The following is a 112920-nucleotide window of genomic DNA, read 5'->3' as shown; positions in this document are numbered from 1 at the left end:
CGAAGGCGGCGGGGAACCCGGCCCCGGCACCCTGACCGGTGCGATCACGATGCGCCGCAGGGCGCATGGCTCCATCGTCCAAGACGAGCCCATGGTCCCCATCGGGACCATGGCCACCTACCCGGAGTTCACCCCGGCCGCCGAGAGCCTGGCCGCGGGCCGGGGGAAGATCTATACGGTGACGGAGGCGGCCTTCGAGCGATGGGCGACCTACGACCCGGTCCGGGCGGCGCGGTCGCGCTCCTTCGGGACGCACTCGTTGATGGCGGTGCCGATGCGCGCCCGCGGTATCACCCTCGGTGTCGTGGTCGTCACCCGCCATCAGCGGCCGGAGCCCTTCGGGCCGGACGATCTGCTGCTCGCCGAGGAGATCATCGCCCGTGCGGCCGTCTGCGTGGACAACGCGCGCCGCTACACGCGCGAGCGCGGCACCGCCATCGCCCTCCAGCGCAGCCTGCTGCCTCAGCGGCTGCCGTGCCAGTCGGCGCTCGAGGTGGCCTCCCGCTATCTGCCGGCCGGGGAGCTGACCGGTGTGGGCGGCGACTGGTTCGATGTCATTCCGCTCTCGGGCGCCCGCGTGGCGCTGGTCGTCGGCGATGTGGTGGGCCACGGCATCCACGCTTCGGCCAGCATGGGCCGGCTGCGGACGGCGGTGCGGACGCTGGCCGACATCGACCTGCCGCCCGATGAGCTGCTCACCCATCTCGACGACCTGGTCACCCGGGTCTCCGACGAATCGGAGGCCGCCGAGGCGGCGGATGACGACGGAGGTATGGGCGCCACCTGTCTCTACGCGGTCTACGACCCGACCTCGCGCCGGTGCTGCCTCGCTCGCGCCGGCCATCCGCCACCGGCCGTGGTGGCCCCGGACGGGACCGTCGACTTCATCGACCTTCCCGTGGCCCCGCCGCTCGGCCTGGGCGAGCTGCCGTACGAGTCCGCCGAGGTCGAACTGGCCGAGGGCAGCCTCCTGGCCCTCTACACCAACGGCCTGATCGGAGCCCGCAGCCGTGACCTCGACAAGGGCTTCGAAGCCCTGCGAGACACGCTCACCCGGCCCGCCGAATCACTGGACGACCTCTGCGACACCGTGCTGGATGACCTGGTACGCGGCCGTCCCGCCGATGACATCGCCCTGCTCATCGCCCGCCCCCGGGCCCTGGAGGCCGACCAGATCGCGACCTGGGACCTGCTCGCGGACCCCTCGGCCGTCGCCACGGTGCGCAGAAAGGTCTCGGCGCAGCTGGCCGACTGGGGGCTGGACGAGGCCGTCTTCACCACCGAGCTGGTGGTCAGCGAGCTGGTCACCAATGCCATCCGGCACGCCGGCACGCCCCTCCGGCTGAGGATGATCCACGACCGCAGCCTGATCTGCGAGGTGTCCGATGGCAGCATCACCGCACCACATCTGCGCCGTGCCCGCACCTTCGACGAGGGAGGACGCGGGCTGCTTCTGGTCGCCCAGCTCACCCAGCGCTGGGGAACCCGCTACACCCGCGACGGCAAGACCATCTGGGCGGAGCAGCTCCTTCCCACCGGCTGAGCGCCGACCCCCTCGCGCCTCCGCTTCTTCTCGAAAGTCTTGCGTTCGGGGTTGACGCGGTTTTCCCTATCGGGCTAGAAAACGGTTACAGCCAAATGAACCACCGCTTGGCCGACGTCGCAGAGCGGCGTCGCGCGGGAGCATGAGGGGCTTCATTGGATAAGCCCAGGTGGAGCGATGCAATCGGTCACCTCGGATGGTTTCGTCCGGATGGTTGGCCAGCTAAGGGAAGCGCAGCGAGAAAGCGTTTCCTAGGAGGCGGAATGAGTCTGGAAGACAAGGTGTGCGTGGTCACCGGCGGTACCTCGGGGATCGGCCTGGCCACGGTGCGCCTGTTCGCCGGTGCGGGCGCCCGGCAGATCGTGCTCGCCAACGACGAGCGGGAATGCGACGCCCTCGCCCAGGAGGCCGACGGCCACGGCTGGCCCGTGACCGTCGTGGCCGGCGACGTGGCCAGTCCCGCCGCATGGGATGAGGTGCTCGCCCAGGTGGATCGCCTCGGCGGGGTGGACGTCCTGGTCAACAACGCGGGCTACGGCATCCGGGGAACGGTCCTCGACACCGATCCGTCCGCCTGGGAGGCCCTGTTCGCCACCAACGTGACCGGTGTCTTCCTCGGCTGCCGGGCGCTCCTGCCGCGGATGGTCGCCCAGCGCTCCGGCGCGGTGGTCAACGTCGCCTCGGTGGCCGGGCAGATCGGCATGGCGCGGCGGGCGGCGTACTGCGCCTCCAAATCCGCCGTCCTCGGCCTCACCCGGGCCATGGCGGTGGATCACGCGGCCGCGGGCGTGCGCGTCAACGCGGTGGCGCCCGGCACCACCGACTCCCCGTACTTCGCGAAGATCGAGGCCGATGTGGCGGACCCCGCGGCCTACCGGGCCTATCTGGAAGGGCGTCAGCTGCTCAACCGGCTCGCCGAGCCGAGCGAGATCGCCACGGCCATCGCCTTCCTGGCCGGCGACGCCTCCTCCTTCGCCACCGGATCGGTCGTCACCGTCGACGGAGGGATGAGCGTCGCATGACCGGCACACACGCGGGCCCCGCCATGATGAGCGCCGCCGAGGCCGCGGCCACCGTCCCCGATGGCGCCACGCTCGCCATGACCGGCTCGGGCGGGGGCATCCTGGAGGCCGACGATGTGCTCGCCGCCATCGAGCAGCGGTTCCTCGACACCGGCCACCCCCGGAACCTGACCGTCGTCCACGGCCTCGGCATCGGGGACGGGCAGAAGACCGGCCTGAACCGGCTGGCCCACGAGGGCCTGGTCCGCCGGGTCGTCGGCGGCCACTGGTCCTGGTCCCCGGCCATGCAGGCCCTCGCGGCCTCGGGCGCCATCGAGGCGTACTCGCTGCCCGCCGGGATCATCGCGGCCCTGCTGCGCGAGAGCGGGGCCCGTCGGCCGGGGGTGTTCTCACAGGTGGGCCTCGGCACCTTCGTCGACCCACGGCGCCAGGGCGGACGTCTCAACGATGTCTCGCCCGACGATCTGGTCACCCTTGCCGAGATCGACGGAGTGGAGTACCTGCACTACCGCCCCGTACACGTCGACATCGGTCTGGTGCGCGGCAGTTCCATGGACGAGCTCGGCAACGTCAGCTGCGCCGAGGAGGCCGCCTCCCTGGACAGCCAGGCGGTGGCCGCGGCCGCCCGTGGCTGCGGGGGCCGGATCATCGCGCAGGTCAAGCGCCGGGTCGCGGTCGGTGCCCAGGATCCTCGTACGGTGAGCGTCCCCGGGCCGCTGGTCGACATCGGTGTCCTCAGCCCCGGCCAGTGGCAGACCTACGCGGGGGAGTTCGACGCGGCCTTCAGCCAGGCCGCCCCCGCCGGCCTGGCCCGGCCCGCGCCCCGGACCGCCGTCCCGGGGCCGCGGGACGTCGTCGCCCGCCGGGCCGCGCTGGAGGTGCCGTCCGGGTGCGTGCTCAATGTGGGCTTCGGCATGAGCGCCGGTGTCGTGGACGTCCTCGCCGAACAGCACCGGCTGGACGATGTCCACCTGGTCATCGAACAGGGCGCGGTCGGCGGGGTGCCGGAGACCGGCGAGCTGTTCGGCCTCAGCCGGCATCCGGCCGCGCTGGTCTCCTCGCTCTCGCAGTTCGACTTCTTCGCCACCGGGATGCTCGATGTCGCGGTCCTGGGCATGGCCGAGGCCGACCGGTACGGAAACGTCAATGTCAGCAAGGTGGGCCCATCGGTCGTCGGACCGGGCGGCTTCATCGACATCGCCCACGCCGCGAGCACCGTGGTGTTCTGCGGCACCTTCACCGCACGGGGGCTGCGCGCGGAGGTGACCCCGGGCGCGCTGCGCATCGCCGCCGAGGGGCAGGTGCGCAAGTTCGTCCACGAGGTCTCGCACGTCACCTTCGACGCCGCCGCCGCGCGGAGCCGGGGACAGCGCGCCCTCTACGTCACCGAACGAGCCGTCTTCGAGCTGCGCGACGAAGGCCCCGTGCTGATCGAGATCGCACCGGGCATCGACCTGAACCGCGATGTCCTCAACCATATGGACTTCGAGCCCGTACTCGACCCGTCGCCGCGCCGGATGCCGGCCGGCGTCTTCACCGCCTGAGCCCTTGAGCGGCACCGGCCACCCCCACTCCCTGGAGGACCCCCTCATGTCACCGCGTCAGACCGCCGACACCGCCCCGGAGCGCGACGCTCTCATCACCATGGTGCGGGACTTCGCGGCGAAGGAGATCACCCCCGTCGTAGAGGAACTCGACAGCACCGAGCGTTTCCCCGAGGAGATCTACGCCCGGATGGGCGAACTGGGTCTGATGGGCATCACCGTCCCCGAGCGCGACGGCGGGGCCGGTGGCCTGGTGGCCGACTACATCGCGGTGATGGAGGAGCTGTCCTACGGCTACGCCAGCGTCGCCGACCAGTGCGGTCTGGTGGAACTGGTCGGCTCACTGCTGACCGGCTACGGCACCCAGGAGCAGAAGGACCGGTATCTCCCCGGCATCATCAGCGGCCGGACGCGCTGCGCCTACGCGCTGACCGAGCCCGGCGCCGGATCCGACCTCGGAAGCCTGGCCACCCGCGCCCGCCGTGACGGCGCGGACTGGGTGCTGAACGGCGAGAAGATCTACATCCACAACGCACCGGTGGCCGACGTGGCGCTGGTCCTGGCGGTCACCGACCCCGGCAAGCGCAAGCGCGGCGGCATGTCGATGTTCCTGGTCGACGTGGACACCCCCGGTGTCGAACGCGGCTACCGCGAGAAGAAGATGGGCCAGAAGGCGTCCCCGGTCGGCGGCTTCGTCTTCACCGACGTCCGGCTTCCCCCGACCGCGCTGCTCGGGGAGGAGGGCAGCGGCTTCGGCGCGGTGCTCTCGGTACTGGAGAAGGGCCGGCTGGGGATCGGCGCGCTGGCCAACGGCATCTCGCGGGCGGCGCTGGACACCGCGAACGAGCACGCCGTCAGCCGCCACCAGTTCGGCCGGCCGCTGTCCGAATTCCAGTCCGTGGCGTTCCAGCTCGCCGACATGGCGGTGGACCACCAGGCGGCGAAGCTGCTCCTGGAACACGCGGCCGGACTGCTGGACACCGGCCGCCCGGCGGGCCCCGCCTGCTCGATGGCCAAGCTGTTCGCCTCCGAGGCGAGCGTCCGCACCACCTCCGGGGCCGTTCAGATCCTCGGCGGCGGCGGATACATCCGCGGTGTGCCCGCCGAGCGCCTCTACCGGGACGCCCGCATCACCACGATCTACGAAGGCACCAGCGAGGTGCAACGCCTCATCATCAGCCGCGATCTCGTGCGCCGCCGCGGGTAGCGGGACGCCGCCATCGCCCCTGACGCGCCCGGCGGCTCGTACCAACAGGAGGACGTACCATGCACCATCCCCGATCCGCCGTGATCAGCGGATCCCTGACCGCTCTGCTCGCCACGTCCCTCAGCGCCTGCGGCGCGGTGGACAGCGGATCGGCCGCGGGCGACTCCGGCCGGTGCAAACCGTCGGACGTCACCCTCGTCCAGTCCGGCCGGGGACTGGAGAACGAGTACTACGTGGCCGTCAACGCCGGGGCCCGTGCCTTCGCGAAATCGCGCCATGCGCACCGCTACCAGTGGATCGCCAGCAACGGCGACTCCTCGAAGCAGCTCAGCCAGATCCAGTCGATCCTGGCCAAGGGCGGCAAGTGCGTCGTGCTGAACGTCGACCCCAACGAGTCCTCGGTGCTGCCCGCGATCGTCAAGGCGGTCGACAAGTCCGGGGCGTGGCTGGTCACACAGTGGAACCGGCCCGACGGCCTGGCCCCGGAGAGCGAGTCCCCGCACTGGGTCGCGCATATGTCGGTCGACGGCGTTCCCCAGGGCTACGAGACGGCGAAGGCCCTGTTCAGGTCGATGGGAGGAAAGGGCTCGATCGTGGCCCTCCAGGGAATCCTCGACAACGCGCCCGCCCAGGAGCGCTTCCGGGGGCTGAAGAAGGCGCTGAAGGAGTACCCCGGCATCAAGCTGCTCGGCGACCAGACCGCCGGATGGGACCGCACCAAGGCCCAGAACGTCACCCAGACCTATCTGACGAAGTACGGCCACCGGATAGGCGGCATCTGGGCCGCCAGCGACTCCATGGGCCTGGGCGCGCTGGGGGCGGTCAAGAACGCGGGCCGGAAGGGGAAGGTCAAGATCGCCTCGATCGACGGTCTGGCCGAAACGGTGCACGACGTACGGGACCCGTCCACCGGCTACGTCGCCACGACCCCCTCCACCGGAGCGGCCCAGGGCGGCCTCGGGATGTCGATCGGGTACGCGGCCGCCACCGGCAGGATCAACCCCGCCAAGGAACCCCAGGGCCACCGGTCGTTCTATCTCAAGCCGCTGCCCATCATCACCCGGGCCAACGCGTCCTCGGTTCCGTCCCCCACGGACACCACGAAGCTCGACTTCACGCATCTGTGGTCACAGAACGGCAGGCCGATCAAGTGAAGCTGACACTCGCACCCGCCGACCGCCACGACCCCCGCGCCACCGGCCGCGGCGCGGACAAGCCGCCGCGGCCGGGGCGGGCCGCGCTCGGCTCGCACACCATCCCCACACCGGCCCTGGCCGTGCTCGCGCTCATCGCCGCCGTCATGAGCTTCGTCAACCCCTCGTTCCTCTCCCCGGGAAACCTGGGCGCGGTGGCCGAGCAGAGCGCCGTCCCCGCGGTGCTGGCGGTCGGCCTGACCTTCGTCATCCTCATGGGAGGCATCGACCTCTCGCTCGAGGGCACGATGGCGGCGGCATCCCTGACCACCGCCCTGCTGGTCGCCAACGACCGCAACACGATGGACCTCGGCCTCTGGGCCATCGCCGCCGGATGCGCGGTCGGAGCGGCGATCGGACTGGTCGCCGGCGCCACCGTGGGACTGCTGCGCGTCCCGTCCTTCATCGTCACCATCGGCACCTGGCAGATCGGCCTGGGCGTGGCCCAACTGCTGTTCGGAGACACTCCGCCCCGGGTGACCGACGAGTCCTTCCGCGCCCTCGCGGAGCACAGGACGGCCGGTCTCCCCGGCATCGTGTGGATCGCCCTGCTGGTCGTGGCCTTCGGGTGGACGCTGCAGCGCTATACGCGCTTCGGCCGCTACGCCTACGTCATCGGCGGCAGCGAGGAGACCGCGCTGCTCTCCGGGGTCCCGGTACGCGCCTACCGGGCGGCCGCCTTCGTCCTCGCGGGTGCCACCGCGGGACTGGCCTCGGCGATGGCCACCGCCCGGTCCGGCGTCGGTGACGTCGGCATCGGGACCGGTCTGCTGTTCACCACCATCGCCGGCGTGGTCATCGGCGGGACCCTGCTGACCGGTGGCCGCGGCGGAGTGCTGCACTCACTGGTCGGGGTGGTCGTGATGGTGGCCATCGCCAACGCCATGGTCCTGGCCGGTGTCAGCTCCTACATCCAGCAAACCGTCCAGGGGGCCGTCGTGGTGACCGCCGCGAGCCTCACCCTGTGGCGCGCCCGGCAACGTCTGAGGGTGATCAAGTGAATGACACACCGGTCATGGAACTGCGCGGGGCGACGAAGTCGTTCCCCGGTGTCCGTGCCCTGAGCGACGTCCACATGGAGGTCCGGCAGCACGAGGTGCTGGGCCTGATCGGGGAGAACGGCGCGGGCAAGTCGACGCTGCTGAAGGTCCTGTGCGGTCTGCAGCGACTCGACTCGGGCTCCCTGCTGCTGCGCGGCTCGGAGGCCGCCTTCCAGGGAGTGGCCGACGCGAACCGTAAAGGTGTCGCGATGGTGTTCCAGGAGCAGTCCCTGCTGGAGAACATCACGGTCGCCGAGAACGTCCTGCTCGGCAACGAGGGGCCGTCGGTGCGGTTCGGGCTCTACCGGTGGTCGGATCTGAACCGGCGGGCCCAGCGCTATCTGGACCTGGTGGGCGGCTCGCTGCGCGCGGCCACACCGACCGGCCGCCTGTCCTTCGCCAAGCGCCAGATGGTCGAGGTGGCCAAGGCCCTCGCCTCGGGCGAGCGCGGCCACCACGAACCGGTCATCCTCCTCGACGAGCCGACCTCGGTCCTGGAGCACTCCGAGATAGAGACGCTCTTCTCCATCGTCCGTGAGCTGCGCGAGCGCGCCAGCGTCGTCTTCGTGTCCCACCGCATGGAGGAGGTGCTGGAGATCTGCGACCGGGTCTACGTCATGCGGGACGGCGGTGTGGTCGGCGAGTGCCGCCCGGCCGATGTCACCACCGACCAGCTCTTCTCGATGATGGTCGGGCAGGATCTCAGCGCCGGCTACTACCACGAGTCGGACCAGCGGCCCGCCCGGACCAGGCCGCGGCTCGAGCTGACCAACCTCACCGGCACGACCTTCCACGACGTCTCCCTCACCATCGCGCACGGCGAGGTGGTGAGCCTGATGGGTGTCCAGGAGAGTGGCCGGGAGGACGTGGCCCGCGCCATCTTCGGGGCCGTACCGGTGAAGTCGGGCACCATCACGCTCGACGGACGGCGCATCAGGCCCAGGTCTCCGGCGCACGCGGTGCGGGCGGGCATCGGCTATGTGCCCTCCGAACGCAAGGTGGACGGAGCGGTGCTCGGCATGGACGTCCGGGAGAACCTCACGCTCGCCCATCCCGGGCAGGTGAGCCGGGGCCCGCTCCTGGACCCGGCCCGCGAGCGGCGCACGGTCCAGGAGTGGATCGGGGACCTGCGGGTGCGCACCCCCTCCCAGCACACCCCGCTGCGCGACCTGTCGGGTGGCAACCAGCAGAAGGTCGTGCTCGCCAAGTGGCTCCTCGACCCCGAGCTGCGGGTGCTGGTCCTCGACACCCCCACCCGGGGGCTCGACGTCGGCGCCAAGGCGGATGTGTACGCGCTGATCCGGCGGCTCGCCGCGCGCGGCCTGGCCGTCCTGCTGCTCGCGGACACCCTCGACGAGGGGATAGCGATGAGCCACCGGGTCCTGACCATGAAGGACGGCCGCATCACGGACGAGTTCACCTCCGGTGTGGGCTCCCGGCCGCAGCGTACCGATGTCCTCGAAAGGATGGTCTGAGATGGCCACCACCTCACAGGCGCCGCCGGAGGCGCGGACCGACACGGCGGGGACCTCTCGGCTCAGGCGGCTCCACGAAGCCGGCGCCGCCCCCTTCTTCGTCCTCGCGGCGCTGGTCATCGCCGTCGGCGCGTACGACTCCTCGTTCTTCCAGGCCCCGAGCCTGATCTCGCTGCTGGAACAGGCCGCACCCCTGACCCTGCTCGCGATCGGCGAGGCCCTGGTCGTGCTCACCGGACGTATCGACCTGTCGAACGCCGGACTCGCGAGCCTCGCCGGTGTCGCACTCGCCCACGGACTGGGGAACTGGGGCCCAGCCGCGGTGCCCCTCGTCGTGGTCGGCGCCGCGCTGTGCGGGACGCTCATCGGCGTCATCCACATCACCACCCAGGTGCCCTCCTTCATCATCACCCTCGGCTTCCTGGGGATCTTCGCCGGTCTTTCGCTGACCACCTCACGGGCCGACTCGATCCTCGTCACGGACGGCTACGGCTCCATCGAGTGGATCTTCTACCGGATCTTCGGCCTGCCCATCTCCTACCTCCTGGTGCTGCTGGTCGCCCTCGCGCTGATGGCCTGGATGAAGGCGCTGCCGATCGGCCGCCGTATCCGCGCCATCGGGCTCAACGAGCGGGCCGCGGCCCACAGCGGCATCCGTACCCGCGGGATCGTCATCGCGGTCTTCACCGCCTCCGCGGCCCTGGCCGGGCTGGCCGCGGTCTTCCAGGTGGCCCGGCTGCAATCCGCCGGTGCCACCACCTCCGACACGCTGCTGCTCCCCGCCATCGCGGCGGTCATCGTGGGTGGCACGGCCATCTCCGGGGGGATCGGCGGGGTGGGGCGCACCCTGTGCGGCGCGCTGGTCATCGCGCTGCTCCGGGTCGGCCTGGACCTCGTCGGCATCAACGCGGCGTTCCAGCCCATCCTCTACGGCGGGATCGTGATCATGGCGATCGCGGCGACCGCGAACCGACGGCGGGGAGCGGCGGTCGCATGACCGCTCATCGACGCGTGACCGGATCCCCGGGAGAGACAAGGAGTCATCGACAGTGAACATCGTCGTCTGTGTGAAGTACGTGCCCGCCGCCGCCGACCGGACGTTCAGCGCGGTCGACAACACCGTGGACCGGGCCGACGTGGACGGAATGCTCTGCGAACTCGACGAGCACGCCGTCGAGGAGGCGCTGAGGATCACGGAGGCCGACGGGGGCGAGGTGACGGTGGTGACCGTCGGCCCCGAGGAGGCGGCCGATGCCATCGCCCGCGGCCTGCGGATGGGGGCGCACCGTGGTGTGCACATCGTCGACGACGCCCTGCACGGCTCCGACGCGGCGGCCACCTCACTGGTGCTGGCAGCGGCGGTCAGGAAGACGGGCTACGACATCGTGCTGTGCGGGATGGCATCCACCGACGGTGGCATGGGCGTGGTGCCCGCGATGCTGGCCGAGCGTCTTGGCGTGCCGCAGCTGACCCTGGCGTCGCAGGTCACCGTCGAGGGCGGCACCGTCACCATCCGCCGGGAATCCAGCACCGCCACCGAACACATCGAGGCGTCCGGTCCGCTGGTGCTGAGCGTGACCGACCGGAGCAACGAACCGCGCTACCCCTCGTTCAAGGGGATCATGGCGGCGAAGAAGAAGCCGGTGGAAACTTGGTCACTGGCGGACCTCGGCATCGCGTCGGAGGTCGGCCTGGAGGCCGCCGGGACGACGGTCTCGGCGTTCGCCGCCCGCCCGGCGCGCACCGGGGGACAGATCGTGTCCGACGAGGGCGAGGGCGGAGCGCGGCTCGCCGAATACCTCGTCGCGCAGAAGCTCGTCTGAGCTGTCCGCGGACCCAACCGGAAGGCCCACAAGCGCTATGAGCGAGATTCTCGTCGTCGTCGACCACACCGACGGCGCCATCCGCACGACCACGGCCGAGCTGCTGACCTGCGCGCGCCGCCTCGGCGAGCCGTCCGCGGTGTTCTTCGGAGCCGAGGCGGACGTCACCCCCGGGCAACTGGCCGAGTACGGGGCCACTAAGGTCTACGTCCTCGACGACGACGCCTACCGTGACTGTCTGGTGGCGCCCAAGGCCGAGGCGCTCGCCCACCTGGTCGCGGGCAGACGGCCGGCCGCGGTGCTGATCCCCTCGACCTCGGAGGGCAAGGAGGTCGCCGCCCGCCTGGCGATCAAGACGGATTCGGGTCTGGTGACCGACGCCAGTGACGTCGTACGGGGCGACGACGGGGCTGTTCACACGACCCAGTCAGTGTTCGGGGGCGCCTTCACCACGACGGCGAGCATCACCAAGGGCACACCGATCGTGACGCTGAAGCCGAACTCCCTCACCCCGGAGAACGCCGACGCCGCCGCCCCGATCGAGGTCGAGACCGTGGACGTGGCGGTGTCCGACGCCGCGAGAGCGGCACGGATCATCAGCCGTGAGCCCCGCGAGGACATCGGCCGCCCCGATCTCGCCGACGCCTCGATCGTGGTCTCGGGAGGCCGTGGCACGGGTGGTGACTTCGACGCCGTCGAGGCGTTCGCCGACTGCCTCGGAGCCGCCGTGGGCGCCTCACGCGCCGCGGTGGACGCGGGCTGGTATCCGCACGCGTTCCAGGTCGGACAGACCGGTGTGACGGTCTCCCCGCAGCTCTACGTGGCATCGGGCATCTCCGGGGCCATCCAGCACATCGCCGGGATGCGCTCGTCCAAGACCGTCGTCGCGGTCAACAAGGACGCCGAGGCGCCGATCTTCGGCCTCGCCGACTTCGGTGTCGTCGGCGATCTGAGAGCGGTCCTCGTCCAGGCCACCACCGAGATCGACAACCGCCGGGCAGCCGGCGCCTGACCACCCCCTCAGGAGGTCCTCATGCGGGTCAACGAACCCCGTCCGCTGGGGCGGACATCCGTCCGCACCACCGCCATGTCCTTCGGCGCGGCCCCCATCGGCAATTTCCTGCACCCCTTCAGCGAGCCCATGGCCATGGAGATGGTGTCCCAGGCGTGGGATCTGGGGATACGCCACTTCGACACCGCTCCGCTGTACGGCCACGGGCTGAGCGAGCACCGGCTCGGTCACGCGCTGCGCGGCTATCCGCGTGACCAGTACGTCATCTCCACCAAGGTCGGCCGGCGGCTCGAGCCCGCCGCGCCCGGCACCTTCGACTCCGGCCTGTGGGTGGAGCCGGCGCCCTTCGCCGCCCACTACGACTATTCCTACGACGGGATCATGCGTTCGGTGGAGGAGAGCCTCCAGCGCATGCTCACCGATCACGTCGACATTCTGCTGATGCACGACGTGGATCACTACACCCATGGCGACGCCCAGCCGGAGATGTTCCGCCAGGCGGTCGAGGAGGGATTTCCCGCCCTGGTCCGGCTGCGGGAGGAAGGGGTGGTGTCGGCCATCGGATTCGGCGTCAACGAGACGGACGTGTGTCTGGAAGCCGTCCGGCGGACCGATGCCGACTGCGTGCTGCTGGCCGGCCGGTACACCCTGCTGGAGCAGGATCCGCTGGACGAACTGCTGCCCCTGTGCGAGAAGCGGGGCGTCAGCGTGATCCTGGGCGGGGTCTACAACAGCGGTGTGCTCGCCACCGGCGCCATCGAAGGGGCGAAGTTCAACTACGCCCCCGCGCCCCCGGAGATCCTCCAGCGGACGGCGCGGATCCACGCCATCTGCCGCGCACACGACGTGGCTCTGCCCGCCGCCGCACTGGGGTTCGCCGCGGCCCACCCGTCCGTGGCGAGCGTATGCGTCGGCTCCCGCACCCCCGAGCAGCAGAGCGGAAGCGCCGCGCTGTTCGGGGCCCGGATCCCCGGGCAACTGTGGGACGACCTGCGGGACGCGGGTCTGCTGCGTCCCGACGCCCCGACGCCGTAGGACGGCGTCCACCCCCCAGCCGGAATGGAACCCGGACAGGCACCGAACGAACAGGCAGGAAACGCATGAGGGCCGCTCGATTCCATGGACGAGGCGACATACGCATCGAGGAGATCCCGGAACCGGCCGTACGGCCGGGGACAGTGAAGATCAAGGTCGACTGGTGCGGCATCTGCGGCACCGATCTGCACGAGTACGTGGACGGACCCATCTTCTGCCCGACCCCCGGGGAGCCCCATCCGATGACCGGGGAGACCTCACCGGTCGTCCTGGGCCATGAGTTCGCGGGCACCGTCGCCGAACTGGCCGCGGATGTCGACGACTTGAGCGTGGGCGAGCGCGTGACCGCCGAGCCAAGGCTGGTGTGCCGGTCCTGCCCTCCGTGTCTGGCCGGTCACCACAACAGCTGCGACCGGGCGGCCACCATCGGACTGGCGGGCGGCGGCGGGGGCCTGGCCGAGTACATCGTCGTCGACCGCGAGCTGGTGTTCTCCCTCGGCGAGGTGACGACCGAGGCCGGTGCGCTGATCGAGCCGCTGGCGGTCGCCCACCACGCCGTCGGCAGGGCGGAGATCGCACCGGGAGCCAGCGCCGCCGTGTTCGGCGCCGGGCCGATCGGGCTGCTGATCGTGACGGTGCTGAAGGCGACCGGAGCCGGGCACGTCAGCGTGGTGGAACCGTCCGCCGGGCGTCGGCGCCGAGCGCTCGACGCGGGAGCCGACGCGGTCATCGACCCGCTCGCGGAGAAGGCGGACGAGCGCATCAGGGAGCTCACCGGCGGCGCCGGGGCCGACGTGGCCTTCGAGTGCGCGGGAGTCGACTCCGTACTGGCCGCCTGCGTCGCGGCGGTCAAGGCCCGCGGGACCGTCGTCAACGTCGCGATATGGAGCCATCCGGCGACGCTGGACATGATTCCGCTCGTACTCAAGGAGGTGCGGCTGGTGGGCACCATCTGCTACGCGGGCGACCACCAGCCCGTCATCGACCTTCTCAACGCGGGCAAGCTCTCGGTGGACCGGTTCATCACCGGGCGCATCGACCTGGATGACCTGGTCGAGGGCGGTTTGCAGGTGCTCCTGGACGGCACCGGAGACCACATCAAGATCCTGGTGCGGCCCTAGGGACGCGTCCGCGGGGCTGACCGTTCCGGGCGGGTGAGTATCGCGGCACCGCCAAGTCGCGCACTATCGCATTCGATCGAGAACGCGTACTATCGCGTTTCGGCCGGTCGTGTCGTGTCCGTCCAACTCCCCGCGCACGCCCCCGATTTCCCCGAGGAGCACCCCCATGCCCACGCTGCTGGACCCGGTCCTGGATCTGCTGATGCTCCGCGGCACCGTCACCGAGGCCGAACCGATCGCCGCCCGCATGCGCCGGCTGCGCATCGAGGGCGACGCCCTCGCCGGGCTCGAGGTCCGCCCCGGACAGCAGGTGCGTGTTCTGGTGGGCTCCGGGCTGACCCGTCGTACGTACTCCGTGTGGGCCTATGACCCCTCCGGCGCCGTCGAGTTGTGTGTGCTGGACCACGCCGGAGCGGGGCCGGGGGCGCGCTGGGGCGGGAGCGCCGAGGTCGGCGCGCGGGTGCGGCTGGGCAAACCCGAGGGGTCGTTCACGCTCCGGTCCGAGGCCGCCCATCACGTCTTCGTCGGGGAGGAGACGGCGTCCGTCGCCTTCGGCGCGATGCTGGCCGCACTGCCGCCCGGGGCGCGCGTCTCCGGCTGCGTGGAGACGGAGACGGCCGCGGACCGGCTGCCGCTGACCCACTCGGACCGCCTCGACTGGCTGACCAGGGGCGGCACTTCACTCGCGGACGCGGTGCGGCGCCTCGCCCCCGAGCCGGGCGGGATCGCCTACGTCGCCGGGGAGGCCCGGACCGTGCAGCAAGTGCGGCAGGTGCTCGTCCGGGAGGCGGGCTGGGACCGGCGCGCGGTGCTCACCAAGCCGTTCTGGGCGCCGGGGAAGCGGGGGCTGGAGTAGGGCGGACAGGTCCGCAGTCGACCCGCGACGTTCCGCGTCGGTCGGGCGGTTCGCCATGGCCGCGCCCATCGTCTCCTAGCTTGCTAGGATGCTAGCATCGCACTCGTGGGTGACAGGGAAGTCAAGCAGTTCAACGTGTACCTGCCGATCGAGCTGATCAAGCAGGTCAAGTACCACGCCATCGAGTCGGGCACGTCGTTGTCGGCGCTGGTCGCCGACGCGCTGCGCGCCTACCTCGACGACGCCCATGGGTACGAACGGCAACCGACCGAGAAGGAGAGCTGACATGGCGACCGAAGGAATCGAGGCCGTGTTCCTGACGACCCACAACTGGGGTAAGTCGGCAGGGTTCTTCCAGGCGCTGGGGTACGAGCTGGAGTTCGCCACCGACCACAACTCCGGCCGGCTCCGCAACGGCGACGGGCCGTACGTCTTCATCTCCGAGGTCCCCGAGGACCGGGAGCCCCAGACGCGGATCGTGCTGAAGGTGGCGGACGCGGACGCGTTCCGTCCCGGCCCCGCCGTCGAGGTGGTCACGCCGTTCGAGGACACCCATTACGGGACCAGGGAGATGACCGTCCGCGACCCCGACGGACGCCTGTGGAACCTCCAGGCCCCCGGCGAGAACTGACCGCGACGAAAGGGGAACACCGTGGTGGACGAGGAGACCGGGGCGCCGGACAGTACCGCGGTACGGACCGCCCTCTGGCGGGCGATGCATGTCCAGGTCGACCCACCGCCGTATGTGCTCGAGGACGAGATCGGCCTGCGGCTGGCGGCCCCCGACGCCGACTGGCGCCGCCGCCCCGACATGGACCCGGACGCCACCAGGGGGTTCCGGGCGGCCATGGTGGCCCGCGCCCGTTTCATCGAGGACCTGATCGCCGAGCGGGCCGGCCACGGCGTCACCCAGTACGTCATCCTGGGAGCCGGTCTGGACACCTTCGCCCAGCGCAGGCCGGAGACCGCCTCCCGGGTACGGGTCTTCGAGGTCGACCAGCCCGGCCCGCAGGCATGGAAACGCCATCGCCTGGACGAACTCGGCTACGGCGTCCCCGACTGGCTGCGCCTGGTGCCGGTCGACTTCGAGGCGAGCGAGGACTGGCTGAAGCAGCTGGCCGCGGCCGGATTCGACGCCGGAAGACCCGCGGTCATCGTCTCCACCGGCGTCACCATGTACCTCACCGAAGAGGCCACCGCGGCCACCCTGCGCCAGATCGCCGGGCTCGCGCCCGGCTCGACGCTCGCCATGACCTTCCTGCTGCCGGCCGAACTCCTCGACGCCGCCGACCGCCCCGGCCTCCGGGCGAGCAAGGAAGGCGCGCAAGCGGCCGGAACGCCGTTCATCAGCTTCTACAAACCGCCCGAGATGCTGGAACTGGCCCGCGAAGCCGGTTTCAAGGACGTCCGACATGTGTCGGGAGCCTCGTTCGCCGAGCGCTACTTCGCTGATCGCGCCGACGGCCTCCGCCCATCGAGCGGAGAAGATCTGCTGCTGGCCACCACCTGACTCGCACGACCGGATGGCGTCCCCATGGCGATGTCCGTCCGAGGGCCTGACCGTGTGGTGCCGCGATCGGTTTCGGAGTGACCCGGGCCCTATGGGACGCGCAATGCCTGGCGCCAGTAGTCGGTGACGGTGTGGCGCAGCCGTGCGGTGTCGACGGTGTGGGGGTCGAGGAGGTGCTGCAGTCCGATCCCGCGCAGCTGTCCGAGGACCGCGATGGCGACGTCGTCGGGGACGACGTCCGGGCGCACGTCGCCGTCGGCGATGCCGGCGGCGACGTCGGTGCGCAGATCGGAGCGGAATGCCTCGTCGCGCTCGCGGAAGATCGGGGCCAGTTCGGACGCGGTGGCCGCCTCGGCCCACAGCAGCAGGAAGGCCCGGTTCATCGTTCCGGCGCCCCCGGAGGCGCCGACGTAGCCGTCGATGAGGCGCAGGAGCCGGTCGAGCCCGGGTGGGAGGTCCGCGAGCCCGGGGACGAAGCCGGTCTGCGTCGCGCGGGCCAGTCGCTCGACCAGGGTCTGCTTGGATCCGAAGTGGTGGGTGACGATCCCGCGGCTGTACCCCGCCTGTTCGCCGACCCGTGCCAGCGTCAGCGACCGCACACCGTGCTCGACGACCAGTTCGGCGGCGGCGTTGAGCAGCGCCGCTTCGGCCTGGGCGCGGCGCTCCTGCTGGGTACGGCGAGTGGTGACCATGCGGATATCTTAACAAGTAACTTGCGTGTTGACCGGCAAGTATATTTCGATGTCGAGCCAGGGCCGACCGGCCATCGCCGCCCAGGCATTGACATGTTCACGAGCTGTCCTTATGGTCCAGGCCATCCTGTCCGTATGTGGGAACTGTGTTCTCATCCATGAACAAAGAGGTCATGGGATGGCACGAACCAGAACCGCGTTACTCAGTGTTCTCGCCCTGCTGGCCGGTCTGCTGAGCCTTCAGCTCGGCGGACCGGCCCCACGGGCCACGGCCGCGCCGGCCGCCTTCACCCACCCCGGGGTGCTGGTGAGCCGGGCCCAACTCGACTACGCCCGCTCGAAGGTGCAGGCGGGCCAGCAGCCCTGGAAGGCCGCCTACGACGACATGCTGGGCAGCTCCTACGCCTCGCTGTCGCGCACCCCCGGGCCGCGGGCCGTCGTGGAGTGCGGCTCGTCGTCCAACCCCAACCACGGGTGCACCGAGGAGCGCCAGGACGCCATCGCGGCGTACACCGACGCGCTCGCCTGGTACTTCACCCGGGACAGCAGATACGCCAAGAAGTCGATCGAGATCATGGACGCCTGGTCCTCCACGATCACCGATCACACCAACAGCAACGCCCCGCTGCAGTCCGGCTGGTCCGGCGCCACCTGGCCGCGCGCCGCCGAGATCATCAAGTACACCTACGACGGCGGCTGGCCGGGCGCCGGACGGTTCGCCACCATGCTGCGGGACGTCTACCTCCCCGAGGTGATCAACGGCGCCGCCACCAAGAACGGCAACTGGGAACTGGTGATGACCGAGGCGGCCATCGGCATCGCGGTCTTCCTCGATGACCGCTCCGCCTACGACAAGGCGGTCAGCACCTACCTCGACCGCGTCCCGGCGTACGTATACCTGACCAGCGACGGCGACCTGCCCAAGCCGCCCGCGGACAGCAGCATCGACACCGAGGCCGAGATCATCAAGTACTGGCAGGGCCAGAGCACCTTCGCCGACGGCCTCGCCCAGGAGACCTGCCGCGACTTCGGGCACACCGGCTGGGGCATCGCCTCCATCGCGGACATCGCGGAGACCAGCCGCATCCAGGGCCAGGACCTCTACCCGAAGATCCAGGACCGGCTGCGCTACGCACTGGGCTTCCACACCGCCTACGAGAACGGCACCGCCGTGCCGTCCTGGCTGTGCGGCGGCTCCGTCAAGAAGGGCCTGGACCAGGTCACCGAGGTCGGTTTCAACGCCCTCCACAACCGCCTCGGCATCAGCATGTCCAACACCCAGAAGTACACCGAGGCCCACCGCCCGTCCGGCACGGACAACTACTTCAACGCCTGGACGACCCTCACCCACGCGGACAACCCGTCCTGACCGGGTGCTGCCCCGGCCCCCCGCCGTCACCGGGGGGCCGGGGCGCGGCAGGTCACGCGTTCTCGGCCCCGATCAGTGAACGGGCCACCGCGAGCGCCGCCTTGTGGCGTTCTGCCTGCCGGCCGCCCAGTTCGCGTCCGCGTGCCGCGGCCATGATCACAGCGGACAGGGCCAGCCGTCCGCGCATCGTGCCCTCGGGCCCTTCGCCGGTGCCCAGTGCGCGGATCAGGTCGTCGAGCCGCTGCTGGAGTGTGCGCGCGGCCGCCAGTCCCCGCAGCGCGTGCTCGTTGAGCTGGGCGCACACCAGTGAGGCGCCGTTTTCGCCGCGGACCAGGGCGTCGAACCGCTCGATGGCTCGCATGCGGGTCGCGGCGGAAGGCGGGTGGGCGCGTGCGGACTCGATGATGACGTCGAGCGCCGGGAGCAGTTCTTCGTAGGAGCTGGTGAGCAGTTCCTCCTTGTTCGCGAAGTGGTGCAGGACGGCCTGCCTGGTGACGCCCGCCTGCCTGGCGACCTGAGTCAACGAGGTCAGCTCATAGCCCTGTTCGGTGAACAGTTCCAGCGCGATGGCCCGTACGCGACGACGCGTGTCGGTGCGCCTTCGATCGGCTTGCTCTCCCATGGAAACTGCCTTACTGGTAAGTCAGGTATTCTGGCCGCATGAACGACATACAGAGCAACGTACCCGCTGGTGGGAACGGTGTGCCCGGGGCGATTCCCGACGAAGGGCTTGCGGGGCGGCGCGCGCTGGTCACCGGCGGCAGCCGCGGGCTCGGCGCGGCGATCGTGCGGCGACTCGCCGCGGCGGGCGCGACCGTCTTCGCGACAGCCAGAACGGCGCCGCCCGAGGGAGCACTGCCGGCGCGGTTCTTCACCGCGGACCTCGCGGACCCCGACGGAGCACGACAGCTGGCGGAGCGGGTGCGCGACGCCGCCGGCGGAGTGGACATCCTGATCGACAACGCGGGCGCCGGCAGCGCCCCGGAGCACACGCTGACCCGGCCGCAGGAAACCTGGCGGTCGGACCTCGAGGTCAATTTGCTGTCCGCGGTCCGGCTGGACCAGGAACTGGTCCCGGGCATGGTGGAGCGCGGCTCGGGGGTCGTGGTGCATGTCTCGTCCATCGCAAGCCATCTGCCACAGCCGGGTCAGGCCGCCTACGCCGCGGCCAAGGCCGCCATGAACAGCTACAGCCGCTCGCTGGCGGCCGAGGTCGGCCCGGCCGGGGTGCGGGTGGTGTGCGTCCTGCCGGGCTTCATCGCCACCCCGGGGGCGATCGCACACCATCAGAAGATCGCCGACAGGCAAGGGGTTTCGCTGGAGGAGGCGCAGCGCGATCTCGCGACGCGGCTGAACGTGCCGATGAACCGCCCCGGAACCCCCGAGGACGCCGCCGAGTTGGTCGCGTTCCTGGTGTCGGAGCGGGCGCGCTGGCTCACCGGATCCCAGTTCCGCGTCGACGGAGGCATCCTCGCTCAGGTGTGACGCCGCCACCCTGGCCGCGTTCCAGCCGTCGGCAGCCGGCGGGCATCAACGCTGCGGAGAGAACTCCGGAAGCACGCCCTTGGTGAGCAGGAAGCATCCGTACGGCCTGTCCTCGCCCGTGATGACCACCGCGAACGCGGAGCGGGCGCGCGCATAGAACGCGTGGCGCTCGACCGTCTCCACCGCGACGGGGCGGCCCGCTGCCTCCTCCGCGGCGGCGATGAAGTCCGTCTGCACCGGCGGCTCGGCGGTGGCGTCGCCGACGACCTCCATCCTCGCGAGGGGCTCGGGGATGAACGTGTCGAGCGGCAGTAGTCCGAGCACCGCCCGGCCCGCCGAGACGACGTCGGTGCCGTCCAGCCGGATCACCTGGTCGTTCACGGAGTGCGCGGGGAAGTTCCTGTCCACGATGGCGATAGTGTCCCCGTGCCCCATCCGCGCGAGCGTGTACAGCAGGTCCGGAGTCAGGAGCGGGTCGAGTCCTTTGAGCACGATGGGTCAGCTTTCTGTGATGGGGGATGTGCGGGGGCCGGAGCCGAAACCGTCCGGGGACGCACCGGAGTTGGGAGTCCGGAGCGCGTGGCGCAGCAGTGGCGGCGCGAGCAGCCCGCACGGCTCGGGCCCGGCGCGGAGCCCGGTCCCGGCGTAGTAGCGGTTGGCCGCCGACGGCGCGACCCGGATGCGGAGCTCGTTACCCCCGGGCCGCAGGGCGTCGGCGGGGACCGTGACGCGGTACGGCGCCCAGGCGCGCTGCCCCACCCGCACGCCGTTCACGGACACGGCCACCGCTCCGGCGACGGCCGGGAGCGTCAGCTCCAGCGGGACCGGCGTGTCGAGCCCGATCCGCCGCACATAGTCGGCGGTGCCCGCGAACGCCGGAAGGCCCTGGCGCTCCCAGCCGCATGTCACCGCGATGTCGCGGCGGGTGCCCGCCTCCTGGTACGCGTCCTCGGCGACCTCGAGCAGCCAGCCGGATTCGAGTGCCTCCGGCGCCGACCATTCCGGTGTGCCGTGCCCGGCCGCGGCCTCGGAATCCTCCGTGGCGTCCGCCCGACCGGAAGCGGGTTCCGCGTCCCTGCACACACGCAACAGGCGCAGCGCGTTCTGCTCCAGCCGCAGCGCGACCGGGTTCCCGGCCGCTTCGAGGGTGCGGACCGTGCCGTCGGCGGCCTCCCACTCCTCGATGTGCCAGGGCCCGTCGGGCAGCAGGAGTTCCACCGTCCCTTCGGTCTCGGTGAAGCACGCGAAGCGGAAGCCGTCGGCCGTGTCCGGGCCGCCGCGCCAGCGCACCGGCGAGCCCGCGGGCACACGCAGTGTCGGCTCAGTCTGTCCGCGCGGTGCGGCGAGCCCGCGCAGGACCGCTTCCTCGGGGACCGCATGGAACATCTCCACTGCGGGGGCGAGGTCCGCCCAGTCCTCGGCGGCGGTCTGCGGGCCCTCCTGGTAGACGGTGGGCGTCGCGCCACCGGCGAGCACCCGTACGCCCGATTCGGCAAGGCGGCGAAGTCGGCGCAGCGATGCGGCCGAGCGCAGCGTCGTCACGGCGGGGAGCACGAGCGCCCGGTACCGGCGGTCCCCGAAGCACACCGCGCCTTCCTCCACAGTGGCGGCGTCGAGATCGCGTTCGTCCACGAGGTGGAAGCCCACCCGGGATTCGCTGAGCGCGCGGGCCCACTCGCCCATCGCCGACGCCTGCTCGCCGAGCTGGCCCGCGGTCCACACCGTACGCAACGGGTACAGGACCGCCACGTCGCTCTGTGGTGAGACCGGTTCGAGGAATTCGCTCAGCCGCGCGCTCTCGAGCGCGAACCGCAGGTGATGTTCGGCGAACCACGGCTCGAAGTTGATGCCCGGGGGGAAGTCGAAGCGCGCATTCCGCAGCGACTCGTGATCGTCTCCATGGCCGTGGGTCTGGTAGAAGCCGTGGAAGATCATCTGTCGCATGCCCTGCAGATGGTGGTTGATCGCCGTTGTGCGCAACTCCTGCAAGGTGAGCCCCCAGTGACCGGACCACGGGGTCCCGCCTTCGGGCGGGGTGACGAAGTACTGCTCGACCATCGTCCCGCCGCGGCCGTGGTGGCGGGCGACCGAGTCGCCGAACACGGGGCTGAGCTGCACCAGGGCGTCCTGCGCGTCCACCGCGGTGAGGTCGCGGTAGCCGTCCACGCCGAAGTGGTCGAGCCCGAAGTTCACCCGCAGGTCCCAGTTCGCGAACGCGGTGTCGAGCGCCCAGCCGCCGACGTGCCCGAGGACTTCATGGCCGGACTGACGCAGACCGTGGGCGTGGCTCCAGGTGCGCAACTTGCCGAGGAACGTCTCCATCGCGTAGCCGCTGAAGTGCTCGTAGAACTGGGCGCGGAGGCTCAGCCGCTCCGGGTCGTCCCCGTCGAGCACGGCGGCGAGCACCTGGGGGGTCCGCCCGCCCCAGCGCTCCCGGATCGAGATGGCCAGGCTCTCGTGGAACGGCATCGCCGAACGCAGGTCTCCGGTGCGCTCCGCCCAGTCGTAGTACACGGCGTGCGGCTGGTCGAAGAACATATAGGCGACGGTGGAGCCGAAGAAGTCGCCCAGGGCGTCGGCGAAGGGCTGGTAGCCGGCCTCGATGAAGCGATCGACCGCGACCGGGTCGACGGGGTTCACGAGCCGGGAGGTCGCGCAGCGGGCGGAGACGAACACGATCGCCTCCGCATCGCCGGGCACGGGCTCGACGAGGCGGACACGGCACCCGTCGGCGGCGCCGTCCACGCGGCCGACGAGCTCGGGCCGCTCGGCGGCCGTGCCCTGCTCCCTGTCCACGGCTTCCGCAGCTTCTGTGGCTTCCACGGCTTCTGTGGCTGCTACGGCGTCCACGACGAGCGCGTACTCGACCCGCCAGTCGGCCCAGGCGACGACGCCGCCCTCGTAGTGCCAGTCCATCGCGGCCGGGCCGAGGTTCTCCGTCGCCGAGCGGATCCCGCTGAGCGAGCCCTCGCTCGCGCCCGCGGGGATCCGCACCCAGAACAGGTGCCGTTCGCGCAGCTCGTCGTGTCCGGTCACGGCCCGGCCCGCCGCATGACCGGTCTGCCAGTTGTAGTCGTCATAGATGCCGACGACCATGCCGAGCCCGGCGGCCGTTTCGACGGCCGTACGGCAGGCGGCGAGGTAGTCGTCGTCCAGGTAGCCCTCGATCGGGTACGACAACCGCGCCTGCACCTGGAAGCTCCGGATCCCGGCGTCGTGCATCTGCCGCACCTGGGCCCGGATCGTGTCCCCGTCGGGCAGCCGGTGCCAGAACCAGTAGGCGGCGGGCGCATGCCAGGGGTCCGGGTTCCGGAATCGGTGCAGCGCGGTCTCATGTGCGGACACGGGTGTCAGCTCCTCGGGCGGCGGCGCGGTCCGCAGGGGCCGCGCCGCCACCAGGTCGGTCAGCGTTCGGTGCGGTCGGCCACGTGGCTGACGGCCGGATCGGGACTCGGGAGCCCGGAGGTCTTCCCCCCGGGCGGGGTGTCTCCCGCGGTCACGAGCGAGTAGTCGGGCTTCGGGTCCAGCCGGAACCCGAACGTGAGGATCGCGTAGAGCGCGGCGCCGAGTGCCAGGGCGATGACGATGCCGAGCCCGCTCGACCCGAACACACCGGTACGGCCCTTCTCGGTGAGGAGGAACCCCGTGATCTTCGCGAAGTTCGGGTCGGAGCTGGTCACGAGGCCGAGACCGACGACGGTTCCGGTGATCAGGCTCAGAACCGCCGTCCAGCGCCCGTCGCGGCCGCCGTAGCCGCGCGGGTTCGCCATGTCGGTGTTCCAGCCCATGCGGCGCTGCCGGATGAAGTCGATGAGCTGGATGCCGCCCATGGTGCCCATCATCACGGCGATGAGCGACAGGAACGACTGGAACGTCGCGAGGAACGAGGTGGAGATGAACAGCAGGTAGAAGGCGCCCGCCGCGATGATGATCGCGTTGATCGCGGTCGTCACGGAGCGGCGCAGCGGTACGCCGACGGCCATGAGCGCGAGGCCGGAGCTGTACATGCCGGTGATGGCGGCCGAAACGAGCGAGATGACGATCACGACGGAGAAGGGAATGAAGAACCACATCGGCAGGAGCGCGGTGAGCGCCCCGATCGGGTCGGACGCCGTGGCCGCACCGAGCTTGGAATCCCCGCCGACGAGCAGCGCGCCGACGGCGAGGAGGATGACGACCGGCAGGCTGAGCCCGGTGACCGTCCAGCTGATCACGCCGCGCGCCGGGGTGTCGCGCGGGAGGTAACGGGCGAAGTCGCCGCCGTAGTTGAGGAAGCCGAGGCCGACGAGGGTCATCGCCATGATGATGCCGCCGATGAACACCAGCGGTCCGCCCGCAGGGGTGTCACCGAGATGCGCCCACGCGATCTCGGGCACCATGAATCCGAGGAACGCGACCGTCATGATGCCGGTCACCCACGAGATCCAGACCTCGACCTTCATGATGAGCTCGTGGCCGAGGACGGAGACCGTCATCGTCAGGGCGAGTACGAGCACGAACCACAGCACGATCGTGGACGTGGCGCTCGACCCGTCGGTGTCGGCGAACACCGACGGCCACAGCTTCGAGAACAGGTTCGCACCGGTGGTCGAGGCAAGGGTGATGATCGTCACCTTCCAGCCCATATTGGACAGGTAGGCGAAGAACGCGGGGATCCTGTTGCCCTTCATGCCGAACGCGAAACGCGTCTGGGCGAGGGTCGGCAGTCCCGTGCGGGGCCCGCCCACCGCGAGGATGCCGACGAGGGTGGCCGAGATGAGATAGCCGACGGTCCCGGCGACGATCGTCTGCCAGACGTTCAGACCGAGGCCGAAGACGAAGATGCCGTAGCTGACGCCGAGGATCGAGATGTTCCAGGCGAACCACACGGCGAACAGGCCCCGCGGCTTTCCGCGCCGTTCGGCATCGGGAACGGGATTGACGCCGTTCGATTCGATGGTCGTGCCTCTACGACCTTGCTGAGCCTCACTGCTCATGGAAGGGCGCCTTTCGACGTATGGCGATGTGGGGAGGGGCGGAGGGTTGGGCTCGGGGAAATCGTGGGTTCCGGTTCGAGGGGTGCGTCGACCGCGTCCGGGGACGACGCGGCTCCGCGTGAGACATGTGGCACGCGCCGTGCGCGGTGACCGCCATCGTGCCCGCGGTGGGAGGCGCGTACGGCGGTGAGGCGGAGCGCTAAGCGGTGGGGTGGACCGCTAAGCCGCCGGTGAGCGGGGTGGCGAGCGTGCCGGGGCCGAGGCCGGGGTTCACCGATCCGACGACAGGCCGCCGCCCGCCGGCCGCCGGGGCCCGCGGGCGGTCGTAGGGTACTCTCATCGCCGGGAAAACCATTTCCGAACCCAAGCACGCCGGCCCCCGCCGCGTCAATGGGTCGCCGCGACCGTCCTGATAGCATCGGCGGGCGGAAATCAGGGGAGATCAGGATGGGCGCGCGCATAGGCTTGAAGGACGTGGCATTGCGCGCGGGGGTGTCAGTGCCGACGGCGAGCCGGGTGCTGTCCGGCGTTCAGCGCAATGTCGATCCGGAGCTGGCGCTGCGGGTGCGGAACGCATGTGAGGAACTGGGCTACCGGGTGAACGCGGCGGCGCGGGCGCTGCGGATTCAGTCGACGGATTCGTTGGCGCTTGTCGTTCCGGCGATCGCGAACGCGTACTTCGCGGAGTTGGTGTCGGCGTATTCGCGCCGCCTGGATCTTCAGGGCAAGCGGCTGGTGACGATCGACACGGGCGAGAGCCCGGAGACCGAGCAGCGCCAGCTCGGCGCCATGGACCGGGTGCTGGTGGACGCGGTGCTCGTGGTGCCCGCGGCGTTCGAGCGGAGCGGCGCGGCGATCACGGAGCTCGCGCGGTCCAACCGCGTCGTGCAGGTCGACCGCCGCGCACGAGGCGTCGAAGCCCCGTCGGTACGGCTCGACAACGCGGCGGGGGTCCGCCTGCTCGTGGAACACCTGCGGGCGCGGGGCCGCCGCAGCATCCTGATGGTCGACGCCCAGGAAGACTCCTCGTCGAGCATCGAGCGCACCGCCGCGTTCCGCGCGCTCGCCGGACCGGACGACCGGGTTCTGGAAATGCCGAACTTCACGGTGGCGAGCGGCACCGACGCGGCGAAGCTCCTGCTCGCGGACCCCGGCGGCACAGACGCGATCATCTGCACCGCCGACACTGTCGCGCTCGGCCTGCTGACGGCGCTTCAGCACGCCGGTAAACGCGTGCCCGCCGAGTACGCGATCACGAGCTTCGACGGTACGTACATCTCCGACACCGCCGCACCGGGGCTCACCACCCTGGGCTCGACCGCCGAGCACATGGTCGAGGCCTCCCTCGCCCTCCTCGACGGCGGCAGCGATGACGTCGTCCTGAAACCCGAGCTCGTGGTCCGCGGTTCCAGCGGCTGACCGCGCCCCGGGCGGGAGCACGGGCGCCCTCTGGACCCATGCTCCCGCCCGCGGAGTGGAGGCCGACGATCAGACGCGGTCGGCGGCGATGAGCAGGTACTGGAAGGAACCGTCCTCGTAGGAGTTGATGAACGCCTTTTCAATGCCGGTGACCAGTGAGGACGTGGCCCGCAACTCCCAGTACGGCAGGGTCGCGGGAGTGAGGTCGATGACGGCCTGCGGTACGAGGCGGTTGTCGGCCATGGCGCGCAGGTACTCCCGGCGGGAGTGGATATTGCACTCGAAGTGCGCGTTGATCTGGGAGACATACTTCGAGGGCTGGCCGTAACGCGGGTTCCAGCAGCCGGTGATGGTCACATAGCGGCCGCCGATCGCGAGGATGCGGGAGTGCTCGGCGAAGAGGTCTTCCAGATCGACGTACATACTTGACTCGTTGTTCCACGAGGCCGCGGCCCGCCCGGTCTCGAAGGGCGTACCGAGCATGTCGCAGACGCGGGCGCGGACGTGGTCCTCGATGCCGAGTTCACGGGCACGCTGGTTGGCGAAGTCGGCCTGCTTGGCCGACAGCGTGACGCCCTCGACCCGGCACCCGAAGCGCTGGTGGGCCATGACCATCGAGCCGCCGCGGCCGCAGCCGGCGTCCACGAGTGTGTCGTCACGCTCGATCATGCCGAGGTGGTCCAGGAGGAGTTCGGCCTGTGCCGACTCCAGGCGGTGGAGCTCGGCGATCAACTTCTTCTCGTATGTGCTGTCGTCGGCGTCGCCGAGGGCGGTGCGGTCGACGTCTCCGATGCCGTAGTGGTGGTGGTAAAGGCCGTCGACATCGCCGAGACGCAGGTTCACCGGCCTGGCCTCGCGGTCCCAGTAGCGGGCGATGTCCCCCTGGTAGGGGGTCGCCGGGGCGGGGATGAACATGGCGGCGCTGGAGGAGTTGGCGACGTCGGCGCTGAGGTCGGTGCTGGTCACAGATGGTTCCATTCTTCTTACCAGAAATCGGGCAGGCTGTAGCGGAAGGTGTTGGTCTGGTGCCAGTAGTGGTTGCCGTCGACCCACGCGGCCACGCCCCGGAGGAAGCGCTGCACGGTCGGGACGGGGAGGGCGACGGCCACGGCCGCGGCTTCGGCCTCGAAGTCGTGCATCAGGTCGTTGTGGACCCCGACCGCCTTCAGATAGGCGTCGCGGTCGGAGAGGCCCTCGCGTTCGGCGATCACCACCGGCAGGTTCAGGTGTCGGCCCGGGGCGGCGAGTTCCTTGGTGTACGAGTACAGGTCGTTCACGATGGTGGTCGCGTTTCCGGCGAGCGCGATGACCCGCTGCATGGCGGGCTGGGCGTGCAGGTCGGCCGGTAGTTCGTAGCCGCCGACGGTGTCGGTGATGGTGGGGCAGGGGCGGAAGTTGTTGAACTGGCGCATCGCCAGGTACTCCCACACCTCGGGGACGTGGTCCGTCTGCGCCCAGGCGGCCTCGGCGAGGTACCCCATGTGCAGACGGGCCATGTCGTGCCGGAGCCGGTCGGCCTGGGAGGGTCCGGCCGCCTGGACGAAGTACTCCATGGCGGACCGGTAGGCGCGCCGGGGCGCGTCCGAGTGGAGCGACTCCGCCCACCGCGGCTGGTACTCCCGCGTCGTGTGCAGGGCGTCAAGGGCGGTGTGCGCCAGCAGAAGGCGTCCACCGAGGCCGATGGGCGAGCCTCCGTGGTCCTCGCAGTAGCAGTCGTCCACCGCGTTCTCCGCCACCATCAGGCGCGTGGCGAGCATCAGGTGGTCGACGGTGGGAGCGTCCGGATGGCAGGCGACCATGTAACGCCCCACGGAGAAGCCGTCGAACTGCTCCTCCCACTCCTCGGGATACAGGTCGACCTCGTCCAATGCCCAGGCCTTGATCCTGCGGCCGACCTCCTCCACCCGCACGGCGTCGGGTTCCGGCACCGGGTGGTGGTAGAGGCCCGGGATCGGGTTGCCTTCCGCCGGAACCGCCGACGGCGTCGGTGGTGTCGGCGGCGTCGGCGGCTCCTCGCGCCGGGCCAGGTGCAGGCCTGCCGTGCCGAGGCCGCTCGGACCACGCAGGATCCGTTCAACGTCGGCCCCGGGCGTTCGCACCTCGGCGGCAGGGATGTCGTCGACGGGAGGCGGGGCGGGCGAGGAAGGCACAGGAGGGCGGACAGCGGTGGCGGCCTTGATGTCATGGGCGCGGGCGGCGGCCTCGGAGAGGACGTTCGCCCCGGAGCGGGAAGCGGCCGCAGGCAGGCTCGATTGCGGAGGGGAAGGCTCAGGGGCGGGCATGCATGACTCCTCGAAAGGGAGGGGCAAATGTTCAGGAATCCATCCAGATCCGCAGGAACACTAGTGGCTGGTATGCCCAGTTGGCCCTGAGAAGCCATTGACGTTAACTCGATAAGATGATCTAGTCCGGCGCGATGTTTGCCCGGGTGGCCGACGATCTGAGGAGCGTCGGCCGGTCAACTCGCCTTCGCGCGATACGGAGTTGCCTGACCCGGAACCATCGCCGATGCCGATGCCGATGCCGATGCCGATGCCGGTGCGGCGGGCGCGGGCAGCGGTGTCGGCGATCCTCTTCGCCCATGGTGTGAATCTGTAAATCAGATCGCCTTCCACGGAAACATCTGTTGGACAGAACTATGGCCATGTCCAAGGATCCCTCGTGCGGTGGCCCGGTCAACGCGACACCGGGATGGACCACCGCCTGAGCGGAGGCTGAACGTTGAGTGAAGAGACCGAAGTAGTCGTCGTCGGGGCGGGCCAGGCGGGCGTGGCGATGAGCGAGCACCTGGGGGCCCACGGTGTGCCGCACATCGTCCTGGAGCGGCACCGTATCGCCGAGCGGTGGCGGTCGGAGCGGTGGGACTCCCTGGTGGCGAACGGGCCCGCCTGGCACGACCGGTTCCCGGGGCTGGAGTTCTCCGGCGTCGACCCCGGCGTCCACTCCGACGCCTTCGCCTCGAAGGACCAGATCGCGGACTACTTCGTCATGTACGCCGAGAAGATCGGTGCCCCGATCCGGTGCGGTGTCGAGGTGACCTCGGTACGGAAACACACCGGTCGGCCCGGCTTCCGGGTCGAGACGTCGGAAGGCTCCGTCGACGCGCGCTTCGTCGTGGCCGCGACCGGGCCGTTCCAGCGGCCCGTGATCCCGCCCATGGTCCCGGACGGTGCCGTCCCCGTGCAGATCCACTCCAGCGCGTACCGCAATCCGGAGCAGCTCCCCGAGGGCGCGGTCCTCGTGGTCGGGGCCGGGTCCTCGGGGGTGCAGATCGCCGACGAGCTGCGCCGGTCCGGTCGCCGGGTCCTCCTCTCCGTCGGTCCGCACGACCGTCCCGCCCGCGAGTACCGCGGACGTGACTTCTGCTGGTGGCTCGGTGTGCTCGGGCGCTGGGACGCGGAGACGCCTCCGCAGGGGGCCGAACACGTCACGATCGCGGTCAGCGGCGCGCGCGGCGGCCATACGGTGGACTTCCGCGCCCTGGCCGCCGACGGCATCGAGCTCGTCGGCCTGACCGCGTCCTACGACGACGGCGTGCTGCGCTTCGCACCGGATCTCGCCACGAACATCGCGCTCGGCGACGCCAAGTACCTCGAGCTCCTCCGGGCGGCCGACGAGTACGTCGAGCGCAACGGGCTCGGCCTCCCCGAGGAGCCGGCGGCCCACGTCCTCGGGCCGGACCCGGCAGGCGTGGCCGACCCCCGGCTGGAGCTCGACCTGGCCGGGGCCGGGGTCACCTCGATCGTCTGGGCGACGGGCTTCGCCACCGACTACAGCTGGCTCGAGGTCGACGCGTTCGACGAGCACGGGCGGCCGGACCAGCGGCGCGGTGTGTCGTCCGAGCCCGGTGTCTACTTCCTGGGCCTGCCCTGGCTGTCCCGCCGCGGATCGAGCTTCATCTGGGGCGTCTGGCACGACGCCCGATACGTCGCCGACCACATCACGACCCAGCGGGGCTACCTCGCGTACGGCGCCGGGGACCGGCCCGGCGCCACGCCGACCGCCTGGAAGAACTGAGCAGCAACGAGGAGCAGATGATGACCTCCACGAGCGAGGGCCGCCGGGCGAAGGCCGTCAAGGCCCCGATCGTCGCCGGCGGGCACACCCGGATCCGTCCGTTCAACACCCGCGACACCTATCCCGAGCAGAACCTCGACAACGACCTCTGTCAGGCCGTCGTCGCCGGTAACACCGTGTACGTCCGGGGCCAGATCGGCCAGCACCTCGACACCAGCGAGTCCGTGGGCATCGGCGACGCCGAGGCGCAGGCCGAACAGGCCATGGCGAACATCGAGACGCTGCTCGAAGAGGCGGGCAGCCGGATGGAGCACCTGGTCAAGCTGACCATCTATCTGATCGACCCGCGCTACCGCGAGGCGGTGTACCGCACCGTGGGCCGCTGGACCAAGGGCGTCCACCCGATCTCCACCGGCCTGGTGGTGTCCGCCCTGGCCCGCCCGGAGTGGCTGTGCGAGATCGACGCCGTAGCCGTGATCCCCGAGGAGCAGCAGTCATGACGTTCTCCCTGGTGGTCCGCGACGGCGAGCGGTTCGGCATCGTGGCCGGCTCGTCCAGTCCGGCGGTCGCCGCCCGGGTCGCCCATCTGCGGCCCGGGATCGGCGCGGCGGCTTCGCAGAACGTCACCGACCCCACGCTCGGCACGAGCCTGCTGGAGGGGCTGGCGGACCACGGTGACGCGGCACGCGCCCTGGCCGGTGTCACCGGCGCGGCGCGCAACGCGAAGTCCATCGCCTACCGTCAGCTGACCGTGGTGGGCCGCTCCGGGCCCGGGTTCGCCTACAGCGGTTCGCACACCCTGGGCACATACGCCTCGGCCACCGCCGAGGGCGCGGTGGCGGCCGGCAACATGCTGTGCGGCGAGCACATCCCCGGCGTGCTCCTCGACGCGTACTCCGCGGCCCCGGGGGAGCTGGAGGAGCGGCTGGTCACCGCCCTGCAGGCGGCCGTCGCGGCCGGTGGCGAGGAGGGGCCGGTGCACTCCGCGGGCCTCGCGGTCGTCGCGGACGTGGACTGGCGGGTGACCGATCTGCGCGTGGACTGGGCCGATGACCCCGTCGACCGGCTCGCCGGACTCCTCGCCGTCTGGCTGCCGCAGCGGGACGACTACGTACGCCGTGGACTCGATCCCGCCTCCGCCCCCTCGTACGGCGTGCCGGGCGATCGGTGATGGGGGTGATGGGGACATCGGGGACATCGGGGCCGCTGAAAGAGGCCGCCCGGCACGAGGTCGAGCGGCACGCCGAGGAGCTGATCCGGCTGTCCGAGCGGCTGCACGCCGACCCGGAGACCGCCTGGGAGGAGCACCGGGCGGCGGCCGCCGTGCCCGAGCCGCTGGACCGCGCCGGATTCGACGTCACCTCCTCCTACCTGGGCCTGGACACCGCCTTCCACGCCCGGTTCGGCAGCGGGCCGGTCCGGATCGCGCTGTGTGCCGAGTACGACGCGCTGCCCGGCCTCGGCCACGCGTGCGGGCACAATCTCATCGCGGCGAGCTCGGTCGGCGCCGCGCTGGGCCTGGCCGCCGTCGCCGACGACGCGGGCCTCACCGTCGAGGTCTACGGCACCCCGGCGGAGGAGGGCGGTGGCGGCAAGGTCGAGATGCTCGACCGGGGCGCCTTCGCGGGGGTGGACCTGGCGATGATGGCGCACCCGGCGCCGGTGGACGTCGCCGAGGCCCGTCCGTTCGCGGTCAGCCACTCCAAGATCTCCTACACCGGCAGCTCCGCGCACGCCGCGGCCTACCCCGAGGCCGGGGTCAACGCGGCCGACGCCTTCACCGTGGCCCAGGTCGCGATCGGGCTGCTCCGCCAGCAACTGCCGTCCTCCACCCGGGTGCACGGTGTGGTGACCCACGCCGGGGACGCCCCGAACGCCATCCCGGAGCGGGCCACCGGCCGCTGGTACGTCAGGGCGGAAACCCTCGCCGAACTGGCCCGGCTCGAACCACGGGTCATGCGGGCCTTCGAGGCGGGCGCCCTCGCCACCGGGTGCGAGCTGGAGATCGAGCCGGAGAGCAAGCCGTACGCGGAGTTCCGTAACGACGAGACCGCCCTCGGCCACTACCGCGCGAACGCCCTCGCCCTGGGGCGGGAGTTCGCGCCCCCCGGGCAGGCCGCCCGGATGAACCGCGCCTCCACCGACATGGGCAACGTCTCGCAGGTGGTGCCCGCCATCCACCCCTACATCGGCATCGGCTCGCTGCCCGCCACCAACCACCAGCACGAGTTCGCCGCGTTCTGCGTGGGCGGGACGGCCCAGCGGGCCCTGCTGGACGGCGCGACGGCGCTGGCCTGGACCGGTGTGGACCGCGGCCCGGCCCGATCCGCGAGCCACTGACCGAGGCGGGACCCGCACAGCTCCGGCTTCTTCCACCCCATCCCCAAGGAGGCGCGCAATGCCCACCACTCACACCGACGTCACCACGACCGAGGTCGAGGTGGCCACCGACGCCGTCGCGCTGCGCAGAAGCGTTGCCGCGGGAGCCGTCGGCGTGTTCGTGCACTGGTTCGACTGGGCCGCCTACGCGTATCTCGCCGGTACGGTCGCGACCGTGTTCTTCCCGGACGAGAACAGCACCACCGGACTGCTCGCCGTGTTCGGCGTGTTCGCCGTGTCCTTCGGCATCCGGCCCATCGGTGCCATGGTGTTCGGGCCGCTCGGCGACCGGATCGGCCGCAAGCGCACGCTGTCGCTGGTCATCTTCATGATGTCCGGCGCGACCCTGACCATAGGTCTGCTCCCCGGCTACGCCGCGATCGGGGTCGGCGCCCCGGTGCTCCTGGTGATCCTGCGTCTGATCCAGGGATTCGCGGCGGGCGGCGAGTTCGGCAGCGCGGCGAGCTTCCTCGCCGAGAGCGCCCCCCGGCGCCGCCGCGGATTCGGGGTGAGCTGGCTGGAGGTCGGCTCCCTGCTGGGCTTCCTCGCCGGATCGTTCGTCTACCTGCTGCTGTCGACCGGGCTCGACGAGGCCCAGCTGACCTCCTGGGGCTGGCGCGTCCCCTTCCTCATCTCCGCGCCGCTCGGCGTCATCGGCTTCATCATCCGCAACAAGATCGAGGACACCCCCGAGTACCGGACACTCGAGGCCAACGACGCCGTGCCGCGCACCCCCGTACGGGAGCTGCTCCGCCACCACAAGCGGCAGCTGCTCCAGGCGGCGGGTCTGATGGCGGCCATGCATGTGCCCTTCTACGCGGTGCTGACGTATCTGGTCACCTACGAGACCGACCACCTGGGGCACTCGGCAGGCAACGCGGCCCTGCTGTCCACGGTGATCTCGCTGCTGGGGCTGGTGCTGGTCCCGGTGTTCGGGCTGCTGTCCGACCGCGTGGGACGCAAACCGGTCTTCGTCGGCGCCACCGCGGCCCTCCTGGTCGCCGCCACCCCCGCGTTCCTCCTCATGCGGACCGGACTCGCCGGAACCTGGATCGCCGGTCTGCTGCTCGGCGCGATCCTCGCCGCGATCCTCGGCACCTACGCGGTGTGGTCGGCGGAGATCTTCCCCACCCGCACCCGCCAGAGCGGCCTGTCCATCGCCTACAACCTCACCGCCGCCCTGTTCGCCGGCACGGTGCCGTACCTGATGACCGTGCTCATCTCGGCGACCGGCTCCACTCTGCTGCCCGGCCCCTACCTGATGGTGTTCGCCGCCGGCGGTCTCATCGCCGCCATGTCCCTGAAGGAGACCGCCGGGTCCGCCCTGCTGCGCCCCGAGGACGTCGCCGACGCGCCCCCTGAGCGCCCATAGGCGCCGCCGCACAGGGTCGGCACCCGCCGCCGCATAGGGTCGGCACCGGCACGGACACCGATCACCAGGCGCGAGGGTCACGCATGACGTCACCGGTGGGTTTCACCCTCCTGCAACTCCGCTACTTCCTCGAGGCCGCCGAGCGCGGTTCGATGACGGAGGCGTCGGGGGCGCTCCACATCGCGCAGTCCGCCGTGTCCGCGGCCATTCACAACCTGGAGCGCGATCTGCGGGTGCAGCTGTTCATCCGCCGCAGGGGCCGGGGACTGACCCTGACGCCCGCGGGGGAGCGGCTTCGGAGCCATGCGCGGGAGCTGCTGGCCCGTGCGCGTGAGGTCGAGCGGGAGGCCAGGGGAGACGGCGAGACGATCTCCGGGCCGGTGGCCGTCGGCTGCTTCGTGACGCTGGCCCCGTACTATCTGCCGCCCCTGTTCAGCGAGTGCACCCGCCGCTACCCGGGCATCGAGATCGACGTGGTGGAGGCGGAGACGGATCAGCTCGTCCAGGCCCTGGGCGCGGGGCGCATCGACTTCGCCCTCACCTACGGCCTGGGGCTGTCGGCAGAGCCGGACCTGCGCAGCGAGACCATCGCGCGGGCCCCGGCCTACGTCATCGTCCCGGCCGATCATCCGCTGGCCCGGCAGGGCACCGTGGAGCTGGCCGAACTGTCCGCGGAACCCCTGGTCCTGCTCGACCTGCCGCACAGCCGCGACTACTTCCGCTCGCTGGTGGCCGCCACCGGCACCGCGCCCGATGTCCGCTACCGCACCCGGAGCTATGAAACGGTGCGTTCCCTGGTGGCCCGGGGGCTCGGATACTCCGTGCTGAACCAGCGGCCGGCGACCAGCCAGACCTACGGCGGCGGCGAGATCGCGGAACTGGAGCTGCGGGACGGAAGCCCGCCGCTCGAAGTCAAGATCGCCTCGGTGAAGGGCATGACCCAGACCGCGCGCGCCCAGGCCGTGATGGGGCTGCTGCGGGAGGTCGCCGCCCCCACGGTCCCGTGATGGACGGTGGGCGTCAGGCCGACGGCCCGCGGTGCTCCCCGTGGGCGGTCGCCCGGCCGTCGTCGGCGCGTGTCCGTGCCATGAGGAGAGCGATGTCGTCCTCCGGGGGAGCGTCCGTGGTCATCCTCGTGATGACGCGGGCGCACAGGTCCTCGAGGCTCGCCGAGGGGCGTTGCAGTGCGGCGAGCAGCCGGTCGAGACCCGTGTCGATGTCGCCGTGCCGGGTCTCCACCAGTCCGTCGGTGAAGAAGGCGAGCAGGCTCCCCTCGGAGAGCTCCAGATCGACGGATTCATAACGTCCGGTGCCGATTCCGAGCGGCGGGCCCACCGGTGTGTCGGCGATCCTGGCGTGGCCGTCGGGGGCCACCAGCATCGGCGGCGGATGTCCGGCGCGGGCCAGGGTGCAGAGGCGGGTGGCCGGGTCGTAGACGGCGTAGAGGCAGGTTCCGCCGGTGACCGACGAGTACCCCGGGGACCAGGTGCCGGTCTCGGCGAGCCGGGCGGTGACCTTGTCCAGGTGGTCGAGCAGTTCCTCGGGGTGCTGGTCGAGGGCGGCGAGGGTGTGGACCGCGGTGCGCATCCTGCCCATGGCGGCGGCTGCGTTGATGCCATGGCCGATGACGTCGCCGATGACCAGGGCGATCCGGTCGCCCGGCAGCTCGATGGCGTCCATCCAGTCCCCGCCCACCCCTTCGTGCCGGTCCGACGGCAGATAGCGGCCGGCCAGGTCCACCGCGGCGCCGCCCGACAGCTCCTGCGGCAGGAGACTGCGCTGCAGGGCGAGGGCGGCGCACCGCTCCCGTGTGTAGCGGCGGGCGTTGTCCAGGCTCAGCGCCGCTTGGACGCAGAGTTCCTCGGCCAGCAGCAGATCGTCCTGGGAGAAGGGCACGGCGTTGTCGGTCCGCGTGAACACGGCGATGCCGAGGATGGTGCCGCGGGCCCTGAGCGGGATCATCATCACCGAGTGCATACCGGTGTCGTGGATGAGCTGTCGGCGCCGGGGGTCACGGTCGAGCCAGGTCCCCGGGCCGGTCCTCATGGCCGGCTCGAAGTAGGACTCGTCCCTGTACAGCGCGGTGAGGAACGGCGATCCGGGCGGTACGTACACCACATCCCCCACCAGGAAGGCGGCCTCGGGCATACCGCCGTGAATGGAGGACTGACCCGCGCGGCGGAAGACGGGGAGGCCGGAGGCGGCCTCGGACATCCGCTTCAGTGGCTCCCCGCCCAGCGGGACGGCATCGGCCAGATCCACCGTGACGTAGTCGGCGAGGGCGGGGACGGCCGTGTCCGCGAGTTCCTGCGCGGTCGTCATCACATCGAGCGTGGTGCCGATCTGATTGGCCGCCCTGCCGAGCAGCGCGAGCCGCTCGCGCTCCCCGCTCTTGGTGATCAACGAGACGGTGCACACGCCCAGTGGGTCACCGCCCTCGGGGGCGAGGGGAAAGACGGAGGAGGAGAAGACGACCTCCCGGCCGTGCTCCGGCGACACCCATCGCAGCACATGGTCGCCGACCGGCTCCCGCGAGGTCAGCACCCGCCGTATCACCGGCTCGATGGTGGTCCGGTCGAAACCGCGCACGGCGCGCCGCGTGGACCGGGTGGGCGGGTCCACCTCGGAGCGGCCCACGATCTCGCGGCAGGCCCGGTTCGACCACAGCAGCCGTGTGCGCGTGTCCCACACCGCCACGGCCAGCGGTGACCGGTCCAGAAGCGCCGCTTCGGCGTCGGCGGTCCGCACTCCGTCCGGCGCCCCGGTGACGGCCACGAACCAGCAGCTCGCACCGTCTCCGCCGGTCAGCGCGATGGTCTCCACCGTCAGACGGAACCGCTCGCCGTCCCGGTGCCGGACCCTCACGACGGCGTTGGCGGCCCGTCGGCGGCCATGCTTCCCCATGTCTCCCGGGGCCGAGGACCACCGCACCGCTTCGGCCGGGGTCTCCAGCAGCTCCCGCACCGGCAGCCCCACGACGTCCTCCGCGCGGTGCCCGAGCAGCCGCCGACAGCCCTCTCCCCACGCCAGGATGGTGCCGTCGGAGCCCAGGAGAGCGAGGGCCGGAGCGGGTGCCTCGGGCACGTCCGCGAAGCCGGCCGGCATCCGCTTCGCCTCGGAATCGGCCCCGGCTCTACCCGCCATCCCGATACCCTCCGTAGCCACCGATATCGGTCGATGTCCTGCAAAAAGGGTAACGCGCCCGGACGGCGGTCGGGGCTTTGCCGATCGGAGTGGCCGGCCACCGATGAGTTCGACGACCGAGCGCGGTCCACACCTATGGAATGCACGCCACACACATGATCAGGAAGGGACCATGGCATGACCACCAACGCACTGCCGTCCGTCGTGGACGCCGACACCTGGCGGCGTGAGCTCGAAGCGCTGCGTGTCCGGGAGAAGGCCGCGACCAGGGAACTCGACGCGATCGCCGCCCAGCGCCGCCGCCTGCCGATGGTCGAGATGCCCGACTACACCCTCGAGGGCGAGGACGGACCGGTTCGGCTGGTGGACCTCTTCGACGGCAGGAAGCAGCTGATCGTCTACAACCACATGTGGTTTCCCGGCGAGCAGTGGCAGTGTCCGGGCTGTACGGGGTTCACCTCGCAGTTCACCAGGCTGGAGTTCCTGGGCGACTACGACGCCCGGTTCGTCATCGTCACCCAGGGCCCGATCGACGAGGCACTCGCCTACAAGCGGCGGGTGGGGAACACGATGGCCTGGTACTCCACGGCGAACAGCCCGTTCGGTACCGACGTCGGCGCCCCGCCCGGCGGCGGATTCGCCGTCAATGTGTTCCTGCGCGACGGCGACACCGTCTACCGCACCTGGCACACCAACGGCCGTGGCACCGAACAGCTCAGCCACTCCTTCGCGCTGATCGACCTGTTGCCGTACGGGCGGCAGGAGGAATGGCAGGACTCGCCCGACGGGTGGCCACAGCAGCCCACTTACAGCCGGTGGGCCGGCGCCGAGGACATCGCCGCGCTCTACGGCCGGGACACCTGAGGGTGGCTGACGTCAGGTCGTCAGGTCGATGAGGGCGGGGCCTCCTCGTTGAGCTGTCGCAGCAGGCCGAGCAGGGCTGCCCGGTCCGCGGCCGGGAGGGGTGAGAAACACTCCTCCAGGACCTTCTCGCTGACCTGGTGGCCGGCGGCCAGGGTCTGTTCGCCGGTGGGTGTGAGGCGATGTTCGATGCGGCGTCCGTGGCCCGGCCTGCGCTCCACCAGTCCCTGGGCGGCCAGGCGGGGTGGGCGAGTGCTAGTCGAGCGCGGCCAGCGCCGTGCGGAGTTCGTCGAGGGTGCGGCGGGTGAGTTCGGTGAGAGTGCGCTTGCTCGCCGGATCGGCCCACTGGTCGAAGGCGTCGTAGAAGGCGCGGATGCCGAGTTCGGCGGCGAGGCTCGCGGTCGGTTCGGATACGCCGCGCTTGTGGAGCGCGTCCGTCATGGCCTCGGCGAGTTTGGCGCGCTTCAGCGCGGAGCGCTCCTGCAGTTCGGTGTGACCGGCGATGACCGGGCGGAGCCTGGCGCCGACGTCGCGGCGGTCGTCCGTGAAGGCGGCCGTGAGGGCGTCGAGGGCCGCGCTGACCGCTTCGAGCGGTGTGGCCGGGCCGGGCGCCGCGTCGATCGCGTCGGTGAGGAGCCGGATGAGCGTGTCCTGACCGGCGAAGAGCACTTCCCGCTTGTCGCGGAAGTGCCGGAAGAAGGTGGTCTTGGTCAGACCGGCGCGATCGGCGATCTCGTTGACGGTGGTGGCGTCGTAGCCCTGCTCGGTGAACAGCTCCAGTGCGGCGCGCACCAGCCGTTCCTGCGCGTTCGGTTCCCATCGGGCCATGCGCACAGCATAAGTGATGTGACTTGGTACCGTCACTTCGGCTATGGTGATGTTACCAAGTCACATCACTTCGCTCCGCCCCGGGCGGAGCATTCCTCCAGGAGAGCTACGCATGCGTGTTTTCGTCACCGGTGCCAGTGGCCACATCGCATCGGCCGTGGTGCCCGAACTGATCGAGGCCGGACACGAGGTCGTCGGTCTGGCGCGGTCCGACGCCTCGGCCGCCGCCGTCGAAGCCCTGGGCGCCGAGGTGCGCCGCGGCGACCTCGACGACCTGGACGGTCTGCGCGAGGCCGCGGCCGACGCGGACGCGGTCGTCCACCTCGCGTTCAATCACGACGCCATCCCCGCCGGGAGGTTCGCCGACGCGGTGGCGGTCGACCTGGCCGTGGTGCGGGCATTCGGCGACGCGCTGGCCGGCACGGACAAGACCCTCATCGGCGTCGGCTTCACACACACCGGCGACGCGCGGCGCGACGCGGCGATAGACGCCAACCCCCGCTCCGCCGTCGGGCGCGCGATCAAGGACTTCACCGAACGCGGTGTGCGGACCGTGCTCGTCGCGATCCCGCCGGTGACCCACAGCACGCGGGACCGGGCCGGTTTCATCCCGATGCTGATCAAGATCGCCCGCGACACGGGCGTGTCCGGCTACGTCGGCGACGGCACCAACCGCTGGCCCGCCGGTCACACCCTGGACGTCGGCCGCCTCTACCGGCTGGCGCTGGAGAAGGCCCCGGCCGGCTCGCAGCTGTACGCCGCGGCCGAGGAAGGCATCACGGTGCGCGAGATCGCCGAGACCATCGGCCGCCACCTGGACGTCCCGGCCGTGAGCATCCCGGCTGAACAGGCCGCGGACCACTTCACGGGCTTCCCGTTCATCACGATGGACATCACCATGCCCAACGCGGACACCAGGCGGTTGCTGGGCTGGGAGCCGGTCCACCCCGGCCTGATCGCCGACCTCGACGACGGCCATTACTTCACCAACGACTGACGCCGAGGGGCGTGACCGGGGGCGGGGGCAGGGGCGGGGCCGGGGCGGCCGGGCGCGGCGCTGTGTTCCGGCCGCCTGCTCAGCGCCGGTCCGGGGCCACTCCCGCCCGGTAGGCGAGGACGACGACCTGGACGCGGTCGCGCAGGTCCAGCTTGGTCAGGATGCGGGACACATACGTCTTGACGGTCTCTCCGCTGAGCACCAGCTCCGCCGCGATCTCCGCGTTCGACAGGCCCGCGCTGATCAGCCTCAGCACCTCGTACTCGCGCGGGGCGAGGACCTTCAGACGTTCGCGCTCACGCGCCGCGTCCGGGCCGGGGCCCGGGGCGGGGGCCGGAGCCGGGTCGTCCGCCGAGCGCACCCGGCCCGCGAACTCGCCGATGAGCGTGCGTGTCACGGCGGGCGAGAGCAGTGAGTCGCCGCGTGCGACGGTCCGTACGCCGTTGACCAGTTCCACCGGCGGTGCGTCCTTCAGCAGGAAGCCGCTGGCACCGGCGCGCAGCGCCTCGTACACCAGCGCGTCCACGTTGAACGTGGTGACCACGAGGATCCGTGTGCTGGGCGTCGTGCCGGGGCCGGCCAGCTGCCGGGTGGCCTCGATGCCGTCGAGCAGCGGCATCCGGATGTCCATCACGGCGACATCGGGCCGCAGCGCCTTCGCCGCTTCGACCGCGGCCTGCCCGTTGTCCGCCTCTCCCACCACCTCGATGTCCGGCTGGGCCGAGAAGATCGTGACGTAACCGGCCCGCACGAGGGCCTGGTCCTCGCAGATCAGCACACGGATCGGTGCGCTGGAGTCCGCCGGAGGGAACGGCGGGAGGGGGAGTGGCGGAGGGGACCCCGCGGTCATGTGTCGCCTCCGGTGGGTATACGGGCGCGGACCGAGAAGCCTCCGTCGGCGCGCGGGCCCGCGGTGAAGTCGCCGCCGAGTATTCTGACACGCTCGCGGAGCCCGCCCAGACCCCGGCCGCCGGATACATGGTGCGGCCTGGGCGCCGCGTGTCGGCCGTCGCCGTGAGCGTCGCCGTTGCCCTGGCGGGCGTGGTCGTCGGGACCCTCGTTGGCCACTTCGATGTCGACGTGTTCGTGGCCGTAGCCGACCGTGACGCGGGTGGGCCGCCCGGACGCGTACTTCACGGCGTTGGTGAGGGATTCCTGGACGAGCCGGTACACGGTCAGATCCGCGCCGATGGGCAGCGGCAGCCGCTTGCCCTCCTCGATCAGGTCGACGGGCTGGCCGCTCCTGCGGGTCTGCTCGACCAGGTCGCGCAGATCGCCGCGGGCAGGCGCGCGACTGTCGGGTGCCGACCCGCCCGGCACCGACCCGCCCGGCGCCGCGACCGGCATCGGCGCAGACCCGTCCGCCGCCGACTCGCCCGTGGCCTCCAGTACGCCCAGCAGGTACCGCAGTTCGGCCAGCGCGCGCCGCCCGGTGCCGCTGATCGCGGTCAGGGCGTCGGTCACCCGCTCCGGAGAGGCCATGAGGAACGGCGCGGCGTCGGACTGCACCACCATCGCCGTCACATGGTGAGTCACCACATCGTGCAACTCCCGTGCCAGACGGCTTCGTTCGGCCGCCGTGGCGGCCGCCGCCACGAGCCGTCGCCGCTCGGCCTCGGCCGCCCGGCGGCCCCGTATGACCGCACCGCCACCCCAGACGGCGGCCAGTACGAGCCCGATGACGACATAGTCCTGCGGCGGCTGCGGCGCTCCGCGCGCGTGCAGGACGACGGACAGGGCCGCGAACGCCGCCACGGCGGGCACGACCAGCAGCCGCCGCCCGCGCTCCGCATGCGCGCCCACCGAGTACAGCGCGAGGTAGAGCCCCATGCTGGCGAACGTCTGCGGCAGCCCCAGCGATTGGTGCACCCCGAAGGACAGGCCCACCAGCGTGAGACAGAGCGCGGGGCGGCCGGCGCGCACGGCCAGCGGCAGCGTCTGCCCCAGCGCCAGCAGCACCGCGAGCACGGGCGCGTGCCGGGTCGGCAGGTCACTGAACCGGGCACCGACACCGGCCAGCGGCTCGGCGAAGGACAGCACGGTGAGCACGAACGCCAACTCCCGGTCCCGCGCGGCGCGCGGACGCCCCTGCCACCATGCGGTCCAGGTTCGCCACCACCCGGCGCACACCGCAGCCATGCGCGCGGCGCGGCGAGCTCCGGGCGTTTCGTCCGGTCCGGGCGACAGCGTGCTGTCGGTGCTCTCACTTCTCACGGAATTCACTGTGGTCCCAGGGATACGGCCGTGGCCCGGTACGGGCGGCACGGGAGGGTTGGGCAGACCTGCGCCCGCCGAACGTATCCGCGAACGCCGCCGCGGGCATCCCCCGCGAGTGGACTCCTGGATGCCCCGCGCGGGGGACCCCGCCTCGGGAACTGTCCACGTGGCGGTGACGATCCGTGCCGGTCCCCGCTCGTAGCTTCCTCGCTGTGCCGAGCCGGAGCACATCCGCACCGGTCCATGAGGAGCCGGTCTACGAGGAGGACGCCATGTCGCAGTCGATCGAGCGGCCGGAGCCGACGCCGCTACCGGAGCCGACGCCGCTACCGCACATCACGGCGCCGTCGGGGCGTGCGCCCGGACCGCGCACCCTCCGCAAGCCGCGTTCGGTGCGCTGGGAGTCCGCGTGGGTGCGGCTGCCGGTGCTGTTCGTACTGCTCCTGGCAGTGAACGGACTGACCACGCTGATCAACGGCGTGGCCGACGCGACCCCGGTGACCGGCCTGCTGTCGGGGGTGGCGACAGCGGGCCTCGCGCTCGGCGCGTACGTATGGCTGGTGCGGCGCCTGGAGAGCCGCCGGAGCCCGGCCGAACTGCGGCCCGCGAACGCCCGGTCGGAACTGCGCACCGGCGCGCTGCTCGGACTCGGGATGTTCTCGCTGGTGATCGCGGTGATCGCGATGGGCGGTGGCTACCACCTGGAGGGCTGGGGCACGTTCGGCGGGGCGCTCACGACGCTGGGCGTGATGACCTGCGTGGCGGTGACGGAGGAACTGGCCTTCCGCGGCGCGCTGTTCCGCGTCCTGGAGGAGAAGACCGGCACATGGGGAGCGCTGGCGGCGTCGGGCCTGCTGTTCGGGGCGCTGCACATGGTGAACCCGGACGCCACGGTGTGGGGCGGGCTGGCCATCGCGGTCGAGGCGGGCCTGCTGTTCGGCTCGGTCTACGCGGCGACCCGCTCCCTGTGGCTGCCGATCGGGCTGCACCTGGGGTGGAACATGGCAGAGGGCGGCATTTTCGGCACCACCGTCTCCGGCTCCGACGCGGGCCAGGGCAGCCTGTTCACCGCCTCGGTGAGCGGTCCCGAGGCGCTGACCGGCGGCGCGTTCGGGCCGGAGGCGAGCCCGGTGGCCATCGTGATCTGCCTGATCCCCACGGTCCTGTTCCTCCGCGAAGCCAAGCGCCGGGACCGCTTCCACGCCCGCGCTCGGGCCGACCGGTAGCCGGCCCGCGCGCGGGCGGGTCAGTTGAAGAGCACCATGTAGGACGAGGTGAGGCCCGAGGCCAGCCAGAACGATCCGCCGGCGATACCGACGATGATCAGTACTGCCAGCGCGCTGTCTATCTTTTCCACCAGCGGGGACGGAGGCCGGGGCTCCAGGTCATGTGAACTCATCGGTCCAACATATGCCAAGAAGTAGGTGTGTGCGGCGGGCTGTTGAGGTTTCCGTCACCACAGGTCGTCCCGAGAGCCGCCCGCGCGGCTGTCGAACGGGTCATTGCGCCGGAAGCTCGCCGAAGACCATACGGTGCCCGCGCGCGGTGTCCATGTACTCACGGACCCGGTGGATCAGCCCGTCCCGGAGCTCGAAGACGAAGCAGTAGTCATTGGCGTAGTGGTTGCCGTTCGCGAGCGTCGCCGTCATGGTCTCCTCCACGATGACCCGGTCACCATCGGCGTAGAAGCCGTGGAAGGTGACGGCGACGTCGCGTACGAAGAAGCGGGTGAAGTCCTCGGCGAGGAAGCGCACGATGGCCTTCTTGCCGACCATGTGACTGGGGCCGTCCAGCGCAACGGCGGTCGCGTTCCCCGGGGGCGCCAGCCACTCGGCGTCCTCGGTGAGGACCGCGGAGATCTGGTCGGCGTCGTGGCCGGCGAACGCCTTCCAGGCGTCCTGAACGATCCGCTGGTTCCGTTGCGACTGCGACATGTGCGACTGCGGCATGTTCGCGAAGGTAGAAGGGCGCGAGCGAAGAGGCTGGCGGATTTCCGACGTCACCGCCTCGGGCCGCGGCGGCCGGTCATACGTCGGCAGAGTGTTCACAAACGTGAAAGGAGGAACGGCCCGCTTCGTTCTCGCGGGCCGGTCGGAGGAACTCCATGGTCGGCCACGCCACCCTGTTCCAGGCGGGATCTCACAGACGGACGACGATCAGGGCGATGTCGTCGCGTCCGCCGTCGGCCACGCCGAGGCGGGCGAGCAGGGTGTCGGCCAGATGGTCGGGGCCGAGCGAGGTGTGGCGGGCGAGGGTGTCGGTGAGGCGGCGCAGCCCGACGTCGATGTCCTCGTCACGGCGTTCGATGAGTCCGTCGGTGTAGAGCACGAGGGTGTCGCCCGGGGTGTAGGACACCGTGGCCTGCGGGCGGGGGAGGTGGTCGGTGACCAGGCCCAGTGGAGGGTTGGTGGCCTGGTCGAGCAGGTCGACGGTGCCGTCCGGCCGGGCCAGGACGGGCGGCGGGTGGCCGGCGCTGGTGTAGGTGATGCGCTGGTGGCGGGTGTCGACGACGGCCTTGGCCGCGGTCGTGGCCTGTGCGCCCTCGAAGGTGCGGGCGTAGAGGCTCAGGACGTCCATCGCTCTGCCGGGCTCGCTGATGGCGCGAACGGCGGCGGACAGGGCGCTGCGGAGCATGCCCATGACAGCGGCGGCTTCCAGGCCGTGGCCGACCACATCGCCGACCGCGACGGTGAAGGTGTCCGCGGACAGGTCCACCACGTCGTACCAGTCGCCGCACACATTGAGCGAGCGGGCGGCGGGCATGTAGCGCACGGCGATTTCGCGGTGCCCGGCCAGGTCCGGGGAGTGCAGCATGGCCTCCTGGAGGGCGAGGGCGGTGCGGCGCTCCCGGTCGTGGGCCTCGCGGAGTTCCTCGTTGAGGTGCTGGAGCTCCCGCGCCCGGGTGTACAGCTCGGCCTCCATCGCCTCGCGCTCCCCGCCCGTGTCCTCCGGCTTCGGGCGCAGCGGGCGGGTCAGCACGAATTCGGTCATGTCCTCCACCCGGTGGATGATCCACCGCACCTCTCCGTCGGGCCCGATGACGGGTGTGTTGATGGGCGACCACCACTTCGCCCGGAACACTCCCGGATGCCCGGAGACGGGGATGTCGTACTTCTGCACCGCCATCGTGTCCGTTCGCTTCAAACGCAGGACCCGCTGGAGCGAGGCGTCCAGATTGCGCACCCCGTCGGCGTCCGGGTCCGCCGGATTGTCGGGGTGGACCTCGAAGAGGTAGTGGCCGATCAGCTCCTCCCTGGTCCGGCCGGTGGCCCGCAGATAGGCCTCGTTGACCTCGACGATCACCAGGTCGGGGGCCAGCACCAGGTAAGGGCTGGGCGTGACGGCGAACACCGCCTGGTAGTCGATCTGCCGTGCACTCACAACCTTCTCCTGTTCGGCCCGGCCCTTGTCTCATACCCGATTCTCGCCCATGCGTCCGGCCGTGAGCGACGGCTTGTCGGCTCGCCGACGTCGAACGCGGGCGGCGGCGGTTCCGCCGTGCGCGCCGGTCCGAACCCGGAAGCACGGCCGGTGCCGCCGTTCGGGCGGAGCGCGCCGCCCCCTCGGGCGCCAACCGGGCGGCTCCGGGGCCGGTCCGGCATGGCGTCACGCACAAGGGTGCGATCTGCGCGAACACTGGTGGCCTCGGACGAGGAGGAGAGGCCGTGGACGACCTCCACGCTCAAGGGGCCCGGAAGACCACATCGGCCGGCGGAGGGGTCCCCGATGCCTCCGGCCAGGCGGGGATCATCGGCATCGGGCTCGCGGCCGTGCTGACGTTCGCCCTCGCGCAGGGAGCCTGGGAGTGGTTCGCGTCCTACATCGGAGTGACGCTTCTCGCGGTGATCCTCTCCTTCTATCGCCTGCCACCGCGGCGGCCCGGCCTTCGCTCCGCGTACGTACCGAACCTGATCGCGTACTCCCTGGTGGTGGGCCTGTGCGCCGCGATCGCGCTGGCCCCGGTGCTACAGCGGTCAGCGTGGCTCTTCCCGATGCCGGGCACCCGCACCCACTGCCGGGCGCTGGGCACGTACGAGAGCCTTCGCACGGAGGCGTCGCTGGCGAACCTCGCCGGTCGGGACGGTGCCGCCCTGGCGTACGCGCGGGCCAGCCACCGCCATGAGGCCGTCGCCGACTGCCTGGCATCCACCACGACCCGGTGGCTGCCGTTGTACGGACTCGGGGCGGCCGTGCTGGCGGGCCTGGGCGCGTGGTCCTTCGGCCGGATCCGGGCGCGGAGGCAGGACCGTGCCCGGACGCGGAGGCGGGCGGATCTGGCCACCTAGCGCCGGGGGGATGGATCGCGTAGTGCGCCGACGGCCCCCGCAGGGCTGCCCGGGTGCTGTGCCGATTGTGGAGTGATCTTGTGAGATTCGGACACGTTTTTGAACCTCACCTGCCGCTGACTCGTCATCCAGTGCCGGAGCACCGGGATGTCCGCGCGACGGAGCGATGGCCCCGGGTGATGAACCGCAACCGGTACCACGAGCGAATGGACAGGCACACACCATGGGGCGACACCGCCGAATATCCCGGCTTCCCCGGACCACGCTGGCGTCACGAGCGGCGCTGGCGGCCGGGGCACTCGTCCCGGCGATCGCCTCGGTGGGGTCAGCTCACGCGGCCACCCCGCAGGCGGCGATCTGCACCTCGGACCAGCCGGGGCTCGCCGACAAGCTCTCCGAAGACATCAACTCGGCACTGGACGGCTCCACCGCCACGACCGCGATCAGCCTCCACGACCGCACCACGAACACCACCTGCACTCTCGACGCGGACCGGACATTCGACTCCGCGAGCACGGTCAAGGTGACCGTGCTCGCCACGCTGCTGTGGGACGCGCAGAAGGACGACCGCGCCCTGACGCAGGAGGAGAAGGACCGTGCCACCGCCATGATCACGAAGTCCGACAACGATGCCACCACCGCGCTGTGGAAGCAGCTCGGGACGGACAAGATCAACGGATTCCTGCGGGCCGCGGGGATGACCAACACCGTCCTCGACAGCGAGGGGCACTGGGGGCTCACCCAGATCACCGCGAACGACGAGGAGAAGCTCCTCGACCTGGTGACCCACGCGAACCCGGTGCTCGGCGAGGACTCCCGCGGCTACATCCTGAAGCTGACGAGCGAGGTCATCCCCTCGCAGCGCTGGGGGACCCCGGCGGGCGCGCCGGACGACGCACAGGTGCATGTGAAGAACGGCTGGCTGGAGCGGGCCACGAACGGCTGGCGGGTGCACAGCCTCGGCGCCTTCACCGGCGGCGACCACGACTACACGATCACGGTGCTCTCGCAGGACAACGCCACGATGGACGACGGCATCGCCAACATCGAGGGCATCGCCCGCGCGGTCCACCGAGACCTCAACGCGCCCGCGCCCAGCGCTCAGCCCTAGGGGGCGTCCGCCGGATCTTCGCGCCTGCGGCGGGCCGCTCCCCTCGCCGGACACCCCGTAGCCCGGTCGGGCGGAGCGAAGGCCGCGCCGGGACGGTCCGTCGGGGTCAGGAGGTCCGGGTGTGGTGGTCCAGCAGGCGGGTGAGCAGCCGCGCGAACTGGTCGCGCTCGACAGGGCTCAGCGGCGCGAGCAGTTCGTCGTGGAGTTCGTCCAGGACCTTGTCGAGGCGGCGTAGTCGGCGGCGGCCCCGGGGGGAGATGGTGATGGTGTTGCGGCGCCGGTCGTCGGGGTCAGGCGCCCGCTCGACGAGGCCACGCTCGGTCAGTTCGTTGAGCACGCCGACCATGTCGCTGCGGTAGATGCCGGTGCGCCTGCTCAGTGTCGCCTGGCTGCCCGGTCCGTACTCCTGCAGCGAGGCGAGCACGGCGTAGTGCCACTTGCGGGCGTCGGCTCGGGCCAGGCCCTCGTTGATCAGCCGGTCCGACCGCGTGGTCAGCTGCGACAGCAGCCGGCTCGCCAGTCGACGCAGCCGTTCGGGCGTCTGGGGCGCGCCGTCGTCGGGGACGTCCGCGGCTTCGGCTCTGGTCATGGCGCTCATCTTACCGATTGCGTTAGTCCGACTAACGATGTACGTTCGCTCGCGCCGACAACGTTAGTGCGACAAACGTTTGTGGAGCGAACTCCACGGAAGGAACACCTTGCCCACCACAACACTGCGGATCCCCACCCCGGACGGTCAGGCCGACGCCTTCGCCGCCTTCCCCGACGGGGGCGAGCGGCACCCGGGGGTGCTGCTGTACCCGGACGCCTTCGGCATCCGGCCCGAGCTGGAGGAGCGGGCCCGCGAACTGGCCGGGCACGGGTACTACGTGCTCGTCCCCAACTTCCTCTACCGGCACGGCCCGGCACCGGTGATCGAACTTCCCGGGCACATCGGAGAGGAGATCCGGCCCGAGATCATCGGACGGCTGATGCCCCTGATCCAGGAGCACACCACCGAACGGATCCTGCGCGACGCCGATGCCTACCTCAGGTTCCTCACCACCCGGCCCGAGGCCGGCACCGGACCGGTCGGCGTGATCGGCTACTGCATAGGCGCCGCCCTCGCGATGCGCACCGCGACGGCCCACCCCGGCCAGGTGGCCGCCGTCGCCGGATTCCACCCCGGCTTCCTGGTGACCGACGCGCCCGACAGCCCGCACCGCCTCGTCCCCAGCCTCACCGCGCACGTCCACATCGGCCTCGCCGAAGGGGACATGTCGCCCGAGGCCATCGGCGAACTCAACCAGGCGCTGGACGCCGCGGGTGTCGCCTACACCACCGAGATCTACCCCGGCACCGTCCACGGCTTCACCATGTCCGACACCGACGCCTTCAGCCCCTCGGCACTGCGACACCACTGGGACCGGCTGCTCCCGCTCCTGGAGCGCACCCTGGCCGACGGCTGAGGGACCTCCGGCCCGGAGAGCGAACCCGGCGGACGGATTTCCTGCGGCCCGACCCCTTCACGCATCCGGTGCATGCACTGTATACACAGTATATGAGCCGAGAAGACAGAGGCCGCCGCGGTGATGCCCAAGGCGCCGACGCCCTCACCGACGAACTGCGCCGGCTGATCGTCGAGGGCGTCTACCCGCCGGGCCACCGACTGGTCCAGGACGAACTGGCCGACCGTTTCGGGGTGAGCCGCATCCCGCTGCGGGAGGCCATGCGCACCCTCGCGAGCGAGGGCCTGCTGCGCTCGACGCCGGGTCGCGGCACGTTCGTCACGGTGCTGGACCTCGAGGAGATCGACGAGATCTACAACCTGCGGCGGCTCATCGAGCCGAGTTTCGCCGAGCATGTCACCGAGCGGGTCTCCCGGCGCGACATCAGCCGGTTCGAGGAGATGGCGACCGCGATGGAGCGGGCCGCGGGATCCGGTGCCGATATCTGGTCGCGGACGAACCTCGCCTTCCACCTGGACATGTACCGGCTGTCCCGGCTGCCCATGCGCTACGAGATCATCTCGCAGATGTACCACCGGCTGGAGCCGTACTCCCGGTTCTACGTCCATGGCACCTCCGCGTACGGCCGGGTCCACCATGAGCATGCCGCTATGGTCCAGGCGCTGGCCGACGGGGACGCGGAGGAGCTGGCCCGGCAGATCACCGCGCATATCGACGGCGGCCAGAATGGGCTGCACACGGCCTGGGAGAACAGCAGCGGCGCCCTCCAGGCGTACTGGGCGGAGTCGGCCCGGTGACCGCGCTCGCGCTCAACACCGATGTGGGCGAGGGGTTCGGGGTCTGGGGGCCGGCCGACGAGGGCGAGCTGCTCGACCAGGTCACCGCGGCCAACGTGGCCTGCGGTTTCCACGCCGGTGACCCCGACATCCTGCGCCGCACCTGTGAGGCGAGCACCGCCCGGGGCGTGGCGATCGGGGCCCAGGTCTCCTACCGCGACCTGGCCGGTTTCGGCCGCCGCTTCATCGATGTGCCACCGGCCACGCTGGTCAACGAACTCCTGTACCAGATGGGCGCGTTGGAGGTGTTCGCCCGGCTCGCGGGCGGTCGCGTCGGCTATGTGAAGGCCCATGGCGCGCTCTACAACGCGGCGGCCCGGCACACCGGGCACGCGGCCGCGATCGTCGAGGCCGTGGCCCTGTACGACGGCGCGCTGCCGCTGCTGTGCCAGCCGCGCACCGCGGTCTGGGAGCGGGCGGTGGCGGCCGGGGTGCGCCCGCTGGCCGAGGGGTTCATCGACCGCGGCTACACCGACGAGGGGCTGCTGGTGCCCCGCTCCGCGCCCGGCGCCCTGATCACCGACCCGGCCGAGGCGGCCGAACGCGCCCTGCGGATGGCGGAGTCGGGGACGGTGGTCTCGGTGAGCGGAAGCGTCGTACGGATCGCCCCGGACGGCGGGGAGCTGGCCGCGTTGTGCGTGCACAGCGACACCCCGGGCGCGGCCGGGCTGGCCGCCGCCGTACGGGAGGCGCTGGCGTCGGGGGGTGTCGCGGTGGGGCCGCCCGGTGCCGCCGCGGACCGGGTCGGGGTGCGGTCGTGACCGCGGCCGACGTGACGTCTGTGAACGTCGCGTCTGCGAACGTCACGGCTGCGAACGTCACCTCAGGAAAAACGATTCTGCGGAGAGCCGGTGACCGGGGCTGGCTGATCGAGTGCGCGGACCGGCACCCCGCCGAGGTCGCCACCTCGATCCGCGCCCAGCCCTGGGCGTCGGGGCTGCGGGAGGTCGTGCCCGCCACCACGACCGTACTGGTGGTGGCGGAGACCGCCGCCGGGATGGGCAAGCTCGCCGCCGGGCTGCGCACCGTACTCGACGGGCCCGGAGTCCACCGCACCGGACCGCCGCCCGGCAGGCGGATCGTGATCCCGGTCCGCTACGACGGCCCGGACCTGCCCGAGGTAGCCGAACGCCTCGGCCTGGCCCCGGAGGAGGTCGCGCGGCGGCACGGCGCGGGGGAGTACCGAGTCGGCTTCTTCGGCTTCGCGCCCGGCTTCGCGTATCTGGACGGCGTACCGGAGAGCCTGCGGCTGCCCCGGCTGTCCAGCCCGCGGCCGAGAGTGGCCGCCGGGGTGGTGGCCATCGCCGGGAACCAGACGGTGGTCTACCCCGGCGGAACTCCCGGCGGCTGGCACCAGATCGGCGTCACCACCACCCAGCTGTGGGACGTGACGGCCGAACCGCCGAACCGGCTCGCGGTCGGCGACCGGGTCGTCTTCGAGGCGGTGACGCCATGACGGTCACCTCCGCCGCCCCGGGCCGCCGGGTACGCACCCGGCACCGGCCACCGGACCCCGGCACCGGCCCGGAGCCCGCCGTACTGACGGTCGTCCAGGCGGCACCGGCGGCCAGCGTGCAGGACCTGGGCCGTCCGGGGATGGCCCACCTGGGCGTGCCCGCCTCCGGTCCGGCCGACCGGCGCAGCTTCCGGCTCGCCAACAGGCTGGCCGGGAACCCGGAGGACACCCCGGCCCTGGAGGTCACCCTCGGCGGCCTCGCGATCACCCTCTCCACCACCCGCCATGTGGCGGTCACCGGGGCCCCGGCGCCGCTGACGGTCGACGGGGTGCCGGTCGACGGCGCGCCGCGGCTGTGGCTCCGTGCCGGATCGGTGCTCGCCATCGGCCGCCCCTGGGCGGGCTGCCGCACCTACCTCGCCGTCTCCGGCGGGATCGAGGCGGAGCGGGTGCTGGGGTCGGCCGCACGCGACTCCCTCACCGGGCTCGGCCCCGACCCGGTGCGCGCCGGGGCGGAGTACGGACTGGGCCCGGTGCGCCCGGTCCCGGCGATCCCGCTGGAGCTGGCGTTCAGCATCGTCCCGCACGGCGGCCCGGCCACCGTCCGGTTCCGCTGGGGCCCGCGGCACGAGCTGTTCGACGCCGCGGACCGGCACCGGCTCACCACCACGCCCTGGCGGGTCTCCGCCCAGTGCGACCGGGTGGGCGCGCGGCTGACCGGACCGCCGCTGGCCATCGGCTCGGTCGACCTGCCCAGCGAGGGAACGGTGCGCGGCGCCATCCAGGTGCCGCCGTCGGGCGAGCCCATCGTGTTCCTCGCCGACCATCCGGTCACCGGCGGCTACCCCGTCATCGGGGTGGTCACCGACGCCGACATCGATCTCGTCGGCCAGACCCTCCCCGGTGACGAGCTCCGGCTCGCCCCCGTCCACTGAAACACCGCTCACCACCTGACACACCACAAGGAGATACCGCATATGACCGCTCAGCCCGACTCCCTCGTCCCCTTCCACCTGGCCATCCCGGTGGACGACATCGGGGCCGCCCGGGAGTTCTACGGCAAGGTGCTCGGCTTCGCCGAGGGCCGCTCGGACACCAAGTGGATCGACTGGAACTTCGGTGGCCACCAGGTCGTGACCCACCAGGTCGGCGACGGCCCGTCCGGGACGCCGCGCGACGGCGTCGCAGGGACCAACCCGGTCGACGGCCACCAGGTGCCGGTGCCGCACTTCGGCCTGGTGCTGCCGGTACCCGAGTTCCAGAAGCTGGCCGAGCGGCTCACCGTGGCCGGCACCGAGTTCGTGATCGAGCCGTACGTCCGCTTCCAGGGCGAGCCCGGTGAGCAGTGGACGATGTTCTTCCTCGACCCGGCGGGCAACGCACTGGAATTCAAGGCGTTCGCCGACCTCGAGCAGCTCTTCGCCGTCTGACCGGCGAACGGCACCGGGCCCGGCGGAACGACGGTCATCAGCAGGAGGACTGGTCCCGCGGATGACCGTCGTACGGGCCCCCGGCGCCGTACCGGCGGCACTGACAGCACATCCCGGCCAAAGGACATGTCAGACCCGGAGGAACCCATGACGAGCGTATCAACGGCCGCAACGGCACCCGGAGACACCGGGGACCCGGCCGCCGTGGCCACCACGGCGCGCGGCGGTCCGCGCCGGGCGGCGCTGGCGGCGGCCGCCGGCACCGCCATCGAGTACTACGAGTTCGGCGTCTACAGCTATCTGGCCGTGGTCATCGGCCCGCACTTCTTTCCCGGGGACGACCCCACCGCCGCCCTGCTGGCCACGCTCGCGGTGTTCGGCAGCGCGTTCCTGATGCGGCCACTGGGCGGCATCGTGCTCGGGCGGCTCGGGGACCGCGTGGGCCGCAAGCCCGTACTGATCCTCACCGTGACCGGGATGGGCGGCGCCACCGCGGCCGTCGGGCTGCTGCCCACGGCCGACGCCGTCGGCGTCGCCGCGCCCGTCGCCCTGCTGGCGGTGCGGCTCGCGCAGGGGTTCTTCGCGGGCGGTGAGGTGACCGGTTCGGCCACGTATCTCGCCGAGTCGGCCCCGGCCGGGCGGCGTGGCTTCTTCGGGGCCTTCACCCCGGTCGGGGTGGCCCTCGGCGGCGGGGCCGCGGCGCTGGTCGCGGGCGTCACCACGACCACGCTGAGCGAGCGCCAGCTCGACGCCTGGGGGTGGCGCATACCGTTCCTGCTCTCGCTGCCCCTGGTCGCCGTCGCCCTGATCGCCCGCAACCGGCTCGCGGACTCCGAGAGCTTCCTCGCCGCGAAGTCGGAGCGGGCCACCGCCAAGGCGCCGCTGACGGAGGTGTTCACCCGCCACCGCGGCCCGGTACTGAAGGTGACCCTGCTGGCCATCGGCTCCAACTGCGGCTACTGGGTCGGCCTGATCTTCATGAACATCTACCTGACCACCGACCTCGGCTACCCCAAGGACTCCACCTTCTGGATCATGGGCGGGATCAGCCTGTTCGTGGCCGTCCTGATGCCGGTGTGCGGGGCGCTGTCGGACCGGTGGGGCCGCAAGCGGCTCATCACCATCGGCTTCGCCGGGTACGCGGTCCTGGTCGTCCCCGCGATGCTGGTCATGGGTCTTGGCAGCTTCCCGCTCGCCGTCGCGGCCATGGTGGTGCTGGCCCTGCCGATGCCGGTCGTCCAGTCCGTCACGTACCCGACGTACGCCGAGCTGTTCCCGACCCGGGTGCGGTACACCGGGCTCTCGTTCAGCTTCAACATCGGCACCATCGTCGGCGGCGGGCTCAGCCCCTATCTGTCCACCTGGCTGATCTCGGCCACCGGCAGTCTGCTCGCCCCGGGCTTCCTGCTGATGGCGACCGTGGTGGTCGCCCTGCTGACGCTGCGCACCGTCACCGAGTCCAGCCACCGGGAACTGGCGTGACGGCCGCCGCGCGGCCCGGTCCCGCCGCCTCCGTGGATGGCCTTCCCGAGGACGTCCCCGCCACCCCGGCGGCGCTGCGGCGCCTGGTGGCGGACGGCCGGTGGACCGGGCCCACGGCCGGTCTGCTGGACGGGTACCAGCAGGCCAACCTGGTGATCGTCCCGCGCGACCTGGCCTTCGACTTCCTGCTGTACTGCACCCGCAACCCCGCGCCCTGTCCCGTCCTCGCCGTCACCGAGCCGGGCGACCCGGTGGTGCGGCTCGGCACGACCGTCGCCGACCTGCGGACGGACCTGCCGCGCTACCGGGTCTGGCACGACGGCGAACTCGCCGCCGAACCACACGACATCACCGCCCACTGGCGCCCGGACGCGGTCGGCTTCCTCCTCGGCTGCAGCCACACCTTCGAGGGCCCGCTGCGCGCCGCGGGCGTCCCGGTCCGGTACGCGCCGGAGTCCGCGGCGCCGCCCGTCTACGTCACCGACGTGGCCACCCGCCCCGCCGGGCGGCTGTCCGGACCGCTGGTGGTCAGCATGCGCGCGATACCGGCTCGCCTCGTGGCGCGCGCCGTCGAGATCACCGCCCGCTATCCGGCCGGGCACGGGGCGCCGGTCCACATCGGCGACCCGGCGGCGCTCGGCATCGCCGACCTGGCCCGGCCGGACTTCGGCCCCTCCCCGGTCGTCGAGGACGGTGACGTCCCGGTGTTCTGGGCCTGCGGGGTGACACCCCAACTGGCGCTCCCCGCCACCCGGGCCCCGTACGCCATCACCCACTACCCGGGCCATATGTTCGTGTTCGACCACACCGTCGACGCGGGCCCGGCACCGGGGTGAACGGCACTCCGCGGTCCGGTGGCGGCCGCTTCAGGGAGCGATGCCCACGCCGTCGATCCGGCTCCAGGCCCGCTCCTGGGCGGACGTCATGGCCGGCCAGGTCAGCCCGCCCGGCCGGGGCCGGACATGGGAGGCGTAGGGCTTGGGGCGGAAGCCGGGGTCGTAGAAGCACCCGGTGCCGTAGACGCGGTCGAAGGTGGCGCACGCGGATGCGATGGACCGCGGTGTCGGCTTGTTTCCCGTGCGCACCCAGGAGTCCAGCGCGGCGATGGAGTCGGCGTACTCCGCGTTGCTCAGCTCGCTGTGTTCGCTCTCCTCGGTGAAGGTCTGCACGAGGTTCTTCCCGCGGTGCGCGCCGTCGACCGTCGCCCGGTACGCCGACTCGTGCTCGACGAATGCCGTGGGGTCGTCGATGGCGTGCATCGTCAGCACCGGGATGGAAACGCGGCCGGTGAGGTCGCTGTCCCAGGAGAGGTCACGCCGGGCGTCGGGGGTGGCGGAGAAGCGCTCGACGCCCGCGTTCAGCGCGGTGTCGTCGTGTGAACCGGAGTACCACACGCCCTGGTTGCTGAACGGATTGCGGTCGCCGAGACGGCTGTGCACGATGTCGCGGAAGGTGAACACCGAGAACCGCAGATGGGACTCCAGGGTCCGCTCCGGAAGGCGGGTGACGGCGAGGATGTCGTCGAGGTTGCGCTGCTGCTGCGCGGTGCGCTCCTCGGGGGCGGAGGCGTAGCCGGTGCACTCCTGCAGGCGGGCGCGGAGCCCGGCCGATGTCAGGGTCGACCCGGGGCGCAGCCCCTGCCACAGCGGGTACTGGGGCTCGCCGGGGCGGGGCAGATTGCGGCAGTAGTACTGGTAGACCACCCGCAGATCGACGCGATAGTCGTAGCCCCGGGAGCCGCCGCCCAGGACACCGCTGGTGAGGAGGGCGCCGTCGTACGGGCCGTTCTTCCCTCCGTACGTCTCCACGACCTTCGCGGCGACGTCTCCGCCCCAGGACTGGCCGTGTACGTACGTCCGCTCGGGCTTGCCGAAGTCCGCCACGAACAGGCGGCGCAGATTCTCGGTGTCGGCGGCCGCCATGCGCGTTCCATAGCCGCCTCGCCGGTAGGAGGAGCCCGCCCAGGCATAGCCCTCGGACACCATCACCGACCATCGGTCCAGGTCGCCGACGCTCCGCTCGGGATCGGACCCGTCGCCGAGGTCGGGACCGCCGTGGGAGTGGACGATCAGCGACCCGTTCCACTTCTTCGGAACGGCGATCGCGTAGTACGCCCCGTTGCCGTCCTTGCCGGTGTAACACGTGGCCTTGTCGCCCACGCTCGCCGGGCACGCGACCGGTGCGGGGCGCGGCTGGGCCGCCCGCACCGGACCGGCATTGCCCAGCGTCCCCGCGACGATGCCCGCGATGCCGACGGTCGACGCCACGGTACGCCGCATACGCGTCAGGCTTCGCAGAAGGGAGGAAGGTACGTTCCGACTCGAGCTGTGCACAGCAACGCTCCTGACCTCAGTGGCGCTCCCTCGCGCCAGGCGTTGCGATGTTAAGGACACCTGTTCTGCCGACACCATCGAGCAGGGAGTTCTGTTCTTAACGTGCACGGCCGGAGCAGGCCGTGGTGCTGCAATGGACCCATGTCCCTCGACGAGCTCCGCACCCTGCTGGCCCGGCATGCCCGGCCCGACTGGACCACCGCCATCGACGGCGTCCTCGTCTCGAAGGTCGACCGGCCGGATCCGCCGGTGCCCTCCATGTCCGGCATGGTGCTCGCGGTCATCGCCCAGGGCAGCAAACGCCTCGCGCTGGGCGACCGGGTCTACGCGTACGGACCCGGGCAGTACCTGGTGGCATCCGTCGACCTGCCCGTCACGGGGCAGTTCACCCAGGCCGACCCCGAGCGGCCGGCGCTCGGCTTCGGTCTCACGCTTGAGCCGTCCGCCGTCGCCGAACTGCTGTTGCGAGCCGGTCCCGGAGACACGCCCCACGCGGGCGGAGGCGTTCCGTCGGGGATCGCGGTCAGCGAGGCCCCGGGCGCGCTGCTCGACGCGGTGGTCCGGCTGCTGCGCCTGCTCGATGAACCCCGCGACCGGGCCGTACTGGCGCCGCTGGTCAAACGCGAGATTCTGTGGCGCGTGATCACCGGCGAGCAGGGGGCGACGGTTCGGCAGCTCGGTCTGGCCGACAGCGGGCTCAGCCATATTTCCCGGGCCGTGCGCTGGATCCGCGAGCACTACGCGGAGCCATTCCGGGTCGAGGACGTGGCGCGCAGGTCCGGCATGAGTGTCTCCGCCTTCTACCGCAACTTCCAGGCGGTGACCGCGATGAGCCCCATCCAGTTCCAGAAGCAGATCCGGCTCCAGGAGGCCCGGCTGCTGCTCGCCACCCATCCGAACGACGTCACCGGCGTCGGTCAGCGGGTCGGCTACGACAACCCGTCGCAGTTCAGCCGGGAGTACCGCCGCCAGTTCGGCGTGCCCCCGAGCCGGGACGCGGTCCGTCTGCGGAACACCGTACGCACCCCGGCGGGCGTCCTGCCCTGAGCGGGGCTGGGCCACCGGGAGGATCGTGCATGGGGGAGCGAGGATAGTTCTATCGTTTCCGCAGGTCGGAGCGGTGCAATGGGAGTGCAAGTCCTCCCGCGGAGCAGGAGACGCCTGGTCCTCCGCGGATCCCACCACATCGCAGGGGCCACACCATGAACACCGTTCTGATCACTGGTACGTCGTCCGGGTACGGGCGGGAGACCGCCCTCCACTTCCATCAGCGGGGGTGGAACGTCATCGCCACCATGCGGACGCCACGGCCGGGCGTCTTCCCCGAGTCGGACCGGTTCCGCGTCGTCGAGCTCGACGTGACCAGGCCCGAGAGCATCACCGCCGCGCTCGAGGCGGCTGGGCCCATCGACGCCCTGGTCAACAACGCGGGCATCCCGTCGATGGGCGTGTTCGAAGGCATCTCCATGGCCCATGTGCGGGAGGTGTTCGAGACCAACACCTTCGGTGTGATGGCGACGACCCGGGCGGTGCTGCCCCAGTTCCGCGAGCGCGGCTCCGGCGTGGTGGTCAACGTGACCTCCAGCGTGGTGCTGGGGCACATGCCGCTCACGGCCGTGTACAAGGCGAGCAAGATGGCCGTCGAGGGGTTCACCTCATCCCTCGCGCTCGAACTCGCGCCGTTCGGCGTACGGGCGAAGACGGTCGAGCCGGGCGCCTGTCTGACGACGAACTTCGGAGCCAGGTTGCCGAATGATGTTCCGCTGGAGGAGCAGGTCCCGGCGCCTTACGCGGCGTTCGCGAAGAAGTCCATGGACGACTTCGCGGGCCAGGACGTGTTCACCAAGGAGAGCGACGTCGCCGAGACGGTGTGGCAGGCCGTGCACGACACCACCGGCCGGCTGCGCTTCCCGGCCGGTCCCGACGCGGTCCGGCTCGACCAGGCGAAGTGACCCGCCGGCGGGCGCGGTGTGCACACTGGCGGACGGGGCGGAACCCGCCGGAGGTTCCGCCCCGTCCCCGGTGCGTCAGGCGCCTGTGCGTCAGGCTTCGGCCGTCAGAAGCGGTCCGGGGAGCGCTGCGGAAGCGGGGCCCCGGGACGGATGTCCCGCTTCCGGTCCTCCTGGGCGCCGCCGTTCGAGTCGCCCGTCGCCTCGCAGGTCACGTCCTTCGTCGGCAGCTTGCCGGTGGTCAGGTAGTCCGTCACCGTGCCGTCCGTGCACGCGTTGCCGCTCGGGTAGACGCCGTGGCCCTCGCCGCCGAGAACCGTCAGCATCCTCGAACCCTTCAGATCGGTGTGCAGGGCCTGACCGCTCGGCAGCGGGGTCTGGGAGTCCCACTCGTTCTGCACGACCAGCGAGCCGACCTTGTTGTTCACGACGGTGGCCCGCTCGACCGAGCTGTCCCAGAACGCGCAGGGCTTGATGCTGGACGCGAAGTCGCCGTAGAGCGGGTAGCGGCCCTTGTCCTCGATGGCGTCCCGCCGGTAGCTCTCGGGGTCGCGGGACCAGGCGGCCGAGTTGTCGTTGCACACCACGGCCCAGAAGCTCGCGGTCATGTTGTCGCTCGGTACGTCGGCGGAGCCGGCGGCCGGGCGTGGCGTTCCGGCCGGATCCGGGAGCTTCTTGGCGGAGGCGGGCTTGCCGGCCGCGGCCTTCTTCAGCTCCACGACCAGTTCGGTGCCCTCCCGGACGCTGAAGACCGCGCGGCGCATCATGCTCCGGACGTCATCGCCGGTGTACTTCTCCCCGTCCATCTCGATGGGCTTCTCGTTCGCCCGCTGGACCAGGTCCCAGAACGTCCGGTCGACCTTCTTCGGGGTGTCGCCGAGGCCGTACTTCTCGGAACGCGCGGCGGCCCACTCGGTCCACCGGTCGAACGCGGGCTCGGCACCCTCCGCCCACCACTGGATCATCTTCCGCCAGGCCCGCGCCGGATCGACCGCGCTGTCCACCACGACCCGGTCGGCCCGGCTCGGGAACAGCTGGGTGTAGACGGCGCCGAGATATGTGCCGTACGAGTAGCCGAAGTACGAGAGCTTCTTCTCGCCGAGGATCGCCCGGAGCAGATCCATGTCGCGCGCCGTGTTGCGCGTGGTGATGTGCTTCAGCGTGGCGCCCGACTTCTCCCGGCACTTGCGCGCGACATCCCGCGCCCAGGCGACGTCCTTGTCGAAGGTCGCTTCCTTGTACGGCCGCAGCCAGTTCTCCTCTTCCGGCTCCAGACCGCAGGTGACGGGCGTGGACCGGCCCACCCCGCGCGGGTCGAAGCCGATGAGGTCGTAACTCTGCCGTGCGGACTCGGGGAGTATGTCCTTCATCCGCAGCGGCATGTCGAGCCCCGGTCCGCCGGGGCCACCGGGGTTGGCGAGCAGGACGCCGTGCCGCTTGTCCGGTGTGGTGGTCTTGATCCGGGATATGGCCATGTCGATCCGCTTGCCGCCGGGAGCCCGGTAGTCCAGCGGCACCTTGATCGTCGCGCACTGGTACTCCGCAGGTTTGTCGGCCTCGCACCGCTGCCACTTCGGCTTCTGCTTGACGTACGGGTCCAGGGCGCTCGCGGTGGCGGACGCCGGGGCGGCGGCCTGGGCGGTGCCGGTCCGGGCGGCGGCGCCGACCTGGTCGGCGCTGGCCGTGGAGGTGGCGAGCGCGGGAGCCAGCGTTGCCGTGACACCGACGGCCAACAGCGGCGCGAGACCTCGTCTACGCACGAAATCGTTCCTTCCGGTCGCGTATCGGGACAGGAACGATCATTCAGGTGATGTGCACCGGGGAACATCGGCCGTGCGTCCCCAACTCCCCTCCCTCTTGGGAGGGATGCGAGGGGCGTGAGTGGTCCCCTGGTTGTACGGCCCGCCCGCACCGCCCTCAGGGTCGGGGCACCTCCTGGCCGTTGACGAACACCCTTCGGAAGGTCAGGTCGTCGGTGTGGGCGATGCTGTCGGGGGCGCGGATGCCGGTGAACGTGGAGCGGGAGAGGTGCACCCCGCGCAGCCGGTCGGTCTCCAGGCCGACCAGCCGCAGCACGGTCTGGGCGCCGTCGATCTCCATCCGGTCCAGGTGGATGTTCCGCACGGACACCGGCAGTGTCCCGTCCTCGCCACCGTTGTAGTCCATGGTCACGAAGGCGATGTCACGCTCCACGCTCTGCCCGGTGAAGTTCCGGATGTGCACACCGTCGATGGAGCCGCCGCGCTTCTTGTTCGCCTTGACGTACAGCGCGTACTTGACGGGGTAACGGCCGGGGAAGTCCGACGGGTTGATCTCGCAGTCCTCGGCGAAGATGTCACGCACCCCGCCGGACATCTCGCTGCCGACCGTCATCCCGCCCCAGCGGCCGGAGAACCGGCAGTCGCGCACGACGATGTTCCTGCTCGGCACGTTGACCCGGTGGCCGTCCTCGTCCCGGCCGGACTTGACGGCCACGCAGTCGTCGTTGGTGTTGAACCGGCAGCCGGTGATGAGCACATCGGAGCAGCACTCGGGGTCGCACCCGTCGGTGTTGTACAGCGTGCTGTCCACGGTGACATCGCGCACGGTGACGTTGCTCGACAGCACCGGATGTACGGTCCACATCGGCGGATCGACGATGGTCAGGCCGCTGACCAGGACGTTGCGGCAGCGGTAGAACTGCACCATCTTCGGCCGCAGATGGTGCCCGTCGCCGAAGACACGCCGCGCCACCGGCACCCCCGTGGAGCCCATCTCGCGCAGCAGCTTCTGGTCGGCCCCCTGCGGTCCGCCGTCGCGGTACCAGCTCTCCCACGGCCCGAGCCGCGCCTGCCCGTCGAGCGTGCCGCGGCCGGTGACGGCCACGTCCCGCTCGCCGTACGCGTAGATGAAGGGCGAGTAGTTGTAAGCCTCGGTGCCCTCCCAGCGGGTGAGCACCACCGGCAGGAAGTCGCGCGGATCGGGGCTGAAGGCGATCGTGGCGCCCGCGGTGACATGCAGGTCCACCCGGCCGCGCAGATGGATCGCGCCGGTGAGGAAGCGGCCCTCGGGGACGACGACATGGCCGCCGCCCGCGCGGTGGCAGGCGGCGACGGCGGCCCGGAACGCCGCGGTGTTCATCGTCCGCCCGTCGCCGACGGCGCCGTAGTCGGTGACCCTGAACGTGCGCCGGGGGAAGGCGGGCGGCCTGATCCGGGCCAGGATCCCCGGCACCGCGCGCCATGCCCCGGTGTAGGCGGCTGCCGTGCCGGTGTGCGGAGCGGCCGTGCCCGTGTGCGGAGTGGCCGCTCCGGTGTGTGAAGTGGCCGCGTACGCCTGCTCCGCGGACAGGGGAGGGAGCAGCGCGCTCGCCGCCAGCAGACCGCCGGTGCGCAGCGCCGCGCGGCGGGAAGGTCTCGGGTGCATGGCCTGCCTCCTTGGCAATGCTCTAGCTGACGGAGATCCGGTCCAGGTCGGGCGCGGACTCGGTGTCGTTGGAGATCCTGATGGTGTTGGCGCCGGGCTTCAGGGTGACGGGGAGGGTGGTCGTACGTGGCGTGGTGTTCCCGGTGTCGGTCACCGTCACCTTGGCCGCCGGGCCGCCGTTGACGCTCACCTGGAAGGAGCGGGTGCCGTTGACCGTGTAGTCGAGGTGCAGCGTGTGCTCCCCGCCGTCGGGGACGACCACATCGGGGAACACCATGGCCGCCTGCTCGCTGCCGCCGATGTTGCGCACCTTCTCGGCCCCGGAGCAGGGTTCGCAGCCGGTCATGCCCGTGCTGCCGAACTGGTTGGCCGAGTCCTCCGCCTCACGGGCCCATATCCGGCCCTCGGGCAGTGGCCGCACCCGGACCTGGTCCGAGACCGACTTCTGCCGGCCGAGCAGTGCGTAGTCCGCCGTGACGGGGATGTCGGCCGACCCGGCGTCCTGGCCGGACGGGGAGGTGACGGTCCAGGTGCCCCGCACCGTCTGGCCGAGCCGCAGCGACCGGGCCGTCACCGGCCCGCCGTCCGCGGTCCAGCCGGCCGGCAGCCGGGGGGCGAGGCTGACGTTGTCCAGCTGCTCGTCGTCGTCCAGCCGGAGCGTCGCCGTGACGGTGAGGGACCGTTGCCCGGGGCCGACCCACTGCAGACCGTGGGGCCGTACGGTGAGCGTGGTCTTGGGGGTGTACGAGACCGGGGGCAGCGGGGCCACCGCGATCCGGTCCAGACCGGGGCCACGGCGGGCGGTGCTGAACACCTTCACCGTATTGGCCCCGGCCTTGAGCGGCACGGACACCGCCGTGCTCGCCGGCACCTCGGGGCTGTCCGCGGCCACGGGCACCTCGACCGGTGCCGCGCCGTTGACACTCACCGACAGCGAGGAGTCGGCCGCCGCGGTGTAATCCAACTGAAGCCGGTAGTCGCCCTGTTCGGGTGCGCGCACATCGCGGTACGTCACGGAGTCGCGCGGTCCGCCGCCGAGGCCGTCCACGCGCCGGCCGCCCGAGCAGGCGCCGCATGCCACGGAGTGGGCCGCGCCCGACGGCCGGTTCTGCCGTGCCTCGGCCTCCAGCGGCAGCGCGGTCCGGGTGGTCTTCGAGCGGCCGTACGCCACCTGGATCTCGTCGATGCGCAGCTGGTTGTGGAACTCGGGTGCCTGTGGACCGCCCCACAGGCTGCGCACCTCGAGCTTCAGATAGCGGGCGGTCCGGTCGCCGACGTCGATGGTGCGCACCCCGCGCGCACTGGGCAGCGTGCCCGAGCGCACCCGGGTCCAGCGCTTGCCGTCGCCGCTGGCGTAGACGCGGTAGTCCTTGATGCGCGCGGAGTCCTCGGGGCGGCCGAAGGACGACCGGGCGTGCGTCGGGGACCACTCGCGCTGGTTCACCGCCAGCGCCGTGGCGTGTTTGCGCGCGCCGAGGTCGAGGGTGACGGAGACGGGCAGCTCGCCGTCGCTGTCCCAGTAGGTCTCGTAGTCGCTGTCGGCGAGGTCGGCCGCCGGGTGGCCGGTGCGCGCGGACGTGGCGGTGGCGCCGACACCGGACTGCGGGTGGACGGGCCGTCGGCCGTCGGTCTCGACCTTGAAGACGGTGTCGTACGGATCCCAGTCGTGGATGCCGAGGATCGACAGCCGGCCGCCGGACTGGCTGAAGCGCATCGCCTCGCCGGTGCGCGGATCGGTGACCCGGCGCACGGTGTAGCCGTTGTCGCCCAGCCGCACCATGTCGGTGCGGGGCCGGGTGACCACGTGCACATACTGGGTGCGGTCGCCGTTCTCGCCCCGGCCCACGGTGACCACGCCATGAGCGCCGTCGTTCCAGAAGCCGGGCTGCATACCGCCGTACATGTAGCCGCCGCCCTCGACGCCGTACACCGACTCCCGGATGGGCTCGACCCACTTGCCCATGAAGTCGTTGAACTCCTGCTGCTGTGGCGGGAGTTCGCCGTTGACCATGGGTGTCTCGGCCATGAGCGACTTGATGGAGGAGCCCGCGTCGGTGATGTAACGGCCGGTGCTGAGCCGGGCGTCGACCTCGTGGTCGCCGCCGTCGTACCACCAGTCGCCGGTGGTCGGCAGCTTGTAGTCGGCCTCGGTCAGCCGGGGCATGGGAACGGTCACGGCGGCGGGGTAGTCGTACGCCGGGGTCATGCCGGTCTTCTGCTCATTGCTGACCGTGTCCATGATCGGAGTGTCTTCGTTGTTGTTGCTCAGCAGCCAGTCCGGCCGGCGTTCGCGGATCTTCTCGTAGAGACCGTTCTCCTCCCAGTACTCGTTGTCGTTGTCGATCCAGAACCCCGACAGATCCGGGTACTTGTCCATGACCTCGAGGAACAGGTCGTAGCTGTACATGCCGAAGCCACGGCGCGTGGTCAGGTCCACCTGGCGGCCCTTGTACTTCGAGTAGGCGGCCGAATCCAGCGTCTCGGTGCCCGACTCGTTGTGCCACTGCGGGTCGTCGGTCATGTAGAGGATGATGTGCACGCCCTTGGCCTTGGCCGCGGCCACCAGCTCGCCGAGCAGATCGCGCTCGGTGGCACAGCTGCCGGGGACCTTCGAGGGCCAGGGGCGGGCGTAGCCCAGCCTGCTGTGGAAGGTCGCGAGCACGATGTACGAGGCGCCGAGCTTGCGCGCCTCGTCCACCCAGTAGTCGGCGTTCCAGCCGCCCTCGGTGACATCGCGCTCCCAGGTGGCGCAGTCGCGGTGCTGGGGGTGGGTGAACATGCCCCAGTGCAGGAAGAGTCCGGCGGTGGACTGGCGCAGCCACTCCTGCCGGGGGTGCTGGACCTCGGCCTGGGCGGGGGCGGCCAGAAGGCCGATGGCCAGGGCGAGTACGACCGCCGCGCACAGCGCGCGCCACCGCGAACGGGTGGCGCGGGCGGCGCGTGCGGTGCGGGCAGCACCGGCGGCGCGGGCCGCGGGGATGTGGATGGGGCGGAGCGGGATCCTCGGCGTGGGCATGTCCTGTCCTCCGTGAACGTTCCCGTGAGCGTTCACGGAGCACTGTCCGGCCCACCCGGCCGCCGTGTCAATATGTGTGCGAGGTTGGGGTGTTCCGCTGTGGGGTTCCGTTGACGCCCGTCGTCGCCGCGGTGATTATCGAGGATGAGCGGCTCGGGGATCACCCCCGTGAGCGGTCCCGAGTGCCATGTCGTACCACGTCCGGAGGTGGGGAGAGGGGTGGGGCCCGTGCCCATGAGCGCCAGGCCGCGCCGCATCACCATCGAGGATGTGGCGCGCTCGGCCGGGGTGTCCCGGCAGACGGTCTCCCGCGCGGTCAACGACAAACCGGAGATCGACCCCGCCACGCGGCAGCGGGTGCTGCGGGTGGCCCAGTCGATGGGGTACCGGCCCAGCCGGTTCGCCCGTGGCATGGTCGGCCCGCGGCTCACCACGCTGGGTCTGGTCATCGCGGATGTGCTCAACCCCTTCTTCCCCGAGGTGGTTTCCGGGGTGCTGGCGGCGGCCGACGAGCGCGGCTGGCAGGTCGCCGTCTACAGCACCGGGTCCGCCCTGGAACGCGAGACCGCGGTGGCGCGGACCGTGGTGGACCACGTGGACGCGTGTGTCGCCTTCCTGCTCGACCCCGGCGCCATCGAGCTCATCCACCGCTCCGGTATGCCCTTCGTCCTGCTCGACAACGAGCACCGGCCGCCGAGCGTGAGCGGGGGGCGGATCGACTTCGCCACCGGTATGCGGCATGCGGTCGGCCACCTCGTCGAGCGCGGCCACCGGCGGATCGCGATGCTCGACGACCGCGGCCGCCCGGACGCCGGTGGCCACGGCACCCGCCACTCGCTGTTCCTCGGCGCCGCCGCCGAACACGGGCTGCCCGCCGACGGGGAGTGGGTGTTCCCGGCGGCCAACTCCCTCGAGGGCGGGGCGGCGGCCATGGACGACGTGCTGGCCGGCGGCTTCGGGGCGACGGCCGTGCTCGGGTACAACGACCTGATCGCCATCGGCGCCATGCGCCGCGCCCGCGACCGCGGTATGCGGGTGCCGGAGGACTGCGCGTTCGTCGGGTGCGACGGGCTGACGCTGAGCCGGCTCGTGGACCCGCCGCTGACCACCCTGACGGTCGACAAGGAACTCCTCGGCCGGGCCGCGGTGCGGCAGGTCGCCGCGCAGATGACCGGCGCCGGAGCGGGGGAGACGGTGATCGTGCCACGCCTGGTGGTACGCGCGTCCTCCTGATGCCGCCCTCCCTCCCCGCCCGGCGCCGGGATGTCGGGCCATTTAGTTGTGTGCATATAATGATTATGACAACACAATTAAACGGAGGCCCTTCATGCCGGATCCCGCTCCTCGGCGACGATGGCTCGTGCTGGCCATCTGCTGCATGAGCCTGCTGATCGTCAGTCTCGACAACACGATCCTGAACGTCGCCCTGCCCTCCATCCAGCGCGACCTGCACACCTCGGTGTCCGGGCTGCAATGGACGGTCGACGCGTACACGCTGGTGCTGGCGAGCCTGTTGATGCTCTCCGGTTCGACCGCCGACCGGGTGGGCCGTCGCCGCACGTTTCAGGCCGGGCTGGTGATCTTCACCGCGGCCTCGCTGCTGTGCAGTCTGGCTCCCGGGCTCGGCTGGCTGGTCGTCGCGCGGATGCTTCAGGCGGTCGGGGGATCGATGCTGAACCCCGTCGCCATGTCGATCATCACCAATACCTTCACGGATCCCCGGGAACGCGCCCGCGCCATCGGTGTGTGGAGTGGTGTCGTGGGCATCAGCATGGCCGCCGGGCCGATCATCGGGGGTGCGCTGGTGGAGTCGGCCGGCTGGCGGGCGATCTTCTGGCTCAACGTGCCCATAGGCCTTGCCGCGCTCTTTCTGACCCGCAGGTATGTGCCGGAGTCCCGGGCGCCGCGGGCTCGCCGAGTGGACCCGGTCGGGCAGGCGCTCGTCGTGGTGCTGCTCGTCGCGCTGACGTACGCGATCATCGAGTCGCCGAACCTCGGCTGGACCTCTCCCGTGGTCGCCGGGTGCGCGGCCGCGGCGCTGTGCGCGCTGCTGGGGCTGCTGTGGTACGAACCGAGGCGCGCCGACCCGCTCATCGACCTGCGGTTCTTCCGTTCCGCGCCGTTCTCGGGCGCCACCGTGATCGCGGTTGCCGCGTTCGCCGGTCTGGGCGGTTTCCTGTTCGTCAGCTCTCTGTACCTGCAGGATGTGCGGCGGCTCGATCCGCTGCACGCGGGGTTGTTCATGCTGCCCATGGCGGTCATGGCGCTGCTGACCGCACCCGTATCGGGTCGCATGGTGGCCTCGCGGGGGCCGCGTACTCCGCTGCTGCTCGCCGGGGCGGCGTTGTGCGCGAGCGCGGTGCTCCAGGCGCTCACCTACTCCGAGCATCTTCCGGTGCCCCTGCTGGTCGTCGCGTATCTGCTCTTCGGCACCGGCTTCGGGCTGGTCAACGCGCCCATCACCAACACCGCCGTCTCGGGGATGCCCCGTTCGCAGGCCGGTGTCGCGGCCGCGGTGGCCTCCACCAGCCGGCAGACCGGCCAGTCCCTCGGTGTGGCCGTCATCGGTGCCCTCATGGCCGGGGGAGTGCACGCGGACGCGGCGGCCTTCACGGACGCGGCACGCACGGCATGGTGGATCATCGCGGGCTGCGGCGCCGCGGTGCTGGTCATGGGTACGCTCACTTCCGGCCGCTGGGCTCGGGCGACGGCCCAGCGCACGGCGAAGCGGCTCGCCGCCGAGGAGACCAAGGAGACGGTGAACGTCTGATGGAGCGCCCACATGACAACGAGCCGCACGAGGGGGAGGAGCGGGAGGAGAGGGACGAGCGGGACGACGAGACCGTCAGGACGGCGGCCCGAGCCTGGCAGGGGCTGAACACACTCCTGATGGAGCGTCACAACCGCCGCAAGGTGGTCGCGGAGAGCCTCGGCATGAGCTTCAGCCGCGTCAGGGCGTTGCGCCGGCTCGCCGCCGCCCCGATCACCCTTCGCGAACTGGCCGAGCGGCTGGGCGCCGACCCGCCCTACACCTCCGTCATCGTCGACGACCTCGTACGGCGCGGCCTCGCCGAACGCATCACCAACCCGGCCGACCGCCGGTCCAAGCTGGTCCATCTCACCGAGGACGGCAAGGCGCTGGCCGCCCGTGCCACCGCGATCCTCACCACCCCACCCGACGCCCTGCTCGCCCTGCCGCTCGAGGACATCCAGGCGCTCGACCGCGTGGTGGCCAAGCTCCTCGACTGAACGAGGAGTGTGGTCCGCGCGTCCGAACTCGTCTCGCCGCATCCTGGGAGGTGAGTCGGCGGGCCGAGTTCCTGCGTACCTACGGGACGCAGACGGCCCACGGGGCGGTGGCGGCCCTGATGATCGCTGCGGCTTGCCCGCTCACGCGCCTGATGCATGCGCCTGGGCCGGACCGGCGGCTGCCCGGTACCTCAACACCATGGCCGAACGCCGTCGTTATCCGAGCGATTCCTCCCGTCGCCGGTCATCGCCGGCTGTGGCGGGGATGGCGTTGTCGATGAGGGCGGCGGCGATGGCGGCGGCGGCGGGGAAGGCGTCGGCGTTGAGGACCCGGGTGCGGGCCGCGGCGCCGTCGATGAGCAGCGCGAGCTGCTCGCCGAGCTGTTCAGGGTCGGCGGCGCCGGCTTCGCGGGCGGTGTCGGCGAGCCGCGCGGCGACGGCTTCCTTGTAGTCGCGCGCGTACTGGGATGCGGGGTGCTGGGGGTCGTGGAGTTCGACGGCGGCGGCGATGTAGGGGCACAGGGGGGTGGTGGGGGGGATGTCGAAGGCGGCGAGGAGCCGTTCGCGGGGCGTGAGGTCGGTGCGGTCGAACACGCCGGACAGAACGGACGGGTCGAACCGGCGCAGGTACTCGGCGACGAGTTCGTCCTTGCCGGTGAAGTGCTGGTAAGCCGTGCGCTTGGACACCTGGGCCGCCGCGCAGAGCTCGTCCATGCCGGTGCGGTTGATGCCCTGCTCGCGGAACAGCTGCTGGGACGCGCTGAGGATGCGCTCGCGGGCGCCCCGGCCGCGGCGGCGCCCCGTGGGGCCCTTCTCCAACTCCGTCATGGCTCCATGGTACCCCGGCTGGGTAACGACCGGTGTACATAGTTTGCGCCCCGGCTGCCCGCCCCGTACCGTAAGCACACAGGGCGGTGTACATAACGCCGTCACCCCAGGTGCGCACGGCACCACCGACCCAAAGGAGAGACCGTGGGAAAGCTTGACGGAAAGGTCGCGGTCATCACCGGCGGCACCACCGGCATGGCGCTGGCCGGCGCGAAGCTGTTCGTCGACGAGGGAGCGCACGTCTTCATCACCGGCCGCCGCCAGGACGCCCTGGACGAGGCCGTGAAGCAGATCGGCCGCAACGTCACCGGCGTCCAGGGCGACGCCGCCGACCTGGACGACCTGGACCGCCTGTACGACACCGTCAAGCGGGAGAAGGGCAGCCTCGACGTGCTGTGGGCCAGCGCAGGCGGGGGCGAGCCCGCCCCGCTCGGCGAGATCACCGAGGCCCAGTTCGACACCTGGTTCGGGCTCAATGCCCGCGGCACCCTGTTCACCGTCCAGAAGGCCCTCCCGCTCTTCAACGACGGCGGCTCCATCCTCATGACCGGCTCCAACGCCTCCCTCGGCGCCTTCCCCGGCTGGAGCGTCTACGCCGGCAGCAAGGCCGTCCAGCAGGCCTGGGCCCGCATCTGGCTCAACGAGCTCAAGGACCGCCGCATCCGCGTCAACGTCCTGACCCCCGGCCAGGTCGCCACCGCCAAGCAGGAAGAACTCTTCGACGAGGCCACCAAGCGCCAGTTCGAGTCCCTCATCCCCCGCGGCCAGATGGGCCGCCCCGACGAAATCGCCACCGCCGCCCTCTTCCTCGCCTCCGACGACTCCAGCTACGTCAACGGCATGGAACTCGTCGCCGACGGCGGCACCACCGCCATCTGAACCGAACAACGCACAACCAGAACAGGACATCTCATGAGCAACATCAGCATCATCGGCACCGGGAACATGGCCCGCACCATCGGCGCGCGGGCGGTAGCGGGCGGCAACACCGTCGAGGTCATGGGCCGCGATCAGTCCAAGGCCGCCGACCTGGCCAAGGCTCTCGGCGGCGGCGCCACGACGGGAGAATGGGGCACCGCCCCGGCCGGGGACATCGTCATCGTGGCCCTGTTGTACGACGGTGTCGTGCCGGTCGTCGCCCAGTACGGAGACGCTCTCGCGGGCAAGGTCATCGTCGACATCAGCAATCCCTTCAATTCCACGTTCGACGGGCTGGCCCACCGCGAGGAGACCTCGATCGCGCAGGAAGTCGCCAAGGCGGCCCCGGCCGGCGCCAGCGTGGTGAAGGCGTTCAACACCATCTTCCGTCATGTCCTGGAGAAGGGTCGGCCCGACGTCTTCATCGCTGGCGATAACGCGCAGGCCAAGGCAAGTGTGGAGGCGTTCATCGAGAGCCTCGGGCTGCGCCCGCTGGACGTCGGCGGCCTGAGAATGGCGCACTGGCTGGAAGGAGCGGGCGTGGTCACGGTGGGCCTCGCCAACCACGGGGTGGGGAACTTGGACTTCGCCCTCAGCATCACCGAACTTCCCGTCTGAGAGGGCATTCTGAGCCTCCCGGTCACCTGGTCTGTCCTCCGGATGCAGCGGACGGCCAGTCACACCGCTCCAGAACCGAGCCAGGCGGAGGGCTGTTACGGCTCTGTACTGCTGAAGAAGCACGGCGGCATTGCGGCGTACGGTGGCAGCGCGGCAAACGAACGCCTGGGGCGGACACTGCGCCGCTTGCGCCGTCTGTCCGCCCTGACGCAAGAAGAACTGGCCGAGCGTTCCGTCGTGTCCGCGCTGGCGAACGGTCCCGGCGTGGAGCTGACCACCCTCCTGGGCATTGCCGGGCCCGAGCCCACACGGACGTAGGGGACGCGGCGGGAGCCGTGAATACGCTGGAGTCCCTGCGCCGGGTGGCGCCGACGTGGATGCGGCACCACACGTTGGCCGTGGCCATCGTGCGCGACCTGTGGGCGTTGCCCAACCACCCCCCAGGGCTGCGCCCACTGGCGGAGTTCCTGGGGGTTGGCGAATAGCGTCCTGAAACGAGGATGAGCGGGCCCGGCCTCGCGCTCGTGGTCGCGCTGGCCGAGGAGTGGGGCACCGATCCGTCGCCGTGGGGCAAGCGGGTGTGGGCAGAGCTGCACGGGAAGGAAAGCGGATGAGCCAGGGCAGTGGAGCTCCCGGCAGCCCGAGCTTTGTTCGGTACTGCCTGGATGGATCCGGTCAGTCCAGGCCGTGGTCGCGGGCGTAGCGGGTGGCCGCGACGCGGTCGCGGGAGCCGGTCTTGGTGAAGACCCGGTTGATGTGGGTCTTCACGGTATTGCCGCTCAGGAAGAGGGCGGCGGCGATCTCCGCGTTGGTCATACCGCGTGCCATCAGCGTGAGGATCTCCGCCTCACGACGGGTGAGGCCGTCCGGGGGCGGCCGGTCGGCGGCATCGGGCCCCCGGGGAGAGGCATCGGGCTCCGGGGGAGCGGCGTCGGGCCCCGGGGGAGGGGCGCTGGGAGCGCTCGCCGCGGCGAGCAGGGTGGCCTGGACCCTGGGGTCGAGGACGGAGAGCCCTGCGGCGGCGCTGTGCAGGGTACGGGCGATGTGCAGGCGGTCCGCGTCCTTGGTGAGGTAGGCGCGGGCCCCGGCGCGGAGCGTCTCCAGAACGGAGGTGTCGTCGGCGTAGGTGGTCAGGACGACGACGGCGACCTCGGGGTGCTCGGCGGTGAGCCGGCGGGTGGCCTCGGTGCCGTCGAGCACCGGCATGTGCAGGTCGAGCAGGATCGCGTCCGGGTGGTGCTCGGCGACCCGGTCGAGCGCCTGCTGCCCGTTGGCCGCTGAGCCGACGACGTCGATGTCCGGCAGCAGGTCGAGCATGAGGACCAGCCCCTCCCGGACGCTGGCCTGGTCGTCGGCGACCACGATCCGCAGCGGCCGGGTGTCCTGGGCGCTCATCGCGGCACCTCGGCCCGGACGCGCCACTGTCCGTCCCGTACGCCCGCGTCGAGTGTCCCGCCCAGCAGCAGGAGGCGCTCGCGCATCCCGGTGAGGCCGTAGCCGCCGTCGACGGTGGCGAACGCGGGTGCTCGCCGAGGGGACGGCGGTGCGCCCAGCGGGTTGTCGACGGTGAGCGTCATATGTTCGTCCTCATAGGTCAGGGTGACCTCCACCGGCTGGGCGGGGGCGTGTTTGGCGGCATTGGTCAGGGCCTCCTGCGCGGTACGGAAGAGGGGGAGCGCCTGGTCCGCGGGGAGCGGGGAGGGCTCGCCCTCGACCCTGAGCCGTACCGGAACGCCGTGCCGCTGCCGGTGGGTGTCCGCCATCGTGGTCAGTTCCTGGTCGAGCGGCGCGAGGTCGGAGCGCAGGGCGTGCACCGCGCGGCGGGTCTCGGCGAGCCCGTCGGCGGTCAGCCGCCTCGCTCCGTCGAGCACGGTGACCGCCCGGTCGATGTCCCGGTGATCCGTCAACAGGGCACTCGCGGCCTGGATCTGGATGCTCAGGGCGCCCAGCGAATGGGCCAGTACGTCATGGATCTCACGGGCGATCCGGGTGCGTTCGTCCAGTACGGCCACCCGGCGCTGCTCCGCGCGGAGCAGCTCGCTCTGGGCGAGCATGGCGGCCGATTGCTCGGCGCGTATCCGGTAGGCGCGCCGGTTGTGGCTTGCGACCAGGACCAGCGCCACCAGCATCGGATAGCCCAGTGCGAAGCCGCGGCTCGCCCCGGCGACCAGAACCCCGGTCTCCAGGGCCACCACCGTGCAGCCCGCCACGGCCCAGCCCACCGGGAGGCTCAGCTCGGTGCCCAGGTGCATCACGGCCATCAGCGAGAGGCCGATGAGTGCTCCGGCGTGCGGGAAGGCGCTGGCGTAGCCGGAGAGGGCGGCGGCGGCGCCGAGCAGGACCCGCATCCGCGGCGCACGCCTCGCGGCCTCGTCGCCGAGGGCGTGGGTGAGCTCCCACAGCAGCAGCGCCAAGCCGCCCAGCGCGTACGCGACGACGGCCAGGGTCACCGCCCCGGGCCCGGCCGGGGGGCCCGTGAAGGTGTGCAGGCCGATGAACGCGTACGCGCCGGCCCTCATCAGCCATGACACCGTACGCAGCACGAACGCAGGATAGCGGCCCCGAGTCCGCTCGGCCGCGGCGCCGGGGGGTACCTCGTCATCGGCCGAGGGTCCGGCTGTTCCGTCGTCTCGTGTGAGGGCCGCGGGCGCGCCTGCCGGGTGCCGTCCGGTCATCGCCGTCCCCGGCGGCCCCGGTCGCGTAGGCCGTCACGCGCCGACCGGTCGTACGACGCCGTGGGGCCGGAATACTCCGCGGGCCGCTCCGCGCCGGGCGCTGGTGCGTCGCCCGACCCGCCCAGCAGCCCCGCCAGCGCGCCCCGCACATCGAAGGGGCGGCCGTCCTTCTCCGGGGCGAACGGCACGCCGGAGGCGAGGGCGCGCGGTGTGACGACCGCGGCCTGGCCGAGCCGGTTGAGGCCGAGCAGCATCAGGATGGGCGCCGAGGAGCCCGCCACGGGGGCGTGCAGCGCCATGGCGACGACCGTCATCACGACCCGCGAGGCCACCAGCGCCAGCCACAGCCACAGGCCGTACACCGGCATCCGCGCCCACAGCACACCGTCGCGCGGCTCCAGCCGCAGCACCGCTCCCTGGGCGGTGCCGATTCCGGCCGCGATCACCGCGCTGATGACGAGGCAGGCGAGATCGGTCGTGGTGAGGTGGCGGCCACCCTTGCCGAGGCTGGTGAAACCGATGACGGCGAGGATCGCGGGAAGCAGGATCAGCCGCTTGCCGCGCAGCGGCTCGCCGCGTAGCTGACGTGCGATGACGAAGATCACGATGGCGATCGCGGCCAGCACTTGCAGCACGTTCACTGGAGGACTCCCGTCGGCCACGCTTCGGTCGCGTACGCCTGTTGACTCGCTCCGAGGCTAGGAAGGCCCGCGGGGCACCGCGTCACCCCGAGCGGTGACCTCCGGGGTGATCCGCGGGGTGATCCGCGGGTGATACCGGCGCCGGGATCCGGTACCACCGGGCGGCCGAAGCGATCACCCCGGAGGTCACCCCCTGCTACGGCGCGCGGGACCGCGTACCGGCACCAATCTGAGCGAGCCGAATCCGCGGCAGACCGTCCACCGAGAGGCTCGCCATCCCATGTCCACCATCGGTCAAGCCATGATCATCAACGCTGCGGTCCTGATCGCCGTCCTGGAGGCGGACCTCGGGCCCCACCGCAAGATCGGGAAGCTGCGCATCCTGCGGCCGCTGCTGATGACCGCCGCGATCGTCCCTCTCTTCATCAAGAGCCCGGCCACCCACGGCTCCGGTCTGGTGCTCGAACTCGCCGCCGTCGTCGCGGGGTTGATCGTCGGCCTGCTGGCGATGACCTTCACCACGGTCTACACCAGTCCCACGACCGGCAAGCCGGTCAGCCGCGCGGGCTTCGGCTACGCGGCGCTGTGGATCGTCGTGGTCGGGGCACGGGCCGCGTTCTCGTACGGATCGGAGCACTGGTTCGCCCGGCAGCTGGGCCGCTGGATGATGGACCACCAGGTGACCGCCGACGCCCTCACCGACGCGCTGCTGCTGATGGCCGTGGCGATGACGCTCACCCGCACCATCGGACTCGCCACGCGAGCGACCACCGCGGGCCGCCGGGTGCCGGCCGCACCGGCGGCCGAGTAGCGGTGGCTTAGGGCCGACGAGGCCACAATGAGGTTCGCCTTGTTCCGTCTCGTCGGATCGGAGAGAAATGCAGCCCGGACAGGATGAAGAAGTGACCGACGCCGCGGAGCTCGCGGCGCGGCTGCGCCATGTCTTCTGGATCGGTGGCGGGAGTGGTGCGGGCAAGTCGACCACCGCCCGCCGACTCGCCGACCGCTACGGGTGGCGGCTCTACGCGACCGACGACGTGATGCGGGATCACGCCGGGCGGGCCACCCCCGAGGAGGCGCCGTTTCTGCATCGGTTCATCGCCATGGACATGGACGAGCGATGGGTGAACCGATCTCCGGAGGTCATGCTCGAGACCTTCCACTGGTTTCGGGGTGAGGGCTTCGGCCTGATCGTCGAAGACCTCCTTCGGCTGCCGCCGGAGCCCTGCGTCATCGTCGAGGGGTTCCGGCTGCTCCCGCACCTCGTGAAGCCGCTGCTCGACGCTCCTCAGCACGCGGTCTGGCTCCTTCCGACTCCCGACTTCCGTCAGGCCGCCTTCCGCGGTCGGTCCGTACCGGGGGAAGGGTTCGTCCGGAGGACCAGCGATCCGGCGCGGGCCGGGCGCAATCTCGCCGAACGGGATCGCATGTTCACCACGCGCCTCGCGGAGGAAACCGAACGGCTCCGACTGCACACCATCGAGGTCGACACCGCGATGACGGAAGACGATCTCGCTGAGCGAGTGGCCAGGGCGTTCCGACTCTGACGCGAGGCTCCCGCGGCCGCTCCGCCCCGGGCTCACTTGGTGAAGACCGCCCGCGCGATCTCATCGGGCGCGGCGCTCGTCCCGGCGAGCAGTTTCCCGTCCGCGGACCAGATGCCCGAACGGCCGGACGTGCGGTCGAAGCCGCCCCCGGTCGGACCCGCGAAGGCCGCCGTGGCGACCCACACACCGTGGTCGGCGGCGACCCGGCGGGCGCGCTCGCCGTGGAGCCCGGCCTCGTGTCCGGCGTGGACGACACCGGCCACGTAGCCGTCGATGCCCAGCGCCGCCGTCCTCGCGGCGTGCTCGGGGAAACCGGTGTCGCGGCAGACGGCGAGCCCCAGCCGCCACTCGTCCACGTCGATCACGGCGGGCTCCCCGGGCACGAAGCGGATGGCCTCGCTGCGGTGCAGGTGGACCTTTCCGTAGACCACCCGTGCGCCGTCTCCGTCCAGAGCCAGGATGCCGATGCGCGGCCCCGCCACCGGCGCGCCGGCCAGGGCGAGCGTCCCGGTCTCGGCGCACGCGGCGACGATCGGAGCAAGCCGTTCATCGTCCGGGGCGACCGGCGTCGCGTCCAGCTCGTATCCCGTCAGCGACATCTCGGGGAAGACCACCACCCGCGCGCCCGCCGCCCGAACGGCCTCCGCGTGGGCCTCCGCGTTGGCCGCCACGTCATGAGCGGCGCACCTCGGCTGCGCCACCGCGATGCTCAACGGCCGTGTCACCCCGAACTCCCCTCGCCGAGTCGCACGATCAGCCTATCCAGGCCTGTACCGCGGCCACCGCCGAAATCCGCCGGAGGCGCTGCGCCGGCAGCCCGACCTCATGGTTCGGCCTGCCGGCGCGGGGCCCCGCGCACCGAATCTCAGGCGGACGTGGCGGGCGAGGAGGTGGTCGGGGAGGTGGTCGAGGCCGTGTCGGTGCGGGGCTTCCGGCCGTCCTCCGCCGCGCTCGGGCCCGACGGCTCGCCGTCGCGTTCCTCGGGCAGCTTCAGCGTCAGCGTCAGGACGAGCGCGACCAGGTAGAGCGCGAGGAAGATCAGCGTGACTCCGCCGGCGCCGACGAGGGGGAGGAAGAGGCTGGCGACGGCCGGGCCGACGAAGGCCGCGCCGCCCGCGCCCAGGTTGAGCAGGGCCATCGAGCCGCCCTTGTTCTCCGGCGCCATCGACGGGATGAGGGCCGAGATGGGCACGAATCCCGCGAGGGTCGCGCCGTAGAACATGCCCGCGAGCACCGCGACCCAGTAGTAGTCCGGGCCGAGCCAGGTCGGTACGAAGTACAGCGTCGTGACGCTGATCGCACAGCCCAGCGCGCCGAAGCCCGCGATGGTCGTGCGCCAGCCGATGCGGTCGGAGAGGACGCCGAAGATGAGGTTGAAGAAGATGTTCGTGCCGTAGATGATCGCCAGCAGTTGGAGCCACTTGTCCTCGCCGAAGCCGACGTCGTCGGAGAAGATCCGCGGCAGGTACACCAGCATGCCGAACTCCGGGGCCGTGTTGATGATCCGGACCAGGCAGCCCACCAGCACGCGCGGATGGGTCCAGATGATGGAGACGGAGTTGAGCAGGCTCTCGCCGGTGGTGACCTCCGGGGGCGCCATCCGGTCGCCGCCGGGCCTCCGCCGGGCGCCGACCAGGGCGATGGCGCCGCCGATGAGGATGAGGACGAGTGCCGACCACAGCGTGCCCATGCGGCCGAACGAGGGGATCGTCAGGCTCGACCACAGCGAGCCGAGGGTGGGCAGGCCGCCCGTGAAGGCGAAGTAGAACCAGCCCACCGCGGTGCCCAGCCGGGCCTTCGGTGCCGTGTTGGTGATCCATACGAGGAAGCCGAACGCGAAGAGCGGATAGCCGAAGCCCCGGATGCCGTAGAAGATCAGCATCATCGGGTAGTTCTCGGTACCCAGCGCGAAGAGCAGGTACGCGGCGTCGAAGACGGCCCAGATCGCCAGGCCCGTCCACATCACCCGGCGGGGCCCCCACACCTGGCAGAGCGCGCCGGAGAACCACGACGCCAGCATGACGGCGATGCCGTAGACCGTGATGACGTACCCGGCCCGTACGTCCGTCGCCGCGCCGTGATCGGCCATGTACGGAGCGATGAAGCCGGATTCGACACCGTCGCCGATCATGAACAGGAGTACGCCCAGATAGCCCAGGATCAAGGGTTTCGGCATCGGTTCCTCCACTCTGCGGGGATGACGGAGTACGACCGCAGATACTCAAGCGAGTCGAGAGAAATATCAAGAGGTCTGGTAAGAATAACGAGAATCGATGGTAACTACTCGGTCTCGACGACTCTCACATCCGTCAGCTCCCGCATCTCCCGCAGCAGCTCCTCGTCCACCGGCCCGGTGAGCAGGACGTGGTCGAAGGAGTCCACGCTCTCCAGCCGGTGCAGTGCCCGGCGGCCCACCTTGCTGTGGTCCATGAGCAGCACGCTCGTCGCGCCCGCCTGCCGGGTCGCCCGCTTGATGCCGACGATCTCCTGCTCCTGGTGGAAGGTCATGCCCGCGGTGATCCCGGAGGTGGAGAGCACGCTCAGATCGACGGAGATGCCGCCGATCATGTCCATCGCAGGCAGGCCGATCCATGAGTCATGGGTGCGCGAGTACTCGCCGCCCACGCAGATCAGCCGGATGCCCTCCGCGCTCCTCAGCTCTTCCGTGATCAAGCGGTAGTTGGTGACCACGGTCAGCGGTCCCACCTCGGGCAACAGCCGCGCCAGGGCCAGTGCCGAGGTCGAGTCGTCCAGCATCACCGACATCCCCGGGGCCACGAACCGCAGGGCGGCGCGGGCCAGGGACCGCTTCTCGTCGGTGTGCGCGTGCAGCCGGAAGTCCGAACTGGACTCGAAGACCATCGAGGGCTGTGCGGAGACGCCGCCGTGGTACTTGCGCAGGATGCCGCGGTCCGCGAGCTCGGCGATGTCCCGGTGGACCGTCATCAGGCTGACGCCGGTCAGCTCGACCAGTTCGGACACGGTGGCGTCCCCCCGGGCCAGAACGTGGTCGACGATCACTTGCTGCCGCTGTTGCCGCGCACCGCGCGACGACGGGGGAGTAGTCATGCCCTACATCCTGCCGTGTTTATTTCTCACATAGAACCCGTGACAACTCACGCTGTGACTGTTAATTTCGCTGTGACGGACCCCGCCGGGTGCCACCACCCGGCGGACACCGCCGGGCGCACGGACACCCCCGTGCCCCGCCAGCCAGACATCCTCAGCCGGAAGATCAGGGGTACGCATGGCCGACGCAGTGGTCTTCGACATGGACGGCGTGCTCGTCGAGAGCGAGCATCTGTGGGAGGAGCTGTGGGCCGCCTACGCCGCCGCACGCGGCCGCACATGGGGCCCGGAGCAGACGCGCGACGTCCAGGGGATGAGCGCCCCCGAGTGGGCCGCCTACCTCACCCGGTTCTGCGGGGCGGGTGACGCCGCCACCGACACCGAGCAGGCCGTCGTCGACGGCATGGTCCAGGCCCTGGCCGACGGCCGCATCGGCCTGCTGCCCGGAGCCGGCGAGATGATCAACGCCACCGCCGAGCTCGCCCCCGTGGCGCTCGCCTCCTCAGCGCCGCGCCGGGTCATCGACGCCGTCCTCGTCCACCACGGCGTCGACCACCACTTCAAGGCGACCGTCTCCAGCGCCGAGGTGGAGCGCGGAAAGCCGAGCCCGGACGTCTATCTGGCCGCCGCGCGCGCCCTCGGCGTGGCCCCGGAGCGCTGTCTGGCGGTGGAGGACTCCAGCAACGGGCTGCGCGCCGCCGCGGCCGCCGGGATGACCGTCGTGGCCATCCCGAATCCGCAGTATCCACCCGCCGAGGACGCCCTGGCCGCCGCCGCTTACCGTTCTTCGGACCACCATGACGTATGTGACTTCCTGCTCAGCAGGCTCGAGACCCGAGGGGAGTGACCGACATGACCACGGTCCTGGTAGCCGGCGACGACTTCATCGCGCCCGATCTCTTCTCCGCCGCCCTGAGCGAGAGCCTGCCCTCCGCCGGGCTGGGCTTCCGCACGCTGCGCACCCGCTGGCCGAACGAACCCTTCGGACCGGTCGGGGCCGACGGGCAGGGGAACGGCGGGGTCAAGGAGGCCAGCGGCACCGAGGAGCAGGTGCTGGAGGCGCTCGGTGACGCGAGTGTCGCCCTCACCCAGATGGCGCCCTTCACCGCCCGGGTCATCCGCGAGTCACCCGGTCTGAAGTTCATCGGCGTGGCCCGCGGCGGTCCGGTCAACGTGGACCTGGCCGCCGCCACCGCCGCCGGGATCCCCGTCACCTTCACACCGGGCCGCAACGCCGCCGCGGCCGCCGAATTCGCCGTCGGCCTGATCCTCGCCGCCATGCGCCGCATCACCCACGCCGACGCGGCCCTCAAGGCGGGCACCTGGCGTGGCGACTACTACGCCTACGAGAACGCGGGCCTGGAGCTCGACGGCGCCACCGTCGGCCTCGTCGGGTACGGGGCCATCGGCTCGATCGTGGCCCGCGTGCTGCGCGCCTTCGGCGCCCACGTCGTCGTCTCCGACCCGTACGCGGACCCGGAGCGGGCCCACGCCGACGGCGTCGAGCTCACCGCCCTGGAGGACCTGCTGCGACGCAGCTCCGTGGTGAGCCTGCACGCCCGGGTCACCCCCGAGACCCGGCATCTGCTGAACGCCGGCAACCTCGCGCTGCTGCCCGAGGGCGCCGTCCTCGTCAACTCCGCCCGTGGTGAGCTGCTCGACTACGCCCCGCTGCCCGGCCTGCTGGAGTCCGGCCGGCTCGGCGCGCTCGCCCTCGACGTCTACGACATCGAGCCGCCCCCGGCCGACTGGCCGCTGCACAAGGCCCCCAACGTCATCACCACACCCCACCTGGCGGGCGCCACCCGGCGGACCGCCGACCGGGCCGCCCTGATCACCGCCGGTGAGGCCGCCCGCTTCCTGCGCGGCGAACCGCTGCGGCACGTGGCCAATCCGGAGGTGCTGACCGGGAGCCGGCCATGATCGTCGGCGTCGACATCGGCACCTCGGTCACCAAGGCCCAGCTGATCTCCCGCGACGGCCGGACCACCCCCGCGCACGAGGCCCGCAGCACCGTCTACACCCTGCCCGGACACCGCGTCGAGCAGGATCTGGACGACGTCGTGGGCACCGTGGAGACCGTCGTACGGGCGGCGCTCGCCGACGCCGCGCAGCTGGCCGACGAACCGGTCGAGGCCCTCGCCCTCACCGGGCAGGGCGACGGCCTGTGGCTGCGCGACGCCTCGGGCGCCCCGGTCGGCCGCGCGCTGTCCTGGATGGACGGCCGGGCCGCGGACCGGCTCGACCGGTGGACCGCCGACGGCACCCTGCGCGCCCTGCACCGGCGCACCGGCGTCGGCCTCTTCCCCGGCTCCGCGGCACCCCTGCTGGCGCATCTGGCCGAGCACGAGCCGGAGCGGCTGGAGGCGGCCGAGGTCGCCGGGTACTGCGTGGACGCCGTCGTGCAACGGCTGACCGGCGCCGTGACCGTGGACGTCTCCGACGCCTCGCAGCCATTCCTCGACGTGGCCACCCGTACGTACGACGAGACCGCGCTCGAGCTGTGCGGGCTGTCCGCACACCGCAGGCTGCTGCCGGATCCGGCGCCGTCCGGCACCCTGCACCGGCTGCTGCCCGACGCCGCCCGGCGGCTGGGCCTGCCCGCGGGGCTGCCGGTCTCCGCCGGCCCGTTCGACATCCCCGCCTGCGCCTTCGGCTCCGGGGTCGCCGAACCGGGGGAGGGCAACCTCATCATCGGCACCACCCTCGCCGCCCAGGTCCTGGACACCGAGCCGCGCCCGGCCCTCGCCGAGGACCCGGCCGGGATGGTGCTGGCCACCCCGTACGAGGGCCGGTTCCTGCGGGTCATGCCCGCCATGATCGGCACCGCGGGCCTGGACTGGCTGCTGAAGCTGCTCGATGTGAAGATCGAGGCGCTGGACGCGCTGCTCGTCCAGTCCCCGCCCGGTGCCGCGGGCGTCACCGCGCTGCCGTTCCTGTCCACCAGCGGCGAGCGCGCGCCCTTCGTCGACCCGCGGGCCCGCGGCCGGTTCGACGGCCTCTCCCCGCTGGCCGGCCGCGCCGACCTGGTACGGGCGCTGTGCGAGGCCGTCGCCTACTCGGCCCGGCACTGCATGGAAACCCTCGGCGTCACCAGCACCGTCACCGCCTGCGGCGGTGGCGCGCGCTCCGGGGAGTGGGCACGGATCTTCGCCGGTGTCCTCGGCGGCGACCTGGAGGTCTGCGACGACGCCGTGGGCATCCGCGGCGCGGCCCACGTCGCCTGGCGCTCCCTGGGCACGCCGGTCGACCCCGGCGCCTGGCGCGCCCGACTCCGCACCGTCACCGCCGAGCGCGGGCTGATCGACCACTACGCCGAGGGCTACGCCGCCTACCGCCAGGCCCTCGACACCGCACGCGAAGGCTGGAGCACACGATGACCAGGCTCTTCAACGACCCCGCCCGGTTCACCGACGACATGATCACGGGCTTCGCCGCCGCCCACCCCGGGCACGTACGGGCCGTGCCCGGCGGTGTGGTGCGCGCCCGCCCGGCCCGCGCGGGCAAGGTGGCCGTGCTCACCGGCGGCGGCTCCGGCCACTACCCCGCCTTCTGCGGTGTCGTCGGCCCCGGATTCGCCGACGGCTCGGTCATCGGCGATGTCTTCACCTCCCCGTCGGCCGCCCGCGCCCGCTCGGTCGCCGAGGCGGCGGAGTCGGGCGGCGGTGTCCTCTTCCTCTTCGGCAACTACGCGGGGGACGTGATGAACTTCGGCCTCGCGGAACGGCAGTTGGAGGGCGACGGAATCGCCGCCCGCTGCTTCGCCGTCACCGACGACATCGCCTCCGCCCCCGCCGGTCAGACGGCGCGGCGGCGTGGCATCGCGGGTGGCTTCGTCGTCTTCAAGACCGCGTCGGCGGCGGCCGAGGAGGGTGCCTCGCTGGACGAGGTCGTCCGCGTCGCCGAGCACACCAACGCCCGTACCCGCACGCTCGGAGTGGCCTTCGACGGCTGCACCCTGCCGGGCGCCGACGCTCCCCTGTTCACCGTTCCCGAGGGCCGCTTGGGTCTCGGTCTCGGCATCCACGGCGAACCGGGGGTCAGCGAGGACACCCTGGGCACCGCGGAGGATCTGGCCCGCGCCCTGGTGACGGGGCTGCTCGCGGACCGGCCCGCCGGGGCGGGCGACGACGGGCGGGTCGCGGTCGTCCTCAACGGTCTCGGCGCCACGAAGTACGAGGAGCTGTACGTGCTGTGGGGCGCCGTGGCCCGTCAGCTGGACGAGGCGGGGCTCACGCCCGTACGCCCCGAGGTCGGCGAACTCGTCACCAGTCTCGACATGGCCGGCTGCTCGCTGACCCTGAGCTGGCTGGACGAGGAGCTGGAGCGGCTGTGGCTCGCCCCGGCCGACACCCCGGCGTTCTGCCGTACGGCACCGCCCGAACCCCCGCTGGACGACGACGCCGTACGGCCCGCCGCGGCCCCGCGCCGCCCGGAGCGGTCGACCGCCACGGCGTCCGGCGCGGCGGTCGAGGCCGCCGAGCTGGCCGTCCACGCACTGCGCGCCGCCCGCGACGTACTGCACCGGGACGCGGAGGACCTGGGCCGGCTGGACGCGGTGGCGGGCGACGGCGATCACGGCCGTGGCATGTGCAAGGGCGTCGACGCGGCACTCGCGGCCGCGGAAAAGGCACACACCGACCGGCTCGCCCCGGCGGCGGTGCTGGCCGCCGCCGGTGACGCCTGGGCGGCGGAGGCTGGGGGCACCTCGGGGGCGCTGTGGGGGGTGGGGCTGCGCGCCATCGGCGCGGCGCTGCCTGCCGACCGGGCGCCGGGGCGCGAGGAGTTGGCGTCCGCCGCCGCGGAAGCGCTCACCGCCGTCACCTCGCTCGGCGGGGCCGAAGTGGGCGACAAGACCCTGGTCGACGCCCTCACGCCGTTCGCCACCGCCTTCGCGACGGGGCTGCGGAGCGGAGCCCCGGTGTCCGAGGCGTACGCGTCCGCCGTGGCCGAAGCCCGTACGGCCGCGGAGAACACCGCCGGGCTGCGCCCCCGCCTGGGCCGCGCCCGACCCCTCGCCGACCGCAGCGTGGGCACCCCCGACCCCGGAGCCACCTCACTCGCCGCGGTGCTGACCGCGGTGGCCACTCTCCCCGCGACGACAGGAAGCGATCCCGTATGACCACCGCGCATGCCTTCCGGATCGTCGTCGGCTGCGACGACGCCGGTTACGACTACAAGGAAGTCCTCAAGCAGGATCTGCTGGACGACCCCCGGGTCGCCGAGGTCATCGACGTCGGCGTGGGCAGCGACGAGCACACCGCCTATCCGCATGTCGCGGTGGAAGCGGCCCGCCGCGTGGCCGAGGGCACCGCCGACCGCGCCCTGCTGGTGTGCGGCACCGGCCTCGGCGTGGCCATCAGCGCCAACAAGGTCCCCGGCATCCGCGCGGTCACCGCCCACGACACCTACTCCGTGCGCCGCTCGGTCCTCAGCAACAACGCCCAGGTGCTCTGCTTCGGCCAGCGCGTCATCGGCCTGGAACTCGCCCGCGCGCTTACGGATGACTGGCTCGCGCAGAGCTTCGACGAGGCCTCCCCGTCGGCGGAGAAGGTCGCCGCCATCCGGAGTTACGAGGGCTGACCGGGGGCGGGGCGGCGGCGGACGCCGAGGGCGGACCGCCGCGGCCTGCCCGTGTCGCGCTCGGCGCCGAAGCCGATCGTTGCCAAGCCGGTCTCCTCACACTAGGTTCACGACAATGGACGTGGAGGCGGCGGCCGACGAACTTCTGGGGTCCCTCGCGGCGAGGGCCGACGCGGACTTCGCGGTCAGAATGCAGCGCTACTTTCCGCAGCGGATCCGCGCGCTCGGGGTGAGCAATGCCTCAGTAGTGGAGATCGCGAACGCCTACTTCCGCGAGAGGCCGGACGTGCCCGCGGCGACGCGGTCGGCTCTCGCGGAAGAAGTCCTGTCGCGCGCCTCCTACCACGAAGAGGTCCTGCTGGGATTCGCGGTCCTGCACAAGGTCGCGAGGGTCGGGCTGGGCCCCGAACTGCTCGACCGCTGTGAGCACTGGCTCGGATCGTATGTGTCGAACTGGGCGCAGTGCGACGACCTGTGCCTGAAGTTGCTGTACCCGTTCTTCCGCGGACACCTCGATCAGATCCCGCGGACGCGAGCCTGGGCCGAATCCCGGTCCAGCTGGGCGAGGCGCGCCGCGAACGTGGCCGTCGTGAAGTTCGTTCGGCGCAAGGTGGGCCGGTCGGTGTTCGAACTGCCCCTGTCCCACGTCTTCGACAACTGCACCCGGCTGATGCACGACGACGATGTGTATGTGCAGAAGGGCTGTGGGTGGCTGCTCAAGGTCACTGCCGAGGTGCATCCGGACGAGGTGGCCGAGTTCCTGCGCACATGGCGTACTGAAATGAGCCGCGACACATTCCGGTACGCGATCGAGAAGATGGCCAAGGAGACGCGAACTTCCCTGATGGCGGGCGGGCGAACAGCTTAGTGCCGCCCGGTGCTCTGGCCGATCCGGAGGACGGTCAGATAGCGGCGTGACGCCCGGTCATCCATTCGGGTCAGGATGCGCTCGGCGACGGCGTCGAGCAGGGGCTCGCGGACGTCGCGGTCGAGTCTCCGGTAGAGCGACGTCGAGCGAAGGTGATCGGCGAAGCCTTCCCCGTTGAACCACTGAACGGTCGGGTACCAGCGCACGATCGGCGGGCCGAACAGGCCGCCGGGGTCGTCGACCAGCCCCCAGCCCCCGTCGGTGCCGCGTACGTCGTCCTCGAGCGGGGGATGACCCCAGCCAGGGTTCCCGGGGCAGAACCGCTCGTGGAGATCGGCGGTCTCGGCGTACACCTCCGGCTCTCCCGGCCTGCGGACCACGACGTTGCCGAGCAGCGCCAGCCAGCCGCCGGGGCGGAGCACATCGTGTGCTCGCCGCCAGCCGATCGACGGGTCGACCCAGTGCCAGGAGGACGCGGCCACGAGGGCGTCGAAGCGTGCACCGCGGTCGTCCCACTCCTCGAATGTCGATGTCTCGACTTCGACGTTGGGGAGGGCGGCGAGCCGTCGCCGCGCCAGCGCGGCCATTTCCCGGCCCGGCTCGATGGCGGTCACCGAGCATCCGAGCGCTGCCAGCGAGCGCGTGGCCTGCCCGGTACCGCAGCCCACCTCGAGCACCGACGACCTTGCTTCCATGCCGGTGATGGCGGCAAGGTCCGCGAACAGCTCGTCCGGGTACCCCGGCCGGACCCGGTCGTAGACCTCGGCCACCTCGTTGAACACCCGACCGAGGTCACGTCGGTTCGCGCGCTTCTCCGGATCACCCGTCACGAACGCACAAGCTATGCGGCTCATCCACGGGGACGCCACTGGTTAAATCAGCGGTGCCCGCCGCGGTGCCCGCCAGTCGGGTGGCCGGCGGGCACCGGGTGGGTGGGACGGGTCAGTGGGTCACCAGCCGACGGCCACCTCGAGCCACTGCGGGTCGTTGTGGGAGACGAAGGAGGACTGGCCCGCGAAGTCGTCGTACGGGAAGCCGTAGGCGAGCTTGTCGATGGCGTGGTCGTGCCAGAACTTGGCGTAGTAGTTCGCCGGTGGGTCCTTGTAGTACTGGCCCGGATCCGACCACTGGTCCTCGGGCAGTTGCGCCACGTGCCGGTTCAGCGCGGAACACTTCCCCGCCTCGTTGGCCAGCACACCGGCGCAGCCGAAGATGTCGGACGTGGGCGCGTCGATGCCGACCGTCTTCGCGTAACCGCTCATGTAGTCCGCGTACTTGCCGCCCTCCCGGAAGTCGGGCACGCTGCCCGGCGCGAGGATCCGGTACGGCTTCTCGACCTCGGTCAGCGATGCGAACTCGGCCGGCATGGCGTCGGCGAACTTCTTCCAGGTGGCGTCCCGGTCCTCCTGGAACGTCTCGTAGTCCTCGCCGACCTGTGTGTCGAAGCCGTCGTGGGCGTGCAGTCGCATCGCCAGCTTCAGCGCGAACGCGTCGACCCGGGTGGTGTTGCCGTTGAAGACGTCGTCCCCGACGGTGAACTCGATGAAGTCGGAGTACTTGCTGTCGGGCGAGCCGAGGTGGAAGTACATCCGGCCCGCGGAGTTCGCCGGCATGTCGAGCGTGGGCTGCTCGGCGATCGAGTGTGTTTCGTTGTTGAACGTCCAGAAGACCTGGTCGTCCGGGTACTTTCCGTTCGTCCGGTTGAGGATCTTGACGGTGAGGACGTTCTTCGCGGGCGGGATGGTGCTCGTGTCGCCCCAGAAGTCGTCCGGCGGCTGGCCTTCGGCGCGTGCGCTGTTGTGGCTGTCGTGGGTGTCGGTGTCGGCGGCGGCCGACGGCATGGCGCCGAGGGAGCAGAACGTGGCGAGTGCCAGCGTGGCCGCGGCGGCGAGGCGGGCGGGGCCTCGGCGCCGGAGCGGCGGCAGTGCGGTGGGGGGCATGGTTCTCTCCTGATGTGGGGGTAGGGCGAGGGCAGGTGGCCGCCCGCCGGGCAGCCACCATGTCCAGCCTTGACGAGCACCCGGGCGCCGACGCAACGCGGCGGGCCATGGGTGAGAGCGCTCTCACGAAGAGTTGTCGGGTTTCATGTCCTTGTCAAGGAGTTGGTCTTCAAGAAGTGAAGTGGCCCTTGACCGCGGGCGGGGGTGGTGGATGGTCAGCCGGCCAGATGCTTGCCGAAGAACGCGGTGAGTTCGGCCACGGCGGGGGTGACGTATTCGTCCCTGTCGTACAGGTCGATGTGGCTGGCGCCGTCGATGATGACCAGCTGCTTGGGCTCGGCCGCCTTCTCGATCGCTTCCCGGCTGAAGTAGGCGGTCTCCGCCTCCGAACCGGCGATCATCAGCAGAGGGCGGGGCGAGATGAGCCGGATCATGGCGTACGAGTCGTACTGGGCGATCAGGTCGATGCTGCGCAGCACCCATCCCTGGTTCGCGCGGGGGTGGTAGCCGCGCGGGGTGCGGTAGAACTCGTACGTCTCCCGGAACTGCCGGGTGGCGGTCTCCAGCAGCTCCTCCGCGTTCTCGGGAATCCACGCCTCCATTCGCGGGGCCGCGCCGTGTGCTTCCGCGGTGCGCAGTGCGCCGGCCTGGTCGAGCATGGCCTGGAGGACCGCCGGGTCCTGGGTGCGGCCCAGCCCCTCCCGGAACACCGACCCGAGGTCCCCGGCGCTGACCGTGGCGACACTCCTGATGCGGTGGTCGGTCTGCGCGGCGTAGGGAACGTAACCGCCGGACGCGCAGATGCCCAAGGCCCCGATGCGGTCCGGGTCGATATCGTCGCGGGTGGTCAGATAGGTCACGGCGGACTTGATGTCCTCGGCTCGCTGGAAGGGGTTCTCCAGACCTCGCGGCTCGCCCTCGCTCTCGCCCTGGTGGGCGGCGTCGAAGACGAGCGCGGTGAACCCGGCAGCGGCCAGCCGCTCGGCGTAGACGCTCGGACTCTGCTCCTTCACACCGCCTCCGGGGTGGGAGATGGCAACGGCCGGCAACCGGCCGTCGGTGGGGTCGTCGGTGGGGTCGCCGGTGTGGTCGTCGGGGGTGAAGAGAATCCCGGCGATGGCGAGATGGTTGCTGGGGAAGGTGACGTTGGCCTTCACGGTTCTGTGGCTCCTGGGTGGGTGCGGGTGAGTGGGACGGGCCGTCCGCCGGTCACGTCACCGACACTGGCACGCGGTGCGGAGGCCGGTAAGGGGCGTCCTGTGTCCCCGGACAACGCTGTCCTGGGACAGGTCAGGCCCCCTGTCACGGGCCTCGTTGTTTGTCAGACTTGTGGCTATGAGCAGCAGCGACGCGCACCACAGCGAACTGGGCGGCTTCCTCAAGGCCCGGCGCAGGGAGCTGAGCCCGGCCCAGGTCGGGCTGCCCGATCCGGCGGGCAGGCGCAGGGTCAAGGGGCTGCGCCGGGAGGAAGTGGCCTTGCTGGCGTCGATCAGCTCCGACTACTACACGCGCCTGGAGCAGGGCCGCCGCCAGGCTTCCGAACCGGTGCTGGACACCCTCGCGCGCGTTCTCCGGCTCGACGACGGCGAGCGTGCCTACATGTTCGAACTGTCCGGCCGGGACGCCGCCCGGCCCCGTCGGCGCACCACGCAGAAGGTCCACCCACAGCTGCGGCGGCTGCTGGACGACCTCGCCACCACGCCGGCCGTCGTCCTGGGCCGGCGCACGGACATCCTCGCCTGGAATCCCATGGCCGCCGCCCTGTTCACCGACTTCGCGCGGATCCCGGTGGAGAAACGCAACTTCGTACGGCTGGTCTTCTGCGAACCGGCCATCAGGGCGCTGTACCCGGACTGGGACTGGGTGGCGCAGACCAGCCTGGCGCAGCTGCGCATGGAGGCCGCCCGGGACCCGAAAGATCCACGACTGGCCAGACTGGTGGGCGAGCTGTCGCTTCAGGACCCCGACTTCCGGCGGTGGTGGGGCGCCCATCGCGTCGCCGTCCAGGGCACGGGCACGAAAGTCCTGCACCATCCGGTCGTCGGCGAGCTCACCCTCGACTGGTCCTTCCTCACCTGCACCGACGACCCCGATCAGCAGCTCATCACGCTGACCGCCGAGCCCGGCACACCCAGCCACGACCGGCTGCGCATCCTCGCTTCATGGGCCGCGCAATCGGCCGGCGACCCCGTGGCGGACCACTGACACACGGTTCTCAGCGGCCGCTGCGCAGCCCGTCGTAGAGGATCGTGGTGATGCGTACCGCGTCGTCCTCCCACCCCTTGGCGCGCATTCCGCAGATGCCGCCGAGAGCGCGCAGGAGGACGCGTCCGCTGACGCCGTCGCGGATGGCACCGGCGGCGACCCCCGCGGCGAGCAGCTCGTCGAGGGCGTGAGCCATCTCGGCGCGCGCGTCGTCGAAGACCGGAGAGTCCGTCGCCATGATGCTCTCCAGCGCCTCGGACATGCCCTTGCCCACTGCCGAGTGCTCGACGAGCAGCAGGAGGAAGCGGTGCACGGCCTCGTCCGGGGCGTATTGCGCGAGCAGCCGGGCGGGGGCGGCGCAGAGTTCGGCGACCTCTTGGCGGTACACCTCCTCGACGAGTGCTTCGCGCGTCTCGAAGTGGCGGTAGAGCGTACCGACCGCCACCCCGGCTCGCCGGGCGATCTCCTCCACGTGGGCGTCGGCGTCGCCGGTGAGGAATGCCTCACGCGCGGCGGTCAGGAGCGCTTCGCGGTTACGGCGGGCATCGGCGCGCAGCGGGCGTGATGACGGCAACGGTCCTCCGTGAGGTGAGCCCATAAGGTGAGTCCGGCTCCGTTTGTGTGTACAGTCTCCGGGGTCGGTTTCCGGAGTCCGGTTCATCTTACTGAAGACCTTTCTGAAGGAGCACACGCATGACGATCGTGGACGAGGGGCTCAGCGGCCTGCGGGTGCTGGTCACCGGTGGCAGCCGCGGACTGGGAGAGGCGACGGCCCGTCGCTTCGCCGCGGCCGGCGCGACCGTACTGACGGCCTCGCGCACCGCGCCCCCGGAGGACATGCCGGCGACCTTCTTCCCCGTGGACCTGCGGTCCGAGGAGGGGGTGGCGGACCTCGGCCGACGGGTGCTGGACAGCGTCGGAGGCATCGACGTCCTGGTCAACAACGCGGGAGCCGCGACCGCCCCGACGCCGACCCTGGAGCGGTCCGACGCGTCCTGGCTCGCCGACCTGGAGATGAACCTGCTCAGCGCCGTGCGGATCGACCGAGCCCTGGTTCCCGGGATGATCGAGCGCGGCTCCGGCGTCGTGGTGCACATCTCCTCGATCGCCAGTCGGCTCCCACAGCCTGCCGAGGCGTCGTACGCCGCGGCGAAGGCGGCGCTCAACGCGTACAGCCGGGAGCTGGCGACGGAGGTGGGACCACATGGTGTCCGCGTGGTGTGCGTGCTGCCCGGCTTCGTCGCCACGGAGGGAGCGGTCGGCCATCTCCAGCGGATGGCCGACGGTCAAGGGATCTCCATCGACGAGGTGAAGCAGCGGATCGTGGACCACTTGAAGGTGCCGATGGGTCGTCCCGGTGAACCCGAGGACGTGGCGGAGATGATCGCGTTCCTTGCCTCCGACCGCGGCAAGTGGCTCACCGGGGCCGAGTTCCGGGTCGACGGCGGCATCATCCCGGTGGTCTGAGCGGCGTCTGCACCCATACGGAACGCGGAGAAACAGCCGTCGGCCCGGCGAACTGCCGGTGGGCGCGGTCAGATCACGCGGAAGAGGTCGGCGGCGGCGTGGACGTCGGTGAGGTCCTCGATGGAGCGGAGGTTGTCGCACAGGGCCTCCAGGACCGAGCCGGTCCCGGCGGCGCGCGGGGCGCCGATGGCCACGCCGAAGACCCGGAAGCCCAATCGGTGTTTGGCGTCGTTCCAGCCGCGTGTCCACTCCTCGGTGACACCGCATTCGTCGTCGGTGATCATCACGATGTCGCCGCGTGCGCGGGCGGCGTCGTCGAACTCCTCCGCCAGCAGTCCGGCGGCAACTGTCAGCGGCGCCTGGTAGCTGGTGCCGCCGCCGAGGAAGGTCTCCGCGAAGTCGAGGACCGGGTCGATACCGGCGGGCTGCGGCCCGTCGGCGGGGAAGCGGAAGACCCGGAGCCGGTCGGCGGCTGAGAACAGGATGCCGACGAAGTCACGCCCCGCGTGGCGGGCCTGGTCCAGCAGGGCCAGGGCGCACGCCTTGGACCATGCCTCCCGGGTGACGCCGCCGGGCCCCGCCGCGTACATGGAGTGGGAGGTGTCCACGCACGCGATGATGGCGCCCTGGCCGGTGGTCTGCTCTCCCTGGGCGTCGTAGAGCATCAGCTCCCCGGCGGCGTAGCGCGCGGCGAACACCGCGCGCAGCTCGGGCAGGCCGAGGCCCGCCAGCTCTGAGGGGATCAGGCGGGAGAGGTCGTCGCCGAGGGTGACGCCGACCAGCTCCCCGGTGGCGTTCTCCATCTTGCGGGCGCGCTCACCGTCGGCCATCTGCCGGAAGCGGCCGATCAGTTCGGCCCACTGGGCGAGGCGGCCGGTGCGCAGCCGCTCGGCGAGCCGGGCGCGCTCGTCGAACGGCATCCGCTCCAGCCGGCCGGGGGCCACGCCCCATGCCCGCATCAGCGCGGCCTCCTCCCGTACGGCCGCGGCGGCGTTGCCCGCCGCGTTCCGCGCGGCGGCGTGGATGCCGGGGGCCGCCGCGGCGAGGGCCTGCGTGGCGTGCTGGGCGGCTCGCCGCGCAGCGGCCTCCGCGGCCTCGGCGGCGTCGATCGCCCGGCGTACGGCGTCGGCGGCCGGGGTCGGCACGGTGCCGTCCTCGTCGGCCTCGTCCGCGGCCCGCTGGAGCGCCTCGTTCACGGCGGCCGCCGCGCCGTCGGCGTCCTGCTGGGCCCGGCTCGCCCGCTCGGCCCGCTCCTGGGTCTCCCGGGAGCGCTCCAGCAACCCGCGCACCGCGGCGGCCTGGGCGAGCACGGCCATGGCGGCGGCGTACGGGGCACCGGCCGTCTCCCGGCGCAGCCCGGCGAACTCCGGTGACTCCACCAGTGCTGTGATGACCTGGTGGTTGACCAACCGGGAGGGGGCCATCTCGGCGCGCTCGCGCAACCGCGGCCCGACCTTGTAGGCGGCCAGGAACACGTCGGTCAGAAGGTCGGTGGCGTGGTCGTGGCGCTCGTTGAGCTCCTCGGCCACCTCGCGCAGTCCGGCCGACTGCTCGTAGGTGTCGCGCCAGGTGATCCGGTCGAACCGGTCCGCGACCACGGCCGTGGTGTGCCGTACGGGAGTGGCGGCGGACCGGCCCAGCCAGGTCCCGGCCCGGCTCGCCAGTTCGTCGAGCGCCGGCTCGTCGCGCTTGCTCACAGCTGGGCCTGCACCATGCTCGCGTCCACGCCGAGGGCCTCGGTGAGCACCCGGGCGCGGACGGCGCGCTGGCGGCCGGTGACCCGGTCGATGGCGGCGGTGGAGCGACCGGCGCGTGCCGCGTCCTCGCGCAGCTTCTCCAGCCGTTTCCCCGCCATGGCGAGCTTGTTGTGGGCCTGTTTGATGACCCACTCGCTCAGCGCCTCGCGGGACTGCCCGGCCATGGCGTCGAGCTGGGCCTCCAGCTCATCGAGGGCGTCGGCCAGGTCGAGCGCCTCCTTGGCGTCGGGGTTGACCAGGTTCAGCACCTCGCGCTCGACGGCCGGGCGTTCGGCGGGGGAGTCCCACAGCACATGCGTCAGCACCGACAGGTCGGTCTCGGCGACCGCCGGGCGGCCGTCGAGGTACGCGGACGCCTGGAGCAGGCCCACCGCCTGCCGCCAGCGGCGGTCGGAGGCGATGAGCTCCTTGCGGCGCAGGGCGGCCCGCAGCGTGCACACCGCGTCCACGATCCCGTCGGGGACGTCCACGGCCGGGACGGCCCCGGCCACGGCGTGCCGCAGCGCGGCCAGCTCGACCGTGGTCCGTGGCGGTGCCGCCGGGCGGCTGATGGCGGAACGGACCAGCGCGGCGAAGTTCGAGGGGTCTTCCAGGTAGCCGACCTCGAGTCGCACCAGCAGCCGGTCGTAGATCGCGGCCGTGTCCTCTCCGCCGGGCAGTTCATTGCTCGCCGTGATGGCCCCGATCAGCGGGCAGCGGATCGGCTCGCCGCCGTTCTCGGGGTGGTAGATCCGCTCGTTGAGGTAGCCCAGCGTCTCGTTGAGCGCCGCCGTGGAGCACTTGAAGATCTCGTCGATGAAGGCGATGTGCGCGGTCGTGGCGCGGCCGTCGTAGACCTGGCGGTACTCACCCCGGGCCAGCGCGGCCACGTCGATGGGGCCGAACATCCGCGTGGGCGCGGTGAACTTCGACAGCAGGATCTCCCAGTACGCCGCGCCATCGACCCTGCCCGTGAGCTCCCGGGCCAGCTCCGACTTCGCGGTCCCGGGCGGGCCGAGCACCAAGGAGTGCTGCCCGGCCAGCAGCGTCACCACCAGCGTTCGCACCACGTCGGCGCGCTCGTAGAAGCGGTCCGACAGCTCGTCGGTGATCGCCCGCAGCCTCTTGGCGGTGTCCTGCGCGTCCGGCGTGTCCTGCGCGTCCGGGGCGTTCTGCGCGTCCGGCGTGTTCTGTGCGTCCGGCGTGTCGAGTGCGTCCGGCGTGTCCTCTGCGTCCATGCCCGACATTCTGCTCGCGGAGACGCTCGCCTCGGTGCTGAAGCCGCGTCCCGACGGTGTGATCGTCCGGGCCTAGCACGCCGCCGCCGCTCACCGCCCCAGGATCCGGTCGACGTCGGCCATCTGCCCGGCCGTGAGCGGCCCCTTCGCGATCGCGCCCGCGTTCTCCTCGGCCTGGGCGACCGTACGGAAGCCGGGGATCGGGATCGTCCGCGGGCTGCGGGCCCAGATCCAGGCGAGGGCGCCCTGTGCGAGGGTACGGCCGTCGCTGGTGAGGATGGACCGCAGGGCGTCGACCCGCCGGAGCCAGACCGGGTCCGCGCCCGCGTTCGCGATGAACCCCGGCAGCCAGGCGGGCGGCGCGTTGCGGATGTCCCCGTCGTCCAGGGGGCGCCCGGCGGTGTGCTTGCCGGCGAGCAGCCCCATGGCGAGGGGGCTGCGGTTGATGCTGGCGAGGTCCGACTCCGCGCAGAGTGCGAGGAGTTCGGGCGCGTCCTGGAGGATGTTCAGACGGTGCTGGACGGCCGCGCAGTGCGGGCCCTCGGCGAAGACGGCTGCCCGGTCGGGGTCATCGGTGCTCCACGCGTATGCGCGGATGAGCCCCTCGCGCACCAACTCTTCGCAGGCGTCGCGGAGTTGGGCGGCCCGTTCGGGGTCCGCGTCGGAGATGTGGAGCTGGTACAGGTCGACATGGTCCGTGTTGAGGCGTCGCAGCGAGGCGGTCAGGGCGCGGCGTACATGTTCCGGCGAGTCGTCCTGGCCCTCGCGGATCCGGGTCCGCTCGTCGAAGACATTGCCCCATTTCGTGGCGACGACGACATCGCCGCGGTGCTTGCCGAGGGCGCGGCCGAGCACGCGTTCGCTGTGGCCGGTGCCGTACGCGTCGGCGGTGTCGAACAAGGTGACGCCGAGGTCGAGTGCGCGCCGGATCGCGCGCACGGACTCGTCATCGTCGACCTCGCCCCAGCCCAGGGGCTGCCCGTCGGTGGACTGCCACTCACCGCCGATGGCCCAGCAGCCGAAGCCGAGGGGGCTCACTTCGATGCCGCTGCGGCCCAGCGTTCTGTTGTGCGCCATGGTCTCCATGCCGGTGAACGGTAGGAGTTGAAGCGCGCACGAAGGCAACCTCCGGTCATGGGCGCCACCGGCGCCCATGACCGGAGCGATGGCTCAACGGCCGTAGTAGCTCTCGAAGTTCTTCGAGAACTCGCCGCCGTTGAAGCCGTCCCAGTTGATCGACCAGGCCATCAGCCCGCGGAGGGCGGGCCAGCTGCCGTGGGGCTCATAGCCGCCGCAGTCGCTCTTCTTCGTCAGGCAGTTGAGGGCCTTGGTCACATCACCGGGCGTGGTGTGGCCGTTGCCCGCGTTGGGGCTCGCGGGCAGGCCGATCGCCACCTGGGACGGGTCCAGAGCGGGGAAGACGTTGTTGGTGTCGCCCGCGACGGGGAAGCCGGTGAGCAGCATGTCGGTCATCGCGATGTGGAAGTCGGCGCTGCCCATGTTGTGGAACTGGTTGTCGAGCCCCATGATCGGTCCGGAGTTGTAGTCCTGGACGTGCAGCAGGGTGAGATCGTCCCGCAGTGCGTGGATGACCGGCAGATACGCCCCGGAGCGTGGGTCCTGGCCGCCGGAGGCGCCCGAGCCGTAGAACTGGTAGCCCAGCTGTACGAAGAAGGTTTCCGGAGCCATGGTGAGGACGAAGTCGGATCCGTGCTTCGCCTTGAGCGACTTCACGGCCGCGATGAGATTGACGATCGCGGGGGTCTTCGGGTTCTTGAAGTCGGTGTCGCCGTCGTCCAGCGACAGCGAGTGGCCCTCGAAGTCGATGTCGAGGCCGTCCAGTCCGTACTTGTCGATGATCGCCCCGACCGACTCGACGAACTTGTCGCGGGCGGCGGTGGTGGTGAGCTGCACCTGGCCGTTCTGCCCGCCGATGGATATCAGCACCTTCTTGCCCGCGGCCTGCTTGGCCTTGATGGCGGCCTTGAACTCGTCCTCCGACTCGACGTTCGGGCATTCGCTCTGGGGACAGAGGCTGAAGCGGATGTCGCCGGAGGTGGTGGAGGTGGGTTCGCCGAAGGCCAGGTCGATGATGTCCCAGCTGTCGGGGACATCGGCCATCCGGGTGTATCCGGAGCCGTTGGCGAAGCTCGAGTGCAGATAGCCCACGAGCGCGTGGTCGGGGAGTGCCGCCTTCGTGGTGGCGGAGGTGGTACCCGCGTCGGAGGTGGTACCCGCGTCGGCGGTCGTCGTCGAGACCGTGGCGAGCAGCCCGGCCGCGGCGACGGAGGCGCACACGCCGGTCAGGACCCTCTTGCTCAAGGGGAAACGGAGGCTCATGGGGGCCGCTCCTTGGTGTGGGGGGAAGGCGGAGCTGAAGTGAGGGGGGGGAGGGACGGACAGGAGGCATGGGGGAGGTCGCGCGCCCACGAGACAACAGGACTAGACCAGTAGTGTCAATGGTCCGGACCAAATCGGGCGGCGGATCTTCACGTTCAGTGTTGCGTCGCCGAGGCGTTTGCTCCACGGCTGGTCGGCCGTATGCGTTATGAGCGGGTGGTGGCCGCGGCCGGATGCGACGCGCGTGGGATCGGCGGCCGGCCGAACACCTCGGTGAGCGCGTCGAGTTACGCGTCGATCGCGGCAAGAGCCCTTGAGGATGGCCCTCGACCACGAAGCGTGGTCGAGGGCCATCCTGGTCGCCATCCGTCAGGCGGGGGTTTCGGCGGTGGCGGTCAGGACGGCGCGGCCGAGGATGTGGCCGCTCATGGTGAAGCCGAGGACGGCCGGGGTGGCGTCGGCCGGGACGCCGATGGACTCGACGTCGAGGGCGTGCACCACGACGAAGTAGCGGTGCGGGCCGTGCCCGGCCGGCGGGGCGGCGCCGATGTAGCGCGCCGCGCGGGCGTCGTTGGGCAGCTGGAAGGCGCCCTCGGGCAGGCCCGAGCCGGTGTCGTCGCCGGCGCCCTCGGGCAGCTCGGTCACGGTGGCGGGGATGCCGGCCACCGCCCAGTGCCAGAACCCGGACCCGGTGGGGGCGTCGGGGTCGTAGACGGTGACGGCGTAGCTCTTGGTGTTTTCCGGGGCGCCGCTCCAGGTCAGCTGTGGGGAAACGTCCTTCCCGCCGGGGACGCCGGATATGCCGGAGAGCTGCTCGGAGGACCAGGCGGCGCCGTCGGTGACGGTGGTGCTGGTGACGGTGAAGGAGGCCGCCTCGGGGAGGCGGGCGAAGGGGTCGTTGGCGCTCATGGCGTCGTTCCTTTCGGGCCGGGCTGGGGGTGGCGAAGAGAGAGGCGACCTGGCGGAGGGCGCACGGCACCGCGCGGCGGCGCCGCCGTCGCCTTCTTCGGAGCCGATGAATCGACCATAGCACCGATAATCGATTATCTTCTGGATCGTCTATGCTGAAGGGCATGACTCAGACGGCCCCCACCTCGACCTCGTCGGGGAAGCAGATGCTCTCCGAGCAGGTCTACGCGCACTTGCGGCACGCGATCATGCGCGGGGACCACGCCCCCGGTGACGCCCTCAAACCGCAGGACCTCGCCAAGGAGCAGGGTGTGAGCCTGGCCGTCGTGCGCGAGGCGCTCGTACGGGTGGTCGGCGAGGGCCTCGCCGACCGGCTGCCCAACCGCGGATTCGCCGTCCCGGCCTTCTCCGACCGCCGCTGGCAGGAGATCGCGGAGGCCCGCCGGACCGTCGAACCGGTCGTGCTGCGCATGTCCATCGAGCGCGGCGACGTGGACTGGGAGGCCCGCGTACGGGCCGCCCACCACCGTCTGGCGCGCACCCCGCCATATCTGCCGGAGGAGGGCGAGTACTACAGCGACGCCTGGTCCGAGGCCCATCGGAGCTTCCACCGCACTCTGCTGGAGGGCTGCGGCAACCCCGTCCTTCTGGAGACCTTCGACCGGATGTGGACCGCGAGCGAACTGGCCCGCCGCTGGTCGGCACACCGTAACCCGGACCGGGACGGCATCGAGGAGCACCGCCGCCTGGAGGAGGCGGCGCTGGCCCGCGACGCCGACACCGCGGCCGGGGTACTTGCCCAGCACCTCACCCGGACCGCGGCCGCCCTGACCGGCGCCACGCCCGACGACCCCGCGAGGGAAGGCTGATACGCCGCCCCGGCCGGACGGGCGCCGCGCGGTGTGAGCCTCAGACCGTGGACAGGTCGATGGCCCGGTCGACGTCGTCGGGGCGCAGAACCCGCAGAATGCCTTCGAGCAGGTAGTAGTCGGCGTAGGGGAGTGAGATCTCGATGCCGTCCTCGCTCGGGCGGTTCCGGGTGCAGCGTGCCACGACCGCCTCGGCCCGGGTCGACTTCGTGGTCAGGCAGGTCTGCGACAGCGCGGTGAGCAGCCGCAGCGCCGCCTCGCGGTAACGCGGTTCGCCGGTGGCCCTGGACAGGTCGAGCAGGCCGCAGGCCATGACCGCGCCCGCGGAGGCGTCCTTGATGTCGTGGGGTGCTTGTGGCGCGAGGTAGTCCCACCCGGGGACGTCATCCGGGGTGAGCGCGCTCAGGGCGAAGTCGGCGAGTTTCCGCGCGGTGGTGAGGAATTCCGGGTGTCCGGTGCGGCGGTGGATGGTGGTGAATCCGTAGATTCCCCATGCCTGCCCGCGTGACCAGCAGGAGGCCGGGCTGTAGCCCTGCACGGTGGCCGGGCCGAGGGGAGCGCCGGAGGACGGGTCGAAGTCGTAGACGTGCGGGGTGGATCCGTCCGGGCGCGGGAAGTGCCGCTGGGTGGTTCTGGCGTGCTCCACGGCGATGTCGAGGTACTTGCCGTCCCCGCTCTGGCTGCTCGCGAACGCCAGCAGATCGAGGTTCATCATCGTGTCCATGATGACCCGGCCCGCGTTCGCCTGCTCGTCCAGCGCTCCCCAGGCCCGGATGAAACGGCCGCGCGGGTTGTACCGCCGGATGAGGGAAGAGGCCGCCCGCAGTGCGCCCGCCCGCCAGGTGTCCTGACCGGTGAGCCGCCAGGCGGTGACCCACGAGGGATAGAAGAGGAATCCGAGGTCGTGGGTGCCGGTGTCGTTCTGGCGGGGGGCGAGCTTCTCCGCGGAGGCGAGGGCCAGCGTGCGGAACCGTTCCTCGCCGCTGTACAGCCACGCCATCCACAGCGTCCCCGGCCAGAACCCGCCGACCCAGTCGCCGTTCTGGGAGTACGTCCACTTCTCGAACTTCGTACCGACCGGAAAGCCGCTCACCCCCGGTGCGACCGCGCGCAGCTTCGCCACCGCGTAGTCCGCCGTCTCGCCGAAGGTGCGGAGCGTGGCGGCGTGGCCGGGGACCTCCTCCGCCGCCTGGGCCGGGGGAGCGATCGAAGTGGCCGCCACCGCGGTACCGGCCGCGGTGGTCAGCAGGGCTCTCCGGGAAACGCTCATCAGTGTCCGCCCTTCACGAGGGTGAATCCGACAACGACATGACGACATGCGGTCCGTGCGCTCAGCCGCCGGTGGGGCGCGGGCGACGTACCCGCGCCCCACCGGCAACCGGTGAAGCTGGTGGAGCGTGTTACGGGCTCAGGGGTACTCGGTCACGTTCGCCACGTTGCTGTTGGCGTCCGAGGGACCTCCCGTGCCATTGATGACATGGTTGATGGTGCCGGTGCCGCCGAGCGAGACGGTGACCATGTCGTGGAACTTCACGTCCGGGCTCTGCGGAACCTCGAAGGCGTGCTCGGCGGTGACGGACTTGTTGGTGTTGAAGAAGCAGTAGCTGCCCAGGCCCCACGCCTCATGGCGCTTGACCGAGTCGGCCACCTTGTAGGCGGCGTACCCCTTGGTGGAGCCGTTCATCCAGGCGTCCTGGTGGGGCGGGTCGTAGGGCATCTCGTTCTGGTAGAAGTACGTGCGGCCGCCCTCGCCGTTCCAGGTCGTCTGGTGCTTCTGGTAGTGCTCGACGAACAGGCCGTACATGGTCACGTCGTCGCCGTTGACGACGAGCCCGTTGTCGGCCGTGTTGGAGTCCCAGCCGACGCCGTCGCCGTGGTCGGCGCGCCAGATCCATGTGTGGTCGCCGATCACGTTCGAGCTGTTGACCACCAGGCTGGTGGACGCCTTGCCCACGCCCGCGCCGCCGACCCGGAAGAACACATCGTGCAGCGAGGTGGGGTTGTCGGCGTGGTTCGCGGACGAGTCCTCGGGACCGACCTCCATCAGTGTTTCGGAGTTCTCGGTACCCGCGTCGATGAGCAGGCCCGCGAGCTTGACGCCGTCCACGTCGGCCACGTTCATCGCCGAGACCCCGTTGTCGGGAATCAGCGTGGCCAGTCCCAGGCCCAGTACGACGGTGTCGGGCTTGGTCACCTTCAGCGGCGCGTCGAGGTGGTAGACGCCCGGGGTGATGAGCAGGTGCTTGCCCGCGTCGAGCGCCGCGTTCATCTCCTCGGCCGTGGCATCCGGCTTGGCGATGAAGAAGTCGCTCAGCGGGAGCGATTCGCCCTTCGGTGTCCCCGAGGACCAGGACGTGCCCGTCGAGTCCTTGCGCACCTCCGGTACGAACACCTTGTACGCGCCGTCGTCGTCGACGTACAGGAACGGCTTCTCACGGGTGATGGGCGACTTGTCGACCCGGGTGTACGGCGGGTTGGGGAAGTCCCCGGCCGGGGCGTTCCGCGCGCCGACGAACACCATGTTCCAGTTGGAGCCGGTCCAGCTGCCCCATTCGGTGTTGCGGGAGAGCCACTGCTGCTGCGATCCGGACTTCACCTGCCCGTCGACCTTGGTGTCGGCCAGCAGACCGCCGCTGGACCAGCCGCCGTCGTCCAGCTGCAGATCGCCCTTCAGATGCATACGGCGGTACGGGGCGGCCTGCGAGACGGCCCAGCGGTCCGCGCCACCGTCCGGGTTGACGGCGAGGTTCTCGGCGTCGCGCCAGAAGTTCTGCGTCGCGTTGCCGTCGAACCAGTCGGCCTCGGCGTGCACCTGGCCGTTGATGGTGGTGTCGTCGGGCGACAGGCCGAGGCCCGCCACCTGGGTGTAGAAGCCGACGTTGGCCTTGACGTCGTACGAGCCGGGCTTGAACAGCAGGGCGTGCCGGGCCTGGCCGAACTGGTTCTTCTCCTGCTCGCCGAAGACCGAGTCGAGCTTGCCCTGGATCTCCTGCGCGGACATCGACGGGTCGAAGATCTGCACATTCGGACCCAGGTCCGGCTCGGCGTCCGCGCCGTGCGCCGCCGGTACGGTCAGCGCCGCGGCGACGGCGCCGGCCAGCACGGCGAACCCGGCGGTGGCGCGGGCGATGCGGCGGCGTCGGCGGTGCCCGCGCTGGATGGTGTCCGTCCCGGCGGTGTCCGGCATGGTGGTGCCGGTCGCCCCGGTGATGTCGGTCGCCCCGGTGGTGTCGTTCGTCATGGTGATGTGCCCCCTCAGCCCTTGTACCGGGCGAATATCCCGGTGAACTGCCAGGGCTCCTGGGCGACTCCGGAGCAGGTGTCGTCGTTCGGGTAGTCGCCGGGGCAGGGGCGGTCGCGGTTGACGGACCAGAAGGAGAGCCGCGACAGGTGGTGCTCGGAGGCGTAGCCCAGGATCGACTCGAAGTCGTCCGTGGTGACGGTCTCCTTGACGTCGGTGATGCCGTTCATCGAGGACAGGCCGCTGTGCCGGTAGGCGTCCTCGTCGCTGTAGCCGTAGGCGCCCTTGACGGCGTTCTTCAGGCCGTCGGTGGCCTGCTTGGTCAGCTCGGCCATGTTCTGGCCCTCGCCGCCGAAGTCGAACGGCATGATGGTCCAGCTGTCGGCCTCGAAGTCGGATTCGGCGGCCCGGCGGATCATGCCGTCGTCGGGGCCGTTCTGATCGCTGGGGAAGGTGACGTAGGTGAGCAGCCCCGGGTTGTCGGCCTTCACCTGCTTCAGGGCGTCGATCGTCTTCTGCTGGACGGCCGGGTCGTTGTAGGCGTCGCCCTCGATGTCGATGTCGATGGCCTTGAGACCGTAGGCGTCGATGACCTTCTGGTAGGCCCCGGCGAGGGCCTTCGCGTCGGCACAGGACTGCTCCAGCTTGTTGCCGCTCGCGCCGCCGAAGGACGGCACCACATCGCCGCCCTTGGCCCGTATGGCCTTCACGGTCTGCTCGTCGGCCCCGCCGGCCAGCGGGCGGCCGCCGTCCCACCGCGGGTCGCAGTTGCCCGCGTCGAGGACGAAGGCGAGGGTGAACCAGCCGACGCCGGTGGCGTCCATCACCTCGCCAGGGTCCGGGGGATTGCCCCATCCGTTGTAGAGGTAGGGGGCCACGGCGGCGGGCGCGGCGGATGCCGAGTCGCGGTCCTGGCCGGTGTTGTCGGCCCAGGCGGCCGCGGTCGTGCTCGCGGCGGTGGCCGCGAGGGCCGCGGCCACCGCCAGGACGGTCCGCCGGCGGCGGCGCTGCACGCGGTCCCGGCCGGAGAGGTCTTCGCTGTGATTCATGTGGGGGGATGCCTTCCTGACACGCGGACGGGCCCCGGCAGTGGGCATGTCCGTCGGACAGGCGCCGCCGCAGCCCGCGACATGCGGTGTCCGGCCGGAAGGTCACGGCCGGACTCTCGGGCCCATATATTTCGGGAGTTGAACGTGTCTCGTCAATAGGTCCGCACCAATGAATGACATGCCTTCAAAGGGCGAACTCGCCGACCGTGTCGCCGACGTCCGCGGCGGCGAACAGCCCTCCGCGCGGTGACTTGTTGGCATATCTGGTCCATACCAAACCCTTGACAGGCTTTTCCTTCACTTCTTAACTCACGTAATGAACTAAGTACCGCTGAGCTCGCCTACGCACCCGGTCGGCGCCGTAACCACTTGGTTCGCATGCGCCTCATGCCTCTCCGCACCTGTCATCACCCGTTTCTGGAAGGGAGAGTCATGGACTCCCCGCGCTTACCCAGGCGACTGCTGCTGTCCCTCGTCTCGTTCCTCGCCCTCGCGTCGCTGTCCACCGGACTGGCACAGGGCACCTCGGCTTCCGCGGCGAGCCCCGCCGCGAAGTCCACCGCGAGACCCGGCACGGCGGCCGCCGTCACGTTCTCCGACGAGTTCGACGGGCCCGCCGGCTCCGCCGTCAACGGCGGCAAGTGGCAGATCGAGACGGGGGACAACGTCAACAACCACGAGCGGCAGTACTACACGGCGGGTAACAGCAACGCCGCCCTCGACGGCCAGGGCCACCTGGTCATCACTGCCCGCCGCGAGAACCCGGGCAACTACCAGTGCTGGTACGGACGGTGTGAGTACACCTCCGCCCGACTGAACACCTCCGGCAAGTTCACCACCACCTACGGCCGGGTCGAGGCTCGGATGAAGATCCCGCGCGGGCAGGGCATGTGGCCCGCGTTCTGGATGCTGGGCAACGACATCGGAGACGTCGGCTGGCCCGACTCCGGTGAGATCGACATCATGGAGAACGTGGGCTTCGAGCCCTCCACGGTCCACGGCACCCTCCACGGCCCTGGCTACTTCGGCTCCGGCGGCATCGGCGCCGGGTACTCCCTGCCCGGTGGCCAGGCGTTCGCCGACGCGTACCACACCTTCGCCATCGACTGGAGCCCGAACGCGATCAGCTGGTCCGTCGACGGCACCGTGTACCAGCGGCGTACCCCCGCCGACCTCGGTGGCCGGCAGTGGGTGTTCAACAAGCCCTTCTTCGTGATCCTCAACCTCGCGGTCGGCGGCTACTGGCCCGGAGACCCCGACGGCAGCACCTCCTTCCCCCAGCAGCTCCTTGTCGACTACGTCCGGGTCAGCACCGACGGCGGACAGCCGGGTGGCGGTGCCATCACCGGTGTCGGTGGCAAGTGTGTGGACGTGGCGGGTGCCAACAACGCCAACGGCACACCGGTGCAGCTCTACGACTGCAATGGCACCGGCGCGCAGCAGTGGACGGTTGGCTCCGATGGCACGATCCGTGCGTTGGGGAAGTGTCTGGATGTGGCGTCGGGTGGTACGGCCGATGGCACCGCGGTTCAGTTGTGGGATTGCAATGGGAGTGCGGCGCAGCAGTGGGCGGTTCCGGCGGCGCGTGACATCGTGAATCCGCAGGCCAATAAGTGTCTGGATGCCGCCGGTGGGAGTTCGGCGAACGGTACGCGGCTGCAGATATGGACCTGCACCGGCGCCGCCAACCAGAAGTGGACGGTGACCAGATGAACGGCGGACTCCTGCGCGGGCCCGGGATACGCGGTGTGCTCGGCGCCGCGGCCGCCGCTGCCCTCCTCACCGGGCTGACCAGCCTTCCCGCGAGTGGCGCCGTGGCGGCCACCGGGCAGATCACCGGTGTCGGTGGCAAGTGTGTGGACGTGGCGGGTGCCAACAACGCCAATGGCACGGCCGTGCAGCTCTACGACTGCAACGGAACTGCCGCGCAGCAGTGGACGGTTGGCTCCGATGGCACGATCCGTGCGTTGGGGAAGTGTCTGGATGTGGCGTCGGGTGGTACGGCCGATGGCTCCCTCGTCCAGTTGTGGGATTGCAATGGGAGCGCGGCGCAGCAGTGGGCGGTTCCGGCGGCGCGTGACATCGTGAACCCACAGGCCGACAAGTGCCTGGATGCCACGGGCGGGAGTTCGGCCAATGGTACGCGGCTGCAGATATGGACTTGCACCGGCGCCGCCAACCAGAAGTGGACCGCGCCGAGCGGCGACACCACACCGCCAGGACCGGGTGCCATGGCCGTGGCCCCGTACCTCTACAACGGCTGGGGCAGCCCGCCGAGCCCCACCACCGTGATGAACGCGACCGGCGTCAAATGGTTCACCCTCGCCTTCGTGCTCAGCAACGGCTACTGCAACCCGCAGTGGGACGGTGGCCGTCCGCTCACCGGAGGGGTCGACCAGCAGACCATCAACACCGTGCGATCGGCCGGTGGCGATGTCATCCCGTCCTTCGGCGGCTGGAGCGGCAACAAGCTGGAGAGCTCCTGCGGCAGCGCGGGCGAGCTGGCCGCCGCGTACCAGAAGGTCATCAACGCCTACGGGCTCAAGGCGATCGACATCGACATCGAGGCCGCCGCGTACGACAGCCCGACCGTCCAGCAGCGCACGGTCGACGCGCTGAAGACGGTCAAGGCCAACAACCCCGGCATCAAGGTGTACATGACCTTCGGCACCGGCCAGAACGGCCCCGACAACAGCCTGATCAGCAAGGCCGCCGCCGCCGGGCTGACCGTGGACAGCTGGACCATCATGCCGTTCAACTTCGGGGGAGCGGGCCAGAACATGGGCCAGCTCACCATCCGCGCCGCCGAGGGGCTCAAGAACGCGGTCAAGAGCGCCTACGGGTACTCCGACGACCAGGCGTACCGGCACTCCGGCATCTCGTCGATGAACGGCATCACCGACAACGGCGAGACGGTGACCGTGGCCGACTTCCGTACCATCCTCGGCTACGCCCAGCAGAAGCACCTCGCGCGGCTGACCTTCTGGTCGGTCAACCGTGACCGGCCCTGCACCGGTGGCGGAGCCGACACCTGCTCGGGCGTCTCCCAGCAGCCATGGGACTTCACACGCGTCTTCGCCCAGTACGGCGGCTGACCCACGACCCGACGCATTCATTTCCTATAGGAATCTGAAAGGCCGAGGTCCGGCGCCCGAGCCACGGGGGCGCCGGACCTCGCGTTTGTCGGGCTCCTTGCAGGGGTTTCTGTCGAGAGGCTTGACGGGACGACTCGACTGGCACACCATCACGGCATCAATTTCCTATTTGATTCGTGGAGGTGGGGAGGTGCGTCTCCGGACCGGATCCCTTCTGCCGGGAGTTGTCGCCGTGGCGTTGCTGGCCACGGGTTCGGCAGCGTGCACACTCAAGAACTCGGGTGAGCCGTCGGGCGGGCAGGCCCCCGCGTCCGCGCGGGCGGGCGGCGGCTCGGCCGTGCTCGCGGACGGTTCGGCCACCGAGGTCGCGCTGGTCCCCGGCGGCGCCCACCCCTACTTCCAGCTCTGGAAGACCGCCGGCGCCAAGGCGAGGAAGACCTACCGGCTCGGGGACGTGCGGTTCGACGAGACGGCGGAGTGGGACCAGCAGAAGCAGAACAACCTGCTGTCCACGCTCGCCGCGCGCGGCTACAACGCGTTCGGTGTCTTCGGGGTCTCGCCGACCGACATCAACACCACGTTCACCGACCTGAAGTCGCAGGGGCTCGCCGTGGCCTCGCTCGGCTCCTGCCCGGCGGGGAAGAAGAACGAGGCCGACTTCTGCCTCTCCACGGACGTCGAACTCGCCGCGTACAAGGCGGCCAGGGCCGCCATCGACGCCATGGGCGGCACGGGCAGACTCGTCCATCTGACGGGCAACAACGTGGACGCCAACACCCAGCTGCGGATCAAGGGCGTCGCGCGGGCCGTGAAGGAGTCGGGCGGCAGGGTGCGGCTGCTGCAGACCGTCACCGACATCGACGAGGACCTGCAGACCGCGCAGAAGGCGGTGTCCGACCTGCTGACCGCCAAGGGCAAGCAGATCCAGGGCATCGTCTCCACCGCCTACAACCCGGCCGTCGCCGCCGCAGACGCCGTCAAGAGCTCCGGTTCGCGGGCGAGGGTCGTGGCCATCGACGACGACGCCAAGATCCTCAGTTCGATCAGGCAGGGCACGGTCACCGCCACCGTCGTGCAGAACCCGGTGGGGCAGGCCGAGGTCGGGGCGTGGGCCCTCGCACTGCTCCAGACCAAGCAGTGCGCCATGCGCAGTCCCGGGCAGTCCGTCGACTCGGGCTCGTTCGTCGTCACCAAGGAGAACCTCACGACCTACGACCGTGCCCGGAAGGCGAAGACCGCCCAGCTGAAGAAGCGGTTCGCCGACGACGTCCTGGCATGCGGCTGATCCCCGCCGTCGCCGCACCGCGGAAAGTCGCTGGCACCACAGAAAGCGGACATCACCAGATGAGCATCATCACGACCGCCACGGCCAAGCTGGCCGACATCGCCGTGGAGACCGACCGCACCGACGCGGTGCAGTCCTTCGTCAAGCAGGAGACGGTACTCGTCGACCTCACCACGGCCGACGGCAGCGCGGGCACCGGCTACGCGTACACCATCGGCACCGGTGGCACCTCCGTACTGGCACTGCTGCGGGACCACCTGCTGCCCGCCCTCGTCGGGCAGGACGCGCGCAACGTCGAGGCGCTGTGGCAGCGGCTGTTCGCCCTGACCCGCGCGACCACCACCGGAGCCATCACCTCGCTCGCGCTCGCCGCCGTGGACACCGCGCTGTGGGACGTACGCTGCAAGCGCGCGGGTGAGCCACTGTGGCGGCTGGCCGGCGGCCACCGCCAGGAGGTTCCGGTCTACGACACCGAGGGCGGCTGGCTCCATCTGGCCACCGACGACCTGGTGAAGGGGGCGCTGCGGGCCCAGAAGGCCGGGTGGGCCGGTATCAAGATCAAGGTGGGCAAGCCGCATCCCGCCGAGGACGCCGAGCGGCTGCGCGCGGTACGCGAGGCGGCCGGCCCCTCGCTGCACATCATGACGGACGCCAACCAGTCGCAGACGATGTCCTCCGCCCTCCGGCTGGCGGCCGCGCTGGAGCCTTACGACCCGTACTGGATCGAGGAGCCCCTTCCGGCGGACGACATCAGCGGCCATGCCCGGCTGGCGCGTGCGACACGGATTCCCGTCGCCGTCGGCGAGTCCCTGTACGCGCTCCCGCAGTTCCGCTCCTACCTCGAGACGGGCGCCGCCTCCGTCGTGCAGGTCGACGCCGCCCGGGTCGGCGGGATCACACCCTGGCTCAAGGTCGCCCACACCGCGGAGAGCCACAACGTCATGGTGTGCCCGCACTTCCTGATGGAACTGCATGTCAGCCTCGTGGCCGCGGTGCCCAACGGCGGGTACGTCGAGCACATCCCGCAGCTGCGGGCCGTGACCCGCGGTGAGCTGACGATGCGCGCCGGGATGGCCGTGGCGCCCGACGTGCCGGGGATCGGCATCGACTGGGACATGGACGCCATCGACGACCGGAGGGTGGCATGACGACGCCCGTCATCCCGCCGGGCAGTGACACCCGCTCCACCCGGGCCACGCCATCGCGCCCCGCGCACCGGCTGCCGTTCTGGGTCAACCAGCGGCTCGGCCTGCTGGTGCTCGTCGTCGGCCTCAGCGCCCTGTTCGGGGTGGTGCAGCCGACCTTCCTCGACGAGCGGCTCGTGCTGTTCCCGCTGGTGCGGGACGTCTCGACACTGACCGTGGTGGCGCTCGCCCAGATGGTCGTCCTCTCGGTGGGGCATATGAACCTGGCCGTCGGGCGGATGGCCGCCTTCGGCGCGCTGTTCGCGGGGCTCGGATACGACCGGCTGGGCCTGCCACTGCCGCTCGGCCTGCTGCTGTGCCTGTGCGCCGGAGCCGCCATCGGCGCGCTGACCGGCTGGATCATCACCCGTACCGGGGTGAGCTCCTTCGTCGTGACCCTCGCGATGGACTTCGCGCTGCTGGGGCTCGTCTCCCTGCTCTACTCGGCCCTGACCGAGAACGCCGCCTTCACCACCAAGCCGTCGGGGCTCGCGGAACTGCGCTCGTACTCGCTCGCCGACATCTGCGTCGGGCCCGTGTGCGGATCCCCGGTGATACCGCAGCTCGCGCAGTTCACCGTCCTGGCCCTGCTCGGCCTCGGTTTCCTCTACGGCGCCACCCGCATCGGCCGGGAGCTGCTGCTCACCGGCGCCAACCCCGCGGCGGCGGAGCTGTCCGGCATCCCCACCGGCCGCCGTGTCATCCTGGCGCACACGCTCTCGGGGCTGCTCGCCGCGCTCGCCGGATTCATGGCCGCCGTCAGCACCGGAACGTTCCGCGCCTCCATCGGGGACGACTTCATGCTGCCCTCGTTCCTCGGCTCGGTGCTCGGCGGCACCCTGCTCACCGGTGGCGTCGTCTCCGTCGTGGGAGCGCTGCTGGGCACGGCCCTGGTCGGTGTCATCCGCAAGGGGCTCGATCTGCTCGGGGTGGGTCTGGAAAGCCTGAACGTCTACCTCGGTTGCGTTCTGCTCCTGGCCCTCTCGGCCGACCGGGTGCGCACCGTGGTGTCCCATCGCAAGGTGGTGCGTTCGACATGACGACGATCCGCGATCGGGGCGCCGCGGCCCTGCGCCGCTTCTCCCGCTCCACGGCGATGACCCTGCTGTGCGTGGTGCTCATCGGCTACCTCGCCCTGGGCGTGGCCTCCTCCGGCTCGTTCTTCGAGGGCCCGTCGGTGCGCACCTTCCTGCGGTACCTGGCCACCCCCGTCCTCATCGGGCTGGCCCAGATGGTGGCGCTGTGCGTCGGACAGCTCAATCTCGCGGTCGGCGCGCTCGGTGGCTTCACCGCCTGCTTGATGGGTGTCCTGATGGCGGACCAGGGCGTGCCCGCCCCGGTCGCGGTGGTGGCTTGTGTGCTGACGGCCACGGCCATCGGCCTGGTGACGGGCCTGTTCATCGTGGTGACGAAGATCAATGGCTTTATCGTCACCCTCGGGACGATGACGATCCTCCAGGGGGCCCAGTACGGGCTGACCGGCACCCGCACCGTCGACGGATACTCCGCCGCCCTGAGGGACTTCGGCCGGGCGGCCCCGCTGAACGTCCCGCTGGTGTTCGTCACCGCGCTGGCCGCGGCGGCCCTGCTCGCCGCCTTCCTGTACCGCACCACCGCCGGTCGGCGGCTGCTCGCGGCAGGTGGCAATCCGCTGGCGGCCAGGCTGTCGGGCATCTCCACCGACCGGCAGATCGTGCTCGCCCACACCCTGTCGGGGCTTCTGATCGGCGTGGCCGCCCTGACCGCCACGGCGTCGCTGCCCGGAGTCAACCGCAGTGTCGGCGGCGACTGGCTGCTGCCCAGCTTCGCGGCTCCCATCATCGGCGGCGTCGCGCTCACCGGTGGCTCGGTCGCGGTGCTCGGCACGGTGCTGGCGGCCTTCGTGATGCGGCTCATCGACGCCGCACGCGCCCAGTTCTCGCTCGATCCGAGCTGGGTGAACTTCCTCATCGGCGTGGTCGTGCTCGGCACGGTGGTGGGCGGCCGCCTCCACCAGAGCCACTTGGCCAAGAGGGGTGGTTCGCGCGGAAGCGCACCGCCCGCACCACCGCGAAGCGGCGCGCGGCCCGCCGCCGTGTCGCCGCACACGGGAGGCTCCGGATGAGCGACGTCCTTCTCGATTGCCAGGCCATCGTCAAGGTGTTTCCCGGCGTACGGGCCCTGGACGGCGTCGGACTGCGCCTCACCGCCGGGTCCGTCCACGCGCTGCTCGGCGAGAACGGCGCGGGAAAGTCCACCCTCATCAAGGTCCTGACCGGGGTGCACACTCCCGACAGCGGCCGTCTCCTCTGGTGCGGCCGCGAGGTGCGTCCGCGCTCGCCACTGGAGGCCACCCGCACCGGCATCGGCGTGGTGCACCAGGAGCGCAATCTGATCCCGGGCTTCTCGGTGGCCGAGAACATCACACTGCAGAGCCCTCCCTCACACCGCGGTCTCATCGACCGCGCGGCCATGACCGACCCCGCTCTGCGGTGCCTCGGCGAACTGGGTCTGGACCTCGACCCGGACCGGCCGGTCCGTGAACTGTCCGTGGCACAGCAGCAGTTGGTGGAGATCGCCAAGGCCCTGTACACCGAGAGCCGGGTGCTGCTCCTCGACGAGCCGACCGCCTCCCTCTCCCCGCGCGAGGCGGAGCGCCTCTTCGAGGTCGTGCGGCGGCTGAAGGCCCGGGGGACGTGTGTCGTCTTCGTCAGCCACAAGCTGGAGGAGGTGTTCGCCATCTGCGACACCGTCACCGTGCTGCGCGACGGCGCCTCCGTGCTCGAATCCTCGCCGCTCGCCGAGCACACACAGGACGACGTGGTCGGTCTCATGGTGGGGCGCGCCCACGCGGCGACCGAGATGCGCCCTCGGGAGGTGGACACGTCCGCCCCGCCGGTGCTCTCGTTCGACGGAGTGTCCACCGCCGCCGGTCACCGGGACATCAGCCTGGACGTCCGGCCCGGCGAGATCGTCGGGCTGTACGGACTGGTCGGCGCGGGGCGAAGCGAACTGGTCAAGGCCATGCTGGGCCTCGACCGCGTCACCGGCGGAGAGATCCGGGTGCACGGCGAGCCGGTGCGCATCGCCTCCCCCCGGCAGGCGCTGCACCGCTTCGGCATCGGCTATCTCACCGAGAACCGCAAGGAGGAAGGGGTCTTCCTGGATCAGCCCATCGCCCGGAACATCACGGTGACGGTGTGGAAGAGGCTGGCGAAGGCGCTCGGTTTCGTCTCCGCGCGCGAGGAGCGGGACGTGGCGCACGACCTCGTCGAACGTCTCGGCATCCGCATCGCCGGGCTCGAGCGACACGCCGGTGAGCTGTCCGGCGGCAACCAGCAGAAGGTGAGCCTGGCGAAGTGGCTGGCGGCCGACACCCGGCTGCTCATCGTCGATGAGCCGACCGTCGGTGTCGATGTGCGCACCAAGCACGCCTTCCATGAACTCATCTGGGAGCTGGCCCGCGACGGGCTGCCCATTCTGCTGATCAGCAGCGACCTCGCGGAGATGGTCACGCTCGCGGACCGGGTGGTGGTGATGGCCGACCACCGGATCCGCGGCGAGGTGGACAACGACCGCGACTACGAGCGGATGAGCGGCCGGATCATCCGCATCATCCACGACCGCGCGACGTCGGCGGTGCGCCCACGGGAGGTGGAGGCGTGACGCGCATGGCGCGGGTCAGGACACGCGTGGCGCGGGCCCTGACCCACATGGCGCGGGTCAGGACTCCTCGTCCCGGCTGAGCTGGCGCCCGAGGCTGCGGGTGAGGTGCTCCGCCATCGCTTCGGCCGCGCGGTCGGCATTGCGGCGCAATATCGCGTGCACCACGCGCTGGTGCTCCGCGAGGGTCGGGTCGTCGGCGCCGAGCTGGCTGCTCAGCCGGAAGATGTGCAGATGGGAGTGGAGCCGCTCCACCGCGTCCGCGAGCAGCGGCCGCCCGGACGCCCGCGCGATCGCGTCGTGGAGGCGCTGGTCGAGGGCGGCGAAGCCGCGGTAGGCCGCATAGCGCCCGGCGGCGGTCCCCGGGTGGGTGTGCATCTCCTCCGCGATCCGCTCGATGGCGTCGAGCTGGTCCTCACTGGCGTTGACCGCGGCGAGCGCGGCCGCCCTCGGCTCCAGGAGCTGCCGCATCTCGAAGAGCTCCTCGAGCCCCTGCGGGGTCAGCAGCTCGGTGGTGCGGTACCCCGACAGCGGCCTCTTCACCACCAGACCGTCCGCCTCCAGCCTGGCCAGCGCCTCCCGGATGGGGGTCGGTGAGACGCTGAGGGCGCGGGACAGGGCCTCGATACTGACGCGCGCGCCGGGGGTGATCTCATGGTCCATGACCATGGCCTTGATGTTCTCGTAGACGCTGTCCGAGAGCGCCTGACGGGCGGGCGGCACCTCCCGCCCCCGCCCTTCCCGCGGTGCCCCGGTCGCGGAGGTGTCCTGCGGCGGCATCCGGCCTCCTGCTGCTGCTCGGGGCGTATCGGGACAGCGACAGTTTACCCAGGTGAGGGACGCCGTTCAGGGGCGAGCCGGGCCGGGCCACCGCGGGCCCTGACCGGCGAGTGGTGGCGTTGACCGGGCCGCCGCGGCTGACGCAGAACAGTTCGAGGTCGGGGCAGGCCCGCAGGACGCGTTCGGTGAGCGGGGCCATCCGTGTCATACAGAGCCGCCTCCCGCGCAGCGCCTCGATGAGCTCCTCTTCGGTGCCGGACGCCTCGTCGACCTCGGCGACCTTGCCGAACGGTGTGTGCGGCCAGGGCAGCCGCAGCTCGCGGATGTCGAGTGCGCCGCGGTCGGGGACGGAGCTCCGCAGCTCCTCGGTGAGCAGCCGGGGCAGCACGAAGTGGTCGCCGGCGGCGAGGACGGTGGTGGGCACGGTGGCACTCCGGAGGGAGGGGTCAGCCGGTGGCCAGGGCCGGGGCGTTGAGCCGCAGAAGCGATGCCCGGCCGTCCCGCAGGCGCAGTTCGGTCAGAGCGCCGTTCTCCAGCCGGGGAAACACCTGGCGGTAGCGGGCGAGCGGAATGCCCAGCAACTGGCACAGGACCAGGCGGACGAGGGTGGAGTGGGCGACGACCAGGACCCGTCCCTCGGGCACCTCATGGGCGATATCCGTCAGACAGCCGATCGCGCGGTCGGCGGCCGCCGCCGGGTCCTCGCCACCGGGGAGGTGGTGGGCGACCGGATCGGCCAGGAACGCGCCCAGCTCCGCCGGGAACCGCTCCCGCATCTCCGCCCGGGTCAGCCCCTCGCCGCGCCCGAAGTCCACCTCGTACAGCCGCTCGTCCACGCGCGGGGTGAGGCCGAGCGCGGCCGCGGCGGGCTCGGCGGTGAGCCGGGCGCGGGACAGCGGTGAGCTGAGCACCGCGTCCAGCCGCCGGCCCGCGGCCCAGGCACCGAGCTCGGCGGCCTGCCTGTACCCGTGTTCGGTCAGTGGCACATCGGTGCGGCCGGCGTAGCGGTTCTCCGCGTGCCACACGGTCTCCCCGTGCCGTACGAGGACGAAGTC

The 112920-nt window shown here is 71.1% G+C and carries 104 protein-coding genes and 3 pseudogenes (2 of these 107 only partly in view); 65 read left to right on the top strand and 42 right to left on the bottom strand.

The genetic code is table 11. From position 1 onward, the window contains the following. From J2Z30_RS05415 to J2Z30_RS05340, 16 genes are all read left to right on the top strand, one after another. Window positions 1-1543, top strand: the 3' portion of a protein-coding gene (locus tag J2Z30_RS05415) for a SpoIIE family protein phosphatase (RefSeq protein ID WP_052701711.1). It extends 539 nt beyond the left edge of the window; the window shows 1543 of its 2082 coding nt (coding positions 540-2082); its start codon lies off the left edge, out of view; its stop codon occupies window positions 1541-1543. Window positions 1544-1806: 263 nt separating this feature from the next. Next, on the top strand, window positions 1807-2565 hold the full coding sequence (locus J2Z30_RS05410) for an SDR family NAD(P)-dependent oxidoreductase (RefSeq protein ID WP_044578538.1): 759 nt from the start codon (window positions 1807-1809) through the stop codon (window positions 2563-2565). Continuing rightward, window positions 2562-4109 (top strand): acyl CoA:acetate/3-ketoacid CoA transferase, encoded by a 1548-nt coding sequence (locus tag J2Z30_RS05405; RefSeq protein WP_044578540.1) that lies wholly within the window; start codon window positions 2562-2564, stop codon window positions 4107-4109. The genes J2Z30_RS05410 and J2Z30_RS05405 overlap by 4 nt, the downstream gene beginning before the upstream one ends. Before the next feature lie 46 nt (window positions 4110-4155). After that, window positions 4156-5316, top strand: a complete 1161-nt coding sequence (locus J2Z30_RS05400) for an acyl-CoA dehydrogenase family protein (RefSeq protein WP_044578542.1) — start codon at window positions 4156-4158, stop codon at window positions 5314-5316. A gap of 59 nt (window positions 5317-5375) precedes the next feature. Beyond that, on the top strand, window positions 5376-6470 hold the full coding sequence (locus tag J2Z30_RS05395; RefSeq protein WP_052701712.1) for a sugar ABC transporter substrate-binding protein: 1095 nt from the start codon (window positions 5376-5378) through the stop codon (window positions 6468-6470). Then, a complete protein-coding gene (locus tag J2Z30_RS05390) occupies window positions 6467-7510 on the top strand; it encodes an ABC transporter permease (RefSeq protein ID WP_209468564.1) in 1044 nt (347 codons plus the stop codon). The genes J2Z30_RS05395 and J2Z30_RS05390 overlap by 4 nt, the downstream gene beginning before the upstream one ends. Next, a complete protein-coding gene (locus J2Z30_RS05385) occupies window positions 7507-9024 on the top strand; it encodes a sugar ABC transporter ATP-binding protein (RefSeq protein WP_209468563.1) in 1518 nt (505 codons plus the stop codon). The genes J2Z30_RS05390 and J2Z30_RS05385 overlap by 4 nt, the downstream gene beginning before the upstream one ends. Before the next feature lies 1 nt (window position 9025). Further along, a complete protein-coding gene (locus J2Z30_RS05380; RefSeq protein WP_044578543.1) occupies window positions 9026-10021 on the top strand; it encodes an ABC transporter permease in 996 nt (331 codons plus the stop codon). Between the two features lie 52 nt (window positions 10022-10073). Further along, window positions 10074-10847 (top strand): electron transfer flavoprotein subunit beta/FixA family protein, encoded by a 774-nt coding sequence (locus J2Z30_RS05375; RefSeq protein ID WP_044578544.1) that lies wholly within the window; start codon window positions 10074-10076, stop codon window positions 10845-10847. 37 nt (window positions 10848-10884) lie between these two features. Beyond that, window positions 10885-11859 carry an electron transfer flavoprotein subunit alpha/FixB family protein gene (locus J2Z30_RS05370; protein WP_044578545.1) on the top strand — a complete coding sequence of 325 codons (975 nt, stop codon included), beginning with the start codon at window positions 10885-10887 and terminating at the stop codon, window positions 11857-11859. A gap of 21 nt (window positions 11860-11880) precedes the next feature. Beyond that, window positions 11881-12894: an aldo/keto reductase gene (locus J2Z30_RS05365; RefSeq protein WP_044578546.1), complete on the top strand. Its 1014-nt coding sequence runs from the start codon at window positions 11881-11883 to the stop codon at window positions 12892-12894. A gap of 65 nt (window positions 12895-12959) precedes the next feature. Next, window positions 12960-14015, top strand: coding sequence for a 2,3-butanediol dehydrogenase (locus J2Z30_RS05360; protein ID WP_044578548.1), 1056 nt, complete (start codon window positions 12960-12962; stop codon window positions 14013-14015). Between the two features lie 166 nt (window positions 14016-14181). Next, entirely contained in the window at window positions 14182-14871 is a 690-nt protein-coding gene (locus J2Z30_RS05355) for a siderophore-interacting protein (RefSeq protein WP_044578550.1), read from the top strand. A 105-nt stretch (window positions 14872-14976) separates the two neighbouring features. Beyond that, window positions 14977-15156, top strand: a complete 180-nt coding sequence (locus J2Z30_RS05350) for a ribbon-helix-helix protein, CopG family (protein WP_044578551.1) — start codon at window positions 14977-14979, stop codon at window positions 15154-15156. Between the two features lies 1 nt (window position 15157). Beyond that, complete coding sequence (locus J2Z30_RS05345; RefSeq protein ID WP_044578553.1) at window positions 15158-15502, top strand: VOC family protein; 345 nt, start codon at window positions 15158-15160, stop codon at window positions 15500-15502. A gap of 21 nt (window positions 15503-15523) precedes the next feature. Then, complete coding sequence (locus tag J2Z30_RS05340) at window positions 15524-16381, top strand: class I SAM-dependent methyltransferase (RefSeq protein ID WP_044578555.1); 858 nt, start codon at window positions 15524-15526, stop codon at window positions 16379-16381. A gap of 89 nt (window positions 16382-16470) precedes the next feature. On the opposite strand, the gene J2Z30_RS05335 is transcribed toward J2Z30_RS05340, so the two are convergent. Further along, entirely contained in the window at window positions 16471-17073 is a 603-nt protein-coding gene (locus J2Z30_RS05335; RefSeq protein WP_044578557.1) for a TetR/AcrR family transcriptional regulator, read from the bottom strand. 178 nt (window positions 17074-17251) lie between these two features. Here J2Z30_RS05335 and J2Z30_RS05330 point away from each other — a divergent pair, with 178 nt between their 5' ends. After that, window positions 17252-18442 carry an alginate lyase family protein gene (locus J2Z30_RS05330; protein WP_044578559.1) on the top strand — a complete coding sequence of 397 codons (1191 nt, stop codon included), beginning with the start codon at window positions 17252-17254 and terminating at the stop codon, window positions 18440-18442. Between the two features lie 52 nt (window positions 18443-18494). Here the strand turns inward: J2Z30_RS05330 and J2Z30_RS50760 are convergent, their stop codons facing one another. Continuing rightward, window positions 18495-19064, bottom strand: a complete 570-nt coding sequence (locus J2Z30_RS50760) for a TetR/AcrR family transcriptional regulator (RefSeq protein ID WP_044578561.1) — start codon at window positions 19062-19064, stop codon at window positions 18495-18497. 38 nt (window positions 19065-19102) lie between these two features. Here J2Z30_RS50760 and J2Z30_RS05320 point away from each other — a divergent pair, with 38 nt between their 5' ends. Then, window positions 19103-19927 (top strand): oxidoreductase, encoded by an 825-nt coding sequence (locus J2Z30_RS05320; RefSeq protein ID WP_209468562.1) that lies wholly within the window; start codon window positions 19103-19105, stop codon window positions 19925-19927. Window positions 19928-19972: 45 nt separating this feature from the next. On the opposite strand, the gene J2Z30_RS05315 is transcribed toward J2Z30_RS05320, so the two are convergent. Genes J2Z30_RS05315 through J2Z30_RS05305 form a run of 3 tightly spaced genes read right to left on the bottom strand, consistent with a single transcriptional unit; the run spans window position 19973 to window position 24903 of the window. After that, window positions 19973-20419: an RbsD/FucU family protein gene (locus J2Z30_RS05315; RefSeq protein ID WP_044578563.1), complete on the bottom strand. Its 447-nt coding sequence runs from the start codon at window positions 20417-20419 to the stop codon at window positions 19973-19975. Between the two features lie 6 nt (window positions 20420-20425). Next, window positions 20426-23272 carry a hypothetical protein gene (locus J2Z30_RS05310; RefSeq protein WP_044578564.1) on the bottom strand — a complete coding sequence of 949 codons (2847 nt, stop codon included), beginning with the start codon at window positions 23270-23272 and terminating at the stop codon, window positions 20426-20428. 59 nt (window positions 23273-23331) lie between these two features. Next, window positions 23332-24903, bottom strand: coding sequence for a purine-cytosine permease family protein (locus J2Z30_RS05305; RefSeq protein ID WP_209468561.1), 1572 nt, complete (start codon window positions 24901-24903; stop codon window positions 23332-23334). A 390-nt stretch (window positions 24904-25293) separates the two neighbouring features. Here J2Z30_RS05305 and J2Z30_RS05300 point away from each other — a divergent pair, with 390 nt between their 5' ends. Next, entirely contained in the window at window positions 25294-26322 is a 1029-nt protein-coding gene (locus J2Z30_RS05300) for a LacI family DNA-binding transcriptional regulator (RefSeq protein WP_245387592.1), read from the top strand. Window positions 26323-26391: 69 nt separating this feature from the next. Here the strand turns inward: J2Z30_RS05300 and J2Z30_RS05295 are convergent, their stop codons facing one another. Together J2Z30_RS05295 and J2Z30_RS05290 are read right to left on the bottom strand one after the other, a co-directional pair. Further along, window positions 26392-27288, bottom strand: a complete 897-nt coding sequence (locus J2Z30_RS05295) for a geranyl diphosphate 2-C-methyltransferase (protein ID WP_044578567.1) — start codon at window positions 27286-27288, stop codon at window positions 26392-26394. A gap of 17 nt (window positions 27289-27305) precedes the next feature. Beyond that, window positions 27306-28604 (bottom strand): family 2 encapsulin nanocompartment cargo protein terpene cyclase, encoded by a 1299-nt coding sequence (locus J2Z30_RS05290; protein ID WP_044578569.1) that lies wholly within the window; start codon window positions 28602-28604, stop codon window positions 27306-27308. A gap of 439 nt (window positions 28605-29043) precedes the next feature. On the opposite strand from J2Z30_RS05290, the gene J2Z30_RS05285 reads away from it, so the two are divergent. The 6 genes from J2Z30_RS05285 to J2Z30_RS05260 all read left to right on the top strand — a co-directional run bounded on the left by J2Z30_RS05285 (window position 29044) and on the right by J2Z30_RS05260 (window position 35097). After that, complete coding sequence (locus tag J2Z30_RS05285; RefSeq protein WP_078957052.1) at window positions 29044-30339, top strand: flavin-containing monooxygenase; 1296 nt, start codon at window positions 29044-29046, stop codon at window positions 30337-30339. Between the two features lie 20 nt (window positions 30340-30359). After that, window positions 30360-30839, top strand: coding sequence for a RidA family protein (locus J2Z30_RS05280; RefSeq protein ID WP_209468560.1), 480 nt, complete (start codon window positions 30360-30362; stop codon window positions 30837-30839). After that, complete coding sequence (locus J2Z30_RS05275) at window positions 30836-31510, top strand: DUF1028 domain-containing protein (RefSeq protein ID WP_044578570.1); 675 nt, start codon at window positions 30836-30838, stop codon at window positions 31508-31510. The genes J2Z30_RS05280 and J2Z30_RS05275 overlap by 4 nt, the downstream gene beginning before the upstream one ends. A gap of 8 nt (window positions 31511-31518) precedes the next feature. Continuing rightward, window positions 31519-32679, top strand: coding sequence for a M20 family metallopeptidase (locus J2Z30_RS05270; protein ID WP_245387591.1), 1161 nt, complete (start codon window positions 31519-31521; stop codon window positions 32677-32679). A 58-nt stretch (window positions 32680-32737) separates the two neighbouring features. Further along, the gene (locus tag J2Z30_RS05265) at window positions 32738-34090 is read left to right on the top strand and encodes an MFS transporter (protein WP_044578574.1); all 1353 of its coding nucleotides are present in this window, start codon (window positions 32738-32740) and stop codon (window positions 34088-34090) included. Window positions 34091-34173: 83 nt separating this feature from the next. Beyond that, a complete protein-coding gene (locus tag J2Z30_RS05260; protein WP_044578576.1) occupies window positions 34174-35097 on the top strand; it encodes a LysR family transcriptional regulator in 924 nt (307 codons plus the stop codon). Between the two features lie 13 nt (window positions 35098-35110). Here the strand turns inward: J2Z30_RS05260 and J2Z30_RS05255 are convergent, their stop codons facing one another. After that, on the bottom strand, window positions 35111-37195 hold the full coding sequence (locus tag J2Z30_RS05255) for a SpoIIE family protein phosphatase (protein ID WP_209468559.1): 2085 nt from the start codon (window positions 37193-37195) through the stop codon (window positions 35111-35113). 216 nt (window positions 37196-37411) lie between these two features. On the opposite strand from J2Z30_RS05255, the gene J2Z30_RS05250 reads away from it, so the two are divergent. Further along, the gene (locus J2Z30_RS05250; RefSeq protein WP_044578578.1) at window positions 37412-38098 is read left to right on the top strand and encodes a DUF899 domain-containing protein; all 687 of its coding nucleotides are present in this window, start codon (window positions 37412-37414) and stop codon (window positions 38096-38098) included. 20 nt (window positions 38099-38118) lie between these two features. On the opposite strand, the gene J2Z30_RS05245 is transcribed toward J2Z30_RS05250, so the two are convergent. Next, complete coding sequence (locus tag J2Z30_RS05245) at window positions 38119-38316, bottom strand: winged helix DNA-binding protein (RefSeq protein ID WP_052701714.1); 198 nt, start codon at window positions 38314-38316, stop codon at window positions 38119-38121. Between the two features lie 34 nt (window positions 38317-38350). Then, on the bottom strand, window positions 38351-38923 hold the full coding sequence (locus J2Z30_RS05240) for a TetR/AcrR family transcriptional regulator (protein ID WP_044582252.1): 573 nt from the start codon (window positions 38921-38923) through the stop codon (window positions 38351-38353). 112 nt (window positions 38924-39035) lie between these two features. Here J2Z30_RS05240 and J2Z30_RS05235 point away from each other — a divergent pair, with 112 nt between their 5' ends. Beyond that, window positions 39036-39920: an SDR family oxidoreductase gene (locus J2Z30_RS05235; RefSeq protein WP_044578580.1), complete on the top strand. Its 885-nt coding sequence runs from the start codon at window positions 39036-39038 to the stop codon at window positions 39918-39920. A 79-nt stretch (window positions 39921-39999) separates the two neighbouring features. Here the strand turns inward: J2Z30_RS05235 and J2Z30_RS05230 are convergent, their stop codons facing one another. Further along, on the bottom strand, window positions 40000-40770 hold the full coding sequence (locus J2Z30_RS05230; RefSeq protein WP_044578582.1) for a response regulator transcription factor: 771 nt from the start codon (window positions 40768-40770) through the stop codon (window positions 40000-40002). Continuing rightward, complete coding sequence (locus J2Z30_RS05225; RefSeq protein WP_308279761.1) at window positions 40767-42134, bottom strand: sensor histidine kinase; 1368 nt, start codon at window positions 42132-42134, stop codon at window positions 40767-40769. The genes J2Z30_RS05230 and J2Z30_RS05225 overlap by 4 nt, the downstream gene beginning before the upstream one ends. Window positions 42135-42349: 215 nt before the next feature. Here J2Z30_RS05225 and J2Z30_RS05220 point away from each other — a divergent pair, with 215 nt between their 5' ends. Further along, entirely contained in the window at window positions 42350-43363 is a 1014-nt protein-coding gene (locus J2Z30_RS05220) for a CPBP family intramembrane glutamic endopeptidase (protein ID WP_308279760.1), read from the top strand. Between the two features lie 20 nt (window positions 43364-43383). Here the strand turns inward: J2Z30_RS05220 and J2Z30_RS05215 are convergent, their stop codons facing one another. The 3 genes from J2Z30_RS05215 to J2Z30_RS05205 all read right to left on the bottom strand — a co-directional run bounded on the left by J2Z30_RS05215 (window position 43384) and on the right by J2Z30_RS05205 (window position 45518). Further along, window positions 43384-43536 (bottom strand): hypothetical protein, encoded by a 153-nt coding sequence (locus J2Z30_RS05215; protein WP_167525773.1) that lies wholly within the window; start codon window positions 43534-43536, stop codon window positions 43384-43386. Between the two features lie 100 nt (window positions 43537-43636). Continuing rightward, on the bottom strand, window positions 43637-44086 hold the full coding sequence (locus J2Z30_RS05210; RefSeq protein WP_078957054.1) for a nuclear transport factor 2 family protein: 450 nt from the start codon (window positions 44084-44086) through the stop codon (window positions 43637-43639). Window positions 44087-44276: 190 nt separating this feature from the next. Further along, a complete protein-coding gene (locus J2Z30_RS05205; protein WP_044578588.1) occupies window positions 44277-45518 on the bottom strand; it encodes a PP2C family protein-serine/threonine phosphatase in 1242 nt (413 codons plus the stop codon). A 284-nt stretch (window positions 45519-45802) separates the two neighbouring features. Here J2Z30_RS05205 and J2Z30_RS05200 point away from each other — a divergent pair, with 284 nt between their 5' ends. Next, window positions 45803-46423 (top strand): hypothetical protein, encoded by a 621-nt coding sequence (locus J2Z30_RS05200; RefSeq protein WP_044578589.1) that lies wholly within the window; start codon window positions 45803-45805, stop codon window positions 46421-46423. A gap of 223 nt (window positions 46424-46646) precedes the next feature. Continuing rightward, window positions 46647-47534 carry a serine hydrolase gene (locus tag J2Z30_RS05195; protein WP_044578592.1) on the top strand — a complete coding sequence of 296 codons (888 nt, stop codon included), beginning with the start codon at window positions 46647-46649 and terminating at the stop codon, window positions 47532-47534. Window positions 47535-47640: 106 nt separating this feature from the next. Here the strand turns inward: J2Z30_RS05195 and J2Z30_RS05190 are convergent, their stop codons facing one another. Further along, entirely contained in the window at window positions 47641-48123 is a 483-nt protein-coding gene (locus tag J2Z30_RS05190; protein WP_044578595.1) for a MarR family winged helix-turn-helix transcriptional regulator, read from the bottom strand. Window positions 48124-48232: 109 nt separating this feature from the next. On the opposite strand from J2Z30_RS05190, the gene J2Z30_RS05185 reads away from it, so the two are divergent. From J2Z30_RS05185 to J2Z30_RS05150, 8 genes are all read left to right on the top strand, one after another. Further along, entirely contained in the window at window positions 48233-48982 is a 750-nt protein-coding gene (locus tag J2Z30_RS05185) for a dienelactone hydrolase family protein (protein WP_044578598.1), read from the top strand. A 92-nt stretch (window positions 48983-49074) separates the two neighbouring features. Further along, on the top strand, window positions 49075-49779 hold the full coding sequence (locus J2Z30_RS05180; protein WP_052701715.1) for a GntR family transcriptional regulator: 705 nt from the start codon (window positions 49075-49077) through the stop codon (window positions 49777-49779). Then, entirely contained in the window at window positions 49776-50579 is an 804-nt protein-coding gene (locus J2Z30_RS05175) for a LamB/YcsF family protein (RefSeq protein WP_044578600.1), read from the top strand. Before J2Z30_RS05180 ends, J2Z30_RS05175 begins: the two co-directional genes overlap by 4 nt. Next, window positions 50576-51274, top strand: coding sequence for a 5-oxoprolinase subunit B family protein (locus tag J2Z30_RS05170; protein ID WP_052701716.1), 699 nt, complete (start codon window positions 50576-50578; stop codon window positions 51272-51274). Before J2Z30_RS05175 ends, J2Z30_RS05170 begins: the two co-directional genes overlap by 4 nt. Next, window positions 51271-52209 carry a 5-oxoprolinase subunit C family protein gene (locus tag J2Z30_RS05165; RefSeq protein ID WP_044578603.1) on the top strand — a complete coding sequence of 313 codons (939 nt, stop codon included), beginning with the start codon at window positions 51271-51273 and terminating at the stop codon, window positions 52207-52209. The genes J2Z30_RS05170 and J2Z30_RS05165 overlap by 4 nt, the downstream gene beginning before the upstream one ends. Before the next feature lie 42 nt (window positions 52210-52251). Then, complete coding sequence (locus tag J2Z30_RS05160) at window positions 52252-52704, top strand: VOC family protein (RefSeq protein ID WP_044578606.1); 453 nt, start codon at window positions 52252-52254, stop codon at window positions 52702-52704. A 147-nt stretch (window positions 52705-52851) separates the two neighbouring features. Then, window positions 52852-54186, top strand: a complete 1335-nt coding sequence (locus J2Z30_RS05155; RefSeq protein ID WP_052701717.1) for an MFS transporter — start codon at window positions 52852-52854, stop codon at window positions 54184-54186. After that, the gene (locus J2Z30_RS05150; protein WP_209468558.1) at window positions 54183-55022 is read left to right on the top strand and encodes a putative hydro-lyase; all 840 of its coding nucleotides are present in this window, start codon (window positions 54183-54185) and stop codon (window positions 55020-55022) included. Before J2Z30_RS05155 ends, J2Z30_RS05150 begins: the two co-directional genes overlap by 4 nt. A gap of 30 nt (window positions 55023-55052) precedes the next feature. Here the strand turns inward: J2Z30_RS05150 and J2Z30_RS05145 are convergent, their stop codons facing one another. Beyond that, on the bottom strand, window positions 55053-56465 hold the full coding sequence (locus J2Z30_RS05145) for a hypothetical protein (RefSeq protein ID WP_044578611.1): 1413 nt from the start codon (window positions 56463-56465) through the stop codon (window positions 55053-55055). Window positions 56466-56660: 195 nt separating this feature from the next. Between J2Z30_RS05145 and J2Z30_RS05140 the strand changes: the two genes are divergently transcribed. Together J2Z30_RS05140 and J2Z30_RS05135 are read left to right on the top strand one after the other, a co-directional pair. Next, a complete protein-coding gene (locus J2Z30_RS05140; protein ID WP_044578614.1) occupies window positions 56661-57566 on the top strand; it encodes an AraC family transcriptional regulator in 906 nt (301 codons plus the stop codon). Between the two features lie 155 nt (window positions 57567-57721). Next, complete coding sequence (locus J2Z30_RS05135) at window positions 57722-58471, top strand: SDR family oxidoreductase (RefSeq protein ID WP_044578617.1); 750 nt, start codon at window positions 57722-57724, stop codon at window positions 58469-58471. Between the two features lie 104 nt (window positions 58472-58575). Here J2Z30_RS05135 and J2Z30_RS05130 read toward each other — a convergent pair whose 3' ends face one another. The 3 genes from J2Z30_RS05130 to J2Z30_RS05120 all read right to left on the bottom strand — a co-directional run bounded on the left by J2Z30_RS05130 (window position 58576) and on the right by J2Z30_RS05120 (window position 64889). Continuing rightward, on the bottom strand, window positions 58576-60228 hold the full coding sequence (locus J2Z30_RS05130) for an alpha/beta hydrolase (protein ID WP_044578624.1): 1653 nt from the start codon (window positions 60226-60228) through the stop codon (window positions 58576-58578). A gap of 157 nt (window positions 60229-60385) precedes the next feature. Next, window positions 60386-61873, bottom strand: coding sequence for a glycoside hydrolase family 28 protein (locus J2Z30_RS05125; protein ID WP_044578627.1), 1488 nt, complete (start codon window positions 61871-61873; stop codon window positions 60386-60388). A gap of 22 nt (window positions 61874-61895) precedes the next feature. Next, window positions 61896-64889 (bottom strand): alpha-L-fucosidase, encoded by a 2994-nt coding sequence (locus tag J2Z30_RS05120; RefSeq protein WP_209468557.1) that lies wholly within the window; start codon window positions 64887-64889, stop codon window positions 61896-61898. Between the two features lie 234 nt (window positions 64890-65123). Here J2Z30_RS05120 and J2Z30_RS05115 point away from each other — a divergent pair, with 234 nt between their 5' ends. The 3 genes from J2Z30_RS05115 (at window position 65124) to J2Z30_RS05105 (ending at window position 68138) form a co-directional block, all read left to right on the top strand. Next, window positions 65124-66122, top strand: a complete 999-nt coding sequence (locus tag J2Z30_RS05115) for a LacI family DNA-binding transcriptional regulator (RefSeq protein ID WP_044578630.1) — start codon at window positions 65124-65126, stop codon at window positions 66120-66122. Window positions 66123-66216: 94 nt separating this feature from the next. Continuing rightward, window positions 66217-67659 carry an MFS transporter gene (locus J2Z30_RS05110; protein WP_044578633.1) on the top strand — a complete coding sequence of 481 codons (1443 nt, stop codon included), beginning with the start codon at window positions 66217-66219 and terminating at the stop codon, window positions 67657-67659. Next, the gene (locus J2Z30_RS05105; RefSeq protein WP_078957055.1) at window positions 67659-68138 is read left to right on the top strand and encodes a MarR family winged helix-turn-helix transcriptional regulator; all 480 of its coding nucleotides are present in this window, start codon (window positions 67659-67661) and stop codon (window positions 68136-68138) included. The genes J2Z30_RS05110 and J2Z30_RS05105 overlap by 1 nt, the downstream gene beginning before the upstream one ends. 216 nt (window positions 68139-68354) lie before the next feature. Here the strand turns inward: J2Z30_RS05105 and J2Z30_RS05100 are convergent, their stop codons facing one another. Further along, window positions 68355-68966, bottom strand: a complete 612-nt coding sequence (locus J2Z30_RS05100) for a TetR/AcrR family transcriptional regulator (RefSeq protein WP_044578636.1) — start codon at window positions 68964-68966, stop codon at window positions 68355-68357. A 144-nt stretch (window positions 68967-69110) separates the two neighbouring features. On the opposite strand from J2Z30_RS05100, the gene J2Z30_RS05095 reads away from it, so the two are divergent. The 4 genes and pseudogenes from J2Z30_RS05095 to J2Z30_RS05085 form a co-directional block, all read left to right on the top strand. Continuing rightward, on the top strand, window positions 69111-69845 hold the full coding sequence (locus J2Z30_RS05095) for an SDR family NAD(P)-dependent oxidoreductase (protein ID WP_037738440.1): 735 nt from the start codon (window positions 69111-69113) through the stop codon (window positions 69843-69845). A 33-nt stretch (window positions 69846-69878) separates the two neighbouring features. Continuing rightward, window positions 69879-70502: an NADPH-dependent F420 reductase gene (locus J2Z30_RS05090; protein WP_044578642.1), complete on the top strand. Its 624-nt coding sequence runs from the start codon at window positions 69879-69881 to the stop codon at window positions 70500-70502. Window positions 70503-70688: 186 nt separating this feature from the next. Further along, complete coding sequence (locus J2Z30_RS50755) at window positions 70689-70820, top strand: hypothetical protein (RefSeq protein WP_281062638.1); 132 nt, start codon at window positions 70689-70691, stop codon at window positions 70818-70820. Continuing rightward, a pseudogene (locus tag J2Z30_RS05085) lies at window positions 70799-70987 on the top strand (transcriptional regulator); the annotation flags it as partial. The gene J2Z30_RS50755 and the pseudogene J2Z30_RS05085, both read left to right, overlap by 22 nt. 190 nt (window positions 70988-71177) lie before the next feature. Here the strand turns inward: J2Z30_RS05085 and J2Z30_RS05075 are convergent. The 3 genes from J2Z30_RS05075 to J2Z30_RS05065 all read right to left on the bottom strand — a co-directional run bounded on the left by J2Z30_RS05075 (window position 71178) and on the right by J2Z30_RS05065 (window position 73818). Further along, a complete protein-coding gene (locus J2Z30_RS05075) occupies window positions 71178-71897 on the bottom strand; it encodes a response regulator (protein WP_044578648.1) in 720 nt (239 codons plus the stop codon). Further along, a complete protein-coding gene (locus J2Z30_RS05070; RefSeq protein WP_209468556.1) occupies window positions 71894-73045 on the bottom strand; it encodes a sensor histidine kinase in 1152 nt (383 codons plus the stop codon). The genes J2Z30_RS05075 and J2Z30_RS05070 overlap by 4 nt, the downstream gene beginning before the upstream one ends. Window positions 73046-73173: 128 nt before the next feature. After that, window positions 73174-73818, bottom strand: a complete 645-nt coding sequence (locus J2Z30_RS05065; RefSeq protein WP_044578651.1) for a hypothetical protein — start codon at window positions 73816-73818, stop codon at window positions 73174-73176. A 301-nt stretch (window positions 73819-74119) separates the two neighbouring features. Here J2Z30_RS05065 and J2Z30_RS05060 point away from each other — a divergent pair, with 301 nt between their 5' ends. Continuing rightward, the gene (locus tag J2Z30_RS05060; protein WP_209468555.1) at window positions 74120-74629 is read left to right on the top strand and encodes a hypothetical protein; all 510 of its coding nucleotides are present in this window, start codon (window positions 74120-74122) and stop codon (window positions 74627-74629) included. Between the two features lie 91 nt (window positions 74630-74720). Then, window positions 74721-75365, top strand: a complete 645-nt coding sequence (locus tag J2Z30_RS05055) for a hypothetical protein (protein ID WP_308279753.1) — start codon at window positions 74721-74723, stop codon at window positions 75363-75365. A 32-nt stretch (window positions 75366-75397) separates the two neighbouring features. On the opposite strand, the gene J2Z30_RS05050 is transcribed toward J2Z30_RS05055, so the two are convergent. The 3 genes from J2Z30_RS05050 to J2Z30_RS05040 form a co-directional block, all read right to left on the bottom strand. Continuing rightward, the gene (locus J2Z30_RS05050; RefSeq protein ID WP_044578658.1) at window positions 75398-76090 is read right to left on the bottom strand and encodes a carbon-nitrogen hydrolase family protein; all 693 of its coding nucleotides are present in this window, start codon (window positions 76088-76090) and stop codon (window positions 75398-75400) included. 140 nt (window positions 76091-76230) lie between these two features. Continuing rightward, window positions 76231-77541, bottom strand: a complete 1311-nt coding sequence (locus J2Z30_RS05045; RefSeq protein WP_044578661.1) for an MFS transporter — start codon at window positions 77539-77541, stop codon at window positions 76231-76233. 104 nt (window positions 77542-77645) lie between these two features. Next, window positions 77646-78434, bottom strand: a complete 789-nt coding sequence (locus tag J2Z30_RS05040) for a DeoR/GlpR family DNA-binding transcription regulator (protein WP_044578664.1) — start codon at window positions 78432-78434, stop codon at window positions 77646-77648. A 178-nt stretch (window positions 78435-78612) separates the two neighbouring features. On the opposite strand from J2Z30_RS05040, the gene J2Z30_RS05035 reads away from it, so the two are divergent. From J2Z30_RS05035 to J2Z30_RS05010, 6 genes are all read left to right on the top strand, one after another. Beyond that, window positions 78613-79281: an HAD family hydrolase gene (locus J2Z30_RS05035; protein WP_078957056.1), complete on the top strand. Its 669-nt coding sequence runs from the start codon at window positions 78613-78615 to the stop codon at window positions 79279-79281. Between the two features lie 5 nt (window positions 79282-79286). After that, on the top strand, window positions 79287-80357 hold the full coding sequence (locus tag J2Z30_RS05030) for a 2-hydroxyacid dehydrogenase (RefSeq protein WP_044582261.1): 1071 nt from the start codon (window positions 79287-79289) through the stop codon (window positions 80355-80357). Beyond that, entirely contained in the window at window positions 80354-81814 is a 1461-nt protein-coding gene (locus tag J2Z30_RS05025; RefSeq protein WP_044578666.1) for an FGGY-family carbohydrate kinase, read from the top strand. Before J2Z30_RS05030 ends, J2Z30_RS05025 begins: the two co-directional genes overlap by 4 nt. After that, a complete protein-coding gene (locus J2Z30_RS05020) occupies window positions 81811-83556 on the top strand; it encodes a dihydroxyacetone kinase family protein (protein WP_044578669.1) in 1746 nt (581 codons plus the stop codon). The genes J2Z30_RS05025 and J2Z30_RS05020 overlap by 4 nt, the downstream gene beginning before the upstream one ends. Then, complete coding sequence (locus J2Z30_RS05015; protein WP_044578672.1) at window positions 83553-84017, top strand: ribose-5-phosphate isomerase; 465 nt, start codon at window positions 83553-83555, stop codon at window positions 84015-84017. The genes J2Z30_RS05020 and J2Z30_RS05015 overlap by 4 nt, the downstream gene beginning before the upstream one ends. Before the next feature lie 115 nt (window positions 84018-84132). Continuing rightward, window positions 84133-84885, top strand: coding sequence for a DNA alkylation repair protein (locus J2Z30_RS05010; protein ID WP_044578675.1), 753 nt, complete (start codon window positions 84133-84135; stop codon window positions 84883-84885). Here the strand turns inward: J2Z30_RS05010 and J2Z30_RS05005 are convergent. From J2Z30_RS05005 to J2Z30_RS04995, 3 genes are all read right to left on the bottom strand, one after another. After that, window positions 84882-85715 carry a class I SAM-dependent methyltransferase gene (locus J2Z30_RS05005; protein ID WP_052701720.1) on the bottom strand — a complete coding sequence of 278 codons (834 nt, stop codon included), beginning with the start codon at window positions 85713-85715 and terminating at the stop codon, window positions 84882-84884. The genes J2Z30_RS05010 and J2Z30_RS05005 overlap by 4 nt on opposite strands. 120 nt (window positions 85716-85835) lie before the next feature. After that, window positions 85836-86825 carry a glycoside hydrolase family 64 protein gene (locus J2Z30_RS05000; protein WP_044578680.1) on the bottom strand — a complete coding sequence of 330 codons (990 nt, stop codon included), beginning with the start codon at window positions 86823-86825 and terminating at the stop codon, window positions 85836-85838. Between the two features lie 215 nt (window positions 86826-87040). Then, on the bottom strand, window positions 87041-87982 hold the full coding sequence (locus J2Z30_RS04995) for an alpha/beta hydrolase (RefSeq protein ID WP_044578682.1): 942 nt from the start codon (window positions 87980-87982) through the stop codon (window positions 87041-87043). Window positions 87983-88160: 178 nt separating this feature from the next. Between J2Z30_RS04995 and J2Z30_RS04990 the strand changes: the two genes are divergently transcribed. Then, on the top strand, window positions 88161-89030 hold the full coding sequence (locus J2Z30_RS04990) for a helix-turn-helix domain-containing protein (RefSeq protein ID WP_044578685.1): 870 nt from the start codon (window positions 88161-88163) through the stop codon (window positions 89028-89030). A 10-nt stretch (window positions 89031-89040) separates the two neighbouring features. Here the strand turns inward: J2Z30_RS04990 and J2Z30_RS04985 are convergent, their stop codons facing one another. Further along, complete coding sequence (locus J2Z30_RS04985; protein WP_044578688.1) at window positions 89041-89604, bottom strand: TetR/AcrR family transcriptional regulator; 564 nt, start codon at window positions 89602-89604, stop codon at window positions 89041-89043. A 119-nt stretch (window positions 89605-89723) separates the two neighbouring features. On the opposite strand from J2Z30_RS04985, the gene J2Z30_RS04980 reads away from it, so the two are divergent. Further along, on the top strand, window positions 89724-90497 hold the full coding sequence (locus tag J2Z30_RS04980) for an oxidoreductase (RefSeq protein ID WP_044578692.1): 774 nt from the start codon (window positions 89724-89726) through the stop codon (window positions 90495-90497). A gap of 68 nt (window positions 90498-90565) precedes the next feature. Here J2Z30_RS04980 and J2Z30_RS04975 read toward each other — a convergent pair whose 3' ends face one another. The 5 genes and pseudogenes from J2Z30_RS04975 to J2Z30_RS04955 all read right to left on the bottom strand — a co-directional run bounded on the left by J2Z30_RS04975 (window position 90566) and on the right by J2Z30_RS04955 (window position 96720). Further along, window positions 90566-92194 carry a vWA domain-containing protein gene (locus J2Z30_RS04975; RefSeq protein ID WP_044578694.1) on the bottom strand — a complete coding sequence of 543 codons (1629 nt, stop codon included), beginning with the start codon at window positions 92192-92194 and terminating at the stop codon, window positions 90566-90568. Next, window positions 92191-93471, bottom strand: coding sequence for an AAA family ATPase (locus J2Z30_RS04970; protein WP_245387590.1), 1281 nt, complete (start codon window positions 93469-93471; stop codon window positions 92191-92193). The genes J2Z30_RS04975 and J2Z30_RS04970 overlap by 4 nt, the downstream gene beginning before the upstream one ends. A 90-nt stretch (window positions 93472-93561) precedes the next feature. Further along, entirely contained in the window at window positions 93562-94557 is a 996-nt protein-coding gene (locus J2Z30_RS04965; protein ID WP_044578697.1) for an aldo/keto reductase, read from the bottom strand. 84 nt (window positions 94558-94641) lie between these two features. After that, window positions 94642-95664 (bottom strand): annotated as a pseudogene (locus J2Z30_RS04960) (chitinase); the annotation flags it as partial. 516 nt (window positions 95665-96180) lie between these two features. Next, on the bottom strand, window positions 96181-96720 hold the full coding sequence (locus J2Z30_RS04955) for a YbhB/YbcL family Raf kinase inhibitor-like protein (RefSeq protein WP_044578699.1): 540 nt from the start codon (window positions 96718-96720) through the stop codon (window positions 96181-96183). Between the two features lie 164 nt (window positions 96721-96884). On the opposite strand from J2Z30_RS04955, the gene J2Z30_RS04950 reads away from it, so the two are divergent. Next, window positions 96885-97589, top strand: a complete 705-nt coding sequence (locus J2Z30_RS04950) for a GntR family transcriptional regulator (RefSeq protein ID WP_044582264.1) — start codon at window positions 96885-96887, stop codon at window positions 97587-97589. 40 nt (window positions 97590-97629) lie between these two features. Here the strand turns inward: J2Z30_RS04950 and J2Z30_RS04945 are convergent, their stop codons facing one another. From J2Z30_RS04945 to J2Z30_RS04935, 3 genes and pseudogenes are all read right to left on the bottom strand, one after another. Then, window positions 97630-98859, bottom strand: a complete 1230-nt coding sequence (locus tag J2Z30_RS04945; protein ID WP_044578702.1) for a glycoside hydrolase family 88 protein — start codon at window positions 98857-98859, stop codon at window positions 97630-97632. Window positions 98860-98997: 138 nt separating this feature from the next. Next, a complete protein-coding gene (locus tag J2Z30_RS04940; protein ID WP_245387589.1) occupies window positions 98998-100830 on the bottom strand; it encodes a pectate lyase-like domain-containing protein in 1833 nt (610 codons plus the stop codon). Window positions 100831-100844: 14 nt separating this feature from the next. After that, a pseudogene (locus J2Z30_RS04935) lies at window positions 100845-101720 on the bottom strand (chitinase); the annotation flags it as partial. A 591-nt stretch (window positions 101721-102311) separates the two neighbouring features. Between J2Z30_RS04935 and J2Z30_RS04930 the strand changes: the two are divergent. The 7 genes from J2Z30_RS04930 (at window position 102312) to J2Z30_RS04900 (ending at window position 111088) form a co-directional block, all read left to right on the top strand. Then, on the top strand, window positions 102312-103592 hold the full coding sequence (locus J2Z30_RS04930) for a glycoside hydrolase family 16 protein (RefSeq protein WP_044578706.1): 1281 nt from the start codon (window positions 102312-102314) through the stop codon (window positions 103590-103592). Continuing rightward, the gene (locus J2Z30_RS04925; protein WP_044578710.1) at window positions 103589-104974 is read left to right on the top strand and encodes a chitinase; all 1386 of its coding nucleotides are present in this window, start codon (window positions 103589-103591) and stop codon (window positions 104972-104974) included. The genes J2Z30_RS04930 and J2Z30_RS04925 overlap by 4 nt, the downstream gene beginning before the upstream one ends. A 190-nt stretch (window positions 104975-105164) precedes the next feature. Beyond that, window positions 105165-106259 carry a substrate-binding domain-containing protein gene (locus J2Z30_RS04920; protein ID WP_209468553.1) on the top strand — a complete coding sequence of 365 codons (1095 nt, stop codon included), beginning with the start codon at window positions 105165-105167 and terminating at the stop codon, window positions 106257-106259. Window positions 106260-106318: 59 nt separating this feature from the next. Continuing rightward, window positions 106319-107407, top strand: a complete 1089-nt coding sequence (locus J2Z30_RS04915; protein WP_044578712.1) for a mandelate racemase/muconate lactonizing enzyme family protein — start codon at window positions 106319-106321, stop codon at window positions 107405-107407. Then, window positions 107404-108483 (top strand): ABC transporter permease, encoded by a 1080-nt coding sequence (locus J2Z30_RS04910; protein ID WP_044578714.1) that lies wholly within the window; start codon window positions 107404-107406, stop codon window positions 108481-108483. Before J2Z30_RS04915 ends, J2Z30_RS04910 begins: the two co-directional genes overlap by 4 nt. Next, entirely contained in the window at window positions 108480-109547 is a 1068-nt protein-coding gene (locus tag J2Z30_RS04905) for an ABC transporter permease (RefSeq protein ID WP_044578716.1), read from the top strand. Before J2Z30_RS04910 ends, J2Z30_RS04905 begins: the two co-directional genes overlap by 4 nt. Next, window positions 109544-111088: a sugar ABC transporter ATP-binding protein gene (locus tag J2Z30_RS04900; RefSeq protein ID WP_044578719.1), complete on the top strand. Its 1545-nt coding sequence runs from the start codon at window positions 109544-109546 to the stop codon at window positions 111086-111088. The genes J2Z30_RS04905 and J2Z30_RS04900 overlap by 4 nt, the downstream gene beginning before the upstream one ends. Before the next feature lie 57 nt (window positions 111089-111145). Here J2Z30_RS04900 and J2Z30_RS04895 read toward each other — a convergent pair whose 3' ends face one another. The 3 genes in view from J2Z30_RS04895 to J2Z30_RS04885 are tightly spaced (at most 22 nt apart) and all read right to left on the bottom strand, a layout consistent with a single transcriptional unit that may run on beyond the window. After that, complete coding sequence (locus J2Z30_RS04895; RefSeq protein ID WP_245387654.1) at window positions 111146-111754, bottom strand: GntR family transcriptional regulator; 609 nt, start codon at window positions 111752-111754, stop codon at window positions 111146-111148. Further along, window positions 111738-112289, bottom strand: a complete 552-nt coding sequence (locus J2Z30_RS51290; protein ID WP_044578724.1) for a Rossmann-fold NAD(P)-binding domain-containing protein — start codon at window positions 112287-112289, stop codon at window positions 111738-111740. The genes J2Z30_RS04895 and J2Z30_RS51290 overlap by 17 nt, the downstream gene beginning before the upstream one ends. Window positions 112290-112311: 22 nt before the next feature. Next, window positions 112312-112920 carry the 3' portion of a histidine phosphatase family protein gene (locus tag J2Z30_RS04885; RefSeq protein WP_044578726.1) on the bottom strand. The gene runs 6 nt beyond the window's last position, so 609 of the gene's 615 nt are visible here — the last part of the coding sequence; the start codon falls outside the window, past its right edge; its stop codon occupies window positions 112312-112314.

This window comes from Streptomyces iranensis (assembly GCF_017874715.1).
GTDB classification, from domain to species: Bacteria; Actinomycetota; Actinomycetes; order Streptomycetales; family Streptomycetaceae; genus Streptomyces; species Streptomyces iranensis.
Note: the sequence above shows the minus strand (reverse complement) of the source record. Positions and strands in the feature narration are given on the sequence as shown.

What these genes read in the sequence shown, in the direction of transcription:
- J2Z30_RS04980 (WP_044578692.1), top strand. Translation starts at nt 89,724, where the DNA reads ATGACGATCGTGGACGAGGGGCTCAGCGGCCTGCGGGTGCTGGTCACC.
- J2Z30_RS05330 (WP_044578559.1), top strand. Translation starts at nt 17,252, where the DNA reads ATGGCACGAACCAGAACCGCGTTACTCAGTGTTCTCGCCCTGCTGGCC.
- J2Z30_RS04945 (WP_044578702.1), bottom strand. Translation starts at nt 98,859, where the DNA reads ATGAGCGTTTCCCGGAGAGCCCTGCTGACCACCGCGGCCGGTACCGCG.
- J2Z30_RS04915 (WP_044578712.1), top strand. Translation starts at nt 106,319, where the DNA reads ATGAGCATCATCACGACCGCCACGGCCAAGCTGGCCGACATCGCCGTG.
- J2Z30_RS04965 (WP_044578697.1), bottom strand. Translation starts at nt 94,557, where the DNA reads ATGGAGACCATGGCGCACAACAGAACGCTGGGCCGCAGCGGCATCGAA.
- J2Z30_RS05015 (WP_044578672.1), top strand. Translation starts at nt 83,553, where the DNA reads ATGACCACCGCGCATGCCTTCCGGATCGTCGTCGGCTGCGACGACGCC.
- J2Z30_RS05035 (WP_078957056.1), top strand. Translation starts at nt 78,613, where the DNA reads ATGGCCGACGCAGTGGTCTTCGACATGGACGGCGTGCTCGTCGAGAGC.
- J2Z30_RS05110 (WP_044578633.1), top strand. Translation starts at nt 66,217, where the DNA reads ATGCCGGATCCCGCTCCTCGGCGACGATGGCTCGTGCTGGCCATCTGC.
- J2Z30_RS05255 (WP_209468559.1), bottom strand. Translation starts at nt 37,195, where the DNA reads ATGCCGGCCGGCTTCGCGGACGTGCCCGAGGCACCCGCTCCGGCCCTC.
- J2Z30_RS04930 (WP_044578706.1), top strand. Translation starts at nt 102,312, where the DNA reads ATGGACTCCCCGCGCTTACCCAGGCGACTGCTGCTGTCCCTCGTCTCG.
- J2Z30_RS05195 (WP_044578592.1), top strand. Translation starts at nt 46,647, where the DNA reads ATGGGGCGACACCGCCGAATATCCCGGCTTCCCCGGACCACGCTGGCG.
- J2Z30_RS05020 (WP_044578669.1), top strand. Translation starts at nt 81,811, where the DNA reads ATGACCAGGCTCTTCAACGACCCCGCCCGGTTCACCGACGACATGATC.
- J2Z30_RS05290 (WP_044578569.1), bottom strand. Translation starts at nt 28,604, where the DNA reads ATGCCCGCCCCTGAGCCTTCCCCTCCGCAATCGAGCCTGCCTGCGGCC.
- J2Z30_RS05145 (WP_044578611.1), bottom strand. Translation starts at nt 56,465, where the DNA reads ATGCGGCGTACCGTGGCGTCGACCGTCGGCATCGCGGGCATCGTCGCG.
- J2Z30_RS05000 (WP_044578680.1), bottom strand. Translation starts at nt 86,825, where the DNA reads ATGCCCCCCACCGCACTGCCGCCGCTCCGGCGCCGAGGCCCCGCCCGC.
- J2Z30_RS04990 (WP_044578685.1), top strand. Translation starts at nt 88,161, where the DNA reads ATGAGCAGCAGCGACGCGCACCACAGCGAACTGGGCGGCTTCCTCAAG.
- J2Z30_RS05335 (WP_044578557.1), bottom strand. Translation starts at nt 17,073, where the DNA reads ATGGTCACCACTCGCCGTACCCAGCAGGAGCGCCGCGCCCAGGCCGAA.
- J2Z30_RS05235 (WP_044578580.1), top strand. Translation starts at nt 39,036, where the DNA reads ATGCGTGTTTTCGTCACCGGTGCCAGTGGCCACATCGCATCGGCCGTG.
- J2Z30_RS05265 (WP_044578574.1), top strand. Translation starts at nt 32,738, where the DNA reads ATGCCCACCACTCACACCGACGTCACCACGACCGAGGTCGAGGTGGCC.
- J2Z30_RS04950 (WP_044582264.1), top strand. Translation starts at nt 96,885, where the DNA reads ATGACTCAGACGGCCCCCACCTCGACCTCGTCGGGGAAGCAGATGCTC.
- J2Z30_RS05320 (WP_209468562.1), top strand. Translation starts at nt 19,103, where the DNA reads ATGAACGACATACAGAGCAACGTACCCGCTGGTGGGAACGGTGTGCCC.
- J2Z30_RS05405 (WP_044578540.1), top strand. Translation starts at nt 2,562, where the DNA reads ATGACCGGCACACACGCGGGCCCCGCCATGATGAGCGCCGCCGAGGCC.
- J2Z30_RS05190 (WP_044578595.1), bottom strand. Translation starts at nt 48,123, where the DNA reads ATGACCAGAGCCGAAGCCGCGGACGTCCCCGACGACGGCGCGCCCCAG.
- J2Z30_RS05270 (WP_245387591.1), top strand. Translation starts at nt 31,519, where the DNA reads ATGGGGACATCGGGGACATCGGGGCCGCTGAAAGAGGCCGCCCGGCAC.
- J2Z30_RS05125 (WP_044578627.1), bottom strand. Translation starts at nt 61,873, where the DNA reads ATGCACCCGAGACCTTCCCGCCGCGCGGCGCTGCGCACCGGCGGTCTG.
- J2Z30_RS04910 (WP_044578714.1), top strand. Translation starts at nt 107,404, where the DNA reads ATGACGACGCCCGTCATCCCGCCGGGCAGTGACACCCGCTCCACCCGG.
- J2Z30_RS50760 (WP_044578561.1), bottom strand. Translation starts at nt 19,064, where the DNA reads ATGGGAGAGCAAGCCGATCGAAGGCGCACCGACACGCGTCGTCGCGTA.
- J2Z30_RS05010 (WP_044578675.1), top strand. Translation starts at nt 84,133, where the DNA reads ATGGACGTGGAGGCGGCGGCCGACGAACTTCTGGGGTCCCTCGCGGCG.
- J2Z30_RS04955 (WP_044578699.1), bottom strand. Translation starts at nt 96,720, where the DNA reads ATGAGCGCCAACGACCCCTTCGCCCGCCTCCCCGAGGCGGCCTCCTTC.
- J2Z30_RS04970 (WP_245387590.1), bottom strand. Translation starts at nt 93,471, where the DNA reads ATGGACGCAGAGGACACGCCGGACGCACTCGACACGCCGGACGCACAG.
- J2Z30_RS05355 (WP_044578550.1), top strand. Translation starts at nt 14,182, where the DNA reads ATGCCCACGCTGCTGGACCCGGTCCTGGATCTGCTGATGCTCCGCGGC.
- J2Z30_RS05135 (WP_044578617.1), top strand. Translation starts at nt 57,722, where the DNA reads ATGAACACCGTTCTGATCACTGGTACGTCGTCCGGGTACGGGCGGGAG.
- J2Z30_RS05400 (WP_044578542.1), top strand. Translation starts at nt 4,156, where the DNA reads ATGTCACCGCGTCAGACCGCCGACACCGCCCCGGAGCGCGACGCTCTC.
- J2Z30_RS05090 (WP_044578642.1), top strand. Translation starts at nt 69,879, where the DNA reads ATGAGCAACATCAGCATCATCGGCACCGGGAACATGGCCCGCACCATC.
- J2Z30_RS05215 (WP_167525773.1), bottom strand. Translation starts at nt 43,536, where the DNA reads ATGAGTTCACATGACCTGGAGCCCCGGCCTCCGTCCCCGCTGGTGGAA.
- J2Z30_RS04940 (WP_245387589.1), bottom strand. Translation starts at nt 100,830, where the DNA reads ATGACGAACGACACCACCGGGGCGACCGACATCACCGGGGCGACCGGC.
- J2Z30_RS04925 (WP_044578710.1), top strand. Translation starts at nt 103,589, where the DNA reads ATGAACGGCGGACTCCTGCGCGGGCCCGGGATACGCGGTGTGCTCGGC.
- J2Z30_RS05240 (WP_044582252.1), bottom strand. Translation starts at nt 38,923, where the DNA reads ATGGCCCGATGGGAACCGAACGCGCAGGAACGGCTGGTGCGCGCCGCA.
- J2Z30_RS05395 (WP_052701712.1), top strand. Translation starts at nt 5,376, where the DNA reads ATGCACCATCCCCGATCCGCCGTGATCAGCGGATCCCTGACCGCTCTG.
- J2Z30_RS05075 (WP_044578648.1), bottom strand. Translation starts at nt 71,897, where the DNA reads ATGAGCGCCCAGGACACCCGGCCGCTGCGGATCGTGGTCGCCGACGAC.
- J2Z30_RS05365 (WP_044578546.1), top strand. Translation starts at nt 11,881, where the DNA reads ATGCGGGTCAACGAACCCCGTCCGCTGGGGCGGACATCCGTCCGCACC.
- J2Z30_RS05045 (WP_044578661.1), bottom strand. Translation starts at nt 77,541, where the DNA reads ATGCCGAAACCCTTGATCCTGGGCTATCTGGGCGTACTCCTGTTCATG.
- J2Z30_RS05060 (WP_209468555.1), top strand. Translation starts at nt 74,120, where the DNA reads ATGATCATCAACGCTGCGGTCCTGATCGCCGTCCTGGAGGCGGACCTC.
- J2Z30_RS05275 (WP_044578570.1), top strand. Translation starts at nt 30,836, where the DNA reads ATGACGTTCTCCCTGGTGGTCCGCGACGGCGAGCGGTTCGGCATCGTG.
- J2Z30_RS05345 (WP_044578553.1), top strand. Translation starts at nt 15,158, where the DNA reads ATGGCGACCGAAGGAATCGAGGCCGTGTTCCTGACGACCCACAACTGG.
- J2Z30_RS05040 (WP_044578664.1), bottom strand. Translation starts at nt 78,434, where the DNA reads ATGACTACTCCCCCGTCGTCGCGCGGTGCGCGGCAACAGCGGCAGCAA.
- J2Z30_RS05115 (WP_044578630.1), top strand. Translation starts at nt 65,124, where the DNA reads ATGAGCGCCAGGCCGCGCCGCATCACCATCGAGGATGTGGCGCGCTCG.
- J2Z30_RS04895 (WP_245387654.1), bottom strand. Translation starts at nt 111,754, where the DNA reads ATGGTCATGGACCATGAGATCACCCCCGGCGCGCGCGTCAGTATCGAG.
- J2Z30_RS05160 (WP_044578606.1), top strand. Translation starts at nt 52,252, where the DNA reads ATGACCGCTCAGCCCGACTCCCTCGTCCCCTTCCACCTGGCCATCCCG.
- J2Z30_RS05100 (WP_044578636.1), bottom strand. Translation starts at nt 68,966, where the DNA reads ATGACGGAGTTGGAGAAGGGCCCCACGGGGCGCCGCCGCGGCCGGGGC.
- J2Z30_RS05305 (WP_209468561.1), bottom strand. Translation starts at nt 24,903, where the DNA reads ATGAGCAGTGAGGCTCAGCAAGGTCGTAGAGGCACGACCATCGAATCG.
- J2Z30_RS05105 (WP_078957055.1), top strand. Translation starts at nt 67,659, where the DNA reads ATGGAGCGCCCACATGACAACGAGCCGCACGAGGGGGAGGAGCGGGAG.
- J2Z30_RS04900 (WP_044578719.1), top strand. Translation starts at nt 109,544, where the DNA reads ATGAGCGACGTCCTTCTCGATTGCCAGGCCATCGTCAAGGTGTTTCCC.
- J2Z30_RS05410 (WP_044578538.1), top strand. Translation starts at nt 1,807, where the DNA reads ATGAGTCTGGAAGACAAGGTGTGCGTGGTCACCGGCGGTACCTCGGGG.
- J2Z30_RS04905 (WP_044578716.1), top strand. Translation starts at nt 108,480, where the DNA reads ATGACGACGATCCGCGATCGGGGCGCCGCGGCCCTGCGCCGCTTCTCC.
- J2Z30_RS05260 (WP_044578576.1), top strand. Translation starts at nt 34,174, where the DNA reads ATGACGTCACCGGTGGGTTTCACCCTCCTGCAACTCCGCTACTTCCTC.
- J2Z30_RS05300 (WP_245387592.1), top strand. Translation starts at nt 25,294, where the DNA reads ATGGGTCGCCGCGACCGTCCTGATAGCATCGGCGGGCGGAAATCAGGG.
- J2Z30_RS05120 (WP_209468557.1), bottom strand. Translation starts at nt 64,889, where the DNA reads ATGCCCACGCCGAGGATCCCGCTCCGCCCCATCCACATCCCCGCGGCC.
- J2Z30_RS05230 (WP_044578582.1), bottom strand. Translation starts at nt 40,770, where the DNA reads ATGACCGCGGGGTCCCCTCCGCCACTCCCCCTCCCGCCGTTCCCTCCG.
- J2Z30_RS05360 (WP_044578548.1), top strand. Translation starts at nt 12,960, where the DNA reads ATGAGGGCCGCTCGATTCCATGGACGAGGCGACATACGCATCGAGGAG.
- J2Z30_RS05140 (WP_044578614.1), top strand. Translation starts at nt 56,661, where the DNA reads ATGTCCCTCGACGAGCTCCGCACCCTGCTGGCCCGGCATGCCCGGCCC.
- J2Z30_RS05210 (WP_078957054.1), bottom strand. Translation starts at nt 44,086, where the DNA reads ATGCCGCAGTCGCACATGTCGCAGTCGCAACGGAACCAGCGGATCGTT.
- J2Z30_RS05380 (WP_044578543.1), top strand. Translation starts at nt 9,026, where the DNA reads ATGGCCACCACCTCACAGGCGCCGCCGGAGGCGCGGACCGACACGGCG.
- J2Z30_RS05370 (WP_044578545.1), top strand. Translation starts at nt 10,885, where the DNA reads ATGAGCGAGATTCTCGTCGTCGTCGACCACACCGACGGCGCCATCCGC.
- J2Z30_RS05180 (WP_052701715.1), top strand. Translation starts at nt 49,075, where the DNA reads ATGAGCCGAGAAGACAGAGGCCGCCGCGGTGATGCCCAAGGCGCCGAC.
- J2Z30_RS05165 (WP_044578603.1), top strand. Translation starts at nt 51,271, where the DNA reads ATGACGGTCACCTCCGCCGCCCCGGGCCGCCGGGTACGCACCCGGCAC.
- J2Z30_RS05250 (WP_044578578.1), top strand. Translation starts at nt 37,412, where the DNA reads ATGACCACCAACGCACTGCCGTCCGTCGTGGACGCCGACACCTGGCGG.
- J2Z30_RS05030 (WP_044582261.1), top strand. Translation starts at nt 79,287, where the DNA reads ATGACCACGGTCCTGGTAGCCGGCGACGACTTCATCGCGCCCGATCTC.
- J2Z30_RS05280 (WP_209468560.1), top strand. Translation starts at nt 30,360, where the DNA reads ATGACCTCCACGAGCGAGGGCCGCCGGGCGAAGGCCGTCAAGGCCCCG.
- J2Z30_RS05025 (WP_044578666.1), top strand. Translation starts at nt 80,354, where the DNA reads ATGATCGTCGGCGTCGACATCGGCACCTCGGTCACCAAGGCCCAGCTG.
- J2Z30_RS05155 (WP_052701717.1), top strand. Translation starts at nt 52,852, where the DNA reads ATGACGAGCGTATCAACGGCCGCAACGGCACCCGGAGACACCGGGGAC.